Origin of the sequence: Nitrospira defluvii (assembly GCF_905220995.1) — a bacterium.
Lineage (GTDB): Bacteria > Nitrospirota > Nitrospiria > Nitrospirales > Nitrospiraceae > Nitrospira_A > Nitrospira_A defluvii_C.
The window spans coordinates 743,373-853,610 of record NZ_CAJNBJ010000001.1 but is presented as its reverse complement, the minus strand read 5'-3'; the positions used below and the strand labels follow the sequence as shown (position 1 = coordinate 853,610).

The 110,238-nt window shown below is 59.0% G+C and carries 119 protein-coding genes, 1 tRNA gene and 2 pseudogenes (2 of these 122 running past the window's edge); 81 read left to right on the top strand and 41 right to left on the bottom strand.

Going from position 1 to position 110,238, the window contains the following annotated elements; genetic code table 11:
* The 14 genes and pseudogenes from KJA79_RS04020 to KJA79_RS03955 form a co-directional block, all read left to right on the top strand.
* A protein-coding gene (locus KJA79_RS04020) for a YebC/PmpR family DNA-binding transcriptional regulator (protein ID WP_213040708.1) crosses the window boundary here: on the top strand, nt 1-740 show its 3' portion. It extends 16 nt beyond the left edge of the window; the window shows 740 of its 756 coding nt (coding positions 17-756); the start codon falls outside the window, past its left edge; it ends in the stop codon at nt 738-740.
* Between the two features lie 81 nt (nt 741-821).
* The gene (ruvA, locus tag KJA79_RS04015; RefSeq protein ID WP_213040707.1) at nt 822-1,430 is read left to right on the top strand and encodes a Holliday junction branch migration protein RuvA; all 609 of its coding nucleotides are present in this window, start codon (nt 822-824) and stop codon (nt 1,428-1,430) included.
* A 531-nt stretch (nt 1,431-1,961) separates the two neighbouring features.
* Complete coding sequence (gene ruvB / locus KJA79_RS04010) at nt 1,962-2,999, top strand: Holliday junction branch migration DNA helicase RuvB (protein WP_213040706.1); 1,038 nt, start codon at nt 1,962-1,964, stop codon at nt 2,997-2,999.
* A gap of 138 nt (nt 3,000-3,137) precedes the next feature.
* On the top strand, nt 3,138-4,214 hold the full coding sequence (pheA, locus tag KJA79_RS04005; protein WP_213040705.1) for a prephenate dehydratase: 1,077 nt from the start codon (nt 3,138-3,140) through the stop codon (nt 4,212-4,214).
* A 16-nt stretch (nt 4,215-4,230) separates the two neighbouring features.
* Nucleotides 4,231-5,316: a histidinol-phosphate transaminase gene (gene hisC / locus KJA79_RS04000; RefSeq protein WP_213040704.1), complete on the top strand. Its 1,086-nt coding sequence runs from the start codon at nt 4,231-4,233 to the stop codon at nt 5,314-5,316.
* 18 nt (nt 5,317-5,334) lie between these two features.
* Entirely contained in the window at nt 5,335-6,348 is a 1,014-nt protein-coding gene (gene aroF, locus KJA79_RS03995; protein WP_213040703.1) for a 3-deoxy-7-phosphoheptulonate synthase, read from the top strand.
* Nucleotides 6,349-6,404: 56 nt separating this feature from the next.
* The gene (locus KJA79_RS03990; protein WP_213040702.1) at nt 6,405-7,301 is read left to right on the top strand and encodes a prephenate dehydrogenase; all 897 of its coding nucleotides are present in this window, start codon (nt 6,405-6,407) and stop codon (nt 7,299-7,301) included.
* Nucleotides 7,302-7,307: 6 nt separating this feature from the next.
* Nucleotides 7,308-8,636, top strand: coding sequence for a 3-phosphoshikimate 1-carboxyvinyltransferase (gene aroA / locus KJA79_RS03985; protein WP_213040701.1), 1,329 nt, complete (start codon nt 7,308-7,310; stop codon nt 8,634-8,636).
* A 12-nt stretch (nt 8,637-8,648) separates the two neighbouring features.
* Complete coding sequence (cmk, locus tag KJA79_RS03980) at nt 8,649-9,347, top strand: (d)CMP kinase (RefSeq protein WP_213040700.1); 699 nt, start codon at nt 8,649-8,651, stop codon at nt 9,345-9,347.
* Nucleotides 9,344-10,039, top strand: a complete 696-nt coding sequence (locus tag KJA79_RS03975; RefSeq protein WP_213040699.1) for a lysophospholipid acyltransferase family protein — start codon at nt 9,344-9,346, stop codon at nt 10,037-10,039. The genes cmk and KJA79_RS03975 overlap by 4 nt, the downstream gene beginning before the upstream one ends.
* 58 nt (nt 10,040-10,097) lie before the next feature.
* Entirely contained in the window at nt 10,098-11,819 is a 1,722-nt protein-coding gene (locus KJA79_RS03970; RefSeq protein ID WP_213040698.1) for a 30S ribosomal protein S1, read from the top strand.
* Between the two features lie 57 nt (nt 11,820-11,876).
* The gene (sppA, locus tag KJA79_RS03965; protein WP_246507410.1) at nt 11,877-12,734 is read left to right on the top strand and encodes a signal peptide peptidase SppA; all 858 of its coding nucleotides are present in this window, start codon (nt 11,877-11,879) and stop codon (nt 12,732-12,734) included.
* A gap of 65 nt (nt 12,735-12,799) precedes the next feature.
* Nucleotides 12,800-13,087: pseudogene (locus KJA79_RS03960) on the top strand (HU family DNA-binding protein); the annotation flags it as partial.
* Between the two features lie 13 nt (nt 13,088-13,100).
* Complete coding sequence (locus KJA79_RS03955; RefSeq protein ID WP_213040695.1) at nt 13,101-14,096, top strand: PCP reductase family protein; 996 nt, start codon at nt 13,101-13,103, stop codon at nt 14,094-14,096.
* 436 nt (nt 14,097-14,532) lie between these two features.
* Here KJA79_RS03955 and KJA79_RS03950 read toward each other — a convergent pair whose 3' ends face one another.
* Nucleotides 14,533-14,859 (bottom strand): hypothetical protein, encoded by a 327-nt coding sequence (locus KJA79_RS03950; protein WP_213040694.1) that lies wholly within the window; start codon nt 14,857-14,859, stop codon nt 14,533-14,535.
* Between the two features lie 239 nt (nt 14,860-15,098).
* On the opposite strand from KJA79_RS03950, the gene KJA79_RS03945 reads away from it, so the two are divergent.
* The 4 genes from KJA79_RS03945 to KJA79_RS03930 all read left to right on the top strand — a co-directional run bounded on the left by KJA79_RS03945 (nt 15,099) and on the right by KJA79_RS03930 (nt 17,874).
* Nucleotides 15,099-16,289, top strand: coding sequence for an FG-GAP repeat domain-containing protein (locus KJA79_RS03945; RefSeq protein WP_213040693.1), 1,191 nt, complete (start codon nt 15,099-15,101; stop codon nt 16,287-16,289).
* 140 nt (nt 16,290-16,429) lie between these two features.
* Nucleotides 16,430-16,630 (top strand): hypothetical protein, encoded by a 201-nt coding sequence (locus tag KJA79_RS03940; RefSeq protein ID WP_213040692.1) that lies wholly within the window; start codon nt 16,430-16,432, stop codon nt 16,628-16,630.
* Nucleotides 16,631-16,709: 79 nt separating this feature from the next.
* Nucleotides 16,710-16,898, top strand: coding sequence for a hypothetical protein (locus KJA79_RS03935; protein ID WP_213040691.1), 189 nt, complete (start codon nt 16,710-16,712; stop codon nt 16,896-16,898).
* A 46-nt stretch (nt 16,899-16,944) separates the two neighbouring features.
* Nucleotides 16,945-17,874 (top strand): D-alanyl-D-alanine carboxypeptidase family protein, encoded by a 930-nt coding sequence (locus KJA79_RS03930; protein WP_213040690.1) that lies wholly within the window; start codon nt 16,945-16,947, stop codon nt 17,872-17,874.
* A 163-nt stretch (nt 17,875-18,037) separates the two neighbouring features.
* On the opposite strand, the gene KJA79_RS03925 is transcribed toward KJA79_RS03930, so the two are convergent.
* Both KJA79_RS03925 and KJA79_RS03920 read right to left on the bottom strand, forming a co-directional pair.
* Nucleotides 18,038-18,568 (bottom strand): hypothetical protein, encoded by a 531-nt coding sequence (locus KJA79_RS03925; protein WP_213040689.1) that lies wholly within the window; start codon nt 18,566-18,568, stop codon nt 18,038-18,040.
* A 90-nt stretch (nt 18,569-18,658) separates the two neighbouring features.
* Nucleotides 18,659-19,684, bottom strand: a complete 1,026-nt coding sequence (locus tag KJA79_RS03920; RefSeq protein ID WP_213040688.1) for a LysR substrate-binding domain-containing protein — start codon at nt 19,682-19,684, stop codon at nt 18,659-18,661.
* Nucleotides 19,685-19,858: 174 nt separating this feature from the next.
* Here KJA79_RS03920 and KJA79_RS03915 point away from each other — a divergent pair, with 174 nt between their 5' ends.
* Complete coding sequence (locus KJA79_RS03915; protein ID WP_246507409.1) at nt 19,859-20,341, top strand: group I truncated hemoglobin; 483 nt, start codon at nt 19,859-19,861, stop codon at nt 20,339-20,341.
* Between the two features lie 57 nt (nt 20,342-20,398).
* Here KJA79_RS03915 and KJA79_RS03910 read toward each other — a convergent pair whose 3' ends face one another.
* From KJA79_RS03910 to KJA79_RS03885, 6 genes are all read right to left on the bottom strand, one after another.
* The gene (locus tag KJA79_RS03910) at nt 20,399-20,692 is read right to left on the bottom strand and encodes a hypothetical protein (protein ID WP_213040687.1); all 294 of its coding nucleotides are present in this window, start codon (nt 20,690-20,692) and stop codon (nt 20,399-20,401) included.
* Between the two features lie 38 nt (nt 20,693-20,730).
* Nucleotides 20,731-21,117 carry a hypothetical protein gene (locus KJA79_RS03905; RefSeq protein ID WP_213040686.1) on the bottom strand — a complete coding sequence of 129 codons (387 nt, stop codon included), beginning with the start codon at nt 21,115-21,117 and terminating at the stop codon, nt 20,731-20,733.
* 30 nt (nt 21,118-21,147) lie between these two features.
* A complete protein-coding gene (locus KJA79_RS03900) occupies nt 21,148-22,404 on the bottom strand; it encodes a Glu/Leu/Phe/Val family dehydrogenase (RefSeq protein ID WP_246507408.1) in 1,257 nt (418 codons plus the stop codon).
* Entirely contained in the window at nt 22,397-23,230 is an 834-nt protein-coding gene (gene lipB / locus KJA79_RS03895) for a lipoyl(octanoyl) transferase LipB (RefSeq protein WP_213040685.1), read from the bottom strand. The genes KJA79_RS03900 and lipB overlap by 8 nt, the downstream gene beginning before the upstream one ends.
* Nucleotides 23,231-23,232: 2 nt before the next feature.
* Entirely contained in the window at nt 23,233-24,306 is a 1,074-nt protein-coding gene (locus KJA79_RS03890; RefSeq protein WP_213040684.1) for a S1C family serine protease, read from the bottom strand.
* 132 nt (nt 24,307-24,438) lie between these two features.
* The gene (locus tag KJA79_RS03885; protein ID WP_213040683.1) at nt 24,439-25,692 is read right to left on the bottom strand and encodes a sigma-70 family RNA polymerase sigma factor; all 1,254 of its coding nucleotides are present in this window, start codon (nt 25,690-25,692) and stop codon (nt 24,439-24,441) included.
* A gap of 280 nt (nt 25,693-25,972) precedes the next feature.
* On the opposite strand from KJA79_RS03885, the gene KJA79_RS03880 reads away from it, so the two are divergent.
* The 5 genes from KJA79_RS03880 (at nt 25,973) to KJA79_RS03860 (ending at nt 29,276) form a co-directional block, all read left to right on the top strand.
* Nucleotides 25,973-26,851 (top strand): tRNA (adenine-N1)-methyltransferase, encoded by an 879-nt coding sequence (locus tag KJA79_RS03880; protein ID WP_213040682.1) that lies wholly within the window; start codon nt 25,973-25,975, stop codon nt 26,849-26,851.
* Nucleotides 26,848-27,609, top strand: coding sequence for an SDR family NAD(P)-dependent oxidoreductase (locus KJA79_RS03875; RefSeq protein ID WP_213040681.1), 762 nt, complete (start codon nt 26,848-26,850; stop codon nt 27,607-27,609). Before KJA79_RS03880 ends, KJA79_RS03875 begins: the two co-directional genes overlap by 4 nt.
* A 62-nt stretch (nt 27,610-27,671) precedes the next feature.
* Complete coding sequence (locus KJA79_RS03870) at nt 27,672-28,526, top strand: shikimate dehydrogenase (protein ID WP_213040680.1); 855 nt, start codon at nt 27,672-27,674, stop codon at nt 28,524-28,526.
* Between the two features lie 66 nt (nt 28,527-28,592).
* Nucleotides 28,593-29,111 (top strand): shikimate kinase, encoded by a 519-nt coding sequence (locus tag KJA79_RS03865; RefSeq protein WP_213040679.1) that lies wholly within the window; start codon nt 28,593-28,595, stop codon nt 29,109-29,111.
* 88 nt (nt 29,112-29,199) lie between these two features.
* Nucleotides 29,200-29,276: transfer RNA gene (locus KJA79_RS03860), tRNA-Arg, on the top strand.
* A 169-nt stretch (nt 29,277-29,445) separates the two neighbouring features.
* On the opposite strand, the pseudogene KJA79_RS23285 reads toward KJA79_RS03860, so the two are convergent.
* Nucleotides 29,446-29,829, bottom strand: a pseudogene (locus KJA79_RS23285) (tyrosine-type recombinase/integrase); the annotation flags it as partial.
* 126 nt (nt 29,830-29,955) lie between these two features.
* On the opposite strand from KJA79_RS23285, the gene KJA79_RS22750 reads away from it, so the two are divergent.
* Entirely contained in the window at nt 29,956-30,093 is a 138-nt protein-coding gene (locus KJA79_RS22750; protein ID WP_246507403.1) for a hypothetical protein, read from the top strand.
* A 283-nt stretch (nt 30,094-30,376) separates the two neighbouring features.
* Here the strand turns inward: KJA79_RS22750 and KJA79_RS03850 are convergent, their stop codons facing one another.
* Nucleotides 30,377-31,042: a hypothetical protein gene (locus KJA79_RS03850; protein WP_213040678.1), complete on the bottom strand. Its 666-nt coding sequence runs from the start codon at nt 31,040-31,042 to the stop codon at nt 30,377-30,379.
* A gap of 202 nt (nt 31,043-31,244) precedes the next feature.
* Here KJA79_RS03850 and KJA79_RS03845 point away from each other — a divergent pair, with 202 nt between their 5' ends.
* From KJA79_RS03845 to KJA79_RS03825, 6 genes are all read left to right on the top strand, one after another.
* Nucleotides 31,245-31,454: a helix-turn-helix transcriptional regulator gene (locus tag KJA79_RS03845; protein ID WP_213040677.1), complete on the top strand. Its 210-nt coding sequence runs from the start codon at nt 31,245-31,247 to the stop codon at nt 31,452-31,454.
* Nucleotides 31,455-31,570: 116 nt separating this feature from the next.
* Entirely contained in the window at nt 31,571-32,164 is a 594-nt protein-coding gene (locus KJA79_RS03840) for a hypothetical protein (RefSeq protein ID WP_213040676.1), read from the top strand.
* An 893-nt stretch (nt 32,165-33,057) separates the two neighbouring features.
* On the top strand, nt 33,058-33,729 hold the full coding sequence (locus tag KJA79_RS03835) for a hypothetical protein (protein WP_213040675.1): 672 nt from the start codon (nt 33,058-33,060) through the stop codon (nt 33,727-33,729).
* Nucleotides 33,726-34,382: a DUF5678 domain-containing protein gene (locus tag KJA79_RS23280; RefSeq protein ID WP_425518093.1), complete on the top strand. Its 657-nt coding sequence runs from the start codon at nt 33,726-33,728 to the stop codon at nt 34,380-34,382. The genes KJA79_RS03835 and KJA79_RS23280 overlap by 4 nt, the downstream gene beginning before the upstream one ends.
* 11 nt (nt 34,383-34,393) lie before the next feature.
* Nucleotides 34,394-34,837: a hypothetical protein gene (locus KJA79_RS03830; RefSeq protein WP_213040674.1), complete on the top strand. Its 444-nt coding sequence runs from the start codon at nt 34,394-34,396 to the stop codon at nt 34,835-34,837.
* Nucleotides 34,838-34,962: 125 nt separating this feature from the next.
* Entirely contained in the window at nt 34,963-36,333 is a 1,371-nt protein-coding gene (locus tag KJA79_RS03825) for a phospholipase D family protein (protein ID WP_213040673.1), read from the top strand.
* Between the two features lie 529 nt (nt 36,334-36,862).
* Here KJA79_RS03825 and KJA79_RS03820 read toward each other — a convergent pair.
* The 7 genes from KJA79_RS03820 to KJA79_RS03790 all read right to left on the bottom strand — a co-directional run bounded on the left by KJA79_RS03820 (nt 36,863) and on the right by KJA79_RS03790 (nt 40,604).
* Nucleotides 36,863-37,126 (bottom strand): HesB/IscA family protein, encoded by a 264-nt coding sequence (locus KJA79_RS03820; protein WP_246507401.1) that lies wholly within the window; start codon nt 37,124-37,126, stop codon nt 36,863-36,865.
* Nucleotides 37,127-37,180: 54 nt separating this feature from the next.
* Nucleotides 37,181-37,687: a Rieske (2Fe-2S) protein gene (locus tag KJA79_RS03815; protein ID WP_281412651.1), complete on the bottom strand. Its 507-nt coding sequence runs from the start codon at nt 37,685-37,687 to the stop codon at nt 37,181-37,183.
* A complete protein-coding gene (locus KJA79_RS03810; protein WP_213040672.1) occupies nt 37,570-37,917 on the bottom strand; it encodes a 4Fe-4S dicluster domain-containing protein in 348 nt (115 codons plus the stop codon). The genes KJA79_RS03815 and KJA79_RS03810 overlap by 118 nt, the downstream gene beginning before the upstream one ends.
* 18 nt (nt 37,918-37,935) lie before the next feature.
* The gene (locus tag KJA79_RS03805; RefSeq protein WP_213040671.1) at nt 37,936-38,280 is read right to left on the bottom strand and encodes a hypothetical protein; all 345 of its coding nucleotides are present in this window, start codon (nt 38,278-38,280) and stop codon (nt 37,936-37,938) included.
* Nucleotides 38,277-38,729 (bottom strand): Fe-S cluster assembly scaffold IscU, encoded by a 453-nt coding sequence (iscU, locus tag KJA79_RS03800; RefSeq protein WP_213040670.1) that lies wholly within the window; start codon nt 38,727-38,729, stop codon nt 38,277-38,279. The genes KJA79_RS03805 and iscU overlap by 4 nt, the downstream gene beginning before the upstream one ends.
* Nucleotides 38,730-38,775: 46 nt before the next feature.
* Complete coding sequence (locus KJA79_RS03795) at nt 38,776-38,940, bottom strand: hypothetical protein (protein ID WP_213040669.1); 165 nt, start codon at nt 38,938-38,940, stop codon at nt 38,776-38,778.
* A 287-nt stretch (nt 38,941-39,227) separates the two neighbouring features.
* The gene (locus tag KJA79_RS03790) at nt 39,228-40,604 is read right to left on the bottom strand and encodes a sigma-54 interaction domain-containing protein (RefSeq protein ID WP_213040668.1); all 1,377 of its coding nucleotides are present in this window, start codon (nt 40,602-40,604) and stop codon (nt 39,228-39,230) included.
* Between the two features lie 815 nt (nt 40,605-41,419).
* On the opposite strand from KJA79_RS03790, the gene KJA79_RS03785 reads away from it, so the two are divergent.
* The 3 genes from KJA79_RS03785 (at nt 41,420) to KJA79_RS03775 (ending at nt 44,149) form a co-directional block, all read left to right on the top strand.
* The gene (locus tag KJA79_RS03785; protein WP_213040667.1) at nt 41,420-42,157 is read left to right on the top strand and encodes an OmpA family protein; all 738 of its coding nucleotides are present in this window, start codon (nt 41,420-41,422) and stop codon (nt 42,155-42,157) included.
* A 308-nt stretch (nt 42,158-42,465) separates the two neighbouring features.
* The gene (locus KJA79_RS03780; RefSeq protein ID WP_213040666.1) at nt 42,466-42,630 is read left to right on the top strand and encodes a hypothetical protein; all 165 of its coding nucleotides are present in this window, start codon (nt 42,466-42,468) and stop codon (nt 42,628-42,630) included.
* A gap of 127 nt (nt 42,631-42,757) precedes the next feature.
* Nucleotides 42,758-44,149: a DUF3422 family protein gene (locus tag KJA79_RS03775; protein WP_213040665.1), complete on the top strand. Its 1,392-nt coding sequence runs from the start codon at nt 42,758-42,760 to the stop codon at nt 44,147-44,149.
* Between the two features lie 96 nt (nt 44,150-44,245).
* Here the strand turns inward: KJA79_RS03775 and KJA79_RS03770 are convergent, their stop codons facing one another.
* Nucleotides 44,246-44,608, bottom strand: a complete 363-nt coding sequence (locus KJA79_RS03770) for a PilZ domain-containing protein (RefSeq protein WP_213040664.1) — start codon at nt 44,606-44,608, stop codon at nt 44,246-44,248.
* Between the two features lie 831 nt (nt 44,609-45,439).
* On the opposite strand from KJA79_RS03770, the gene KJA79_RS03765 reads away from it, so the two are divergent.
* A complete protein-coding gene (locus KJA79_RS03765; RefSeq protein WP_281412650.1) occupies nt 45,440-45,760 on the top strand; it encodes a PilZ domain-containing protein in 321 nt (106 codons plus the stop codon).
* Between the two features lie 225 nt (nt 45,761-45,985).
* Here the strand turns inward: KJA79_RS03765 and KJA79_RS03760 are convergent, their stop codons facing one another.
* Complete coding sequence (locus KJA79_RS03760) at nt 45,986-46,906, bottom strand: TonB family protein (RefSeq protein ID WP_213040662.1); 921 nt, start codon at nt 46,904-46,906, stop codon at nt 45,986-45,988.
* Nucleotides 46,907-47,073: 167 nt separating this feature from the next.
* Here KJA79_RS03760 and zwf point away from each other — a divergent pair, with 167 nt between their 5' ends.
* Nucleotides 47,074-48,603, top strand: coding sequence for a glucose-6-phosphate dehydrogenase (zwf, locus tag KJA79_RS03755; protein WP_213040661.1), 1,530 nt, complete (start codon nt 47,074-47,076; stop codon nt 48,601-48,603).
* Nucleotides 48,604-48,635: 32 nt separating this feature from the next.
* Entirely contained in the window at nt 48,636-49,178 is a 543-nt protein-coding gene (gene msrA / locus KJA79_RS03750) for a peptide-methionine (S)-S-oxide reductase MsrA (protein ID WP_246507397.1), read from the top strand.
* 18 nt (nt 49,179-49,196) lie between these two features.
* Here msrA and KJA79_RS03745 read toward each other — a convergent pair whose 3' ends face one another.
* Both KJA79_RS03745 and ttcA read right to left on the bottom strand, forming a co-directional pair.
* Nucleotides 49,197-49,631, bottom strand: coding sequence for a hypothetical protein (locus KJA79_RS03745; RefSeq protein ID WP_213040659.1), 435 nt, complete (start codon nt 49,629-49,631; stop codon nt 49,197-49,199).
* A gap of 729 nt (nt 49,632-50,360) precedes the next feature.
* Complete coding sequence (gene ttcA / locus KJA79_RS03740) at nt 50,361-51,230, bottom strand: tRNA 2-thiocytidine(32) synthetase TtcA (protein ID WP_213040658.1); 870 nt, start codon at nt 51,228-51,230, stop codon at nt 50,361-50,363.
* A gap of 172 nt (nt 51,231-51,402) precedes the next feature.
* On the opposite strand from ttcA, the gene KJA79_RS03735 reads away from it, so the two are divergent.
* Entirely contained in the window at nt 51,403-52,464 is a 1,062-nt protein-coding gene (locus KJA79_RS03735) for a putative zinc-binding metallopeptidase (RefSeq protein WP_213040657.1), read from the top strand.
* The gene (locus KJA79_RS03730; RefSeq protein ID WP_213040656.1) at nt 52,461-53,483 is read left to right on the top strand and encodes a D-alanine--D-alanine ligase family protein; all 1,023 of its coding nucleotides are present in this window, start codon (nt 52,461-52,463) and stop codon (nt 53,481-53,483) included. Before KJA79_RS03735 ends, KJA79_RS03730 begins: the two co-directional genes overlap by 4 nt.
* 297 nt (nt 53,484-53,780) lie before the next feature.
* Here KJA79_RS03730 and KJA79_RS03725 read toward each other — a convergent pair whose 3' ends face one another.
* Entirely contained in the window at nt 53,781-54,332 is a 552-nt protein-coding gene (locus KJA79_RS03725; RefSeq protein ID WP_213040655.1) for an outer membrane beta-barrel protein, read from the bottom strand.
* A 144-nt stretch (nt 54,333-54,476) separates the two neighbouring features.
* On the opposite strand from KJA79_RS03725, the gene KJA79_RS03720 reads away from it, so the two are divergent.
* Complete coding sequence (locus KJA79_RS03720; RefSeq protein ID WP_213040654.1) at nt 54,477-54,971, top strand: hypothetical protein; 495 nt, start codon at nt 54,477-54,479, stop codon at nt 54,969-54,971.
* Between the two features lie 115 nt (nt 54,972-55,086).
* Here KJA79_RS03720 and KJA79_RS03715 read toward each other — a convergent pair whose 3' ends face one another.
* Nucleotides 55,087-55,692, bottom strand: a complete 606-nt coding sequence (locus KJA79_RS03715; RefSeq protein ID WP_213040653.1) for a 2,3-bisphosphoglycerate-dependent phosphoglycerate mutase — start codon at nt 55,690-55,692, stop codon at nt 55,087-55,089.
* A 181-nt stretch (nt 55,693-55,873) separates the two neighbouring features.
* Here KJA79_RS03715 and KJA79_RS03710 point away from each other — a divergent pair, with 181 nt between their 5' ends.
* Nucleotides 55,874-56,719: a hypothetical protein gene (locus KJA79_RS03710; protein ID WP_213040652.1), complete on the top strand. Its 846-nt coding sequence runs from the start codon at nt 55,874-55,876 to the stop codon at nt 56,717-56,719.
* A gap of 29 nt (nt 56,720-56,748) precedes the next feature.
* On the opposite strand, the gene KJA79_RS03705 is transcribed toward KJA79_RS03710, so the two are convergent.
* Complete coding sequence (locus KJA79_RS03705; RefSeq protein ID WP_213040651.1) at nt 56,749-57,393, bottom strand: DUF2628 domain-containing protein; 645 nt, start codon at nt 57,391-57,393, stop codon at nt 56,749-56,751.
* Between the two features lie 171 nt (nt 57,394-57,564).
* Here KJA79_RS03705 and KJA79_RS03700 point away from each other — a divergent pair, with 171 nt between their 5' ends.
* The 8 genes from KJA79_RS03700 (at nt 57,565) to dapB (ending at nt 65,855) form a co-directional block, all read left to right on the top strand.
* Nucleotides 57,565-58,770 carry an acetylornithine transaminase gene (locus tag KJA79_RS03700; protein WP_213040650.1) on the top strand — a complete coding sequence of 402 codons (1,206 nt, stop codon included), beginning with the start codon at nt 57,565-57,567 and terminating at the stop codon, nt 58,768-58,770.
* 16 nt (nt 58,771-58,786) lie between these two features.
* Nucleotides 58,787-59,770 (top strand): ornithine carbamoyltransferase, encoded by a 984-nt coding sequence (gene argF, locus KJA79_RS03695; protein ID WP_213040649.1) that lies wholly within the window; start codon nt 58,787-58,789, stop codon nt 59,768-59,770.
* A 12-nt stretch (nt 59,771-59,782) separates the two neighbouring features.
* On the top strand, nt 59,783-61,000 hold the full coding sequence (locus KJA79_RS03690; protein ID WP_213040648.1) for an argininosuccinate synthase: 1,218 nt from the start codon (nt 59,783-59,785) through the stop codon (nt 60,998-61,000).
* Nucleotides 61,000-62,454, top strand: a complete 1,455-nt coding sequence (argH, locus tag KJA79_RS03685) for an argininosuccinate lyase (RefSeq protein WP_213040647.1) — start codon at nt 61,000-61,002, stop codon at nt 62,452-62,454. Before KJA79_RS03690 ends, argH begins: the two co-directional genes overlap by 1 nt.
* A complete protein-coding gene (locus KJA79_RS03680) occupies nt 62,451-62,753 on the top strand; it encodes a hypothetical protein (RefSeq protein ID WP_213040646.1) in 303 nt (100 codons plus the stop codon). The genes argH and KJA79_RS03680 overlap by 4 nt, the downstream gene beginning before the upstream one ends.
* Before the next feature lie 99 nt (nt 62,754-62,852).
* Nucleotides 62,853-64,115, top strand: coding sequence for a diaminopimelate decarboxylase (gene lysA / locus KJA79_RS03675; protein WP_213040645.1), 1,263 nt, complete (start codon nt 62,853-62,855; stop codon nt 64,113-64,115).
* Nucleotides 64,116-64,149: 34 nt separating this feature from the next.
* The gene (dapA, locus tag KJA79_RS03670) at nt 64,150-65,022 is read left to right on the top strand and encodes a 4-hydroxy-tetrahydrodipicolinate synthase (RefSeq protein ID WP_213040644.1); all 873 of its coding nucleotides are present in this window, start codon (nt 64,150-64,152) and stop codon (nt 65,020-65,022) included.
* Nucleotides 65,023-65,051: 29 nt separating this feature from the next.
* Nucleotides 65,052-65,855 carry a 4-hydroxy-tetrahydrodipicolinate reductase gene (dapB, locus tag KJA79_RS03665; protein WP_213040643.1) on the top strand — a complete coding sequence of 268 codons (804 nt, stop codon included), beginning with the start codon at nt 65,052-65,054 and terminating at the stop codon, nt 65,853-65,855.
* Between the two features lie 884 nt (nt 65,856-66,739).
* Here the strand turns inward: dapB and KJA79_RS03660 are convergent.
* Nucleotides 66,740-67,042, bottom strand: a complete 303-nt coding sequence (locus KJA79_RS03660) for a hypothetical protein (protein ID WP_213040642.1) — start codon at nt 67,040-67,042, stop codon at nt 66,740-66,742.
* Between the two features lie 189 nt (nt 67,043-67,231).
* Between KJA79_RS03660 and fsa the strand changes: the two genes are divergently transcribed.
* The gene (gene fsa, locus KJA79_RS03655; RefSeq protein ID WP_213040641.1) at nt 67,232-67,879 is read left to right on the top strand and encodes a fructose-6-phosphate aldolase; all 648 of its coding nucleotides are present in this window, start codon (nt 67,232-67,234) and stop codon (nt 67,877-67,879) included.
* A 14-nt stretch (nt 67,880-67,893) separates the two neighbouring features.
* Here fsa and KJA79_RS03650 read toward each other — a convergent pair whose 3' ends face one another.
* Nucleotides 67,894-68,592: a uracil-DNA glycosylase gene (locus tag KJA79_RS03650; protein WP_213040640.1), complete on the bottom strand. Its 699-nt coding sequence runs from the start codon at nt 68,590-68,592 to the stop codon at nt 67,894-67,896.
* A gap of 94 nt (nt 68,593-68,686) precedes the next feature.
* Here KJA79_RS03650 and KJA79_RS03645 point away from each other — a divergent pair, with 94 nt between their 5' ends.
* The 6 genes from KJA79_RS03645 (at nt 68,687) to KJA79_RS03620 (ending at nt 76,211) form a co-directional block, all read left to right on the top strand.
* Nucleotides 68,687-69,766 (top strand): lytic transglycosylase domain-containing protein, encoded by a 1,080-nt coding sequence (locus tag KJA79_RS03645; protein ID WP_213040639.1) that lies wholly within the window; start codon nt 68,687-68,689, stop codon nt 69,764-69,766.
* A gap of 8 nt (nt 69,767-69,774) precedes the next feature.
* Entirely contained in the window at nt 69,775-71,112 is a 1,338-nt protein-coding gene (locus KJA79_RS03640; RefSeq protein ID WP_246507395.1) for a glycerate kinase type-2 family protein, read from the top strand.
* A 15-nt stretch (nt 71,113-71,127) separates the two neighbouring features.
* Nucleotides 71,128-73,758 (top strand): PEP/pyruvate-binding domain-containing protein, encoded by a 2,631-nt coding sequence (locus tag KJA79_RS03635; RefSeq protein WP_213040638.1) that lies wholly within the window; start codon nt 71,128-71,130, stop codon nt 73,756-73,758.
* 95 nt (nt 73,759-73,853) lie between these two features.
* A complete protein-coding gene (locus KJA79_RS03630) occupies nt 73,854-75,263 on the top strand; it encodes a DNA recombination protein RmuC (protein WP_213040637.1) in 1,410 nt (469 codons plus the stop codon).
* A gap of 2 nt (nt 75,264-75,265) precedes the next feature.
* Nucleotides 75,266-75,694: a pyrophosphohydrolase domain-containing protein gene (locus KJA79_RS03625; protein ID WP_213040636.1), complete on the top strand. Its 429-nt coding sequence runs from the start codon at nt 75,266-75,268 to the stop codon at nt 75,692-75,694.
* 1 nt (nt 75,695) lies between these two features.
* Nucleotides 75,696-76,211, top strand: a complete 516-nt coding sequence (locus KJA79_RS03620; protein WP_213040635.1) for a PilZ domain-containing protein — start codon at nt 75,696-75,698, stop codon at nt 76,209-76,211.
* 69 nt (nt 76,212-76,280) lie between these two features.
* On the opposite strand, the gene panC is transcribed toward KJA79_RS03620, so the two are convergent.
* The 3 genes from panC to KJA79_RS03605 are packed head-to-tail and all read right to left on the bottom strand — an operon-like array spanning nt 76,281 to nt 78,903.
* Nucleotides 76,281-77,138 carry a pantoate--beta-alanine ligase gene (gene panC / locus KJA79_RS03615; RefSeq protein ID WP_213040634.1) on the bottom strand — a complete coding sequence of 286 codons (858 nt, stop codon included), beginning with the start codon at nt 77,136-77,138 and terminating at the stop codon, nt 76,281-76,283.
* Nucleotides 77,135-77,698 (bottom strand): 2-amino-4-hydroxy-6-hydroxymethyldihydropteridine diphosphokinase, encoded by a 564-nt coding sequence (folK, locus tag KJA79_RS03610; protein WP_213040633.1) that lies wholly within the window; start codon nt 77,696-77,698, stop codon nt 77,135-77,137. The genes panC and folK overlap by 4 nt, the downstream gene beginning before the upstream one ends.
* Before the next feature lie 29 nt (nt 77,699-77,727).
* Entirely contained in the window at nt 77,728-78,903 is a 1,176-nt protein-coding gene (locus tag KJA79_RS03605; RefSeq protein WP_246507393.1) for an LL-diaminopimelate aminotransferase, read from the bottom strand.
* 273 nt (nt 78,904-79,176) lie between these two features.
* Here KJA79_RS03605 and KJA79_RS03600 point away from each other — a divergent pair, with 273 nt between their 5' ends.
* The 7 genes from KJA79_RS03600 to KJA79_RS03570 all read left to right on the top strand — a co-directional run bounded on the left by KJA79_RS03600 (nt 79,177) and on the right by KJA79_RS03570 (nt 85,187).
* On the top strand, nt 79,177-80,343 hold the full coding sequence (locus tag KJA79_RS03600) for an acyltransferase family protein (RefSeq protein ID WP_213040632.1): 1,167 nt from the start codon (nt 79,177-79,179) through the stop codon (nt 80,341-80,343).
* A 251-nt stretch (nt 80,344-80,594) separates the two neighbouring features.
* Nucleotides 80,595-81,125, top strand: a complete 531-nt coding sequence (locus tag KJA79_RS03595; protein WP_213040631.1) for a hypothetical protein — start codon at nt 80,595-80,597, stop codon at nt 81,123-81,125.
* 371 nt (nt 81,126-81,496) lie between these two features.
* Nucleotides 81,497-82,354 carry an ABC transporter permease gene (locus tag KJA79_RS03590; RefSeq protein ID WP_213040630.1) on the top strand — a complete coding sequence of 286 codons (858 nt, stop codon included), beginning with the start codon at nt 81,497-81,499 and terminating at the stop codon, nt 82,352-82,354.
* On the top strand, nt 82,355-83,653 hold the full coding sequence (locus tag KJA79_RS03585; protein WP_213040629.1) for an ABC transporter ATP-binding protein: 1,299 nt from the start codon (nt 82,355-82,357) through the stop codon (nt 83,651-83,653).
* Nucleotides 83,654-83,802: 149 nt separating this feature from the next.
* Nucleotides 83,803-84,006 (top strand): hypothetical protein, encoded by a 204-nt coding sequence (locus KJA79_RS03580; protein ID WP_213040628.1) that lies wholly within the window; start codon nt 83,803-83,805, stop codon nt 84,004-84,006.
* A gap of 387 nt (nt 84,007-84,393) precedes the next feature.
* Nucleotides 84,394-84,858, top strand: a complete 465-nt coding sequence (locus tag KJA79_RS03575) for a hypothetical protein (protein ID WP_213040627.1) — start codon at nt 84,394-84,396, stop codon at nt 84,856-84,858.
* Nucleotides 84,807-85,187, top strand: a complete 381-nt coding sequence (locus KJA79_RS03570) for a hypothetical protein (protein ID WP_213040626.1) — start codon at nt 84,807-84,809, stop codon at nt 85,185-85,187. Before KJA79_RS03575 ends, KJA79_RS03570 begins: the two co-directional genes overlap by 52 nt.
* A 48-nt stretch (nt 85,188-85,235) precedes the next feature.
* On the opposite strand, the gene KJA79_RS03565 is transcribed toward KJA79_RS03570, so the two are convergent.
* Nucleotides 85,236-85,922 carry a class I SAM-dependent methyltransferase gene (locus KJA79_RS03565; RefSeq protein ID WP_213040625.1) on the bottom strand — a complete coding sequence of 229 codons (687 nt, stop codon included), beginning with the start codon at nt 85,920-85,922 and terminating at the stop codon, nt 85,236-85,238.
* Between the two features lie 254 nt (nt 85,923-86,176).
* Between KJA79_RS03565 and KJA79_RS03560 the strand changes: the two genes are divergently transcribed.
* On the top strand, nt 86,177-86,797 hold the full coding sequence (locus KJA79_RS03560) for a hypothetical protein (protein WP_213040624.1): 621 nt from the start codon (nt 86,177-86,179) through the stop codon (nt 86,795-86,797).
* A gap of 58 nt (nt 86,798-86,855) precedes the next feature.
* Here KJA79_RS03560 and KJA79_RS03555 read toward each other — a convergent pair whose 3' ends face one another.
* Nucleotides 86,856-87,212: a hypothetical protein gene (locus KJA79_RS03555; protein WP_213040623.1), complete on the bottom strand. Its 357-nt coding sequence runs from the start codon at nt 87,210-87,212 to the stop codon at nt 86,856-86,858.
* A 107-nt stretch (nt 87,213-87,319) separates the two neighbouring features.
* On the opposite strand from KJA79_RS03555, the gene KJA79_RS03550 reads away from it, so the two are divergent.
* Entirely contained in the window at nt 87,320-87,796 is a 477-nt protein-coding gene (locus KJA79_RS03550) for a hypothetical protein (protein ID WP_213040622.1), read from the top strand.
* 158 nt (nt 87,797-87,954) lie between these two features.
* On the opposite strand, the gene KJA79_RS03545 is transcribed toward KJA79_RS03550, so the two are convergent.
* The 3 genes from KJA79_RS03545 to KJA79_RS03535 form a co-directional block, all read right to left on the bottom strand.
* Entirely contained in the window at nt 87,955-88,563 is a 609-nt protein-coding gene (locus KJA79_RS03545) for a histidine phosphatase family protein (RefSeq protein WP_213040621.1), read from the bottom strand.
* A gap of 21 nt (nt 88,564-88,584) precedes the next feature.
* Complete coding sequence (locus KJA79_RS03540) at nt 88,585-89,613, bottom strand: WD40/YVTN/BNR-like repeat-containing protein (RefSeq protein WP_213040620.1); 1,029 nt, start codon at nt 89,611-89,613, stop codon at nt 88,585-88,587.
* Nucleotides 89,614-89,710: 97 nt separating this feature from the next.
* A complete protein-coding gene (locus tag KJA79_RS03535) occupies nt 89,711-90,850 on the bottom strand; it encodes a lipocalin-like domain-containing protein (protein WP_246507390.1) in 1,140 nt (379 codons plus the stop codon).
* A 172-nt stretch (nt 90,851-91,022) separates the two neighbouring features.
* Between KJA79_RS03535 and KJA79_RS03530 the strand changes: the two genes are divergently transcribed.
* From KJA79_RS03530 to KJA79_RS03515, 4 genes are read left to right on the top strand one after another with little or no spacing between them, the layout of a single operon-like run.
* Entirely contained in the window at nt 91,023-91,712 is a 690-nt protein-coding gene (locus KJA79_RS03530; RefSeq protein ID WP_213040619.1) for an LON peptidase substrate-binding domain-containing protein, read from the top strand.
* A complete protein-coding gene (locus KJA79_RS03525; protein ID WP_213040618.1) occupies nt 91,712-92,683 on the top strand; it encodes an ATP-binding cassette domain-containing protein in 972 nt (323 codons plus the stop codon). Before KJA79_RS03530 ends, KJA79_RS03525 begins: the two co-directional genes overlap by 1 nt.
* A 29-nt stretch (nt 92,684-92,712) precedes the next feature.
* Entirely contained in the window at nt 92,713-93,492 is a 780-nt protein-coding gene (locus KJA79_RS03520) for an ABC transporter permease (protein ID WP_213040617.1), read from the top strand.
* 23 nt (nt 93,493-93,515) lie between these two features.
* The gene (locus KJA79_RS03515; RefSeq protein ID WP_213040616.1) at nt 93,516-94,376 is read left to right on the top strand and encodes a SirB1 family protein; all 861 of its coding nucleotides are present in this window, start codon (nt 93,516-93,518) and stop codon (nt 94,374-94,376) included.
* A 45-nt stretch (nt 94,377-94,421) separates the two neighbouring features.
* Here KJA79_RS03515 and KJA79_RS03510 read toward each other — a convergent pair whose 3' ends face one another.
* Both KJA79_RS03510 and KJA79_RS03505 read right to left on the bottom strand, forming a co-directional pair.
* The gene (locus KJA79_RS03510; protein ID WP_213040615.1) at nt 94,422-95,180 is read right to left on the bottom strand and encodes an MBL fold metallo-hydrolase; all 759 of its coding nucleotides are present in this window, start codon (nt 95,178-95,180) and stop codon (nt 94,422-94,424) included.
* Nucleotides 95,177-95,635 carry a MarR family winged helix-turn-helix transcriptional regulator gene (locus KJA79_RS03505; protein ID WP_213040614.1) on the bottom strand — a complete coding sequence of 153 codons (459 nt, stop codon included), beginning with the start codon at nt 95,633-95,635 and terminating at the stop codon, nt 95,177-95,179. The genes KJA79_RS03510 and KJA79_RS03505 overlap by 4 nt, the downstream gene beginning before the upstream one ends.
* A gap of 100 nt (nt 95,636-95,735) precedes the next feature.
* Here KJA79_RS03505 and KJA79_RS03500 point away from each other — a divergent pair, with 100 nt between their 5' ends.
* On the top strand, nt 95,736-96,368 hold the full coding sequence (locus KJA79_RS03500; RefSeq protein ID WP_213040613.1) for a HEAT repeat domain-containing protein: 633 nt from the start codon (nt 95,736-95,738) through the stop codon (nt 96,366-96,368).
* Nucleotides 96,369-96,405: 37 nt separating this feature from the next.
* Here the strand turns inward: KJA79_RS03500 and KJA79_RS03495 are convergent, their stop codons facing one another.
* Nucleotides 96,406-97,239: a metallophosphoesterase gene (locus KJA79_RS03495; protein WP_213040612.1), complete on the bottom strand. Its 834-nt coding sequence runs from the start codon at nt 97,237-97,239 to the stop codon at nt 96,406-96,408.
* The gene (locus KJA79_RS03490) at nt 97,236-97,829 is read right to left on the bottom strand and encodes a hypothetical protein (protein WP_213040611.1); all 594 of its coding nucleotides are present in this window, start codon (nt 97,827-97,829) and stop codon (nt 97,236-97,238) included. Before KJA79_RS03490 ends, KJA79_RS03495 begins: the two co-directional genes overlap by 4 nt.
* A 188-nt stretch (nt 97,830-98,017) precedes the next feature.
* Here KJA79_RS03490 and truD point away from each other — a divergent pair, with 188 nt between their 5' ends.
* The 3 genes from truD to KJA79_RS03475 all read left to right on the top strand — a co-directional run bounded on the left by truD (nt 98,018) and on the right by KJA79_RS03475 (nt 101,215).
* Complete coding sequence (gene truD / locus KJA79_RS03485) at nt 98,018-99,070, top strand: tRNA pseudouridine(13) synthase TruD (RefSeq protein WP_213040610.1); 1,053 nt, start codon at nt 98,018-98,020, stop codon at nt 99,068-99,070.
* Nucleotides 99,071-99,173: 103 nt separating this feature from the next.
* Complete coding sequence (locus KJA79_RS03480; RefSeq protein ID WP_213040609.1) at nt 99,174-100,418, top strand: ornithine cyclodeaminase, nickel-pincer nucleotide-dependent; 1,245 nt, start codon at nt 99,174-99,176, stop codon at nt 100,416-100,418.
* The gene (locus KJA79_RS03475) at nt 100,415-101,215 is read left to right on the top strand and encodes a dimethylarginine dimethylaminohydrolase family protein (RefSeq protein WP_213040608.1); all 801 of its coding nucleotides are present in this window, start codon (nt 100,415-100,417) and stop codon (nt 101,213-101,215) included. Before KJA79_RS03480 ends, KJA79_RS03475 begins: the two co-directional genes overlap by 4 nt.
* A 9-nt stretch (nt 101,216-101,224) precedes the next feature.
* Here the strand turns inward: KJA79_RS03475 and KJA79_RS03470 are convergent, their stop codons facing one another.
* Nucleotides 101,225-101,587 (bottom strand): zinc ribbon domain-containing protein, encoded by a 363-nt coding sequence (locus KJA79_RS03470; protein ID WP_213040607.1) that lies wholly within the window; start codon nt 101,585-101,587, stop codon nt 101,225-101,227.
* A gap of 143 nt (nt 101,588-101,730) precedes the next feature.
* Here KJA79_RS03470 and KJA79_RS03465 point away from each other — a divergent pair, with 143 nt between their 5' ends.
* Both KJA79_RS03465 and larB read left to right on the top strand, forming a co-directional pair.
* On the top strand, nt 101,731-102,756 hold the full coding sequence (locus KJA79_RS03465; RefSeq protein ID WP_213040606.1) for an NAD(P)H-dependent glycerol-3-phosphate dehydrogenase: 1,026 nt from the start codon (nt 101,731-101,733) through the stop codon (nt 102,754-102,756).
* Nucleotides 102,753-103,520: a nickel pincer cofactor biosynthesis protein LarB gene (larB, locus tag KJA79_RS03460; RefSeq protein WP_213040605.1), complete on the top strand. Its 768-nt coding sequence runs from the start codon at nt 102,753-102,755 to the stop codon at nt 103,518-103,520. The genes KJA79_RS03465 and larB overlap by 4 nt, the downstream gene beginning before the upstream one ends.
* On the opposite strand, the gene KJA79_RS03455 is transcribed toward larB, so the two are convergent.
* Complete coding sequence (locus KJA79_RS03455) at nt 103,517-104,089, bottom strand: hypothetical protein (RefSeq protein ID WP_213040604.1); 573 nt, start codon at nt 104,087-104,089, stop codon at nt 103,517-103,519. The genes larB and KJA79_RS03455 overlap by 4 nt on opposite strands.
* 161 nt (nt 104,090-104,250) lie before the next feature.
* Here KJA79_RS03455 and larC point away from each other — a divergent pair, with 161 nt between their 5' ends.
* The 6 genes from larC to KJA79_RS03425 all read left to right on the top strand — a co-directional run.
* Complete coding sequence (gene larC, locus KJA79_RS03450; RefSeq protein WP_213040603.1) at nt 104,251-105,450, top strand: nickel pincer cofactor biosynthesis protein LarC; 1,200 nt, start codon at nt 104,251-104,253, stop codon at nt 105,448-105,450.
* A gap of 67 nt (nt 105,451-105,517) precedes the next feature.
* Entirely contained in the window at nt 105,518-106,534 is a 1,017-nt protein-coding gene (locus tag KJA79_RS03445) for a sodium:calcium antiporter (protein ID WP_213040602.1), read from the top strand.
* Complete coding sequence (gene pdxA / locus KJA79_RS03440; protein WP_213040601.1) at nt 106,524-107,567, top strand: 4-hydroxythreonine-4-phosphate dehydrogenase PdxA; 1,044 nt, start codon at nt 106,524-106,526, stop codon at nt 107,565-107,567. Before KJA79_RS03445 ends, pdxA begins: the two co-directional genes overlap by 11 nt.
* 19 nt (nt 107,568-107,586) lie before the next feature.
* Nucleotides 107,587-107,907 carry a hypothetical protein gene (locus KJA79_RS03435; RefSeq protein WP_213040600.1) on the top strand — a complete coding sequence of 107 codons (321 nt, stop codon included), beginning with the start codon at nt 107,587-107,589 and terminating at the stop codon, nt 107,905-107,907.
* Nucleotides 107,908-107,923: 16 nt separating this feature from the next.
* Nucleotides 107,924-108,730 (top strand): 16S rRNA (adenine(1518)-N(6)/adenine(1519)-N(6))-dimethyltransferase RsmA, encoded by an 807-nt coding sequence (gene rsmA / locus KJA79_RS03430; RefSeq protein WP_213040599.1) that lies wholly within the window; start codon nt 107,924-107,926, stop codon nt 108,728-108,730.
* Nucleotides 108,731-108,829: 99 nt separating this feature from the next.
* On the top strand, nt 108,830-110,238 hold the 5' portion of the coding sequence (locus tag KJA79_RS03425) for a DNA translocase FtsK (RefSeq protein ID WP_213040598.1). 1,033 nt of this gene lie beyond the right edge of the window; 1,409 of the gene's 2,442 nt are visible here — the first part of the coding sequence; its start codon is at nt 108,830-108,832; its stop codon lies beyond the right edge, outside the window.

The following is a 110,238-nucleotide window of genomic DNA, read 5'->3' as shown; positions in this document are numbered from 1 at the left end:
ATTGGGCAACAATCAAGCGGCATAAGTCGGCAGTGGATGCCAAGCGGGGCAAAATTTTCACCCGTATTATCCGTGAATTGACCATCGCGGCGCGGTCGGGCGGTGATCCCGATGGCAATCCGCGGTTGCGGCTGGCCATTGCCAAGGCCAAAGAAGCCAACATGCCCGGCGATACCATGAAGAAGGCCATTCAGCGCGGCACCGGGGAACTTCCCGGCGTCACGTATGAGGAGTTCACCCTGGAAGGATACGGTCCCGGGGGGACAGCAGTGCTGATGGAAATTACTTCGGACAACCGAAATCGCACGGTTGCGGAGATTCGAAGTTTGTTGACCAAGAACGGCGGCAATATGGCGGAGGCGGGTGCCGTCTCTTGGCAGTTCCACAAAAAAGGTGTCTTGGTCGTCGAAAAAGGCAAAGTCGAAGAAGATGCGCTTCTCACCATCGCGTTGGAAGCGGGTGCAGAAGATGTGAAGGTCGGGGACAAGGCCTTTGAAGTGTTGACCAGCCCGCAAGATTTCGAAGCCGTGAAAAAGGCTCTTGCCGACGCGAAGATTGAGTATACGCTTGCCGAACTGAACTTCATTCCTCAGAATACGATTGCCTTGGAGGAGAAAGCGGCGGAGCAGATGTTGAAGCTGATGGAAATTCTGGACGAGCACGATGACGTCCAAAAGGTGCATGCCAACTTCGACATTTCCGATGAAGTGATGGAGAAGGTGGCCGCTGCCACCGCGTAATTCGCGGGTTCCGACGTCCAGCATGGATGCGACTGCAGTCCGTTCACCAGGCACTTCGCACCGCACCAGACAGCGACCCACATGATCGCCTTACTGACAGGCCACTTGGCCTTCAAGGCGCCTTCGCATCTGACGCTCGATGTTCACGGCGTCGGCTACGAAGTCCTGATTCCCCTCAGTACCTACTATTCTCTGCCTAATCAGCATGAGTCCGTCACGCTCAGCATCCACACCCATGTGCGAGAGGATGCGATTCAGCTCTATGGGTTTCTCACGGGAGCTGAGAAAGAGGCCTTTCTGCTTCTGACCGGCATTTCCGGCATCGGACCGAAGTTGGGGTTGAGCGTCCTGTCGACGCTGTCCGTCAAGGACCTGTTCTCGGCCATTCAAGCCGGTGATACCGAAAAGCTTGGAACGGTGCCGGGGATCGGCAAAAAATCAGCCGCCAGGATTGCATTGGAGCTCAAGGACAAGGTGGCGAAGCTCCATCCGGTGTGTACATCGGACGACAGCGGAAACGGACAACCGGTAAGTCCTCTGTATGATGATGCCCTGTCGGCTCTCGTGAATCTCGGGTATCGGCAGCCGGATGTGAAAGAGGCGCTGAAGCGGGTCGAAAAGTCCGGCGCGATGGCGCAGGGCCTAGAGCAGGTGATTCGAGAGGCACTGAAAGACCTTGCCAAGGGGTGACGCATGATGACAGGCGGCGTACAATCAACATCGCGGCAATGGGGCATCAGGGTGGCGTTTGCTTTGGTGCTGCTGTCTGCCGGCCTATCAGAATCAGCCGCTGTGGCTGACGGTCAGAATGAGGCCAAGAGCATTCGCAAGATGTGCGGGACATGTCCAGAAGGGTATGCCACTACTGCGCGCACCACGGCTCCCGAAGTTTGCAAAGACGGTGATCCCATGTTGGTCCAGTGCGTACCGCTGGGAGCGAACATGCTTGCGGTGTGTGGATCTTGTCCGGAAGGGTATGCGGAGGTTGGACGGTCGAATGTGCCATCCAGGTGCGGATCCATCGACGGGGGACTCGTATCGCAGTGTCAGTCGCAGCAGATGGGATCGAGCTTGCCCGACCCGACTCAAGGCGGCGTTCGCTGTCCGCCGGATTGCGGGAGCACAGCTGCGCCCGGCCAGGGTGCCTCTCCGCCGCCACCCAAATTCAGACCGTCACCGGAGCCCCGGTAGCCGAACCATCCGCTGGAGCCACATTGTCCAATGACCGAGCGCACGGTGAGCAGCCAACTGACCGACGATGAACGTGGCCTCGAAACGGCACTGCGCCCGCAGAGTCTGCAAGAGTACGTCGGCCAGCCACGGATGAAAGAGTCTCTGGAGATTTGTATCGAAGCCGCCAAACGACGGGGAGAGGCGTTGGATCATGCCATTTTTTACGGCCCGCCCGGCTTGGGCAAGACGACGATCGCGCATATCATCGCCCGTGAGATGGGGTCGGCCATTCGCTCGACCTCCGGCTTGGTGCTGAGTCATGCCGGCGACCTTGCGGCGATCTTGACCAATTTGCAGGAACGGGACGTACTGTTTATCGATGAAATTCACCGCTTGCCGGCTTCGGTGGAGGAAGCTCTCTATCCGGCAATGGAAGACTATCAATTGGATTTGGTCATCGGTCAGGGTGCTTCAACCAGGACCGTGAAGCTGGAGCTGCCTCGGTTTACCCTGGTCGGCGCCACCACGAGGGCTGGGGCATTGACCTCACCGCTCAGGGATCGCTTCGGATTGGTTCACCGCCTGGAGTTTTATACCCCCCGGGAGTTGACCGCCATTGTCACCCGCTCAGCCGGATTGCTCCATATCCCCATCGACGAGGCCGGTGCGGCGGAGATTGCCCGTCGGGCTCGCGGCACGCCACGCATCGTGAACAGACTGATCAAGCGCATTCGAGATTATGCGGAGATCAAAGCGCAGGGGCGGATCACCAGGTCAGTGGCGCAGGAGGCCCTGGTGTGGTTGGCGGTCGATACGGCTGGGCTGGATGAGATGGATCGACGTATCGTGCTCACGGTCATCGAGAAATTCAATGGCGGGCCGGTCGGGGTCGACTCCCTGGCGGCTGCTGTGCAGGAGGACAAGGGCACACTCGAGGACGTCTACGAGCCCTATCTGATCCAGGCAGGTTTCCTGGAACGGACCGGCCGCGGTCGACAAGCGACTAGGCTCGCATTCGATCACTTCAAAAAACAGAAAGATCTGCTCTCCTTCTCCGGTGGAACGGAGTCCGTCACAACCCCTTGAATCCGCACACCTATCCTTGCAATGCCCTTACAGGCTCCTGTAGGATACTCACTTGCCTAGACGCATGTCTCGGCGTGGACTCGTATCGCGGCCCTGCCTTCTCGAAGGCGCGCACCGCGAGGAGGGAATCCCCCCGTCATGTCTGATGATCTGCAAAGCCATCGTCAGGAAATCGACCGGATCGATGATCAGATTTTGCGCCTGCTGAACGAGCGCTCAAAGTCGGTGATCGAAATCGGCCGATTAAAGAAGCTGAAAGATGCGGAGGCGCATCTGCATACGCCGGCTCGAGAAGCGGCGATTTTTGAACGGCTGAGCAAGCAAAATACCGGTCCATTTCCTACCGACGCCATTCGGGCCGTCTATCGGGAAATCATGTCGGCCTCGTTGTCTCTGGAAGGGCCGCAGAAGGTCGCCTATCTCGGACCACGGGCCACGTTCACGCACATGGCCTGCATGCAGAAGTTCGGTTCCTCCGCGCACTATATCCCCGTGAACAGTATCAAGGACGTCTTCAGTGAGGTGGAGCGTGGTCGCGCCCATTTCGGTGTGGTGCCGATTGAGAACACGACGGAAGGCGTGGTGAATCATACGCTCGATATGTTTGTCGACTCCAACCTCCTGATTTACGGAGAAGTCCTTCAGGAAGTCGCGCACCACCTCATGTCCAAGAGCGGCGTGGCGGGAGACATCAAGCGGATCTATTCGCACCCGCATGCCATTGCACAATGCCGGAATTGGCTGGAAACGAATTTGCCCCACGTGTCGGTGTCCGAGGTGGCGAGTACCGCGCGCGCCGCAGAAATGTCCGTCGACGATCCGTCGGCTGCGGCCATCGCATCGGAGTTGGCGGCGCAGTTATACGGGCTGAAAGTGGTGACCGCGAGAATCGAAGACAACATCAATAACTTTACCCGGTTCTTGGTCCTCTCGCAGAAGGCTCCGGAACGGACCGGGCGTGACAAGACGTCGCTGATGTTGTCGGTCAAGGATAAGGTCGGTGCTCTCTACGATCTGTTGCGGCCGTTTGCCTCCCATGGTCTGAACATGACCAAGATCGAATCGCGTCCATCCCGCCGGAAGGCGTGGGAGTACATTTTCTTTGTCGACATCGAAGGGCACATCGACGAAGAACGTGTAAAAAAAGCGGCGGAAGAGGTCAAGAGCCGCTGTCTGTTTATGAAGATTCTCGGGTCATATCCCGCCTATTCCTAGAGGTCCGAGTCACGCCATGCCATTGAAGGTGCATCCCGATATTGCCTCCCTCGTGCCATACGTTCCCGGAAAACCCATTGAAGAACTGCAGCGAGAGTTGGGCCTGCCGCGTGCCGTCAAGTTAGCCTCCAATGAGAACCCGATCGGCCCATCGCCGAAAGCGCTCGCCGTATTAGCGGAGACCGCTCCCACATTGCATCGGTACCCGGACGGTGGGGCGTTCCGATTGCGAGGGGCGCTGGCCGAGCGATGGAAGGTGTCGCCGGATCACGTCATTCTGGGAAACGGTTCGGATGAACTCCTCGGCCTCCTGGCGCGCACCTTTTTGTCGCCGGGTGACGAGGCGGTCATGGCCGAACATACCTTTGTGATTTATAAAATGGAGGTAAAGGCGGCACACGGCGTGGCGGTGGAGGTTCCCCAGAAGGCCTGGCACCACGATTTGCCGGCGATGGCGGCGGCCATCACCGACAAGACCCGGTTGCTCTTTGTCTGCAACCCCAACAATCCGACCGGCACCATGGCGACCAAGGCAGAGGTGGCGGCGTTGATGGCTCGTGTGCCCGATCACGTTGTCGTGGTCTTCGACGAAGCCTATTACGAATATGTCCGGCATCCGGAGTTTCCCGATTCCATCGGGTATGTGAAGGCCGGACGGAATGCCATCGTGCTGCGGACCTTTTCGAAGATCTATGGCCTAGCCGGTCTGCGGATCGGTTATGGCATCACGACGCCGGAAATCACCAACTACCTCAATCGAATCCGTCCGCCGTTCAACGCCAACAGTATGGCGCAACGCGCGGCCCTGGCGGCACTGGATGACGAGGCCCATGTGGCCGCGAGTCGATCGCTCAATCATGCGGAAATGGACAAGGTGCGGGCCGGTCTGCAGCGTCTCGGCTTTGAGGCGTTGCCGAGCGAAACGAATTTCCTCTATTTCGATGTCGGGAGGGATGGGCGTGCAGTGTTCGATGCGCTGCTACGCAAAGGCATCATCGTTCGTCACATCGACGGCCGAATGTTGCGGGTGACCATCGGTCTCCCGGAAGAAAATCAACTGTTCCTGAGGGCGCTGCAAGACGTGCTGGGCGCGTCGCGATAAGGAAAGCGAGATGAGATCATGATTATTGTCTTGAGGCCTGATGCTTCGGAGCGGGAAGTCGATCACATCATCGATCGACTTCGTGAGCTGGGGCTGAAGTCGCACATTTCTACGGGCCAGGAGCGTACCATTATCGGGGTGATCGGGGACGACCGGATTTTGCATAATCAGCCGTTGACGGCGTTGCCGGGCGTCGAAAGTGTGTTGCCGATCCTGGCGCCCTGGAAGCTGGTCAGCCGGGAGTTCAAGAAAGAGAACACCATCATCGACGTCAACGGGGTGAAGATCGGCGACAAGAAAATCACGATCATGGCCGGCCCCTGTGCGGTTGAACGGTTGGAGCTGACGGTCGGGATTGCGCATGAGGTCAAATCCGCCGGGGCCACGGTCTTACGAGGCGGCGCATATAAGCCTCGAACGTCACCCTATTCATTCCAAGGCCTGGGCCGAGAAGGACTGGACTATTTGGTGGAGGCCAAGAAGCAGACGGGGCTTCCGGTCGTGAGTGAGATTCTGGATACCCGAGACATCGAGCTGTTCCTCGAAAAGGCCGACATCATTCAGATCGGTGCCCGGAACATGCAGAACTTCGAGCTGCTCAAGGAGGTCGGTGCGTACGACAAGCCGGTCTTGCTGAAGCGAGGCCTCTCCGCCACGATCAAGGAATTTCTTTTGTCTGCGGAGTACATCATGTCCCGCGGCAATCGCAACGTGATGTTGTGCGAGCGTGGTATCCGCACCTTCGAAACGCAGTATCGGAACACGCTGGACCTCGCGGCCATTCCCACGCTCAAAGATCTGTCGCATCTGCCGGTGATCGTCGATCCCAGCCATGCGACCGGCAAGTGGGATTTGGTGGCGCCGATGTCGAAAGCCGCCATTGCGGCTGGGGCCGATGGGTTGTTGATCGAAGTGCATTCCAATCCCGAATGTGCTCTCTGTGACGGGGAGGAATCGATTCGGCCGTCGAAATTCAAAGAGTTGATGGGCGACTTGCGGAAGATTGCGGCCGCAGTCGATCGCACACTGTAACCCTGCGTTCACCGCTCCGATGCCTATTGGGGCGTGAAGAGGCCGTCAGTCATTCAATGAAGACACCACATTTTCAACAGGTGGCGATTATCGGCGTCGGGCTCATCGGTGGCTCGCTAGGCATGATTCTTCGTCGGCACCACGTTGCGGATTCAGTAGTCGGGATCGGACGCCGGGTGGAGAACCTGAAAACGGCAGTGGAGGTTGGGGCTATCGACCGGTACGTGTCTGATCCGCGCGAAGGGGTCGAAGGGGCTGACTTTGTCCTGCTGGCGACGCCGGTCGATACCTACGAGCGCCATTTGCAGGAATGGGCCGGATGTCTCAAGCCCGGTACCATCGTGAGCGACGTGGGCAGCGTCAAGGGCGCATTGGTGACGCGATCGGAAGCTTTACTGCCGTCTGCCGTGAAGTTCGTGGGGGCGCATCCCATCGCCGGCAAGGAGAAGACCGGAGTGGCCGCAGGCTCGGAGACGCTCTTCTCAGGTGCGCGCTGCATTCTAACGCCCACTACGAAAACCGATCCCGAGGCGTTGCAGATCGTTCGCGCGATCTGGGAGCTGGCCGGCTCGATTGTCTTGGAGATGGACCCGTTCCTTCACGATAAAATCCTCGGTGCGGTGAGCCACCTCCCGCATGTGGCGGCATTTGCGCTGATGACGGCCTTGGCGGATGTGCGCGATCACGGCGTGCCGGAACTGGATCTGGCCGGTCATTCAGGCGGGGGATTGCGGGACACGACGAGAATCGCCGCGAGTTCGCCGGAAATGTGGCGGGACATTTTCTTGTGGAACCGGGACAATGTCGTGTCTTTAATCGAGACCTACGAACGGCATCTGGGCGAGCTGAAGCGCTTGATCGCTGCCGGTGACGCAGCGGGGATCGAAAAGCAATTGGACAAGGCGAAGCATGAGCGGGAACAACTCACACTCAAGACGCCGCGGAAAGCCTAGGTCGCGATGGCATCGTTGACGATTACTCCATGTCGGCCGCTGAAGGGCACCATTACGGTGCCGGGTGATAAGTCCGTCACTCACCGGGCGATCATTCTTACGGCCCTCGCCGAAGGTGCGAGTACCATTCGTGACTATTGTCGGGGCGAAGATTGCCTGAACACCATGCGCGCGTTTCAGTCCTTGGGGGTGCGCATCGACGAGTCGCCGCAAACCCTGCACGTTTCCGGCAAGGGCATGTGGGGGCTGACAGAGCCGTTCGGGCCGATTGATTGCGGCAATTCTGGGACGGGCATTCGCTTGATGGCCGGGCTGCTGGCTGGGCAGGACTTTTTTACGATCCTGACGGGCGATGAATCGATCCGGCGCCGTCCGATGGGACGCGTGGTGAAACCATTGCGAACAATGGGTGCGACCATTGCCGGGCGTAAAGGCGGAGAACTGGCTCCCTTGGCCATTACCGGCACTCGTTTGCGCGGCGTGTCGTATGTCTCGCCGGTGGCGAGCGCGCAGATCAAGTCGTCGCTCCTGTTCGCCGCCTTGTACGCCGACGGCCTCACGACGATCTCGGAACCGCGACTCTCGCGGGATCACACCGAGCGGATGTTTGCCTATTTCGGGATCCCTTTCGAACGAGAGGGGTGCACGGTCAAGATTGAAGGGCGACCGTCCGTACGGTGGGGCGGGAAGCCGGTGGTGGTGCCGGGAGATCTTTCGGCAGCGGCCTTTTTTCTGGTCGGGGCTTCGATTGTGCCTGAGTCTGACGTGACAATTCGTGGAGTGGGGATGAACCCGACCCGAACCGGATTGGTGGAGGTCCTGCATCGAATGGGTGCGCAGATCGAGGTGGTCAGTCCGCGCGAAGAGGCTGGAGAGCCAGTCGCTGATCTGCGAGTGCGCTCCATGCCGCTTCGGGGCGTGCGGATCGGCCCCGACCAGATCCCTCAGACTATTGATGAATTTCCGATCCTGTGCGTGGCTGCCGCGGTAGCGGAGGGGGAGACGGTGATCACCGGCGCCGAAGAATTGCGGGTGAAAGAGAGTGATCGGATTGCGACAATGGCCAAGGAATTGCGGGCGATGGGCGCGCGAATTGAAGAGCGGCCGGACGGCATGGTGATTCAAGGGTTGGGGCGCAATGGGAGCAACGGGGCGCTGACCGGAGCAACATGCGAAAGTCATGGCGACCACCGAGTGGCGATGTCTGTCGCCATCGGCGCGTTGACCGCCGCCCAGCCGACTCAAATTGTGGATACCGCCTGCATCGAGACTTCGTTCCCGGGTTTTGAGGGGAAGCTCTTGGAACTGTTGACTGCTTCTGGAAACCGTCTATAGTGCGAGGAATCTGTGTCTGAGGGCACCGATGTGAATCGGGGAAAACGTGGCCTGATTATCGCGATTGACGGTCCGGCTGGAGTGGGGAAGAGTACAGTTGCGCGACTCCTGGCGCGACAACTGGGCTATCTCTACCTGGATACCGGGGCGTTATATCGGGCGATTGCCTGGAAAGTGCAGGACATGGGCGTGAGTCCCGAGGATCAACGCGCCATCGCGGGGTTGCTCCCAAAGACCATCTTGCATATGGCCTGCGGCCCGGAGCAGTCGCATGTATTACTGGATGGCCGTGACATCACCGGGGAGTTGCGAACGCCTGCGGTGACCGCGCTAGCGTCCGTGGTCTCGGCCATTCCGGCCGTCCGCGAATGGCTTCTGCCTGTGCAGCGGAAGATCGGTGCGGAAGGCTGTGTCGTTGCTGAAGGCCGAGATATCGGAACGAAGGTTTTCCCCCAGGCCGACGTGAAATTTTTTCTAGAAGCGGACGCCGAGGTTCGCGCCACCAGGCGGCACCGTGAGCTGGTGGCCGCCGGGCATTCGGTGCAGTTTGACCAGACGAAGCGTGATCTGACCGGACGTGATGATCGTGATCGCTCACGCACGGTGGCGCCGTTGATCCCCGCACCTGATGCGGAATGCATCGATACGTCGAGCATGTCGGTGGACGCTGTCGTTGCGCATATGATGGCTGTGGTTGCGGCGCGATTGTGAGCTCCGCACTGTACGCCCTGTTGTGGGTCCTGTCTCGTGCCATCGGCTGGGTATGTTTCCGGTATCGTACCGTCGGCACGGTGCCGCGTCAGGGCGGGCTCCTGATCGCGTCAAACCATGCCAGCTATTTGGATATCCCGCTGCTTGGCTGCGGTGTTCCGAGGCGGGTGTGGTATATGGGGCGACACGACCTGTTTCCGATTCCACTGCTCAATGGTCTGTTGCAGGCCTTGGGATGGATTCCGTTGCGGATCGGGCGTCTGGATCGAGAAGCGTTCAGTAAGGCCGTCTCGTTGGTGCAAGAGGGCAAGGCGGTCGCCATTTTCCCCGAAGGGGGGCGGACGATGACCGGTGCCTTGAAACCGGGGAAGCCCGGGATCGGGGTGATCGTGTCGCAGACGGGATGCCGCGTTGTGCCGGCGCACATCGGTGGGACGTTTGAGGTGCTGCCTCCCGGCGCCAAGTGGCCGAGGTTCCGCCGGGTCACGGTGGCCTACGGCGATCCGTTGGATTTTTCCCAAGATGCCACTCGGTTGGAAGGGAAGGCATTTTATCAACATGTTAGTCGGACGGTGATGGCAAAGATTGCGGAGCTCGGACAGGTTCCGAATCCGGGGGACGGTCAGGCTCAAGCCGGAGCGTCCCATAGGTCCGCCGCCACACCCACAGCCCAGTCTTGCAACGCTGAGTAAGACGCGGGCCTTTTTCACAATCAGCACCCGGCGCGAGCCGGAGGACGAGGATGTTTTCATGAGTACTGTCACACCCCAGAGCGAACCCAAACTTGATCGCGATGCCTTGGCGGCGATGTATGAGGAGACCTTCCGCAATTTTGAGGAAGGCACCATCACCGAAGGCATGGTGGTCGCCATCGGCAAAGACAAGGTGGTGGTCGATATCGGCTACAAGTCTGAGGGCATGATCCCGGCTGACCAGTTCTCCCATGAGGAACTGGCGCAATTGAAGGTGGGCGATCGTCTCCAGGTGTATCTCGAAGAATGTGAAGATGCCGACGGCAATCTGGTGCTCTCCAAAGAAAAAGCCGACAAGATGAAAATCTGGGAGGAATTGGAGAAGCTCCACAAAGAGGAAAAAAGCATCGAGGGTAAAATCATTTCCCGTATCAAGGGCGGCATGATGGTCGATATCGGCGTCAAAGCGTTCTTGCCCGGCTCGCAGATCGATCTGCATCCGGTTCGCGATCTCGACAGTTTGGTCGGAAAGACCTTTCCCCTCAAGATCATCAAGATCAACCATCGTCGCGGCAACGTGGTCGTGTCCCGGCGCGTGTTGCTGGAAGAGACGCGCGACCGTCGCCGTCAGACGACCTTGTCCACCCTGAAGGAAGGGCAGTTGATTCAAGGCACGGTCAAGAACATCACCGATTACGGAGCGTTCATCGACCTCGGCGGTATCGATGGTCTGTTGCACATCACCGATATGTCCTGGGGCCGCGTGGGGCATCCCTCCGAGTTGTTCCAGGTCAGCGATAAGGTGGAAGTCACGGTCCTCAAGTACGATCGGGAGACCGGCCGTATTTCGCTGGGCTTGAAGCAGAAGTCGGCGGATCCGTGGACCGGTGTGGCGGGCAAGTATCCGGTGGGCACGCGCGTGCGTGGCCGAGTGGTCAGCTTGACCGATTACGGCGCCTTTGTGGAACTGGAGCCCGGAGTGGAGGGCTTGGTGCACGTGTCGGAGATGTCCTGGACGCACGAAGTGCGCCATCCGTCCCGCGTCGTGTCGGTGGGCGATCAGGTCGAGGCCGCCGTGTTGAACATTGATCCGGGAAGCCGGAAGATTTCCCTGGGCATGAAGCAGACGGCTCCTAACCCCTGGGATATGATCGAGGCCAAGTATCCGGCCGGTACGCGCATCGAAGGAAAGGTGAAGAGCCTGACTGATTTCGGCGCGTTCGTCGGGTTGGAAGAAGGCATCGATGGCTTGATCCACATCTCTGATATGTCCTGGACCAAGCACATCAAGCATCCGTCCGAGCTGTTCAAGAAGGGGCAGAAGGTGGATGCCGTCGTGATTCGTATCGACAAGGAAAAGGAGCGACTCTCGCTGGGGTACAAGCAATTGTCCCGTGACCCGTGGGAGGAGCAGATTCCGAACCGCTACCGGGTGGGCGATAGCATCACCGGCAAGGTCAGCAAGATTGCCGACTTTGGACTCTTCATCGAGTTGGACGGCGACGTGGAAGGCTTGATCCACATCAGTGAAGTCGGTCTGGATGCCAACGTCCGTATGGAAGAGAAGTTCAAGTTGCAGGACGAAGTCACGGCAAAGATCATCAAGGTCGATCGTGAGGAGCGGAAGATTGCGCTTAGTCTGCGCGATCATCAGCTCGACTCGGATCGGCGTCAGGTGGAGGAATTCCACGCATCTCAGGGCGGCATCGACCAGAGCCTGGGACGCGCGGCCAAGCAGAGCCGGAAGCGCAAAGATAATCAGAGCGATTCCGAAGCCTAAACACCCGGAGATCGAATGGGGCCACAAGCAGACACCGCGATTTCACCAAAGCGGAGCATGCTGCGCCGGATACTCTGGGCGATCGTCATCGGGGGAGGGGCGTTGATACTCATCAATGCGCTCCTCCCCGACCTTGATTTTTCGGGGCAGGATCGTGTGGCGCTCATTCGTGTTGAGGGCGTCATCCTTGATGCCCAAGCGACGATCAGCGAGCTGAAACACTACAGCGAAAACCCGCTGGTCAAAGCGATCGTGTTGCGGATCGACAGCCCGGGGGGCGGGGTCGTGCCTTCGCAGGAGATACACGATGCCGTGAAGCGAGTGAAGAATAAGAGCAACAAGGCCGTGATCGCCTCCATGGGGACGGTCGCCGCCTCCGGGGGGTACTACATCGCTGCGGCCACGGACCGGATCATCGCCAATCCCGGGACCCTGACCGGGAGTATCGGCGTGATCATGGAAATGGCGAACTTCGAAGGCCTGATGAAAAAAGTCGGGGTCGAAGGGGTGGTCATCAAGAGCGGGCGATTCAAGGATGTCGGCTCGCCGTTGCGGAAAATGAGCGATGAGGAACGCAAACTCCTGCAATCCGTGATGGACGACGTGCATCACCAGTTCATCCAAGCTGTGGCCGACGGCCGATCGCTGGAGGTGTCCGAGGTGGAGCCGTTGGCCGACGGGCGGATTTATACCGGGCGTCAGGCTAAAGAGGCGCGTCTGGTCGATGAGTTGGGTGATCTCGATGATGCCATCCATATCGCGGCGGATATCGCCGGCATGGAAGGCGAGCCGAAAGTCGTGGAGCCGCGCAAGCGGTTCTCATTTCGGGACATTATCGAATCACGGTGGGCGTCGGTCTTTCCGAAGTTGGAGTTGGATACCGGCGTCAAACTGAAATACCTGATGGCGTTCTGAGCGGCCGGAGCACCAGGGTGACGGTGATGCAGCAATTCAGCCGCACGTAAGCCCACCCCACGAGGAGAGGGACGATGACCAAAGCGCAGATTATCGAGCGGGTATCGGAGCAGGTCACGACGCTCACAAAACGGCAAGCGGAGATCGTGGTCAATACTATCTTTGATTGTATTCGGGACTCGCTGCGAAGCGGCAACAAGACGGAAATCCGGGGATTCGGAAGTTTTCGTCTCCGCGCCAGGCGGATGAAAGAAGGTCGCAACCCCAAGACCGGCGCGACGGTTGCGGTTCCGGCCAAGCGTGTGCCATTCTTCAAGGCAGGCAAGGAACTGAAGGAATTACTCAATAAGTAATAGGAGTGATACCGTGGCAGAGTCGTCAAATCTAACAGCCCCTGAGGTCCGGTGGAGCGACGGCGCACTCAAACGTATGGAGCGCGCGCCCATGTTTTTGCGTGGGATGGTCCGTCGCTTGGCCGAGAAAAAGGCGCGGGAATTGGGTTATGCCGAAATAACCGAAGAAATTCTCGAACAGTTCAAGGGCCAAATGATGGGGACCATGGGCGGCGAAGGCGGCATGGCCGAGGCTGCCGACCAAATGGCCAAGGGCCAGCTGCCATGGACGGCTGCGGCAAAGGAACGTCTGGCGGCGGTGCCGGAGTTCATGCGGGGGATGATCAAGCAGATCGCCGACGAGATTGCCCGAAAGGGTGGTCATATGGAGGTGAATGTCGATCTGTTTGAAAAGGTTGAAGCCCTCGGGGAGATCCGCGAGCAAGAGGCGGCCCCGATGGAATGGACCGAGGGCGCCCTGGCGTTGCTCCAGCAAAAAATCAAAGAGTCTCCCCCGATCGCGATGGACTTTGTGAGCGACATGATCAAGCACGACACCGAGGAACTTGCGCGAGAGAAAGGGTTGACCAGGATTGATGAGCACACTGCGGTGCAATTGTGGGAGGCGCCTCAGGAGCGCATAGCATGGAGCGATGAGGCGTGGAAGCGACTGCAAACGTCGCCGGACTTCGTTCGCAGCGGCATTCGGAAGGCGGCGGAACGCAGAGCCCGCAAGCTGGGTCTCAAAGAGGTCGACTCGGAACACCTCACCACGTTCCGCAACCAGGCCATGATGAAGGCCGTGAAGAGAATCCGGTCGTTCGGCTATAACGAGTTGACGTTCGACGCCTTCGATACCGCGCTGCAGAAAACCAAACGGCTGCAGGGAAACGATCAGGCGGAAAAACGACTGCAGGAAATCCGATCGCATTTCAGTGATCCCGAGGTGAAGAAGCCGGAAGGCGGTACCTTAGGGGCAGAACTCATGGGGCGGTTCAGGAAGTTTCTTAAGGGTGAAGGGTCACTCTAGCCGGTTGTCGGCGGGAGCTGCCCGCGCCAGTCTCCATGGAAGTCCTATCATCGTGACCCGCCCTGCGCCGAGGCTGCAGGGCGGGTTTTTTGTTGCCCGTTCTACCACACCGGCCGGTGCACTCCCGTTCTACCTCGCACACGCATGCCCCATCCCTGCCGTAGGCGACGTCGAGGGTGATGTCATTGGTCGAAACAGTCTGGGCAGAATCGGGGCCATCGGAGTACGACAGAATCGAGTTCAGGCAGAGTTCAGTTAGGAAGGAGGCCCTGTGACCGGGGTCGGTAGGAGCTGATCGTCACAAGTAACAGACAGCCGGGACTCTGTAAGATAGGATCGTCTTGGCGCCGGCACTCATCTCGACGAAACCCACCCGCAAGACACAGCGACTGCGGGTGGATCTCAAGCTTGAAAGGGCTACACCGGGGAAGATCGCTTAGTGAGATGCAACACCGGCGGCCTGAGGCCAAAACTTATGGCGAATTTGCGGCAGCGGTTCGTTGTCGAAATTCGGAATGTCATACAGGCAGCGGTCGATGGTCGATACTTCATCTTCCGTTAATTCCAACGCAATCTGCTTCTTCCAGAATTGGTCGAGGGCCAGGTAATCATTGGATGTCGGCTTCTCGGCTAACAGCGCCTGCATCTTCTTGAAGCCTTCTGTATCGACTCCGGGTACACGGCCGTTGTTACGGTCAATGCACCACTTCAACACTTCGGCTACACCATACATGGTCAATGGGATCGTCACTTTATTGCTCATGGGCACCTCCTCCACACTTGGGCCGCATTGTAGCCTAAGGCTTTCCGAGTTTTCAAAGGGGCGAAAGGCCTAGGCGAGAGAGTCCATTGGGGGCTGGGCCCGGCGATATTCCCTGCAATCAACTCTGACTTCGTTGCGAAGCGGGAGGGGGCTCTGTATACTCCGCTCAACGCGTGGGACGTGGAGGCGGCGAAGCATGGACTTGGCCGGAATGTCATGCCTTTTTCAAAGAGATGGAGATGACTGTCGACCTTCAGCACAGGAAGAGGCTGTCGGGTTGCCGTCTCGCCCTCGCGCTGCTGGCCTGCGGTGGTCTGCTGTCCGCCTGTTCCAAGGGCGATTCCTATGTTCCCCCGGACCCCTTCTACTATTTTGCCAGTTATCCCGTGGGGAAAAATCCGACGACGGTCACGACTGCGGATTTCAACCGAGATCAAATCACCGATCTCATCACCACCAATATCTCCAGTAACTCCATTTCGCTGCTTTTTGGCAACGGCGATGGCACCTTTCGTGACCAAGTGCAGGTGAAAGTCTGCCAGGAACCCCGGTCGCTGGCGCTGAACGATTTCAATCACGACGAACAACTTGATGTGGTACTAGCCTGTTCCGGTGGAGACCAGGTTTCCATCCTGCTAGGGCGCGGAAACGGGAAGTTTGACGAGGGGCCGCAGTATCCTGTCCATCGCGCGCCTGTCTCGGTGTCTAGTGACGATGTCAATGGCGACGGACATCCGGATTTGGCGGTGGCCCTACGGAACGATAAAGTGAAAATTTTTCTTGGCAATGGTCGCGGGGAATTTCGACCCGGCATGCAGTATGAGTATGGAGATACGCCCACGTCCTTGGCGCTGAAGGATCTCAATCAGGATGGCAAGCCGGATCTGGTGGTGACCAACGGGGGGCCAATGTTGAGTGCCGTCTCGGTGTGGATCGGAAACGGGGACGGAACGTTCCGGGACCCCAAAGACTACAAGACCGGAAGGCGCCCTTTGGGAGTCAGTTTTGCCGACTTTAACAATGATCACCTGTCCGACCTTCTTGTGATCAACGGGGAAGGGGACAGTTTCACCACCTTTCTCGGCAACGGCAACGGAACCTTTCAACAGGGAAAAGATTCCGGTGCAGATGCCAGCCCAAATTACGGCGTCGCGCATGATTTCGACGGCGACCATATCGACGATGTGGCCATCGTCAACTTGCAGTCCACCGACCTGTCTATATTATTCGGGCGCGGCGACGGCACCTTTCACTATCCACCGCGAAATTATCGAACGAAGAATGGGCCGTTCGCCGTCGCAAGTTATCGCGTCTCTGCGGACAATGCGGAAGAGCCGGGCTTAGTGACGGCGGACAATGGAGCCGGCAGCGTCTCGGTCTTTCTCCATCACGGACGGACGCGCCCAGGCTCTGTCGGAACGAGGGACTAACGACCGATTCAGGTTTGCACCGATTCAGCCGATGAGAAGACTGGCGGTTTGCTTGACACCTCAATAGGGCTCGGATAGAGTTCGAAAAGGTCGTCGGACAAAGGTCCGCGCTCTTTTCAGCCAGCACACGGCGGGGGGTCGTGCGATCGTTTCTGTGGTGGTTCAGCATGGGCTGCCTGACGACACTGGCAGTCTTGATGGTTCAGGGCGGAATGCGCGATCTGGTCTCGGGCACCAATCCCTCGGGGAGCTCAGGCGCGATTCTCTCCATGAGCACTACGATCTTCGGGGGTGGGTTGTTGGCCGGCTGCCTTGCCCTTATTCTCAATCGTCTCCGCTAAACAGCACGTTGACGTTCGTATCGGCTTGAAATGGGACGACACGTCCAGAGAAGCCAGTGGAAAGGGGCGCGACCGGGCGATGCACTGCCTAAAATGCAAAGGCTTTATGATGGTCGAGCGGCACTACACGCTCATGAATCGCCGCCTCTACGCCCGTTGTCTGAATTGTGGATTCTGGATTGATCTGGCCGACTTGCTCCGGTTCTTTCATAAGGTGATTGCGAGCAGCGTGCGCGGCACGAAGGTTCGAGAAACATATACCCTGTGACAGTCAGGCAGGGCCTCATCGTCACAAGAAAGCATAGACACTCCGCATGAAGCGTACATGGCAGACCTGGTCGATGCGTGCGTTCGCAGTTCTTCTTCTCGCGTCCGCTTCATGGAGTGGCCAGGCCTTTGCCTTGGACAGTGACGTGGATGATGAGGTCATTACCGTCCCCTATGATCCCAGGCCGGTACCCACGGCCAAGCAAGCTCACCACAGTCTGCGGTGGCGCCATGTGCCGGCGCACAGCATTCTGCTCAAAGAATTGAAAACTGGTACGACGCTGTATCAGTTCGAAAGTGAAAAGCGTCTGTCACCGGCCAGCCTCACCAAAATCATGTCTGCGCTGGTGATTCTGGAGTACGGTCATTTGGATGACGAGGTGACCGTCAGTCCCAAGGCCGCCCGCGCGCACAAGACGCATTTGCGTCTACGAACCGGCCAGATCTTTCGCCTGGAGGATCTGTTGAAGGCCATGTTGATCATGTCGGCGAACGATGCGTGTCTCGCCGCCAGTGAGCATGTGGGCGGCGACGAGGCGCGATTCGTGGAACTCATGAATGCCAAGGCTGTTGCGTTGGGGTTGCAGAATACCCATTTTAGCAATGCTTGTGGATTCGATGCGCCTGAACATTATTCGACGGCGGAAGATCTCGCGAAGCTCAGCGAAATCGCCATGCACCATCCCGTCTTCAAAGAATTGGTCAGCGAAGAACGGGAAATCATCATGCCGATCAATGAGCATCGTGCGTATGTTCTGCGGACCACCAATCGGTTGCTGGGCCGGATTCCCGGGGTGCAGGGGGTGAAGACGGGTTTCACGTCCAAGGCAGGCCGATGCCTCATCGCGAAGGTATCGCAAGACGGGCGAGATCTACTCCTTGTGATTCTGAATTCCAAACGCCGCTGGAATACGGCGACAAGCCTCATCAATTACGGCTTGCGACTCAGTGATAGTCGCGCCGCCCTGGCTCGGTAGTCTGCTCTTTCATCGACGGTGGTGTTGGCATTGCGCCGGACCCGTTGTCTGCGGGATCGACGACGTGCCGTTCTCTGCAGCGGGGTATAGGTTGGAAGTCTCCAACGCGAGGAATTGAAGGAGGATTCGGGGAGAACTCGGAACCGAACGCGATCCTTGAGACCTACCGAGGCAGCGAAAATTCGACGTTGACGTCCTTGCCCAGATAATTGACCTGGAAACCCTGCTTGTCGTAAGCCAGCATGGCGCCCATCACGTTTTCATCACCATAATCTTCCTTGCCCAGAATCTTGCGCACGTCATCCGGACTTTCGCTGTTGAGGACATTGCGGAAGATGCCACGCGTCTTAAAGGCAAAACGGTTGTTGATGAAAATCAGGTCGACCTTTCCGTCCTGCACCCGAACACCCGCCATCGGGCCGGTTGGCTTGCGTTGATCCAGCAGGAAAATGAAGGTGGCTTCCTGCTCCGCCTTGATGCCGGGGATTTTTTCATTCACGAGCCCGTCGAGTGCTTTCGACTCGTCATCCCCCAACTTGATGCCGAACAGGGAGACATCCTGACTGGCAATCCCCTTGGGGTCTGTCAGGTCATTCTTGCTGAGTTCGTAGGGCTCGGCATTCACCGCAGCAGCAAGGCAAAGGGACCCCAGCGTGGCCATCAGGGCTGTGAACATCCGCTTGCGCTGCATCATGAATGCCTCCATACAGGGATTTCGAGGAGTCGACTCGTCCAAGTCATAGGTGCTGAATAGAAGAGGAAATGTCCTAGGCAACAGGCCATTCTATCCAACACGCCGTCTGACTTTCAAGGTCGCGTCAGAGGAGGCGACCGGCGGCTTTCTTACGATCGGTGTTCGCCGGATCGTTCGCTGGGAGGTTCGTCTGGGGCGTGGAGCCATGGGCGGGACCGTGAGTGCGGTCTGCAGATCCTGCATGGTGCTCTGACACAGTGACGCAAATTCTTCGGCAGCCACACCGCGATACCGTTTCGTGAGATAGGCGAGTCCGACCGTATGGCACGGTGTGGGATCGTAGAGATCGATGACCTGAAGCCGTGTTGCGGGCAGCCGAGACCGGACGTAGAGTTCGGGAAGAATCGTCGCGCCGGTGCCTTCCGCCACGGCTTGCAAAATACCTTCCGGGGAACTCATCTCCAGGACGACCTGCGGGTGGACCCCGGCCTTGGCGCATTCCGCTTCGACCATTTTTCGCAGGCAATAATCTGCAGGCATCAACACCAACGGCAGTCGGGCAAGATCCTGCATGCGGGTGCGAGGTGTCCCGATGCTCATGCTCGTGGGAGCGATCAGCGCGAGCCGCTCCTCAAAGAGCGGGACGGTGGTCATGTGGGGATGAGTGAGCGGCAGCAGGCAAATGCCGATATCGAGGCGATTGGCGAGGAGCCCGCTGACGATGTCGGATGACGGTTGAGCGTGTACCTGCAAATGGATATCGGGGAAACGCTGCTTGAAGCGCGACACGAGCGGGGCAATCAGATAGGAATTGACGGTCGACAATGCCCCGACCACCAGACGGCCTCGTTTGGCTCCTAGTAACTCATGGACGACCTGCGCGGCTTGATCCAATTCCCGTAAGGCCCGTTCCGCGTGCACACGAAACAATTCGCCCGCCTGGGTTAACACGACCTTCCGTCCCAGTCGATCAAACAACCGGGTGCCCAACTCCCGTTCGAGGCCGCCGATTTGTACCGAGAGCGACGGCTGCGAGACGTGAAGGTGTTCCGCGGCCCGGCTGAAGTTCTGGTGTGCGGCGACAGCCATGAAATAATGCAGTTGCCGGAGCTCCATGCGAGGCCTCCTCGCGCTATAGATGCAAACTATAGATAGTATGAAAACAATATATTAGACGAATGCATCATAGGGACCTTATGGTCGGGAGGTCAACAGAGGTGCCGCCGATGGAATTCACGGTCCATGGTGGAACGGGAGGGTGGTACCAGGCAGGTCATAGGAGGGGCGCACATGATGGCAGGCAAGTTGTACGGCATGGGGGTGGTGGTGTTGGGGGTCGCGGGAGTGCTCGTCGGTTGCGCGGACACCGGCAGCGTCAAGGGGGCAGCGCAACCGACGGCCGGTGCGACTGCAGCGAAGTCGCTGTATGACCGGCTCGGGGGCAAGCCGGCGATTACCGCTGTCGTCGATCAGTTTGTCGCCAATGTCGCGGCGGACAAGCGGATCAACAACCGGTTTGCCAGTACCGATATTCCAAAGCTAAAGGGACATCTCGTTGATCAGGTGTGCCAGGCGACGGGAGGGCCATGTACGTACCAGGGACGAGACATGAAGCGCACTCATCTCGGCATGCAAATCAGCTCAGCCGATTTCGAAGCCCTGGTGCAGGATCTTGTGGCCGCGCTTGATGCGTTTCACGTGCCGGTCGGTGAGAAAAGCGAGCTGTTGGCAATGCTGGGTTCGATGAAAAAGGATATCGTCGAATTGCCGTAACGGATCAATGCGGGGACTGGCTTGAGGGTCGGTCCCCGCAGGACGGCGTTGACCAACTCAGCGACTCTGATTCACATCCGCGAGCGCGGCGGCGAGTCGGCGGAGGCGTTGAAAGTAGTCCAGGCTGTCACCGGACAGGTCTTCTAGCAGCCCATCGAGGTCGGCAACACAATCTTGCAGAATGGCGATGCGCTGGTGGTCCATTTCCGGTTGTCCATCCAGGTAGAACACCGCGCAGCCCCCGATCACCGTGTCCAAGGTCATCAGCTGCCCTTCATTCGGGCTGGAAAAGTGAGGCCAGCCTTCGCGGCTGTGCTCTTCCCAGAGTGAGGCGATGGATTGATGACTCATAACAGCGCGATACGTTGATGTCGGGTCCTGACGAACGGTTATCCGTGCAGCAACCCTAACGCATGCAGGAGCAAGACGGCAAGCATGCAGAGCCAGAGGCCGACAAATCGATAATCGACGGCTTCGCGTGCGAAACACCAGGATAAAACTGGCGTGCGCCAGACGGCCGGGCCCCATGTCAGGAAGCCACCCTTGATGACCATGGCACTTCCGGTCAGCCACCAGAGCGGTTGGTAGGGCAGCGGAGCCGACCAGATCAGCAGCATGAGGCCGAGGACGATGCCGATGGCTTCCCAGCGGATCATCTGCGGATTCTCCGTCAACGAGTCTTGTAGCCGGCGCATCACGAGAAGGGGTGCGATCAAGAGCGCGAGACCGTCGGCCATCCAGATACCGGCAATTGCCGCGAGTATGTATCGTGTCATCGTCGGTAGCGCGTCAGGCCTTATGACACTCTACGGGTACAGTCCGCGCTGGAGATGGGCCTGGGCAACCTTGTCGATTCCCGACATGAGCGCGGCCATTCGCATCGTCGTCCGCTTTTGGAGCGAGAACTGCAGGGTTCTGTGGAAGGCGCTTGTGATAATGTCCTGAAGTCGATCCTGAATATCCTTGGCTTTCCAGAAGAATCGCTGCACATCCTGCACCCACTCAAAATACGAGACGATCACGCCGCCCGAATTCGCCAAAATATCGGGAATGATGAAGATACCGTTGTCGGTGAGGATGCGATCGGCCTCCAGCGTCGTGGGCCCGTTCGCGCCCTCCGCCAGAATCCGGCAGCGCAACGTGGCCGCATTTGCGCCGGTGATTTGCTCGGAGAGCGCGGCGGGAACCAGAACGGTACAATCAAGTTGAAGGAGTTCCTCGTTGGTGATCGGTTCACCGAGCTTGCTCTCGTGCAGAGGCTCCTGCTTCTCGCGATACCGGCGAAGGAGTTCCGGAATGTCCAAGCCGTTGGGGTTGTAGAGGCCTCCGCTCACGTCGCTCACGGCCACGACCCGTGCCCCCGCTTCCTGCATGATCAGCGCCGTGTGGGAGCCCACGTTGCCGAACCCCTGAATCGCGACGGTGGCCTGGCTGATATCCAGCTTCAGGTGACGTAAGGCTTCGAGCGTGACATACACGACGCCGCGACCTGTGGCGTCTTCCCGGCCAAGGCTGCCGCCGATGGAGAGCGGTTTGCCTGTGACCACTCCTTGCACCGCATATCCGACCTGCTGGCTGTAGGTGTCCATGATCCAGGCCATGACCTGTTGGTCCGTCCCCACATCCGGCGCGGGCACGTCTTTGTCCGGGCCGATCAACGGGAAGATTTCCGCGGCGTATCGCCGCGTCAGGCGTTGAAGTTCTCCGCGGCTCAATTGCTTCGGGTCAACCTTGACGCCGCCTTTGGCTCCGCCGTAGGGGAGGTCGGCGAGGGCGCATTTCCATGTCATCCACATGGAGAGGGCGGCGACTTCACCCAGACTCACGCCGGGATGGTAGCGGATGCCTCCTTTCGACGGACCTCTGGCCGTATCGTGTTGGACGCGATAACCGGTAAAGACTTCGACGCGGCCATCGTCCATCCGTACCGGCACACTCACGATCAGCGAACGTTGAGGCAGTTTGAGTCGCTCGCGCAGGTTGGTATCCAGATGCATCGCTTCGGCCGCTTCATTAAATTGGGCGACGGCCAGACGAAATGTGTGGGTGTCCAGTTCAGTCATCAGGGCGCTCCTTCGGAAGGGGTGACGCATCAATGGGTGTGGGGCTGAGATCGTCGGTGGAGCCCGCAAGATCGGCGGACTCCTGGCCCATGCTTGCGACCCAGGTCAGGTGAAACCGTTCGGCAAAGTGGGCGGCAATACGTTGTTGTACGACAGGAAACTCGGGCGCGGAGCCCAGCAGCGCGGCCATCGACGTGACGCGGCAACCGGCGATCCCGCAAGTAACAATGGAGGAGAAGGGCGCGAGATCCATGCTGACATTCAGCGCGAAGCCGTGCATGGTGACACCGCGGGAGATCCGCACGCCGATGGACGCAATCTTGAGCGGCTGCTCGTCGCCCACCCACACGCCGGGTAAGCCGTCGCGTCGCCGGCTGGTGATGCCCCACTCATCCAAGGTGGCGATCAGCACATCTTCCAGTCGGCGGACATAGGCCTTCGGTCCTGCGCAGTGATCTGTGAGGCGGAGGATGGGGTACCCGACCGCTTGCCCAGGTCCGTGATAGGTGATCGATCCACCGCGTTCTGTGCGCACGACCGGAATGCCGGTCAGCTGCAGGAGTTGGGCATCTCCCGGCCAATGATGATCCTGCGTCGTGCGGCCCACCGTATAGACGGGCGGATGCTCGACGAGTAGGAGGAGATCGTGACAGCGGTCCGCAGCTCGCGCAGCATGGTAGGTCTGCTGCAGGTGCCAGGCGCGTTCATACGGGAGGGGGTCACAGCAGAGTAGGGTCGCGGGCCGTGCCGGCTCATTCGAGTCGCCTGTCTCCGGTGGTGAGTCTTGGCCGACAGCCTGCAAGGGGGGAGGGTGGTGACGCATCATGGTTAGGGCCGTGACAGACTCGGTCGTGACACCGTTATGGTTGCCGTTCCGGCTTTGCCTTGCGTGGCGACTTGAAAGGCCATGTGCTCATTCGCGTGAGTCACGGCATGCCAGAAATCACCCATATTGTAGAGCGGGCGGTTATCGATCGCCGTCACCACGTCGCCCGACTGCAAGCCGGCTTGTCCGGCCGGTTTGGACGGATCGACTTGCAAGGCGAGGATACCTCGATCACTTTCCAGGTCAAAACTGGCAGCAATGCTGGGCGTAATGGTGATCGGGATCAGGCCGAGATCCGGCCGCGAGACAGATCCGCGCGCGATCATCGAGTCGATATGTGGTGTCACGGCCTCGATGGCGATGGCGTAACTAATGGCTTGGGCTGAGGGGGCGATGGCCACGTTGATCCCGACGACCTGGCCGAATCGGTCGACCAGCGGGCCGCCGCTATTCCCGGGGTTGATCGCCGCGTCGGTTTGGAGGAGATCGTAAAGGGTTTCCCCTTCCGGGGTGAGGACGGAACGTTCGAGCGCGCTGATGACCCCTACCGTGACGGTGGAACCACCCTTCAGGGCTAACGGGTTGCCGATGGCAATCACGGTTTCTCCGATTTCGAAGCTGCTCCGGCTGCTGAACTCCGCCGGCACCAGATCTGGGGCGGTGATTCGAACGAGCGCCAGGTCCAGCAGAAAATCGCGGGCCACAACACGGCCGGGTGTGAGTCGGCCTGTCGAGAGTCCCACGACCACGCTGGTCACACCTTGCACCAAATGATTGTTCGTCAGGATGTATCCGCCGGCGTCCAGAATGATACCGGAACCGGACCCGGAGGGTGCGCCATGTTGTGAGCCGCCTTGGGGGATGCCCCTGGTCAACACCGTCACGACCGAAGGGCGGACCTTGGTCACGACGGCGGGAACAGAAAGTTCCGTGAGTGGGGTGTTGCTGCCTTGCCGCTCTGCGCCGTAGGCGGCTGGGTTCAAGATGAAGAGGAGAAGTGCGAGAAGAGGCCAGGTCTGCCATCGAGTCCAGGTTGGCCCGAAGGCCGCGTCGCGGCTATAGGCGTCTGTCACCATAAGGGGCTAGCGATCCTCCGTGCAGACATTCTCTCACAATGAACGGCATGGCGAAAGATCGCAGAAAACAGCACGGGCGAGGCTCCTTGCCTCGCCCGTCCCTCACACCTCGCGGCTCTGTTCCGGTCAGGACTACTTGAGCGCCGCGAACATTTCTTTCACCATCGGGCTCTTGAGTTTCTTGAGCGCCTTGGCCTCGATTTGCCGGATCCGTTCACGGGTGACTGACAGCTCCTGCCCGACTTGTTCCAGTGTCCGCGCCTGATCTTGGCCGATGCCGAACCGCAGCCGGATCACGGTCTGTTCTCTCGGAGTCAGCGTTCCCAGGATCCGGTCCATTTCACGAGTCATTTCCGTGCGGTTCACGTGGGCGTCCGGTGGAACCGCCTGCTGATCCGGCAGGAGCTCGCCGAATTCCGTGCCGCCATCGCCCACCTGGTGCTCAAGTGCGACCGGCTCCTGGAAGGCCTGGATAGTTTCCTGTAGCCGATCGGGGCGCATCCGCATGGACAGCGCGACTTCCTCGAGTCGAGGCTGGCGCCCCAACTGCTGCACCAGCCGGCGTGAGGCCCGCAAAATCCGGTTTGACGCTTCCGTCTGGTGCACAGGAATTCTGATCGTCCGTGCCTGGTCGGCCAGCGCGCGAGTAATGCCCTGTCGGATCCACCACGTGGCATAGGTGCTGAACTTGAACCCTTTCCGGTGTTGGTACCGTTCGGCAGCCTTCATCAGCCCGATATTGCCCTCCTGGACGAGATCGAGCAAGGTCAGGCCGCGGCCGGTGTAGTGTTTGGCGACATTGACGACCAAACGAAGATTGCAGCGCACCAACTCATCCTTCGCGGTCTCCAACGTGACGCGGGAAGCGCGCAGTTGCGCGAGGCAGGTTTCCAACTCCTTTCTCACGGCCGCCGGCACCTTTCCGCCGGCAGTACTGTCGAGCTGCAAATGGGTCAGCGCTTCGTCAGCCTGGTTGAGCGCAGTGGCGGACAAGCCGCTCAAACGACGCACTGTCTGGAGCGTCTGCAGGTGTTCGGTGACATGATCGGTTCGTTTCAGGCGACCACACAGTTTGACGGCTTGCTGGAGCGCCTGGCGAATCTGCCTGGTGCCGAGGTCGAGTTGTTTGGCCAAGGCAATCTCTTCATCCCGCTCCAGGAGTCCACGCTCGCCGAAAGAACGGAAGTACAGGGACTCCAGCAGAAACGGGGAGGATGCTGAACGCGAAGGTCGCTCAGGCTCCTGGACCTCGGCATCGACCTCTGGCTGCTCATCCTGGGCAATGCTATCCATCAGGGTGCTGGCTTCGGGGTCATCAGCGTCCGGGTCGACCGCCACTGTCACCGACGGCTCTGTATCGTCTTGAATCACCGATGCGTGTTTCATTCTCGTCACCCCTCTTCCCCGAGGTGGGGAGGTTGGTTATGGGACCAGTGAAGGAACCGACTCGTGTCTTACTATGTTAGAGACCAGAGGGGAAAAAAAGGATTCGACCGCGCGCTTCTCCTCATCCCCGTTGCTAGTAATACGGACGCAGACACTGGTTAGATTCACTTTCATAGGGAGATAGGGACAATCGCTGAAGTGTCAAGTGGGCCGGCAGCCTGGCATTCGGTCGTGGCGGTTTGGTTGAAAACCCGTCGGCAGTCCCATAGAATGCCCTCCCATGTTACAACTGCAAAACGGAGAGCGTGTCCATCTGGTGGACAAGAAGGGGCGGCAGTATGCCCTGACGTTAAAAGCCGGAGAGATCTATCACTTCAGTGGCGAAACCATTCCCCATGATGAGTTGATCGGGAAGCCTGACGGCTCGATCGTGACCCTCTCGAAGGGGAAGCGATTTCTGGCCTTGCGGCCGACCTTCGGCGAGTATGTCCTGAAAATGCCCCGCGGGGCGCAGGTGCTCTACCCGAAAGATCTGTCATTGATTCCGATGTGGGCGGACGTCTATCCCGGCGCCCGGGTCTTCGAGGCCGGCACCGGGTCGGGAGCACTCACGATGGCCTTGTTGCGCGCGGTCGGTCCGACGGGACTGGTCGTGACCTATGAGGCGAGGGAAGACTTTGCGCGGACCGCGTTGACGAATATCGAACGGTACATGGGGCCGGTGTCCACCTTGATGCCGATGCGAAAGAATGCCTATGAGGGCATCGACCTCCTGGAAGACGGGCGGCCGTTCGATCGCCTCGTGTTGGATTTGCCCGAGCCCTGGCAGGTGGTGCCTCATGCAGCCAAGGTGTTGCGCTCCGGCGGTATCTATTTGAGTTTTGTGCCCACGGTGCCGCAGGTGATGCAGACCGTCGACGCGCTGGAACGCACGTCGGTGTTCGGCATGATCGAAACATTCGAGACCCTGCTGCGAACGTGGTCGATTCAGGGGCGGAGCGTGCGGCCCGATCACCGGATGGTCGCCCATTCGGGTTTTTTGACCGTCGCGCGGAAGGTGGAAGAGGGCTGGTGGTCCCGTCCGCAGAGAACGGTGGAGACGGAAGCCGCTGCAGAAGCGGGTGAGGACGAGCGCGAGGGGGAGGACGCAACGGCATGAATCGGTTACAGGGAAAAGTGGCCATCATCACCGGAGGCAATGCGGGTATCGGAGAGGCCATTGCCAAATTGTTTGCGGATGAAGGCGCGCAGGTGGTCGTGACCGGCCGCAGGAAAGAGGAACTCGACCGGGTCGTCAAGGGGATCGGCGTCAATGGCGGGCGAGCGCTGGCTGTGGCCGGCTCCGTCACCGATGAAGCCCATGTCAAAGAGGTGGTCGCACAGGCCACGCGCACATTCGGCAAACTGCATATTCTGGTGAACAATGCCGGGATCGGCGATTTTGGGAAGCGGCTCCACGAAATGGACGATGCCACATGGGCGAACGTGTTGGACATTAACCTGACTGGCGTGTTCCGCATGACGCGAGCCGCACTTCCCGAGCTGATCAAGAGCGGCGGCGGGTCGATCATCAACATTTCCACCGTCGCCAGCTTGGTCGGGATTCGCGGATTGTCGGCCTACGCAGCGTCGAAAGGCGGGTTGGATGCATTGACCCGATCCTTGGCCGTCGATTATGCCCAGGATCACATTCGCTGTAATGCGGTGAACCCCGGTTTGGTCGACACACCGATGGCGGCGCCGTTGATGGCTGATCCGGCCAGCCTGGAGCCCATCATGGCGCAGTATGCCATCCGGCGGCCCGGTAAGCCCGAGGAAGTCGCCAAGATGGTGCTGTACCTGGCCTCCGACGAGTCGACCTGGGTCACCGGCGGAACGTTCCCGATCGACGGGGGCATGACCATTCACAAGGGTTAGGGTGGTGCGCGCATTGAACGCGACGACTGCCCGCGATTGCGCATGACGTAGGACCTGCTGGCATGGACATTACCACTCACACCCAATGGTGCGGCATTCTCGGAAATCCGGTTGAGCATTCCCTCTCACCGGCGATTCACAATGCGGCCTTTCAGAAACTGGGGCTCGATCTCGTGTATCTGGCCTTTCGCGTAGAAGCGCTCGGCGATGCGATCAAAGGCATTCGGGCGCTGGGAAACGCCCGCGGGTTCAGTGTGACGATCCCACACAAGGTGGCGGCGATTCCCTTCCTGGACGAGGTGGAACCGACGGCCAAACACATCGGCGCCATCAATACCATCGTGGTCGAGGACGGGCGGCTCAAGGGCTATAACACTGACGCCTCGGGCGCTCTGCGCGCGTTGAAGGAAGGCGGCGCGCTGCTGGATGGGCATCGGGTGCTGATACTCGGTTCTGGTGGTGCGGCGCGTGCGATTGCCTTCGCGATCGCCACCGGAAGCAATATTGCCGGTCTCACCATCCTGGGGATCGAGGAGGGGGAACGGCAGCGGCTGGTGCGGGATCTGCGGGACAAAACCGGGGTCCCGATTGAGGACGGTCCGCTGACGCTGGACATGCTCCGCAACTGGGTCCCGCATGTCCGCACGTTGATTCACTGTACGCCGGTCGGCATGTCGCCCCAGGTCGGAGACTCCTGCGTTCCGGCCAATCTGTTCAGGCCGGAACTGACGGTGATGGATATCGTCTACAATCCGCGCGAGACGAAACTTCTGCAGGAGGCCAAGGCGGCAGGGTGCCGAACCATTCCAGGCTTAGAGATGTTCCTCAACCAAGCCGTGATGCAGTTTGAGCTGTGGACGAAACAGTCGGCGCCGGTCGACATCATGCGGCATGTGCTGGAGTCTCGTTTTGTTTAACAGGGCGGCACGACTCTCCCCCGTCTGTACTGCTGCCGGCCCATTGTCTCAGGTAGGCAGCCTCGTATGAATCTCGTCCTGATCGGCTATCGTGGGACCGGCAAGAGCACGGTCGGAAAGATTCTCGCCCGCAAACTCGGGCGCACCGTCGTCTCCACCGATGCCGAGATCGTCAAGCGGGCGAATCTCTCCGTCCCTGAAATCGTCAAACAATTCGGATGGGACCATTTCCGCGATGTGGAGTCGGCGGTGTGTCGAGATGTGGCCGCGCAGGATCAGCTGATCATCGATACCGGTGGTGGTGCTATTTTGCGGCCGGAGAACGTGGAGGCGCTGCGAAAGACCGGCACGTTGATCTGGCTGACCGCGACCGTCGAAACCATTACGCGCCGGATCGGCGGTGATACGCAGCGCCCGTCGCTGACCGGCACGAAATCGTTCACGGACGAAATCCGCGAGGTGTTGAGCGAGCGCACCCCGAAGTATCAGGCTGCCGCCACCCATGTGGTGCAGACAGACGGAGTCTCCTCGGCACAAGTGGCCGATCGCATTCTTCAGCTGACATCCGGTCAGGCTGGTCGGTGAAGTTCCCGCCGCATGTCGGCCTGATGGTAGGTGAGGGAGTCCTGCCTTTCTTGACATCCCTGCAGTAACGTGGTTCTTATACCGGCGCGCGCCCGTAGCTCAATTGGATAGAGCATCGGACTTCGGATCCGAGGGTTGGGGGTTCAAGTCCCTCCGGGCGCACCATATAATCAACAGGTTGTATCTCTTCCTCCGGTCCTTCTTCTTCCTCGGTCACGGTTTTGGTCACGGTTCCACTCAGACTGCCTCGATTCACGGCTTCTCGAAGATGTCCTGGCGCTAGGTGTGCGTACCGCATAGTCGTCTCAATATCTCGATGCCCGAGGATCTCCTTCACCGATACGAGATCGACCCCCGCCATGATACGGCGGCTGGCTGCGGTATGTCGGAGTGAATGCCAGCACGCGCCAGTGATCCCCGCTCGCCTCAGGCTAGGCTCAAAGGAACGCCGAAGGAAAGCCCGGCTGTCCATCGGGTGAGTCACATCCTTTAACCCTGGGAACACCCAGGCTGACCGAAGAAAGGAGTCAAATGACCTCAGAATGGTCTTGGCTCGTTCGCTCAAGGGTACATGGCGGGTTTTGCCTCCCTTCGGCATGGGCAGGGTCAGGACCTCGTTCTCCAGATCGACCTGATTCCAGCGGAGCGAGAACTGCTCGCCACGTCTCAACCCGGTCTCGACGGCGAAGGCGACCAATTTCCAGTCATCCGGGGGCATTACGCCCTTCAGTCGGTCAAGTTCCTCGCTCGTCAGGAACCGCGTTCTGTTGGCTTCAGGAAAGAACTTAAGGCTGGAGACCGGGTTCTTGGTCAGTTTGTCATCTTTGACGGCTAGCATCAGCACATGGCGAAGGAAGGCAAAATGTCTGTTGATCGTGGCATCCGCCCAGAGTCGTTGCGGTTCCTTCGTATTCACCTTCATCTTGGCGCGCATTCTGGCTTGAATCCGCCGGAGATCATCGACCGTAATCTGGGTGACTAGGCGACTCCCGATAAGCAGGGACCAGCGCCGTCCATAGAGTACTTCGCCAGCTTTGTTTCGGTTCACAGTTCCTTCGAGGTAGCGTTTGATCCAAGCCCGGAGGGTGATGTCTTTGCGCGGGGCGAATTTTTCAGGGAAATAGGTCCCTTCCCGAATGTCGGCCTTTAGCCGTCCATACAATGCCTTGGCCTGTGATTTGGTATCACAGCGGTGCCAGCGCTCCCGCCCGTTGTCATACAGACGTACCCACCAGCCTTTGCGGCCCTTCCTCTGGGTAATCCCTCTATCCTTTCCCGCTTTTCTTGCCACGGCGGCTCTCCTTTCGCTCTCCGGTCTTCTGAGCCTCGCGCCACTTTCTCGCCGCGACGCGGTTTTGACAGCGGGGCTGACAGTACAGCTGGTCGCGTCTGATCGCGAAAAAGATCGTGGCGCATTCCGGACAACGCCGGATGTAGTCCCCCGTGTGGGCCAGGAGGTGGATAAACCGGTATTCAAACTCCTTCGCCTTGCGTTTCGCACTCACGATGACCGTCCCGGCCTCGTCAGAGCCCTCACCCGGCGACACCACGACCAGCGTCATCTGCGGAAACGTGAACTCGGTGTAGCCTTCGTGCCAATAGAGCTCCAAGTGCTCCAGGACGGCAGCCTGAATGTCCAGGGCTTCTTTGCGACTGGGTATCGTCTGATAGTTCTTCGCGTGAGGCACGCCCTCCACGCTCCAGCCACTTTCCGGGGCCACCATCCCGCCATAGCGCTCCCCCGTCTCATCGACAAAGGCCGCGACCTCAAACGCTACCAGCGTCCATTCCGTGGGCGTCAAAGCCTCCAGATCGGTCTGTAAAAACCGGAGCACCCACCCCACGGCGCCATCCGGCATCGTCTGGATCCGCTCCATCGCCTTCTCATACTCAACTTGGAAGTCCTGTTCCGCGTGCCCCTGTGCGCTCATGCCTTCGGCTCCTTTTTCACGCCGACCCCTCCTGAGTTTCTTGATCCCAACACCACCGAAAAATGTGTCGTGCGAAAGGGCCGATTTCACCGGAATGTGTTTGGCAAGTGTACCTCCGGGTTGCTAATGGGTGTCAAGAAGAATCACGGCTCAACAATATCAGCCGTGATCAGTTTTGAACCATTCTTTAAGGAGGTGCCCGATGGTCCCGAGTACAAAATTGATCACCATTCGAGAAGCCGCGAACCGGTTAGGGCTCAAGGAAAGCACCATCAGGAAGTACATCCTAAAGCGGCAGATTGCCTATGTGAAGCCGTCGGTGCGAGCGGTGCGGATTCCCATTGAGGAATTGGAACGGATTCTGGCTGCCGGCCTCAGGCCGGTAATTCCCCAGCCGGAAGGTGCCCGATGAGCCGCTGGAAGGAGTTCCGGCGGGAACCCGTTGCCGGGGAATGGACTCGAAAGCAAAAGCGGGGCTATCACCGAGTCCGGTCGCTGCTGTGGTTCTGAGAATGTCATCAGTTCCAAGTGCTCTGGGTCACCCTGTCCACGGCGGAAGGTGGGGATGCGGAGAAGCTCACCTACCACCACAAGCAACTGCGCCAGAGGATTGAACGGCAGCTGGGATTTCAGGGGTTGGAGTATTACCAGGTCCGGACAGAAGAAGGGCATGGCGTGCTCCATATCTTCTGGGCCTGGCGGGTGCCGGATGGGGAACGCGCTCGACGGTTCTGGATCTCACAGGAATGGCTCTCGACCCAATGGCAATCCCTCCACGGGGCTCCAGTCGTCTGGGTCAAGGCCTATCAGCCCAGTCACCGTTCAAGAAACCGGCTGAGCCGCTACGTCATCAGCCAGTACGTCCAGGATCAATGCGGCTACGTGAATATGTGCTGGTCCTGGAAACGTTCCCTCGGCTTTCCTATCAGTCGGTTGTGGGAAGAGATGCGGCATCAATGGTCTACCAGGAACGCTTATCGACGGATCAGGGGTGAGATCGAAATCCCGCGTATCGTCTTTATCAAGACTTGGGAGGATCTCCTTTCAGGGCATCCTATTTGGTTCAGCGGCACCATTCTGCAACTGGTGTTGGGGAAGGGACTCGTCTATCAGGAGGTGTAAGGATGATCTGGCATCGATGCAGCCTTAAGCAACCAAGCTTGTTCGGATCAGCCTGTTGCGGACGGGAAGCGACCACATACGACCGGGCGCGAAAAGCCTGGCTCTGTCCTGAACATACCAAGGAACGGCTGTGTGAATTCTGCCAATACGAACGGGCGTGGGTGCGGTTTTGTTATAGGGAGTATGACGCCACATGCGAAATCTGGCTCTGTGTAGCGTGTGCGGGGCTCACTGCGCGACGCTGAACCAATCTAATCAATTTCTCCCTGTCACCCGTCCACTATCCGTCACGGGTGAGAGGGAACAATGCTCCATCCTTACAGAAGGCGGCGATGCGTCAGCTTGGCCGCCGTTCTGCTTGATCGTTGATTGCAGACACAGGGAAGACAACAGGGATACTGAAACCATGGAGAGATTGGTCACCCGAACATTCCGCCCAACGAGGCCGCCCGGCCGTTCCGGACCACTGGACCGGACGGCCGGGGGGATCGGGGGCGCAGCCCCCGCTTCACTTGATCTATATGGTCAAAGTAGGACTGAATTTTCTCTGTCTCACGAATGGGATTCCGATTGGACGTTAGGCCGTAGGCGAAAGTCCATGCTTCCTGGATCCTGGCTTTGTCCAGTTCGTATCGGTGCAGGCGTTATCCATATAGCTGCCTTCATTGTCTAAGCCGTTATGTCTTCGTGGCTTAGTATAAGTGCTCATGCTTTTGCAGTGTGGCATTGCGGTCAGATCGGTGGTTTTAATCGTCACTAGATCCTCATGAGAGGATCGCAAGCTGCCTGATTCTGTTTCCCAAGGCACATGATCTAAGGTATGATGTTTTCGGACCGCTAGACAGTTAACATCCGATTAGTAGAGGCGATAGCCTCTAGAGGTGCTGCTAAGTATGCAAATCGATCTTGATGTGGTTAAAGCGGAGTTAGGGATCGAGGCAACCTATGCCCAACCTGAGTTTTCTCTTTTTGAAGGCCCCAAGTTAATAGAAACTCTTTATAAACGTCTCGAAAAGTACGGATTGAAAATATCGGAGCTCCAAGCAGAGAATAGCGCAATAATTGGAGAGCGTCATATCAGATTCTACTTATTTAGCTACCTCATGAATGTAAAAATTCGCTACGATAAAGTAGAGGTGACATGCACAGAGTTGCCTAGAAACCGCGTCGATGATTACTCCGAGGCGATAGTAGATATTCTTGGGGCTGTGACCGATTGTTGCTCCGGTGTTTCGTTTAAGGTGTTCTCTGTTGCAACGGCATTGCATGCAAAGTTGGAAGGTAAGCCCAGTAGGGATTTCATTGGCGGTCTCACGGTAAAAGGGCCCGAAGGACTAGGTCCCCTGACTGGAGCTGGAGCAGTTTTTTATTTTGGACCTGAAAATGAACGCTTATTATCGTCAATTACGGTAGATGTCTCAGCCGCAGTGACGGATGCTATTTATCTCAGAATTTATGGCATCTGGGATGGCAAGCGGGTTCGAGTGGATTCATTGAGAAGAATGGCAAAGGATTTTGTCGCACAGGCGCTCGCTTCCTTGAACGTCCGATTCAAACAGATATGATTCTAAGTCCTCCTGAAATTCGGAAGCAGCGCCCCTTACAGGGACCGTTGTATTCCGCTGTGACATTCCCGAGCTCCCTTGCCGCAGGTGAACATCAAGGGGTCGCAGGGACATCTCCGTGGGACAGCCATGCTTTGCTGGCCCATCATTCTGAAAACTTTATGGCCTCAAGCAGCAGCCTATCTCAAGCGATCTCAGTCCCCTTAAGGTTCAGAATTGCGAATGGACTGGTTCATAATCCATCTGGTGGGTTTGAACATGAAAAAAGGCCGAGACGGTATGTAGCTTCCTCGGGCTTAGGCGATGAGCTTGCTTTCTATACCCAGGCAATTCGACAGGCGCTGGAGGCTGAGCAACTCTCCTACGCTAGAAGTCTACTTGCTGCAATTCCTCTGAATCTAGCTTCCACCGAGCAGGTGGAAGGGCTGCGAAAAGTCCTTGCACCGCCTACTGTGACGCGGACACAAGTACATGACGTTGATCGTACCCAAGAATTCATGTGGCTTAAAACCGAATCACATAAATATCGGGGTCAGTGGGTAGCTATAGAGGGGGATCGTCTTGTAGCGAATTCCCATAACCTGCGAGAGCTACGTGAGATTCTCAGTAATTTGAAGCCTACTCCATCAGTCCTCATTCATCGCGTAGTTTAGACCTTATCTAAATGTCCCTACAGCAATTAGACGGCTCCAGTTTTAGTACTGGGATGGCAAGTTTTTTTGATCAATCGGAAAGCCTCCAGGGGCCGACTTCAAAAATCTGGGTAAGGATCGAACCCGATTCCTTAGGTCAGGCTGTACTAGCCCAGGTGGACACAGGGGCAGCATGGTCAATCTTAGACGCTGACATAGCTGAAGCATTAGATCTGTTTGATGATCAAGGAGAAATTGTACCAATTAGTACACGGGCTGGTAGTTTTAAGTTTAGGCTTAAAAATATCCCGGTGCAGATTTTGGCGCAGCAGGGAGATTCATTACTAGTCAATGCGATAGTGGCAGTGGAGCGGGGGTGGAGATACGGCAATTTCCTCGGATACACCGGTTTTCTTGAACGAGTAAAATTTGCAGTTGATCCAGCTAGCAATCTGTTTTACTTCGGCCCTGGGTGACAGGAAATCAAAATGTGTGTATTGAGCCATACTTGCGCCATTACCTCCGGCACACTCTCGTAAACATGCCGCTTGGGAAGCCGAATCCACCCACCGATCTGAAGATAGCCGTTTATTGAGATGTCATGAAGTTTATCGCCGGTAAAGTTAATAATGCTTGGTTAACTGACTGTCTCCATGACTGTGTCCACGACTGTAACTGGATAAAGGTGGCCGTAGCATTCGCGCATGGGAACCCAAAACTAATTGAATTTAGTTTAAGTAAAAACATACCCATGCAATTCTGGGGAACTTACGATCCACTTAAGGCACCGATCTCGATAGCTCTGCTTGAACGGTTTCTGTTGCGGCGATCCCCCAATTTTGTATGTAAATTAGTTCCAGAGCTTTTCCATCCGAAAGTAATTTGGTGGGGCGGCTATGGTGCATATATTGGGTCCGCAAATCTCACTGATAGCGGCTGGTATAGAAATATTGAGTGTGGCTTATTTCTCACGGAGACGGAGTTGATTCAGGACGGTATTGATCTTCAGCTGGAACAGTTTTTCGAAAGAGTCGATAGGTACGCACATGCCCTAACAGATGAAATTCTTGCTGAACTCCGTGAGGCGGAGGTCGCAGCGCAAGGTTTGAGGCAGTACCAAAATGAGCTCCAGCATGAATTTGATAAAAACCGTCGTATTCCTCGCCTCGAGAGCTTGATTTCCGTCGACTCGGTAAACAGCAACACGAAGATCCGAGAATCTTTCCTAAAAGAGTGGAATGATACCTTGCAGATTCTCCGTGATATTGGTCAACGGATATCTAATCCCGACGTTCGTCCTTCTTGGATAGGAAGCGATGTCCCGAGAGGCGTACAGGCAGACCAATTTTTACACGCACACTATTACTCCAACGTTAAGGAAGGAAATGCCTCGAAACATCAGAAGCTCTATGAAATGCATAAAGATAATCCTGAGCGGGCGCTACTTGCAGCGTTCTCATGGTGGCATAAATTAGATTCTCCTCCCCATGAAGAGAACCGAACCATTGATGAATGGGCTCCTTTTTTACGAAGACTCCTTTCTAAGGAGCAATTGTTACATCTGACTGATACGGAATTTCGCGAGGTATGCGCGAGGATTCACGCTATGCGCGATCACTCCTTGCGTGTGGACAACCAAACTTACGGACTCCCTAAGAATGCGCCTCCAAAAGATCAGGAACAATGTATTAATCTTCTGGCACAATTCCTTTTAACGCAAATGTCCGGTAATGGGAAGACTGTCAAAGAGGTGATATTTTTTGTCTTGTATGGTGGCACCGTTACAGATGTACCACTCAGGATTTGGGAAGCCACTCATAGTGACACGTGGAGAATAGCGCATCTTGGCATCAGCAGTTTGGGCGAGATAGTAGGTTGGGCCATGCCAGACCACTTCCCGCCCCGCAATGGTCGCTCAAGTAAATGCCTTACAGCATTGGGTTATAAGGTGACTATACATTCAGGAGCGTAACTGCACCCCTTTGTCATTTCATTACGCGGTCTGCGTTATCTTGGGAATCGCAACGGCCAATGTTTGTAGGAGAGGCCAAATCCAGTTGGCCTTCAGGAAAAGAACTGCGTTGTCATCTCAAACTCTTGGCCCCGGTTTTGGCCCCGGTTTTGGTCCCGGTTTTGGTCACGGTTCGGTCACGGTTCTGGCCCCGATTCCAGGTATGCCTCAGTCGTCATTGGTCTTCATGCGTTGATACATAACCATTTGTTTTACAAAGAGAACATATCCATCTGTCCTCCTTGATCGCCGTCTGTCTCAACGGTGCTTTGTCCGCCTTCGGATCCGAGGGTTGGGGGTTCAAGTCCCTCCGGGCGCACCATCTGATCGAAGGATCGTTGAAGTTATTCGATCCGCCACGACTCCCGTGCAGACATCCTCGTCTCAACATCGAGTTCCACTCATCAATTGATCTCTCAGCGCGCGAAGCGTAATGGTCGGAATCATCATCGTACTCCTTTCCGTTCAGGCGCGCCTGTCCATGTGCTCTTCAGGCGCTGAATGAGCTGCCGCAACCGCACATCGTCTTAGCTCGCGGGTTCTTGATGGAAAAGCCGGAGCCTTGCACGCTGTCCAAGTATTCGACCTCGGCTCCCTGAAGCAGAGGAGCGCTCTGGGAATCCATGATGATCTTGAGGTCGCCCTGTTCGATGACCGTGTCGTCCTCGGCGATGGTGGATTCGAGCGCCATGCCGTATTGGTAGCCCTGGCAGCCTCCCCTGCGCACATAGATCCGCAGGCCGGCGGGCTGCATGCTCTTGCTGCACGAACTCGCGAATTTTCTGTTCCGCGTAAGGGGTGATGGTGATTATGAATGGCTCCTTTGCTTATGAGAGAGATGTTTCCGAAATGACCGTCCCTGCAATCGGACCTTGACATCTTCGCCGTCGACCTGCATTTCGTAGATCTCGACGGAGGCGGAAGGTGTCGTCAGCGAGAGACCCGTTCGGACGTTATATTCCCAACTGTGCCAAGGACAGGTCACGACTTCTCCCTCCAGCTCTCCTTCTCCGAGCGGACCGCCGCGATGGGCGCAGGTATTGTCTATTGCGAAGAACGAGCCATCGACATTGAAAAGCGCGATGGAGTGCTGTCCGACCGCGACGATGCGGCCGCTGTCCGTCGGAACATCGCCCACGCGCGCGACCCGGACAAACTCAGCCGTCGATCCCCTCTCGACGGATCCAATCGGCCGGACTATCCGCGCACGCCGCTCCAGACCTTGTCTGGATGGATCTCTTTGTCCGGATTCAGTTGCTTGGCCCGTTCCAATAGCACATCTTTCGATTCCGGATAGGCCGGGTCGGAGATGCAACAATTGTCGACTGGACAGACCGCGGCGCACTGCGGCTCGTCGAAATGGCCGACGCACTCCGTGCAGCGCTCATGGGTGATGACGTAGATGCTGTCACCGACGCCTTGGCCGTCCCCCACATGGTGGCCCTTGGCTTCGGCGTCACTGCGCGTTTCAAAGATCGCTTCGTTGGGACACTCCGGCAAGCAGGCTCCGCAGGAAATGCATTCATCGGTGATCAATAACGCCATAGAGATGTTCTCCTCCTGTTACACGTCCACATCTTCCAACTCGGCTGCGATGCGATTACCAAGGTCAAGGTCCGCCAGCTCGTTCGCGCCCAGCGCCAGGGCCGCTCCGTCCGGATCGTTCCAGGGGTCTCTGGAACGGCCCGCCCCTTTTCTCGTGCGTACCGAGACGGTCCGATGGAGTAGAGGCCGTGCCCGGTCTACCATCGGCGCGGGTGGCGCCTCCCGATGCTTCAGGATCACTGGATCCAGGACTTCTCCGCAGATCAGGCAGCGCCAGGCGACGAACGTGCACCGGCCGGCCTCATCCTGCAGATCAAAATAGTCATCCCGCATCATCAAGCCGCTGCATCGGGGACAATTCATCCCGCTTCCTCCACAGATCTGTCAGGACTTGATCCGCTGTCGCGGCTCAGTCCCGACACCGGGTTCCGCGCAACGTCGCTTTTGCGCCGAAAGTCGGACAACGCCGCCTTGATCGCATCTTCGGCGAGGACGGAGCAGTGGATCTTGACCGGCGGCAGATTGAGCTCGTGGACGATGTCCGTATTCTTGATCGCAGCTGCTTGCTCGATGGTTTTGCCCTTCAGCCATTCGGTGGCCAGGCTGGAACTCGCGATCGCCGACCCGCAGCCGAACGTCTTGAACTTCGCATCGACGATCGTGTCGTGCTGCACCTTGATCTGGAGCTTCATCACATCGCCGCATTCAGGAGCGCCCACGATCCCGGTGCCGACGTCCGGCGCCTCTTTCGGCATGCTGCCCATGTTCCGCGGGCGGGTGAAGTGATCGACAACTTTCTCGCTGTAGGCCATGTTCGTTTCTCCTCGTGCAAGTCTGAACAGAGACGAGCACTGTCCGCTAATGCCACAAGCTGCGCCCTTCGGCCCGTGCGAAGGCCTCCATCAGTTCAAGCCCCAGGCGCACGAGGGCTTGCTCATCGGTGAGCGCAACCAGTTGGTCCAGCGTGAGGCGCTCATCGCTCCGGTCTCCCTGGTTCGAGCAAGCCACGGTCGGTTCCGACACAATCGTCCTTCCTCTTGCGCACAAACGGCGTAGCAGGTCTGTCGTTCGGAAACTCAAGGGATAGGCACGGTTTCAGGACGCTTTAATGACGGTCTTGTCCCGCCGCTGACATAGTGCAGGTGATGTGCCAGAATTTCGTGTGGAGACCAAAGCAGAAGAGGTTGAATTGCCAGGAGTTTTGGGGGAGAGGTCGTGGAAAAGAAAACGGAAAGAATGTCATAATGACACCGAACTTTAATGTGATTGAATTTCAATATCTTTTGAGCGTCATTTTGATCGCGCCCGATTCATTTTGATTGTCCCGCACGGCTCATCTTATAAAGTTTGATGCGGCGAAGAAGCGTCGATCGACTGATGCCCAGCTGGCGGCAAGCCGACCGATAGTCCCAATCGGTCTGTTCAAGCGTCCGGGAGATGGCTTCCCGCTCCAAATCAGCAAGAGCGACTCCTGCCTCCCCTGCAGAGGTGCAGCCCCTCTTCTCCGCGGTCAGGTACTCAGGCAAGTGATCAAGGCGGAGGCTATGATCCGGGCAGCGAATGAACGCATGCTCCATGATATTTTCCAGCTCCCGCACGTTTCCGGGATAGTGGTGAGCCTCCAGCACCTGGAGCGTCGGTCCATCGACATCCCGCACGCTTTTTCCCATTACTCGGTTCAGCCGAGCCATGCAATGTTCGATGAGGGGTAGGATATCTTCTCTCCGATCTCGAAGAGGCGGCACCCGAATCGGGAATACTTGAAGTCGGTAATAGAGGTCGTCCCGAAACCGCCTTTCCTGCGTTTGGGCCGTCAGATCCTTGTTGGTGGCGGCGACGACCCGCACATCGACCTTGACGGTTTTGTTCCCTCCGACCCGCTCGAATGCTTCCTCCTGAAGCACTCTGAGCAGCTTGGCTTGCGCCATGGGGCTGATCTCCGCAATTTCATCAAGGAACAAGGTGCCCTTGTGCGCGATCTCGAATCTCCCCGGACGGTCGGCGATCGCCCCGGTGAAGGCTCCCTTGACGTGACCGAACAATTCGCTTTCGAGCAGCCCCTCGGCCAGGGCGGCGCAGTTGACGGCGACGAATGGCTGGTCCCGCCTCGGGCTCAGCCGGTGAATCTCTCTGGCAACCAATTCTTTTCCCGTTCCGCTCTCGCCCTGAATGAGGACCGTGGCTTTCGAGTTGGCCACCTGTGGCAGCACGTCGAGAATTCGCTGCAGCGCTTTACTGCGCCCGATCAGTGGGCCGCGGGCCGCCGGATGGGCCTGCCGTTCCAGCTTGGCTTTCAGCTCGTTGATCTGGCTTAAGTCGCGGTAGGTTTCGACGATGCCGATCAAGTTGCCGGTTTCGTCCCACAGCAGGTCCGTGTTGAGACTCACCGGGATCTTCCGGCCTTCCTTGTTCTGAATGACGGTTTCATAATTCCGGACTTTCTCGCGGTTGCGGATCGCCCGCTCCAGAATGCAATCCTGCGTGGAGCAGATGCTGCCCTGCACGAGGAAGTGGCAGCTCAGCGGTTGTCCGAGCAACTTATCCTGCTCGTAGCCGAGCAGCTCCCGCATTGCCCGGTTCATGTAACGGATGCGCATGTCTAGATCGATCGTGACCACGCCGTCCCCGATGCATTCGAGGACGATCGCTTCCTCGCACCGTCGGTCGGTGATGAACTTCAAGTCCATTGGGCCGCCTCCGTCACCATTATATAAGCAGTACCGGACCGGCAGGCAAGTTCACCGTGCTCTGGAGGCGCCGGTGGGGAGGGGCGGGCCTCAATGAGGAGGGAACGGCCGATCGGCACGGGAAACCTATCGGGTTCAGACCGCCCCGTAACCTGTTCTGGAGAGGGACTACGAAATCCGCCCCGCCGGAAGCGGCTCGCCTTCCACAGCTCGGTTCGATGCGCTTGGCCGCCTCGCCCGCCAGAAGAGCAGCCCAATGAGCGGCATCATGACCAGCGCCAGCGCGCCGCCGACTCTCCACATCTGGGTATCGATGGGGCCCGCGATCGATTCGGACTAGGACGCGCCAAGCTGGTACCTCGTGTCCCCGGTAGGTTCTCGTGCCGGCGTAGCCGGTCACCACCGGCACCTGCCGCCGGATCTGCACTTCTTCCACATATCCCACCTGTTCCGCCCTGGGGGGCCACGGCGGACGGCAAGCGGGCACTCTTAAGATTCAACCGCCCGTCGGGCAGCGTCATCGACTTGTCGAGCATGTGCCTTTATCGGTGAGGACGAGCCATTGCACCTTGCCGGGAAGTAGCTGTTGCTGCTTCAACGTGCGGATCAGGTGATGGAAGGTTGCCTCTCAGAATGATTGAAAACATGGCTGTTCCTTCAGGCGCCCTACGCCATCCTTGCCCGGAACCGGCCGGATAACTGCTCGACATGACAGTGCTTTCTGGCATGTCCACGCGAAAACCTGAGGAAATCGAGGCCGGTGCTATATTTGTTACGTACGGCACAGGTTACACCCCCTGCAAGGAGCAAGGTTCATGAAGTACCGTGGCGCGTCGCAGCTGATGTTGGGCGGAATGGCAGTAGTTCTGTTAACGGCACCGGGCTGCAGCAATATGAAGTGGTTTCAGTCCGGCTCGGATGAAGCCACCAGTTCGGGTTCCTCCTTGTCGGCCTCGTCTGGCGCGTCCGGCGGCGATTCGGGTGGCTACGGGAGCGGGGAAGCGGGGCGTGACGGAGAGTATCCCTCGCTTGGCCGGCAGGACGGCATGGCGGAGGCGGAAGGCGGAAAATTGCGCGGCTTTTCCCCGTTGGTGAACGGCCAGATTGCCGGCGAGGAACGCCTCAGCCGGAGCCCGATCGGTAGTATGTTGACGTCGAATGAACGGGACGAGAAGTGGGCGGCAGAAATTCGACGTGAGGAAGCGGCTGCCATGGAAGCCGGCCTCAAGGACGTGTTTTACGGGTATGACCGCTATAACGTGTCGGACAACGACGGCGTGGCGTCGTTGACGGTCAACGCGGCGTGGCTCAAGGAGAATCCCAAGGCGCTCCTCAAGATTTCCGGACATTGTGATGAACGCGGAACGCATGATTACAATCTTGTGCTCGGAGAAAAACGTGCGAAGGCCGCCAAGAGCTTCATGGTCGATATGGGGGTGAGCCCTAAGCAGGTGGCGATCGTCTCCTATGGAAAGGATCGTCCCTTCTGTGCCGACCATGATGAGGCCTGCCATCAGCAGAATCGGCGCGGACACATGTTGCTGCGCAAATAGTCGAGAGGTCCCGGCGTCTGCCCGTGAGGCGCCGGGGCCAGGTTCCGGCCGCTCCGTTCCAGCCTTTCTCCCCCTTCCATTTCCCCCATTCGTCCTCACCGTTGACGCCGAGTCTGTCGGTTGAGCAGCTCGGTGTGTCTCTGTTCTGACGCCGCTGGCGGACATGATCGATAGCGTGGAGCTGCCCCTTTAGGCAGACTCAGGTCTCCCCTTCTGCGCTGGCATGGTGACAATACGCGGGAGCTTATGGTATTGAGCCTCAGCGGGGACAGGCGTTCTGCCCCCTCATTCGCCGAAGGAGTATGATTGTGAACCAGCGCTTTGGAATTACCGTGAAGTTCTTGATTTCAGCCGACTCACCCGAAGAGGCTGAAGAGATTATCGAATCTGCCTGCGAAAAGATGGCCTCATCCATCCATGAAGGGGATGTCAGCTACGAAGGCATTGAAGATATCGAAGAGGAAGATGAGTAATGACGGGGTCCGTCTTCGCCGCCAGTCCAATAGCCGCCTCCGGGGATCGACTTCGTTCCGGGGGTGTGCCGATTTGGCGGCGAGGTGAACCTATGCGGTCTCCGTTTCAGCTGGAGAAGCGGACCTTATGACGGACTCGGTCGAGCCTGCCGGAACCGATTCCCGCCGCCCGGGATTTTTGAACCGGATTCATCAGTCCAATAAACAGTACTTGCCGCAGTGGCTTGGTGTGCCGGCGCACATTCATCATGTTGCGTACCGAATGGCCAATCCTCCGGTGGAACGGCCCAACAGTCGACGGGAGTTTCAACATCTCCTCCAGGCATTGGACATCACCGAAGGCGCGATCGAGGAGCGGTTTGGCTACGGGTTCAAGAGTGCCGCCAATGGCGACCGCTTGGTGGTCGTGTGGGAGGCCCACACGGAGTACTACAGCTATCAGGTCTGGCATGTCGTGAAAGACAGCAGCGCTCCGCTGGATTTCGGCCCGATCACCTTTCCCGGCTATGTGATGCCTCTCTGCCCACTCGGCATCAGGGTGAATGCCCTCGACTTGTTGTTCCTGCCGCAGGAGCTGCCGCTTGAGCGGGAATTGCCTGCGAGGCTTCCCGGCGCCATGGTGTATGGCAGTCGCATTCTGGGGGACGACATCGTTGCGGTGACCAGTTTCACGCCTGATGAGTTCGACCGGGAACGGTACCTGATTTGTTCGACGTCTGAGCAGGCGCTGCGCCAGCAGGTGGCAAAGATTGTGGATACGATCGTCGCCATCGAAAATTATTACCACCTCGTCATGTTGCCGATGAAGGCCTTCTCCCGGGCCGTCGATCAAATTCATGACTATGAACAGCGGCACCTCTACCAACGGGCCGTCTTGATCGAGCAGCTCGGTGGGACCACTCCGCCGACCATGCAGAAATGGCTGACGGTCCTCACGCAAGACCTGTTGCAGGTGAGTCGGCTGGCGGAGTCGATGCGATACCGGCTCTCGGCTTCGGTCCCATACGACCGTATCGTGCAAAGCAATCTGGCGGCCTTGCAGGAGCGGCCCTATCCCCCGCTTCGTCAAATCTCCGAGTATGTGAGTTGGAAAATTACCGGCGTGACCGATGGCTATCAACAGTTGCTCCGTCGCATCGATGCCATGGAGAAGGATTTTGAGGCCACGGTCGCGGTGCTGCGCACCCACATCGAGCTGCGGTTGCAGGAGCAGAATATCGAGTTGCAGGATCAGAACATGAAGTTGCTGGCCAGCGTGGATTCCACGACGCGCGCGCAGGCGATTCTGCAGCGCACGGTCGAGAGTCTCTCGGTGATCGTCATCACCTACTATCTGACGGGCTTGGGCGGCTATGTGCTGAAGGCCTGTTACGAGATGGGGTGGATCAAGAATGCCAATGTGGCCACGGCGATCTTCGTGCCGATCGCGTTTGCGATTTCCTTTACCCTCATGACGGTGGGGAGGAAAATCATCGTCAAGCGGATGGCGAATCCCGCCTCGGACCCCGGGGGGCACTGACGGCCTTCCTCGGGTAGCTCGTGCCACCGAAGGGGGGAGTCCTTCCCCATCGCAAGCCGGGCGTCGACGAGGAGGATGCCGTGCGCAAGGAACGGCTCAGGCGGCGGTCAATTCCTGCCGGTCGGTGGTGACCCCGGCAGTCGATTCTTCCAGTACCCGACCAATCAAGCGCTGGAGACGGCTCTGCTCATCCTGACGCACTCGAATGAACTCCACGCCTGCTTTCTGTTCGGTTGCCCAACGAACCTTCGCGAGCCCCACGGTCAGTGGTCGGGCCTGATCCGGAGCCATCACGTGTAATTCCAGGTAATCGCCGGGCTGAACGGGAAGGGTTGTTTCGATGGCGCACCCGGGGGCCGACAGATTGATGAGAGTGCCCTGACCGACCATTGAATCGCCGGAGAGCCGGACTGGGTAGGCGACCGTGACCCGCGTGGATGAACGAAGATCCATGTCCATAGTAAGGCCTCCTTGCCTTCACCCTCGGTTCCTGAGGGCTACACACCTTGTCGGTAAGGGTTTTTCTGAACTTTAGTGGGGGACGGCTTACGGCCCACTCTGCACGCTCCTTCAAGGGGGAATCCTTAGGGTGTGGGCGGAGGGGCTAGTGGCCCTCGTGGGCCGTTAGCAGGCCAGTGTCGGCCTGTCAGCCAGAGGACCAAGGGGATACTGACGGGAAAAGGAAGCAGGATGAGCAGGACGAGGGCAAGGGGTCTTCCCTTGGAACCTCGCAAAATTGGGAGATGTCTCATGACGAACATGGGGAGCTCCAAATCCGTGCCGCTACGACTGTTGCTCGAGGGGTCTCCTCCTGCCCCTGCGCTCGTTCCCGAGAGAGGCTGTCAGACCCGACGCAAGAGGTCCGTGACCCAGTAGGCGATCAAGGCCGAGAACGCTCCGATGGTGATGAGCATGTCAAAATTGAGTTCCATGGGTCGTCTCCTGTGACGTGATGAATAGCCTGACTCTACGCACCTGATGCAGCAACCCCTGTGCCAGTCTGGTTGTGGCCAGGGCGTGGAGTTGAGCCCGCTCATGCACTGGGATTATCGAGCGGGCCGGCTGCTGTGTGTGACAGGTGTGGGTGGGAACGGGAGAAAGAGATACGGCAGCGTATCTTCCCCGATACGCTGGCTGAGCTGCCTGCATGGAGTCGAGGCATCGGCCGGCTGCTCTGGCCTGCCTGGTCTAGGGTGTGGAATGCCGGTTGATTTCGGGAGCTGAACAGCGTATCCATCTCGGGATCTTGCTCGGGTTGAACGCCTGTCACCATGTGCTGAAAGGACCATATTGGAGCGCCGCGATAGTCCCCGTTATGAAATTCGAGTGCCTCTCACGTTTTCCGGCCAGTCCGTTGCCGGAAGCGGATTGATGACCAGCCTGTCCAGGGAAGGCTGTCATGTGGTGAGTGAGGAGTCTCTGTCTGCGCGAGCTTGCTTGTCCCTCCATGTCGAGTTTCCCGCGCCCTATGAGCCCTTGACGGTCGAGGTGGCTGAGGTGCGTTGGACGGATGCCACGGGGTTCGGGCTGGTCTTTGTCCATGTGCACGATGAAGAGCATGCCAGGCTGCAGAAATTTATCGACTGGTTGAAGAGGACCCAGAACAACTAGTCCGGATTATTCATGACGGTTCGTTGCGAACTCGCCAAGCCACATCGTGAGACCGGCGCGCAGAGCCGTGAGGGTCCGAGGCATACTCGTGCGGTACGTCGAGGAGCCGAGGGGCGAGCCCGACGGCTGCAGGCTTGTCGGAACAGCGGATTGACGAGTGCAGCAGAAGGGTTCATGAATAATGCGGGCTAGGCACTCGTGAGCCCGGGAGGCGTTCTCCCTGCGTCAATGGCCACCCGGCGGAACTTCGACATGCACGTCGATGAAGGGGTCCGTCGTACCTGGCGGGAATGGGGGGAACGGGTGGGCGTTTACCACGGCCAGCAGGGCCGCCCGGTCGAGCGTCAGGTCCCCGGAACTCCGTTCGACTTCGATAAGCTGCGCCTCGCCGTTAGCATAGAGACGAAAGCCGATGCTCGGTGCCCGCTGGAATGGATTGGTCGGTCGGCCGCCCGCTTCATCGTGCAGTCGTTGACGAATCAGCCCCTGTAACCTTTTCCAGTAGCCCTCCTGCCTTGCCAGAGTTCGAGCCCCGGCTAAGTCTTCTTCTTCGACTTGCCCTTCCAGCAGGGCGAGATCCGTCTGTGCGCGCTGTGATTGGCGCGGGCCGTCGGTCAGATGGCGTGACAGATCCGCCGGCCTTCGGCGGTGATCCGCATATCCCGGTATGGCGATCGTGATGACGACGGTGCGGTCGAGCAGTGCTTCAACCTGTTCTCCCCGCGGGCGACCGATGAGGACGTGGATGGTGGTCGCTTTCGGCGGCGTCCCCATGGTGCTGGGCAGTCGACCGAGATCAACGGTGGCGGAATACCCATGCCGGTCATGATCCATGTCCAATGGCACGATGTAGGGGGCCGTGTCGGGGATCTCAAATTGAGCCAGCAGCGGGACACCTGGCCAGGCCGGTGCATTCGGGACGTGAACGAATATCGTAAGACGCCGGTTGATCGGCAGAGCCCCGAACAGACTGTCGGCCGGCAACTCGATCTGAAGGTCCTGCGGGGCGAGCTGAACGGTCGTGCCGTTCGCTGGTGGTGCGGTGCCCGCGAGCGCCAGCATTCCGGCGAGCACCAGGCCAAAGGACCGTTGGCGATACCACGAACAAGGCGGCGTCACGAAGCGATCTGGCGCGGGGAGTTGCATGGTGGTACTCGCTGGGGTGGGCGATGTTGTGTGTGTCTCTCCCATCAGTACCATGTGCCCGAGAGGGTGCCTACTTAAACTCAGAAAACTGTCGAGTCGACGAAGCGGAGGTTGCGTAGACTTCATGGATCAGGCAGGATATCGCGTTGTCTGAGAGGACCTCGTCTATGAACTCAGGGCCGACCATGGACCTTCCCCGGCTCCGTACTCCCTGTGTGATGGTGATTTTCGGGATCGATGGCGATCTCGCGAAGCGGAAGCTGCTGCCGGCCGTCTACAACCTCATGGCCGGGCAGTTCCTTCCGGAAGAATTCGCCATCGTGGGATTAGATCGGCCGGAAAGCACGACCGAAGCATTCCGAGAAAAATTGGACCGGGTCATGGGCGAGTATTTGCCCGCGTCCGCCGACCGAACTGTCTGGCAGGCCCTGTCGCAATGTGTGCATTACCTGGCCGGAGATTTTCAAGAGGGGAGCACCTATCGCCGGCTGAATGAGCTCCTAGCAGACGTGGACGCTGCCGCCGGGACCAAGGGGAACTACATTTTTTATCTGGCCACCATTCCAGGGCTGTTCGGCAAGATTGTGACGCATCTCGGCGAGTATGGGCTTACGGTGGAGCGGGAAGGAACCTGGCGCCGGGTCATCATCGAAAAGCCGTTCGGCCATGATTTGGACTCGGCCCGGGCCCTCAATCATGAACTGCAGCGAGTCTTGCACGAACGGCAGATTTATCGCATCGACCACTATCTTGGTAAAGAAACGGTGCAGAATATCCTGGTGTTCCGGTTTGCCAACGGGATTTTTGAACCGGTCTGGAATCGTCAGTACATCGATCATGTGCAAATCACGGTGGCGGAGAGCCTCGGGGTCGAGCATCGTGGGCGGTACTATGAGCAAGCCGGAGCATTACGCGATATGGTGCCGAATCATTTGTTGCAGTTGCTCTGTTTCCTGGCGATGGAGCCGCCGAACTCCTTTGCCGCGGACGCCGTGCGCGACGAGAAGGCCAAGGTGCTGCGGGGTGTGATGCCGCTGAATTCGCTCGATGTGCTGCGGTATGTGGCGTTCGGCCAGTATGGACCGGGCACGATCGAGGGGAAATCGGTTGCAGGGTATCGCGCTGAGCCGCATGTCGAGTCGGAATCGATGACGGAGACCTTTGTGGCGATGAAATTATTCATCGACAACTGGCGCTGGGCCGGGGTGCCGTTTTACCTGCGGACGGGGAAACGCATGAGGCGGCGGTTGACGGAAATCGTGGTGCAGTTCAAACGGGCGCCGTTCATGTTGTTTCGCAAGACGCAGGTGGATCGATTGGCTCCGAATGTGCTCGTCATCCGCATTCAGCCGGACGAAGGTATTTCTCTGCGGTTCGATGCCAAAGTCCCGGGACCGACGGTGCGGATCGGGACGGTCGATATGGACTTTCAATATGCGGATTATTTTGGAAACGCGCCGCATACGGGATATGAAACGCTGCTCCACGATGCCATGGCCGGGGATGCGACGTTGTTCCAGCGGGCCGACAACATTGAGTTGGGTTGGGCGGTGGTGCAAATGATTTTGGATGTCTGGAAGTCGTTGCCCGGTGCGGCAGCGTTTCCGAATTATCCCGGCGGGAGTTGGGGGCCGCCCGAGGCCGAGGCCTTGCTGCGGCGGGAAGGCCGGGAGTGGTGGAACGGAGGACAAGCGTAATCGGTGTGGTGGCGGATGAGGAGAGGTGCGTGATGGCGCAAGCGATGGAAAGTGCGACGCTGGCCGGCGGCTGCTTCTGGTGTCTAGAGGCGGTCTATGACCAGATGAAAGGTGTGCAATCGGTTGAATCCGGCTATATCGGCGGACAGGTGGACTCGCCGACCTATGAGCAGGTGTGTGGCGGTCGAACGGGCCATGCGGAGGCGGTGCGGATCACCTTTGATTCCGGGGTCGTCAGTTACCGCAATCTGCTGGATGTGTTTTTTGTCATTCACGATCCGACGACCTTGAATCGGCAGGGGAATGACATCGGGACGCAGTATCGTTCCGCAATTTTCTATCATTCGCCGGAGCAACAACGCTGCGCGCAGGAAACGATTGCCGCGGTGACGGAGGCTAGGCTCTACCTAAATCCGGTCGTCACCGAAGTGGTCCCGGCGACGCGGTGGTTTGAGGCCGAACGTTACCATCAAGAGTATTTTGCACGGAATCCTTCTGAGGGCTACTGCGCCTATGTGGTGGGGCCGAAGGTTGCCAAGTTCCGTCAGAAGTTTTCGTCGTTGCTCCGGGGGTGATCGGGGACCGGAACTCTGCTAGACCCGTTTGAGCAGCCGGAACAGGCCGTCGCGAAGGTCCTGCAGCAGACTTGGTTGTTGGGTGACCTGGTAGCGTTTGATGAGCAGTTCCGCTTGAGGGGGACAGAACGGCCACTCGATGGCGTTCTTTCCCTGAACCTGGGCCAGGAAGTCTTCAGCCGATCCCTCGGCCGGAGTCTGGAGGACGATCATGGGGTCTTTGGGATCCAGGAGACAGGTCGAGTCGTAGCCGGCCTGACGATGCTGGTCCGGTCGGTTGAGGGAAACCTTGTGCGCCCCGGTGGAGAAGACGGTGTCCCCTTCGCGAATGGGGCCTTCCGGTGCGAGGGAAAAGAGCACCATCGGGGTGAGAATAATCACCGCGGCGGCTGTCGCGATCGACCAGAGCGGCGGCTCGGCTCCCTGTCGGGGGAGCGTGTTCGGCCGATTCACGATGCTGACAGGCCTCCATCCGATGGGACTTGCGTCCCCGTCACAACTGCTTCACACTCACGTTCCCGCGCAATTCGGTCATCTTACCCGATGCGACGGAGAAAGGCGCGCACCGACACCCGATATGGTCTATTGTCCCATGTGTTCAGGCAGTGCCAAGCGCGTGGCCCGGCACGGATGGAAGGATTTTTTTCTGCATTTGATGGGCTATTACCCATTCCGATGCACGCTCTGTCACCACCGCTTTCGCTTGCGTCGGCGAACCTAAGAGCCGGATCTCGCCGGCCGGCAAGTTATCACCCGCACATTTTTGTACCAATTTCGGCCATGGCGTTGGTCGTTTGGATGACTGTCCAGTCGTCCAAACTAGACTTGCATCGCCTTGGGGTGTTTCAGTAGGATCCTTCCCTGAGGCAGCACCATAGTCCTTAGCGGGTGAGTGAGTCACATGTCTTTTTGTGGAAAATGTTCCGGCTATACCAAACGGTCCCGCCGTCAGGGGCTGTTGGATTTCTTCTTCTTCCTGATCGGCTATTATCCCTATCGCTGTCTGCGATGTGGTCGCCGAACCCATCTCCGTCAACGGGTCTGACTCCTCGCCCACTTCAAGTCCTCTGCATCCAATGGGTCTGTGTGTGAAGCCGCGTGGGGGAGGAATGTCTCTGCTCCTGCCATGCGATGATGGCGCTACGCCCTGACCAGCCCCCTTCAGAGGCGGGGCGCATCTGGTTACTCGTCGTCGGTCTCGCTGTCGGCTGCATCCTCAGGACGCTCCTCGGTCTTCAGGGCCGCAAAATCGAAGAGTGCGCGATCAAGGAGCAACGACGGGGCGATGTTGCCCAGCGCGGCGAACATGCTGTCGTTCGATCCGGGAAACCGCTGATTCCAGTCCTGCAGCAATGCCTTGACCTGTTTGCGTTTTAAGTCTTCCTGGGAGCCGCACAGATCACAGGGGATAATCGGAAATTGCCGCAAGGCGGCATAATGTGCCAGGTCGGCCTCTTTGACATAGGCCAACGGCCGGATGACCAGATGGCGGCCGCTCTTGGCCCGAAGCTTGGGCGGCATGGCTTTCATCTTGCCCGTAAACAACAGATTCAACAGCAGTGTTTCGAGAATGTCGTCGCGGTGATGGCCCAAGGCAATCTTGGTCGCGCGCAGTTCGGTGGCCAGCCGGTAGAGGTGTCCGCGCCGGAGGCGGGAGCAGAGCGAACAGGTGGTGTGTCCCTCTGGAATCAACCGTTTTACGACGGAATAGGTATCGCGGGTCTCAATGTGAAACGGGACTCCGCGCTTGGTCAGATAATCAGGCAGCACGTGGGCGGGGAATCCCGGCTGCTTCTGGTCGAGATTGACGGCGATGATCTCAAAGTGAATCGGAGCTCGGCTGCGAAGCGAGAGCAGGACCTCCAAGAGTCCGTAACTGTCTTTCCCTCCGGACAAACAGACCATGACCCTATCGTTGGCCTCGATCATCCGATAGTCGGCAATGGCCTGCCCGGCGAGGCGACACAATCTGGTCTCCAGGCGTTCGAGTTCGTCGGTCTGTTTGGCCGGCCGTGCAGCGTTCCGCGTCAGCGGAGTGATGAGAGGTTGCATGGTCGGGCATTGTAGCGCATGCGCGTCCGGGAATGGGATAGGGTCGGTGACCGAGGGTTTTCCCTACAACTCTGAGCAGGCATGCGGTCGATCCGCCAGCGTAATTTCAACGAGCTGCTATAGTTGAACGAGAACAAATTGGCGCCGGACGAGGCTTTTTGGTGGCGGAATCATGGGGCGAACGCAGAGACAGCGTCGGCAGCGGGCAGATCTTGCGGGGGCAGCGCCGGTATGGGCGGAGTGGAGCGACGAGCAACTCCTCGATCTTCGCATGTGCGATTTGGCATTGCGGCTCGATGGCACCTTTTATCAGGAGCCGATCGCGCAACTGTATCGCGAGTTGGCCGCTCGCCGCCTGGTGTTTCGTCCGCACTTCTGGATTTCAGACGAGTGGTTTACGCCGGATGGGGTGCCTGGAATTGCCGTCCCCTTCTATCTCGCTCATCCTCGCTTGGCCAAATTGGAAGCCAGTCAGATGCTGGAGGTGGAGGGAGGCACCCACGACTGGTGCATGCGCATCCTCCGTCATGAGGCGGGTCACGCGATTGAAAATGCCTTCCTGCTCCGTCGGCGTCGGCGTCGGCAGAAACTGTTCGGCCGCTCTTCTCAACCCTATCCCGAGTACTATACGCCGCGACCCTACAGCCGGAGTTTTGTGCGCCATCTGGATGTCTGGTACGCCCAAAGTCATCCGGATGAGGACTTCGCCGAAACGTTCGCCGTATGGCTGGACCCGCAATCGGGTTGGCGGGAACGGTATCGCGGATGGCCGGTGATGAAGAAGCTGGAGTTCATGGAACGGCTCATGGGTGAACTGGCGGAGATGTCCCCGACGGTGACCGGGCGGCAATTGCTGGATCCGCTGCCTCGTATCTATAAGACCTTGCGCGATCACTATGACGAAAAGCGGAAGCATTATGGAATCGGACGCGCCTCGTCCTATGACAGCGATTTGAAGAAATTGTTCTCGGACCAGCCCGCCCACGCCAAGAATCTCAGCGCCGCCGAATTCCTGCATCGCGCTCGCAAGGACATACGCCGGCGGGTGGCGGAATGGACCGGAGAGTATCAGTACACCATCGATCAGGTCCTAGAGAGCATGATCGAGCGCTGCCACGCCTCAAAACTGCATCTGACGCAACCGCGTGAGCAGGCCAAGCTCGATTTTGCGATCCTCCTGACGGTGCAGACCATGAACCATCTGCACAGCGGGAGGCACAAGGTAGCACTATGAAGCGATTACGGGTGCTCGTACTCATGCACAAGGATCTGGTGCCTCCGGAATCACTCAATGGGCAGAACTCTGAACAGGCGGCGTGGCGGACCGAATATGATGTCGTGTCCACACTCAAGAAGCTTGGCCACGAGGTGCAGGCGCTCGGCGTGAAGAGCGACCTGGAAGTCATCCGCACGGCAGTGGAAGGATGGAAGCCGCACATCGCCTTCAATCTGCTGGAGGAGTTTGATGGCGTGGCGGTCTACGATCAGAATGTCGTGTCCTATCTGGAATTGATGCGGATTCCCTATACGGGCTGTAATCCGCGAGGGCTCATGTTGGCCAGGGACAAGGCGTTGGCCAAGCAGGTCATGTCCTACCATCGCATCCCCTACCCGGAATTCATGGTCGTCCCCTTGCACCGGATGGTGCGGCGGCCCAAGTACCTGCCCTTTCCGCTGATTGTGAAATCGATTACGGAAGAAGCGTCATTGGGGATTTCGCAGGCGTCGATCGTGGACGATGACGACAAGCTACGCGAACGCGTTGCCTTCATTCATGACCATGTCGGCACCGGAGCGCTCGTGGAGCGGTATATCGAGGGGCGCGAGCTCTACGTCGGCGTGATGGGCAATGCCCACCTGCAAGTGTTTCCCGTCTGGGAATTGGTGATGGATAAGATGCCGGAGGAAGCGCGCCGCATCGCCACGCAACGCGTGAAATGGAGTCGCACCTACCAGGACAAGTATGGCATCCGTTCCTGCGAGGCGCGGAATCTGCCGGAGGGTGTCGCCGAGCAGATTCAGCATCTGGCCAAGCGTGTCTACCGTGCGCTGGGGTTGAGCGGCTATGCACGCATCGACATGCGCATGGACAAAGACGGCAACGTGTACGTGATCGAAGCTAACCCCAATCCGCAGATCGCCAGCGGGGAAGACTTCGCCGACTCAGCCGAGAAAGCCGATCTGGCCTATAAAGACCTGCTGCAGGAATTGTTGCAGGTGGGGTTGCGGTGGCGCCCTGCCCAAGCCGCATAGCGGATGTTGAAACAGGCTTGCGGCTGCGTTCTCGCGTCGCTCAGGCCCTCACTTGCTGCGGCCTTGCCGCCAGACCCGTTTGAACATCCGCCCGTGCAGCCGCTGAAACGACTCCCCAGCATCGTTCTCGCTCGCTCCGAGGCTCAACGTACCGCAAGGGTACGCCTCGCCTCCTCGCTTTGCTGCGGCCTTGCTGGGAACCCGTTTGAGCGGCTGTCACTATCTTGAAACGGGGCTTGCGGCTGCGTTCTCGCTCATCCGAATTCACCACTCAGCACTCACCACTGTGGAGTTGGCCTATGGTCCCCAACGAATTCCGAACAGCAGCGCGACGCTGCTATTGTCGTCGGGGACTGGTGGGGACAGGTTGATGCGATGGAGATTGACCATGAGGGTGGTCGAGAAGGCGATGTTGGGGCCGACCTGATATTCCAGCGACATGCCCAGGGGAATGAAATGGCTCGTGTCGTTGCGATCGACTTTGGTGGGTCCGTTGCCCCTGTTGAGGTCCGCGTGGAGAATGCCTAGTCCCGCGAACGGCACCAGATTGAATCCGCTATTCAGGCGAAGATGATACTTCGCGACTCCCGCGATGCCGATCTGTGTCAGGTCTCCGACCGGCGTGAAGAGCGCCATCCCGCCGAACGAAAAATTCTGGTCCATGTAGTAATCGAGTCCGAAGCCCAGCGCGAAGGTGGTGTCGTTGGTGGTGCCACTCCACAGGCCGAGGTCGGTCGCGAATCCCCAATGCGCGCCTTGCGATTCCGCCGATCTGGCGGGGGGGGACGACAAGCAACCGAGGAACGCAAAGACGGCGCACAGAAACTGGATTCGTCTGGTGTGTGTCATGGAGTTCCGTCTCACGGTGAACGCGCTCCTTGTAGCATAGGCTATTCCTGCGGACAAGCGCACGCCGCAATGCGTCGGAGCATCACCGAGGGTTGTCAACGCGCGCGGAGCTTCAGTATGCTTGGGGCTCTTTCGGAGGGTGGTATGAAAAAAGAATCGATGACGCCGGCCGAAGTTGCAGATGCCTTATACAAGCTGATTCCGCGCCGAATGACGGTCGAGGCTTTGAGTGAGTATGGAATTGAGGGCACGGAGGAGCAGGAGGAGGCGATGACTCGGGAGATCCTCTCCTTTACGCTCTACTGGGTCTTGGCCGCCATCAACGCGCACATTCCGCGCAAGTACCGCGACCTAGTGTTTCACCGCGTGATGGATCTGATTCGCGCCGATTGGGAGAGCGAGTACAAACTCGGGGCGGTGAAATGGGAGGAGTACCTCGATGAGGTGGAGGAGCGCCGCGCCCGGTATGCGCCGGTGGGGGATTACGAGGGTGGCGCCATTGCGGCGTCCGAAGAAATCTCAGACCTGCTCGAAAGCGAGGGGCTCATTCAACCGGAGGATCGGCCGAAGTTGCTTGTGCTGCTTCCCGACCTGGTGCCGCTGGACAAGTATCAGGAGCTCTTGAGCCAGTGTGTGTAGGCGAGTGAGGGGCATTCTGCCGTGGAAGAGCTTACATGCACAGTGTTCAATGCTCAATGCCTTGCGCTCAGTTGAACATTGAACAGTGAACATTCCGCAGGGGTACTGCGGTCGGTTAGAGATACCGGTGTGACAAGACCTGTCCACTGTTGTCGAGCTCGTACAAGAGCGGAGCGCCGGTCGGTATATTGAGTTCCAGGACCTGCTCCCGCGTCAGCTGTTCGAGCTGCATCACCAGCGCGCGCAGGCTGTTCCCGTGGGCGGCGATGAGAATGGTTTCCCCCTTGAGCACGTAGGGCTTGATGCGACTCTCGTAGTAGGGCAGCACGCGCTCGGCGGTATCTTTCAGGCTTTCTCCCCCGGGCGGCCGCACGTCATAACTCCGCCGCCAGATCTTCACCTGCTCATCGCCGAACTTCTTGGCCGTTTCGGCCTTATTCAACCCTTGCAACTCGCCGTACATCCGCTCGTTCAGGGCCTTGTCCTTTTCGATCGGAATGGTCGTCTGACCGATGGTTTCAAGGACGAGCCGCAGGGTTTCATTGGCGCGAGCCAGCACGGAGGAGAACGCACGGTCGAACTTGAAGTCCGCCAGTTTCTTTCCGGCTGCTTTCGCCTCTTCGACTCCCTTCGGAGAGAGGGGGACATCGACCCACCCGGTGAAGCGGTTTTCCAGATTCCACTGTGATTCGCCGTGTCGGATCAGAACTAATCTACTCATCGTGTCTCGTCTCCTTATCCGAAAGGGGTGGGGACTTGAGCCCACAGGTTACGCGATTGCCCCTTGATCCTGTCAAGGTCCCCGGCTCGCCGGAACACTGACTCGTTGCTCCAGGTCGGTTGCATTCAGTGGTGGCAGTCAGTACCATGCCGCCGATTTCCCTCACGCGTGGAGCAGCTCGATGTCGATGGTTCCCCCCACAGACTGGTCTCCGCTGCAAGAGTGGTGGCAGGCGATGGGGCGTCGTCTGCAGGTCGAAGACCGGGTCGAGGCATTTTTCCGGCGGGCGCTCGGGGTGAGCCAGGCGTTGGCTGGTGTCGTGCACGTCGGTGGGGAGGTCGAGTACATTCTCTTCGTGCTGGTGCGGTACTGGATTCCCGTCGTCTTGCCGCCGCCGGGCCGTGAACGGGCCTCTAAAGGCGATCCGGACTATTGGCTTGAATCGGAGCAGATTCTGAAGGCCGCGGCCAGCCGGTTACGGGAGCTCAAGCCGCTGATCGAGTTGCTGACAGCGGCCAATCCTTTGGGCGCTGGGTCGACTGATCAGCCTGCGTCGAGAACGCCGCTCGTGGAGGTCGAGCTGGCGAATATGCTGCAAGGAATCGCGGAGTCCGCAGGCAGTTATGGCGGGCCCGATTATACCTCGGTGATCAAGACCTTCGATCCTGTCCCGTTGCGGCAGACTCAGCCGTTCAAACACAACAAAAAGAACAGCGCCGAACTGTGGGTCGTATTCCTCCTGCGCGAGCATTTCCGCGGTCTCGGACTCGGCAAGGACCGGTACTGGCCGTTGGTGGCGGGGTTGTGTTCAGCGGCCGGCATTGCCAATCCCAGCGGGCAACCCTACGGACCGGATGAACTGAAGTCCTGGTGGCAAAAAAATTGGCCGCGCACCTATACGCAGCTGGAGCAAACGCAGGCGGCGCCTGATCTTAGCGGGGCGGCGTACCAACAGGATTTCGACTGGTTCGTGTCGTGGATCGAGTGGCAGCGCCGACAGCAAGTCGAGCAAGAGAGTAGAGAGTAACAGGGGAACGCACAGATTCGGTCAGCGAGTTACACCTGAGTCATGCTGGCCGGATGTGGTTTGGCGGGTGACCCCTTCGATCTGTCCGGCGGACCATCTTTGAGCATGGCCACGACGAGTCCGATTTTCAGCACCAGCAGCCCCACACCGACCCAGACGACATAGGGTTGTACGCCGCCCAATTCCCCCAGCATCTGTTGTCTGGCCTCTCCGCCTCCGGCCCGTTCGGCCTTAATCTTGGCGAGTTGCTCCTTGGCATGCCAGAAGTAGATGTAGTTGGCGCTGGCCCCGGCGATCACGCGCCAGACGATGTCGGCGGAAAGATCCTGAGTGATGTAGAACGCCATGGCGGGCCCGATGGCATAAATCAGTGCGTAGACATACATTTTCCGGTACAGGAACCAGAGAAACGGCTCGAACACAAAGGCCGGCCAGTGCCAGGTCAGGGCGAATTGCGGGCCGGAGGGCCCCGAAAATTTTTTGAATGTCTCCAGATACCGGTCGGCGTTGGGGCCGATGAAGGCTTTCCAGAGTTCCGTATCAGTCAGCGTTGTCGTGGTCTGGTCCGGCTCCAGGGTGGCCGCCTGGGGATCGGCGCTGAAGGCTCCCCCGCATTGATGACAATAGCGGGCATCGTCCCGGTTTTCTTGCCGGCATTGTGCGCAGGATTTCATACCGCCACCTTATCCCATCCGCCGTCTCTTCCCGTCAAGGGACGATCTCCACTGGATCTGCATTGGCAAACCGACGACCCGCCGCGCCAGGAGCCACGATAGGCGGTGGTTCGGTTGCTTTCACCTGATGCCTATGATAGCTTCGCCGACTCACGATGGGAGAGGTGTGCCATGCCGACGGGTGAGTTGCGTCTCAATGCTGAACAGTACCTGATGAACACCTATACGCGCCAGCCGATTTCGATCGTGCGCGGGCGCGGGACGAAGGTGTATGACCTGGAGGGCCGGGAGTACATCGATTTCGTCGCCGGTATCGCAGTCAATGTGCTCGGGCATGGGCATCCGGATCTGGTGTTGGCCATCCAAAAACAGGCACAGCACCTGCTTCATACCTCAAACCTCTATTATACCGAACCACAGGTGCGCTTGGCGCAGACGCTGGTGGAACATTCGTTCGCGCAGAAGGTCTTCTTTTGCAACAGCGGCGCGGAAGCGAATGAAGCGGCTATCAAGCTGGCCCGCAAGTACTCGTACGACAAATACGGCGCAGATCGGTACGAGATCATCACGATGACGAGTTCCTTTCACGGGCGGACACTCGCCACGCTGACGGCGACCGGTCAGGAGAAGGTGCACAAGGGCTTCACGCCGCTCATGCCGGGATTTTCCTATGTGACCTTCAATGATCTGTCGGCGGTTGAGCGAGCGATCACTCCCAAGACTGCCGCAATCATGCTGGAACCGATTCAGGCTGAAGGCGGGGTCCATGTGGCGGATCGCGGGTACATGCAAAGCTTGAGGGAATTGTGCCGTGAACGGGATGTGCTGCTGATTTTCGATGAGGTGCAAACCGGCATCGGACGCACCGGCACCCTCTTCTGTTATGAACAGTTCGGGATGCAGCCGGATATCATGACTTTGGCAAAGGGGCTCGGTGGCGGCGTGCCGGTCGGAGCCTGTCTGGCGACGGATACCGTGGCTCACGCGTTTGGGCCGGGAACGCATGCGTCGACGTTTGGCGGCAACCCCTTGGCCTGTGCCGCGGCGCTGGCGGTGTTGCGCGTGCTGCTGGACGGGAAGATTCTCGAGCAGGGGCGTCGGATGGGCGAGTGTCTGGCGAAGGGGCTGGCTACCTTGAAAGAGCGGCATCGCTGCGTCAAGGAGGTGCGGGGCCTCGGGCTGCTCCAAGGCATGGAGTTGGATATTGATGGGAAGGCCGTCGTGGCCGAATGTCTCACGCGCGGGCTGCTGATCAACTGCGTCGGTGATCGGGTCTTGCGCTTCGTGCCCTCGCTGATCATCACGGAGCGCGAGATTGATCGCCTGCTGGCCGCGCTGTCACAGATTTTTAGTCAACGAACCATCTCAACCCATTAAGCGAGTAGGGGCGCGTATGTCGCGGCGTCCTCGTCGGTCGACCACCCGGGCTGGTCTCGGGAAAGATTTTCTGGATTTGCTCTCGATCCACACGGAGGAGCTGAAGGGCTTACTGCGTCTTGCCGCCCAGCTGAAGGCGAAGCAACGGCGGGGCGTGCCCCATCCCCTTTTGCCGGGGCGTATGCTGGGCTTGCTCTTTCAAAAGCCGTCGACCAGGACCCGTGTTTCGTTCGAGGCCGGGATGAATCAACTCGGCGGCCAGGCCATGGTGCTGCCGATGGGCGATATTCAGTTGTCCCGCGGGGAGACTATTGCGGATACAGCGCATGTCTTGTCTCGCTATCTGGACGCCATTGTGCTGCGGACCTTCGATCACGCCATTGCCGAAGAGTGGGCGCGAGAGGCCAGCATCCCGATCATCAATGGTCTGACCGATCTGAATCACCCCTGCCAGGCCTTGTCCGACCTGTTGACCATTCAGGAGAAGAAACGCCGATTGAAGGGGATCAAGATCGCGTATGTCGGCGACGGGAACAATGTGACGAACTCTCTCATTGAGGCTGCGGCCAAAACCGGCATGACGATCGCCGTGGGGTGCCCGCCTGGATATCAGCCGAACCGGGGCATTGTCGATCGAGCCCGAGAGGAAGCTCGTCAGACGGGGGCGGTCATTGAAATCGGGGCCGATCCGTTGGTGGCCGTGAAAGGTGCCGACGTGGTGTATACGGACGTCTGGATCAGCATGGGACAAGAGCGAGAGCAAGCCAAGCGGCTGAAGATCTTGGCTCCCTATCAGCTCAATGCGCGACTGCTGAAGTATGCGAAGCCGGACGCATTGGTGATGCATTGCCTGCCCGCTCACCGTGGCGAAGAAATCAGCGCCGAGGTGTTGGACGGACCTCAGTCTGTCGTGTTCGACCAGGCCGAAAACCGGTTGCACATGCAGAAGGCGATTCTGGTCAGACTCCTCGGGAAGACATCGCAGACACGCAGGACGTAACAAAGGAGTGGTATGAGCCGGTCATCGTATAAGAAAGTCGTCTTGGCCTATTCGGGCGGTCTGGACACCTCGGTCATTTTGAAGTGGTTGGAAGAGGTGTATGGGTGCGAGGTCGTCGCGTTTTGCGCGGATCTCGGTCAGGGAGAAGATCTCAAGGCCATCAAGAAAAAGGCGCAGTCCTTGGGGGTGAAGAAGGTCTATGTCGAAGACCTCCGCGAGGTGTTTGTCAAAGACCACGTCTTCCCCATGTTGCGCGGGAATGCGTTGTATGAAGGCAGTTATCTGCTGGGGACCTCAATCGCACGTCCGCTCATCGCCAAGCGGCAAATCGAGATTGCTGCACAGGAGGGGGCTGAGGCGGTGTGTCATGGCGCGACCGGGAAGGGCAACGATCAAGTGCGGTTCGAGCTCACCTATATGGCGCTGCATCCGCAGATCAAGATCATCGCGCCGTGGCGGGAATGGACCATGCGTTCGCGCCGGGAATTGATCGAGTATGCGGAGAGGCACGGCATTCCGGTGACCGCCACGAAGGCGAAACCGTACAGCATGGATATGAACTTATTTCACACGAGTTACGAAGGCGGCATTCTGGAAGATCCATGGCAGGCTCCGCCGGAAGAAATTTTTGTGATGTCGGTCTCTCCTGAGCGGGCCCCCGGCAAAGCGCGGGAAGTGGAAATCGAGTATGTCGCCGGCGATCCGGTTGCGGTGGACGGCAAAAAAATGCGTCCAGCCGCGTTGCTGGCCCATCTCAATGCCTTGGGCGGAGAGCACGGTGTCGGTCGAGTCGATCTGGTCGAAAACCGCTATGTCGGCATGAAGTCTCGTGGCGTGTATGAAACCCCGGGCGGTACGATTCTGCATGCGGCGCATCGAGGCTTGGAGTCCCTGACCATGGATCGGGAAGTGCTGCACTTGCGGGACAGCCTGATCCCGCGGTATGCGGAGCTGATCTACTACGGATATTGGTACGCACCCGAACGCGAGATGCTGCAGGTCGCGCTCGATGAAGCCCAAAAGGATGTCACCGGCACTGTTCGGGTGAAGCTGTATAAGGGGAATTGCACGGTGGTCGGACGGAAGTCTCCACGTTCCCTGTACCGCCTGGATATGGCGACCTTCGAAGAAGATGATGTCTATCGACAGAAAGATGCGGAAGGGTTTATTCGCCTGAATGCATTGCGGTTGGCCATTCGCGCGCAACGCAAGAAGAGGTCGGCTCGGTAATGGCCAAATCTACGTCTGCGGGCGCTCGCGCGTCTAAGTCCGCTTCCGCCGCACCACGCTCCGGACGGGCCCTGCCTAAAGGGAAAGCCTGGGGCGGCCGGTTTGCTGAGCAGACCGACCGTCTGGTGGAGCAGTTCACCACGTCGTTGGCCTATGATCGGCGTCTCTATCCCTACGATATTCAGGGGAGCATCGCACACTGTAAAACGCTCGAACGGGCCGGGGTGTTGACAACCAGGGAATCGGCGCAGCTAGTGCGCGGGTTGGAGCGGGTGAAGCTCGAACTGGATCACGGACGTTTTCCCTTCTTGCCCCAAGACGAAGACATTCACATGGCGATCGAACGTCGACTGACGGAGCTGATCGGCCCGCTCGGCGGAAAACTGCACACGGGGCGAAGCCGTAACGACCAGGTGGCGTTGGACTTGCGGCTCTTTTTACGCGATGTCGTATCACGTGTGATGGGGCAAGTTCAGGAGTTCCGACGTGTGCTGGTGGGGCAAGCGCGTGCGCATCTCGATGTTGTGATGCCGGGGTATACGCATGTGCAGCGAGCGCAGCCGGTCTTGATGGCGCATCACTTCCTGGCCTATGTCGAAATGCTTGAACGCGATTGGGGGCGACTCCGGGATTGTCGGACCCGGCTGAATGTCATGCCGCTGGGGTCCGGCGCGCTTGCCGGCTCGAACTATCCCGTTGACCGTCGATACACGGCCTCGCTCCTGGACTTTCCGTCGGTGACGCAAAACAGTCTCGATGCGGTTTCGGATCGCGATGCGGTGGTGGAGGTACTTGGCGCATTGTCCCTGATCATGATGCACCTCTCGCGACTGAGTGAAGAGCTGATTCTTTGGGCGTCGCAGGAGTTTCGGTACGTGGACTTGCCGGACACATTTTGTACCGGCAGCAGCATGATGCCGCAAAAGAAGAATCCCGATGTGCCGGAGCTGGTACGTGGCAAGACTGGGCGTGTCTATGGCCATTTGATGGGGATGCTGACGCTGCTCAAGGGGCTGCCCCTCAGCTACAACCGTGACCTGCAGGAAGATAAAGAGGCCCTGTTCGACGCCGTGGACACGACGGAACAGTCGTTGGTACTTTGCACTGAACTGATGCGACGGCTTGTCGTCAACACGACGGTGTTGGCTGAGGCCGCTGAAGGCGGGGGCATGTTGGCGACGGAGCTGGCGGATTATCTGGTGACACAAGGGGTGCCGTTCCGGGAGGCCCATTCCATTACCGGACAGATTGTGCGATTCTCATTGGAGCAACACCGACCGCTGCAACAACTGACCTTGAAGGAGTTGCAGGGATTTTCGCCTCGCTTTGGGCAGGATGTGCTGCTGTGTCTGACCGTGCGAGGGGCCATCAATCGGAAGGATCAGATCGGCGGCACGGCGCGGCGTCGGGTAGAAGCGAGAATCAAGGAGCTTGAAAAGGCACTGAAGGGATGAAGTCGTTCGGCGGGAGGCGCGTTCTTCTGCGCGGCCGCCCTGCTGCCGCGGTGTTCGGTGTACTCGGATTGGCCGGGTGTGGGGTCTTGGGTGCACCGATTCCTCCGGAGGATGTCGGAGTCGCGCCGATCATCGAACGTCAGTTGAGGCGGGAAGGGCTGTTGGCCGCCGGCGCCAATGTGTATGGTTCAGCGTCACGGCCGAGTGCGCCCACCGGGGTGACGATTGAGGAGGCACCGATCCCTCCGGAGCCAGACCCATTACCGACCCCTCCGTTGCGGATGATGGGCACGAGATAGGCGTCGGTTGTGACAAACTCCACGCGGTCCGGTCGCGGGGATTCGTCCCCTTCGGGATGAGGAGAGTTGAGTTGGACTTGTTGATCGAGGATGACGACCATGCATGATTTCCACTATCGGGAAGGCGAATTGTACTGTGAGGATGTGCCGCTTTCGCGCATTGCGAAGGAAGTGGGCACACCCTGTTACATCTATAGCCATCACACGCTGGTGAGGCATTTCCGTGTGTACGATGGCGCCTTCAAGAACATCCCGCACATTGTGGCCTTTGCGATGAAGGCGAATTCGAACCTGGCTGTGTTGCGGCTCATGGCGAAAGAAGGAAGCGGCGTGGACATCGTTTCCGGCGGAGAACTGTATCGTGCCTTGAAGGCGGGAGTGCCGCCCACGAAGATCGTCTTTGCCGGGGTAGGGAAAAAGCCTGAAGAAATCGCTGAGGCCTTGAAGGCCGATATCTTGATGTTCAACGTCGAATCGTCGGCGGAATTGCAGGCGATCAACGAGGTGGCGGCATCCATGGGTGTCAAGGCCCGGGTTGCCCTGCGAATCAATCCCGACATCGATCCGAAGACGCATCCTTATATTTCCACCGGTCTGAAGAAGAGCAAATTCGGGATCGCGGCCGATCGTGCGATCGAGGAGTTCAAGGCTGCCGCTGCATTCAGCCATATTAAGGTGGTGGGGCTGCACGCGCACATCGGATCACAACTGACGCAAGTGACCCCCTTCGTCGAGTCACTGAAGAAGGTGCTGGCGTTGGTGCAGGCGCTGGCGGAGCAAGGGATTCCTCTTCGGTACATCAACATTGGCGGTGGGTTAGGCATTACCTATTCCGATGAAACCCCTCCCGAACCGAAAGATCTGGCTGAGGCGATTTTGCCTCTCGTGCGTGATTTGAAGTGCGTGCTGATCATGGAGCCCGGTCGTGTGATTGTGGGTAACGCCGGCGTGTTGCTCACCAAGGTGTTGTATGCGAAGGATGGCGAAGCCAAACGGTTTCTGATTGTCGACGCCGCGATGAATGACCTGATTCGCCCGAGCCTGTACGATGCGTACCACGATATCCGGCCGGTGTATGAAGCCGCGGCGCATGGCGAGAAGAAGACCGTGGATGTGGTCGGCCCTGTGTGCGAGTCAGGAGATTTCTTGGCCAAGGACCGTGTCATGCCGGCCCTAAATGCCGGAGATCTCATGGCGGTCATGAGCGCGGGAGCCTATGGATTTGTCATGTCCTCGAACTACAATTCGCGGCCGCGTGTGCCGGAGGTGCTGGTGCATGAGGGGCAAATCCACGTCATTCGCTCGCGCGAGAGTTATGAGGATTTGGTGCGAGGCGAGGAGATTCCGGAGTTTCTCGCGTAGGGTGGTCTTTACTGTCTTTGAGATGGAGCGCTGAATGTTTACAGGGTCTTTGGTTGCCATTGTCACGCCGTTCAAGAACGGCAAGCTGGACGAGCGGTCCCTCGGCGATCTCATCGAATGGCAGATCAGCAGTGGTACCCACGGGATCGTGCCATGCGGGACCACCGGTGAATCGGCCACGCTGACCCACGCTGAACATGATCGGGTGGTGGCGTTCACCGTTGAGGTCGTGAGACGGCGGGTTCCGGTCGTCGCGGGGACGGGATCCAACAGTACCGATGAGGCGATTGCCCTGACAAAGCATGCCAAGGCTGCGGGTGTGGACGGCGCGTTGCTGATTACGCCCTATTACAACAAGCCCACCCAGGAAGGACTGTATCTCCACTACAAGGCGATTGCCGAAACCGTCGATCTTCCGCTGGTGGTGTACAACATTCCGGGACGAACCGGGGTGAATATGTTGCCGAGCACCATCGCGCGTTTGACGGTCTGTCCGACGGTGGTAGCGGTGAAGGAAGGGAGCGGTGCCGTTCAGCAGGCTTCGGAAATCATCCAACGGTGCGGGGAGCGATTAACGGTGTTGGCCGGGGATGATGCGTTGACCTTGCCCATGATGGCAGTCGGCGGCAAAGGCGTCATTACGGTGACGGCGAATCTGCTTCCCGCGAAGATGGCCCAGTTGGTCAATGCCTTTCGTGCCGGTCGAGTCGATGAGGCGCGCACGCTGCACTATCAGCTGTATCCTCTCTTCACAGCGTTGTTTTATGAGACCAATCCTATCCCTGTGAAGGAAGCGCTTCATATGATGGGCAAGATCGATCGGGAAATGCGGCTCCCGCTCTGTCCCATGGGAAATGAGAACCGCGAAAAACTGTTGCACGTGATGAAGGCCGCCGGCTTGGTCTAACGGCCAAGCTGGTTGTGAAGGATATTGTCATGATCAAGGTTGTTGTTACAGGGGCCGCCGGACGTATGGGCTCTCGTTTGGTGTCCCTGGTCAAAGACTCGGCATTTCTCACATTGGCTGGAGCGGTGGAGAGCAAGGGGCATCATGCTCTTGGCGAAGATTCCGGTGAAGTCGCCGGCTGTGGGCATACGGGGGTGCCGATCGTAGAAGATCTGTCCAGTTTAATGGAGCGAGGCGAGGTAGTGGTTGATTTTACTACTCCCGCTGCCACGTTGGGACACTTGAGGATTGTCGCTCAACATCGACGGAGCATTGTGGTCGGCACCACTGGTTTCTCTGCAACTGAATTGGACGAGCTTCGAAGCGTGAGTAAACAGATCCCCTGCGTCTTTTCTCCCAACATGAGTGTTGGAGTCAATGTAATCTACAAGGTGATCGCTGAAATGGCTAAGACGCTCGGCGAAGACTATGACATCGAGGTGATCGAAGCGCACCATCGTCTGAAGAAAGATGCTCCCAGCGGTACCGCTCTCAAGATGGCCGAGGTGCTTGCTCGGGCGGTCAATCGAGATCTGGGCCAGGTTGGAGTCTATGCGCGCAAGGGGCTGATCGGAGAGCGCAAAAAAGGCGAGATCGGGATCCAGACGATTCGCGCAGGAGACATCGTCGGCGATCATACAGTGATGTTCGGGACCATGGGCGAACGGATTGAGGTCACCCACCGCGCGAGTAGCCGGGACACATTTGCGCGCGGAGCACTTCGCGCCGCCCGTTGGGTCGTCAAGCAGCCTGCCGGCCTCTACGACATGCACGATGTGTTGAGTCTCAAGTAAGGCGACCTTGGAGTCTAGGCGTGAGCCGGCAGAAAAACCCTAGGCTGCGCAATCGCAAACGCGTGAATGTCCAACGATTCGGTTGCGGGTTTGCCCCATGGGCAGGCCTATCCTGTAGCTCAAGATCGAACCAGGATAGTAGCGATGAGGCTTTGCGTGCGACGTGTAAAACTGAGGTCCTGAACGGACGACAGCCTAAGGAAGGTGTGCTCATGACACCTTCTCCCATCGCAAGTCAGCGTGCTGGCGTTGGATTTTTTAGTGCGACAGACTAATGTCGTGACGTGATCGGTCTCGGTTCTGAATCCGCTGCTTTTCGACGGCCACAGTTCAGGCACGCCAGTACTGTGATAGCCAAACCAGCATTCAAGTCAACCGCCCGCTCAGGCAACATTGTTCCGCGGCATTTGTCACATTTATGCATGAGTGGCTTATAGCATTGCTCTGTAGGATAAACCATCCATCTGAAGTACTGGATCACTGAGGGAAAAGGCCCCGCATAGACGCAAAAGCCTCTGGGCCGTTTGGTCCTAAGGTTACCCCTTAAGGGATTGCTCAGACCCAGTAAGTTGTCGAGGTAGGGCGGGTTGCGTCAGATATGTAGCGGCCTATGAAGGGAATGCCACAATGTATAGGCTGTTTTTCATCGCGGCACTCTTGGCACTTCTCTACTATCTATTGAGGAGAGCACTCAGGCAGTTGGGCCAGAACGACCTGACGGCGAAGTCGAGGGAAGGGAAAGAATCTGGCAAACAGATGATTCAGGATCCTGTCTGCCGAGTGTTTGTCCCGCGAGAACATGCCGTGAGCGAGATAATTGGCGGACAAACATATTTCTTTTGCAGTCGCGATTGTGCGATCGCGTTTCAGAAGCAACTCTCGGCTTAGCAGCCTGAATAACTCGAATCAGACACCATATTCTCTTTGTCAAAGAATAAAATCATCTGGCACTCATTAGCCTTGAAATTAAACAGCGGTGGGCCTGACTTTCCCCCGGCGATTCGATTGTAAATCCACTTTTCTCCCCCAAAAAATCGAGAGGTTTTTGCATCAGGGGGACCGAGTTCCTTTTCAATCCAGGCTTGATCCTTCCCCTGGTACCGGGTCAAGGAGGCGTCGAGATAGGGATTGTGACTGCAGGCCGTCAAAAGAAGGCAGATCATCAAGATTCCCAGAGATGCGCGCATGTGCATGGTCCTCCTAGGTTCACGATGCTGGAGTCGGGCTATCACGGTGTCGGGAAAAGGGTAGCAGTCCCTATTCTCTACTGCAAAACGAGTCTATCATAGGAATGTTGACCCGTTGCCTTGTTTTCACGTTGCTTCTACAATGCCCGCTCGAAAATGATATAGATCGCTCGACGAAAGGATCCTCCTATGAAGCTTTATCTCGATACGGCGAACGTGAAAGAAATCCAGGAAGGTGCCAAACTTGGTCTGATCGATGGCGTGACTACCAATCCCTCGCTCGTGGCCAAGGAAGGGCGCAGTTTTAAGGAAATGCTCCTTGAGATCTGCAAGATGGTCGATGGTCCGATCAGTGCCGAAGTGGTCGCGATCGAATCCGAGGCCATGGTGAAAGAAGGCCGGGATCTCGCGAAGGTTCACAAGAATATTGTGGTAAAGGTCCCGCTCATCCCTGAGGGGCTCCGCGCAACCAAACAGTTGGCCGCTGAAGGGATTCGTGTGAATGTGACCTTGTGCTTTTCGCCGACTCAAGCGTTGTTGGCAGCCAAGGCTGGGGCCTGGTGCGTGTCTCCGTTCATCGGACGGTTGGACGATGTGAGTTCAGATGGTATGGCGCTGATCCGACAGATCGTCAGCATCTATAAAAATTATGATTTTAAGACACAGGTCCTTGTAGCGAGCGTCCGCCATCCCCAGCATGTGGTCGAGGCGGCGTTGGCGGGAGGGCATATTTGCACGATGCCCTATGCGGTGTTTCAGCAACTCGTCAAACACCCATTGACTGATCTCGGCTTGAAGAAGTTTCTCGCCGATTGGGAGGCGATGAACAAGAAGTAACAGTTCCTGGACTGTCAATTCGCGATCACTGTACCTGAAAGCCGCCGTCCGGCCTCAGAAAAGATGCGGTGAAACATCGGTCGAGTGAGTTTGCCCGTGAAGGTGTTTTGCTGGCTTGGATGATAGGAACCGATCAGCGTTACACCCCAAGGCATGGTGTAGATGACCCCGTGACCAAATTTGGGTAGCGGGGCAGGTAAGTGGTGCCCCAATTCACGAGTGGCCTTGAGGTAATGGTCGAACGCGATCTTGCCTAACACAACGACCACGCGCACGGATTTCAATAGCTGCAATTCTCTCAGAACAAACGGTCGGCAGGCGGTAAATTCGTCGGGGGTTGGCTTGTTGGCCGGCGGCGCGCATCGGACGGTTGCGCCGATATAGCAGTCTGTGAGTGTGAGGCCATCCTGCGCATGCGTGGATGAGGCCTGGTTGGCGAACCCGAAGTGATGCAACGCCTCATAGAGCCAATCTCCGCTTCGATCCCCCGTGAAGACACGTCCTGTTCGGTTCCCTCCATGTGCGGCCGGTGCAAGCCCCAGAATGTACAGTCGGGCGTTCGGATCTCCAAATCCAGGGATGGGCTTTCCCCAGTAGGTCCAATCGCGGAACTGACGTCGCTTAGTCTCGGCGACGGCTTGGCGAAAGGCGACTAATCGGGTGCACTGGGTGCACGCAACAATGTCGGTATTCAGCAGTCGGAGCGTAGACATCGAAAGGGAGTGTAGCAAAACCAGGTGTTCCTTGTCCCTCGACAAGCTTGTTGATAGCATGGGCGATCAAGTGTGACGAAAGGATCAGTTCGGTATGCGGAACAATGATTGGGGGCTTCGGACCGGTATCGTCGGCGTGACCCTGTTGCTTGGGCTGGCCCCCTTATTTGCGGAAATGTCCGTGGATTCCAAAAGTGCCGCGCCGCCTCCGTCGAAAACTCATGACGAGCAGCCTGCGCCGGCGAATGATTCCTCATCAGCTCCCCAGACCAATGAAACGGAAATCGCTCCGGAGCTCGAGGACCGGCTTGTCATTCTTCCGGAAATCAAACGGGAGGGAGAGCGCTTCTTTTTGAGTTCCTTCAAGTTGCCCGATAAGTTGACCTTCGCCGGGCAATCGATTCCGTTGGACAATTGGCAGGTGCGGGAACGGATCGAATATGAGTTCTACCAATTTCTCGAGGATCAGGGTGAGAGCATCATTCTTGCGAAACGCACTGGGCGATGTTTTGCGCCGGCGGAGAAACAGTTGGCGGAAGCAGGACTGCCCGATGATTTGAAATACATGCTGCTGGTCGAAAGTAAGTGCATTGCGGCAGCCTATTCCCGCGCGAAGGCGTCGGGCCCCTGGCAGTTCATTAATTCGACGGGGCGGCGCTACAAATTGCACAACGAGCGGTGGCTCGATGAACGGCGTAATCTTGAGATGTCCACCGAAGCCGCCATTAAGTACCTCCGTTATCTGCGGGATTTGTATCAGGGCGATTGGTTTCTCGCGATGGCCTCATACAATGCCGGAGAAGACCGAGTGCGCAAGTTGATTAAGGAGCAGAACGTCAAGGACTACTGGCGCATGCATGGTCCGCGGGAGACCATGCGTTATGTCGCGCGCATCATTGCGGCCAAAGAAATCTATTCTCAGCCGGAAAAGTATCTGGGGCTCACGAAGAAGGATCTGTATCCCCCACTCGAAACGGAAACGGTGACGGTGACGATCAAGGAAGCGCAGCGGCGACTCACCTTGATCGCCGAGGAATATGGAACATACTTTCTGGAATTGAAAATGTTGAACCCGGAGTTCACCAAGGATTACTTGCCAAAGGGAACGTATCAGGTTAAGGTGCCACGGCAAACCTGTCCCAATCGTTGTTTCAAGCAAGACAAACTTCCCTAGTTCACATCATGCGTATCGGCGTCCGGCAGCCACGAGCCAAAGCCCTCCTCGCAAGGCTCTTTCAGGCGGGATTGCAGGCGGTCGATCCCTACGAGGCCGTACGCCGGCAGGTTCGAATTCGCCGCGACCAACTGATCATCGGTTCGCATCACTACTCCCTCGCACCGATACAACGAATCGTCGTCGTCGGTGCCGGAAAGGCGTCAGGTCGAATGGCCCAAGCGCTTGAGCATCAGCTGGGCGCACGGATCGACACCGGTCTGGTGGTCGTCAAGTATGGACATGGCGCGCCGACCCACACCATTCGCATCGTGGAGGCCGGGCATCCGATTCCTGACACCGCCGGTCTGGAAGGCGGGCGCATGATCATGGAAATGGTGCAGACGTTAACGTCTGCCGATCTCCTGATCGTTCTTCTGTCCGGCGGGGCATCAAGCCTCATCCCCGCACCGGTGGCCGGCATCACACTAAAAGACAAACAACAGACAACGAAATTGCTGCTCCGATCCGGAGCCACGATTCAAGAAATCAATGCAGTCCGCAAACACCTGTCTTCCATCAAGGGCGGCCAGCTTGCGGCAGCGACCAGTGCGCGGGTGGCGAGTGTGATCTTGTCGGACGTCATTGGAAACGATTTAGGGACTATCGGGTCGGGGCCAACGGCTCCCGATGCGACGAGGTTTCAGGATGCCTGGGACATTGTCGAGCGGTACGGGGTCTCCCGCAAGATTCCTCTGTCGGTACGTCGCCACTTGGAATCGGGCCTGAAGCAGGGCGTCCCTGAGACGCCAAAGCCACGGGCAAAGCTGTTTCGTCGAGTGGAGAATATTCTGATCGGCGACAACCGGGCGGCGGTCGACGCCGTGGCGGAGACGGCGCAACGGCAAGGGCTGCACACGCTGGTCCTTGCCACGACCCTCACAGGCGAAGCGCGGGAGCTTGCCAAATTCTTCGGTGCGATGGCCCGTGAAATCGCCGCAGAGGGGCGTCCGATTCGCCGTCCATGCTGCGTGATTGCCGGGGGCGAGCCCACCGTGACGATCCGCGGCGAAGGCAAGGGGGGGAGGGCACAAGAGTTTGCGCTGGCCGCAGCGGCTGAGGTCGCAGGACTGCCGGAGGTGTGGGTCGCCGGGTTCGCGACGGATGGGACCGACGGGCCGACCTCGGTGGCCGGCGCCGTTGTAGACGGGCGGACCGTCGTTCGAGCACAACGCAAGAAGCTGAATCTCGCGAAAGCGCTTCAGGCAAACGATGCCCATCCGTTCTTTGAAGCCCTCCACGGTCATATCGTGACCGGGCCGACCGGAACCAATGTGAACGACCTTTACCTCCTCCTCGCACTCTAGCTACTATTCCGATCCATGACAGATCCATTACTGCTTCCGTTGGAGCGCAGCGCCGACTCGCGTCTCGTCGGGGGGAAGGCCGCCGGCCTGAGAGCACTGCATGCCGCCGGATTTGCAGTGCCCCGGGGACTGTGTGTGACCACGGCCCTCTATCAACAGTGTCTGAAAGCTGCCGGAATTGATGGGCCCGCCGAGTGGCAGGCTCTGTTGCGTGCTCCTGATGAGCAGCGAGCGATGGCGCGTGGCCGCATTCATCATCACCTGATGACGGTCACATGGCCGCCGGGATTCAGGCAGGATCTGGAGTCACGGCTAGTCGAGCTGAATCCTGACGCTGAGACGCGATGGGCCGTGCGGTCATCCGCGACCAACGAGGACGCCGACCATGCGAGTGCGGCGGGCCTCTATTCCACCTTCTTGGGACTGCCGACCGCTGGCCTGCTGCACGCGATTCGAGACTGTTGGGCGTCGTTGTGGGAAGATCGGGTTCTGCAGTACCTGTTGCGTGTCGAGGGGGAGTCACCCTGCCCCGCGATGGCGGTGGTGATTCAACCCATGGTTCATGCGGTGGCCGCAGGCGTGGCCTATTCGATTCATCCTGTCACGGGACGAACCTCCCAGGTGTTTATCAACGCCGTGCCCGGCCTTGCGTCTGCCCTCGTCGGCGGTGAGGTCGAGCCTGACCAGTACATGGTCGAGATGGATGAGGAACTGTGCCGGCCGATGCGGATACGGCGGCGTCAGCTAGCCCGCAAGCAGCGGAAATTGGTGACCACTTCGCATGGAGTGCACGGTGAGACGATCCCCGAGTCGGCACAACAGCAGGGCTCGTTATCGGACGGACAATTATATGAACTGGCGCAACTTTCCAAGCAGGTGGAACAGGCCTTCGGTCACCCGATCGATCTCGAATGGGCCTATGATGCCGAACGATTGTGGGTGCTCCAGGCGCGTCCCATTACCGGAGTGCGGCCCCTGCCGACCCTGACCAATGATGAATGCGAGTGGACGCGCGCAAATTTAAAGGAAACGATGCCGGAATTGCCGAGCCCGCTCGGCCTCTCATTTCTTGAACAATTCATGGATGCCTACATCATCGGGCCCTACCGACGACTCGGTTGTACGGTGCCTGATGGGCTCAGCTCGGTTCGGGTGCTGCACGGTCGTCCGTACCTCAATGTCACGTTGTTTTACACCTTGGTCTCGCAGCTTCACGGCAACCCGGCATTCTTGACCGAACAGATGGGCGGTGAGCCCCTGACTTTCACTCCACGGGTGCGGTCGCTTGGAGCGGTCGCGTTGCTCCGTGCGGGCCTGGCGATCATGCGGGAATGGCGAAGGGTCGTGCGAGAGGGACCGCCCACCTTCGAAGCGATGAAAGCCATGGCGGAGACATATCGGTCCGAGTCTGTTCAGCATTTCTCAGTGAGCGAATTGAGCGAGAAGCTCGATGCCCTGGGCCGCTGGCTTGATGCGCACGAATTGACCTATGGAATTGCCGGTGGGGTCGCGCAGAGCCTTCAGGCCATGGGCACGTTTCTCCCGGGATGGCTTGGTTCGGACTGGCGGGAGCTGCTCAATGCGTCGCTGCAAGGTCAGGGGACGGTGATCAGCGCCCAACAGATCGTGCGTCTGGCCGAACTGGCAGAGCTTGCCTTCCGTGAGGAGCCGGTGCGGCGGTGGTTTCTGGATGACGGGTGGACAGCGGCGAAATTTCCAGAACCACTTGCAGGAACCACCTTTCTGCGGCGATTTGAGCAATATCTGGCCGACTACGGGCACCGCGCGGTGGGAGAATCGGACATCATGTCTCCGCGAATGTCAGAACAACCCGAAGCCGTCTTGGGTGTCATACGCACGCAGGTGCGGACAGGGGAGGTGAGGCGACCGAGGGACATTCTTTCTCGGCAGGTTGCACAGCAGCACGAGGCGCTCGCGGAGATCAGGCGACGATTCGGCTGGCGTTGGCACCGGGGGGGTATCTTTCGTTGGTGGCATCGGCGGCTCACGCGGTTTTGCGTGCTGCGAGAAGCGAATCGCCATCATCTGATGTATTACTCTCTGGCCGTACGACGGTTGCTGTTTCGACTGGGGGAACAGATGGTGGAGCGGAGAGTGTTCGCGATGCCTGATGACATCTTTTATCTCACGATGGATGAGCAAAGGGCATTGACCAACGGAGACCGTCAACATTGGCAGGGGCTTGTCCGCCAACGGCGGGATGAACGGGCACGAAACGAACAGCGGCACGTACCGGACACGATTCGAGATTGGGAGGCTATCGTTCAAGAGGAACCTCCGTCTACCAGCTCGGGACGCGAGGGTTCGCTGAGGGGCATTCCAATCAGTGCGGGAGAGATCACCGGCCACGTTCGTGTCGTCCGTTCCACGGCGGACTGGGGGCGGGTGAGTCCTGGTGATATCCTGGTTGTTCCGGTGATCGATCCAGGCATGGCGCCATTGTTTGGAATGGCGGGTGGTCTGATTGCAGAAATGGGAGGGACGCTCTCACACGGGGCGATTATTGCCCGAGAATACGGTCTTCCGGTGTTGGTTAATGTGCCCTATGCCACCACCCAGCTGCGCGAAAATGAACAGGTCACCATCGTCAGCTCGACGGGTACGATCCGCCGAGTGGTCCCTTGACGTTTCGTCGGCTTTTTCGTACTCTCCACGCAATTTCCCTACAACAGGTTCACAGAGAAAATTCCAGCGTTGCGGTGTGCTCGTAGGGAAGCTCCATGATTGATCTCACCTCCACAACGTTCGCTGCTGGAGCTGTTGCCGGTCTTGGTATAGGGGCGTTGACCGCCGGCTGGTGGGTGACGGTTCGCGCGCACTCACGCGCTCAGGCGCAATTGCTCGAAAGCCGCGAACGGGCGCAGCGGGCCGATACGGTGGCCGCGACACTCCACGAGCGCATAGAGCAGCAACAGTCCGAACTGGGGCAACTGCGTCAAGCATTGACGGAGTCTCAGGCGGGTCGAACGCGGGCGGAAACACGCATGGAAGCGCTCTCCCGAAGCGTGGAGGATCAGCAATCTTTGCTGGCGAACGCGCGTCAGGAGTTGCACGAATCCTTTGAGGCCTTATCCGGACAGGCCTTGAAACAGAATAACGAGGCATTCCTCAACCTTGCCAGGACCTCATTCGAAACGCTGCAGGCGGAGGCCAGAGGCGAGTTATCCCAACGTCATCAAGCCATCGGCGATTTGGTGAAGCCGTTGGAGGAATCGCTCCAACGATACCGTGAACAGCTGCAGCAGGCAGAGCTGGTGCGCCAGCGGGAATATGGCGGGCTGGATCAGCAATTGAAATTCATGGCCGAATCCCACCAACGGCTCCAGCACGAAACCAGCAATCTCGTCAAAGCCCTACGTGCGCCGGCCGTACGGGGGCGATGGGGGGAAATGACGCTTCGCCGCGTGGCGGAGCTGGCCGGCATGGTGATGCATTGCGATTTTGCGGAGCAAGATTCGGTCGGATCGGCGGAGGGGCTGCTTCGTCCGGACATGGTGGTATATCTGCCTGGCGACCGGCAGATCGTGGTGGATGCGAAGACCGTGCTGGCAGCCTATCTGGATGCCTATGAGGCGCAAGATGACCGGCAGCGGCAGGCTCACTTGCGCCGTCATGCCGACCAGGTGCGCACCAGAATGGACGCACTCAGTGTGAAGGCCTACTGGGCGCAATTTAAACAGGCGCCTGAATTTGTCGTGTTGTTTCTTCCAGGTGAGCAGTTTCTCGGCGCCGCGTTGGAGCAGAACCCCACCTTGATCGAAGATGGGTTTGCCAGGGGAGTGGTGTTGGCGACACCGGCGACGCTGATGGCGTTGTTACGCGCCGTTGCCTATGGGTGGAAGCAAGAGCAGCTGACTGAACATGCGGAGCAGGCGGGGCGGCTAGGGAAGGACCTCTATGAACGGGTGGCCGTGCTGACGGACCACCTCAACGACATTGGCCAGGCGCTTCGGAACAGTGTCGGGGCCTACAATAAGGCGGTCGGATCGCTGGAATCCAGGGTGTTGCCCGCGGCTAGAAAATTCAAAGATCTCGGGATATCATCTGAGAAGGACATTGCCTTGCTGGAAGCTGCCGAGGTTGAGCCGAGGAGCGTGCTGCCGTTTGTGGCAGAGGACGTGAGGACGTGAGGATGATAGACCCCCAAGCGATGGTGGCCGAGTTCCACCGCAAGTTCGATATTCCGGTCGGAGACCGGCCCTTCATCCCGGATGAGGCGATCAGGCAGTTGCGCGTGCGACTTATTCAAGAGGAATTTGACGAGCTGCAGGAGGCCATGGCGGCCAAGAATCTTCCGGCTGTGGCAAAGGAATTGGCCGACCTGCTGTATGTGGTGTATGGCACAGCCGTATCCTATGGTGTGGACATGGAACCGGTATTTCGCGAGGTCCATCGGTCCAACCTGAGCAAAGTCGGCGGCTACAAACGGGCGGACGGCAAGTGGGTGAAACCCCCGACCTATTCGCCTGCGGACGTGGGGCCGTTGCTGGCCAGTCAGTCATCCGGGAGCGCCACTTCGACCTCGCGTGCGACAGTGGGCGTACAGGAGCCCGAAGTCTAGTATGAAGGAACTGCACTGTCCGGCCTGCGGCACACCCTGCGTCAGAGTGATTTCCGGGACGAGTCTCATCGAGAAGACGCTGAACCGTTTCTCCATCTTTGGGGTGCGGTGCCAGCTCTGCACGACCCGTTTTCAGGCGCGCAGGCCGGGAAACCGAATGACCTCCCAAGCGTTTGACCGGCGTGAGTACCGGCGCCTTCCGGCGAACTTTGCGGCCACGCTGATATTGGATCAGCTCGCGGCCGGTGGTTTCGTCACCGATATTTCGATGGGGGGCTGTGCCCTGCAGGCGACGACGACGCTGGCGCGAGGGACCTTTGTGAAGTTCGTGTTGTACGGCCCGTCGGGCCAAGCGGATATCAAAGTGGATTCCGCGATGATTTGCTCGGTTCAACCGCAGTCGGTCGGCGTGAAATTCTTGGAATTTGACCCGGAGGACAAGCAACGCATGGGTCAATTGATTCTGGAACTGCTCGCCGACCAGCAAGCCCCCCCTCGTATCAGCTCGCGCAGCTGACAACTCCTCCGCCCATGCTCCGGAATGGTCTTCGTCTCTGTTCTACTGACGGTGCGATGTCGTTCGGCGTCAGGATCTATGGCGGGCCGTGACGAGGAGATTGTCGAGGAGCCGCACCGTACCGATACGAATCACCCCGAGAAGGACGGCGTGGCGCTCAATGGTCGCTAAGGGCTCAAGGGTCGTAGGGTGGCAGACCGCGAGGTAGTCCACCCTTGCCAAAGGTTCCCGTGCGACGGTGCGGATCATCAGCCGTTGGATTGCTGCCCCTCGCCGTTCTCCGGTTCGAATGGCCGAGGCCCCGGCTTGCAGGGCGCGGTAAAGCACCGGTGCAGCTTGCCGCTCCTGCTGGGTGAGATACACATTGCGCGAGCTAAGCGCCAGCCCATCAGCTTCTCGCACGGTGGGATGAACGACGATGCGACCGGGAAGATTCAGATCCGCGACGAGTTGCCGAACCACCATCGCCTGCTGATAGTCCTTCTGGCCGAACCATGCGATGTCCGGCTGCACCAACGACAGTAACTTCGTGACGACGGTGGCGACGCCTTGAAAGTGGTGCGGGCGCGCCTCACCCTCCCAGCGCCGCGCGAGCGCAGGAACGGTCACCGTGGTGTGAGCCCCTTCGGGATACATGGCCTTGACAGTGGGCGCGAAGACCACATCGACCCCTTCCCTGCGGCAGAGTGCCTGGTCGTGCCGCAGTTGGCGTGGATATTTTGAAAGGTCTTCCGTCGGAGCGAACTGTGTGGGATTGACAAAAATGCTCACGGCGACGGCATCACAGGCCAATCGCGCCGCGCGAATCAAGCTCCGATGACCATCGTGCAAGGCACCCATGGTCGGGACGAATCCGATAGTGACCCCTTCCCGATGCAGGGAGCGGCTCCAGGCAGCGATGGCCTTGGTGCTGCGGATGGTGTTCATCTCTGCGGTCTGCCTGTTGGCGGCGCACTGCAGGTCGGCCGCGAGCCGTACCGGGAGCTCGGCTGGGGAGAGAGCCGTCGCACAACGGATGGATCTCTAAGTTGTGACAAGAGCTCACGAACGCTCTGGCCCAGCAGGGGATGTCCCCGCTCGGGATCGAGCTCTACCAGCGGTGCGAGGACGAATCGACGCAGATGGAGTCGAGGGTGTGGAATGGTCAAGGTTGAGTCGGTTGCAATCAGGTTGTCGTACAGGAGCAGATCGAGATCAAGGGTCCGCGGTCCCTTACGATCGTCCGGATCGCGCCCAAGCGCCCGTTCGATCTCACGGCAAACCTCCAGTAGGCTCTTCGGCGTAATATTGGTTTCGATCTGTGCCACACCGTTCAGGAACCACTCCGGTCCCGGGGCTGCGCCGTCGTCGATCGGTTCGGTCTCATAGAGCGACGAAACAGCGTCGAGCCGTGAATGCGGCAAAAGCCCGAGCAGGGTGACGGCCCGGTCGCAGAAGTCCAGCCGGTTGCCCAGATTGGAGCCGAAGCCGATGAACGCGGTGGCCATGGAGATTCGTTCGCCTTGATGCCGGCGTGCTAAAACCCGGCTTTCTTGATGCGTTCCACCGCTTCCGCCAATCGTTCTTTCGTCGTGCACACGGTCATGCGAATGTAGCCCTCGCCGGGTGCGCCGAACCCGTTGCCCGGCGTGGTGACAATCCCGGCCTTCTCAAGCAAATGGGCGGTGAAGGACGCAGAGGTGTACCCCTTCGGCACCGTCACCCAGATGTAGAATGCGGCGGGAGGTGGGTCCACTTCAAGCCCGAGCTTCTTCAGGCCGGGCACCAGCGTGTCGCGGCGTTCCTGATAGATCTTACGCAATCCGTCGGTGACCGAGTCATCCAGCCCCAGGGCCGTGATGCCGGCCGCCTGGATCGCCTCAAAGACGCCGGAGTCCAACTGGCTCTTGACCCGCCCGAGTCCCGCCAGGACGTCCTTATTGCCGACCGCGAATCCGAGGCGCCAGCCGGTCATGTTGTAGGTTTTGGAGAGGGAGTGGAATTCGACACCGACGTCTTTTGCCCCATCCACCTCGAGGAAGCTGGCCGGCCGCTTCCCGTCATAGAAAATTTCCGAATAGGCCGCGTCATGGCAGACGATGATCTGGTGTTCTTGGGCAAACTCCACGACACGCTTGAAGTAGTCTTTGCTCATGATGACCGAGGTGGGGTTATTCGGCGAGTTCAGCCACATCAACTTGGCCTTCTTCGCCACGTCTTTGGGAATGGCGTTAAGGTCGGGGAGGAACCCGTTTGCTTTGGTGAGCGGCATGATGTGGGAGACGCCACCGCAAAAACTGGTGCCGACAGGGTAGACCGGATACCCCGGACTTGGGACGAGGACCACGTCGCCTGGATCGACGAAGGCGAGATGGACATGTCCGATGCCTTCTTTGGAACCGATCAGGGTGAGGACCTCGTTGGCCGGGTCGAGGGTGACGTTGAACCGCCGGCGATACCAGTCGGCGACGGCCTTACGAAACGAGAGCATGCCCTCATAGGAGGGGTATTGGTGGTGTTTCGGGTTTTTTGCGGCTTGAGCCAGGCTTTCGATGATCGGATCCGGCGTCGGCAGGTCAGGGTCACCGATGCCAAGGTTGATGATATCGACCCCGCGCGCAAGTGCCTCTTGTTTCATTTTGTCGATGGCGGCGAACAAATAGGGAGGCAAGGTTTTGATACGGGTGGCGACTTCAATCGGAAAACCGGCCATGCGAGCGCACTCCTTTGTTGGCCTGAGCCTGGAGGCTCAGCTGTGTACGATGGATGAACGGCTGGAGGCCGTCTCGTTGCGATGGGCAACGGGCTAGGGTACCGCAGGATTACTCCAGCAATCAACGGAGTGACTGTCGGAAACTGCCCGCACCCACCATGTCCCTGCAGTGTGTGAGGCGGGCATCGCAGGTGAACGGGCTCTCCTGACCGGGCGGCGTACTTCTGCGAAAGGTTCGACAAATTCGGCGGGCTATGGTCTCATCATGTAGCCATGGATGCGACCAGCTTGTGGCCCGCGGTCGGAGTGGTGCTGCTCGCACTCGGAACCGCGATGCTTCTCCCATCGGTCAGTCCCCGCCAGGCCTCCCTGGCCCCTCGGTATTCGTCCCTCGACGGACTTCGAGGGTACCTGTCGCTGGCTGTGTTTCTGAGTCATTCCTCCATCTGGTATTTCTATCTGCGCTCCGGCGTCTGGGATGTTCCTCCTTCCACTGTGTACACGCAGTTGGGGCAAAGCAGCGTGACCCTGTTCTTTATGCTCACCGGGTTTCTGTTTTGGTCCAAACTCCTCAACGGACGCCTGGAGCCGATCGACTGGACACGATTGTATCTTTCCCGAGTGCTTCGACTGGGCCCCCTCTATCTGTTGGCCGCGGCCTGCGTGATCTTCGTGGCGTTCTGCCGCGCCGGGTTTGAGCTGAAGGAACCGCCGTCGGTGGTCGTCGGGCAGGTGGCGACATGGTTGATGTTTACGATTCCCGGCATATCACCCGTGAATGGATTTGCCGAAACGGTGCCTCTGGCTGGGGCGGTGTGGACGCTGTCGTATGAATGGTTGTTCTATGCCTGTCTTCCCATCGGCGCATTCTGTCTGCGGGCGTCGACCCCATTGATCTGGTTGATGGTCAGTGCAGCGGCAGTGACGGCTCTCAGCATGGGCATGCCGGAGGTGCGGATGCCGATGTTGTCCGCCTTTGGGGGAGGGATCACTGCGGCAAGCCTGGCGCGCATCGCGGTTGTCCGGGCCATGCTTGCCCGTGGTGTGTGGGGGGTGATCGCGATGGCCTGCCTGGCGACGACCCTGTTCCTCTTGCCGACGGCCTACATGCTGTCGGCCGTGCTGCTCTTGGCAATGGCCTTTCTGATCATTGCCTGCGGGAACTCCCTCTATGGCATCCTCGAATGGCCGGCGTCTGTCACACTGGGGGAAATGGCCTACAGTCTGTACTTGCTGCACGGCCTGGTCCTGTTCGTCGCCTATCGGCTGGTGTTTGCCGAAGGCGCCGATAGGTTCTCTCCGGTCGAACATTGGGCCATCGTACTCGGCCTGGTGCCTCTCCTGGTGCTCCTGTGTTTCACGACGTTTCGCCTGATAGAAAAGCCGGCGATGGATGCGGTGCCACGCTGGCATGCGTGGCTGACGGCCCGCTTCTCCTAAGCCTCGTTACTGCACAATCTCCATACGGCTCACGCTGCCTTGACAGCCATTCTGTGCGGGCGGCCACACCCCATACTGGTGGAGGCAACCGATGTCTTCTTTCAATGGGAGCGGGGTTCCTGCGAGGCGCTGGTTATGCCGGAATGGATTGGGGTTGATTTGAACTTCACGAGCAGTCAATATTGTACTGAGTCCTCTCGCTCTCACGAGGGCTTAGCAAGTCGACACAACCCGTAACGCGAGACGTTGGCATGATGAAACAGGCATTGGGCTTCGTAACGCTACTCCTGCTTGCGCTAGCGAGCGCCTGTGTTTCCGTGCACGTGGACCCTCTGACGAGCACGGCCTTCGAGCCGAGGGGAGGACGCGATGCCGTGGCGACATTGCAGCGTGAGCCCAACCACGGCCATATTCAAATCGCTCGCATCGTGGCGACCAGCGAGTATGCCAGCGAAGACACACTACGCGATCGGATTCTGAAACAGGCTAAGGAGCTGGGCGCTGATGCCGTTGTGCTTGGGGAGGCAGATGTTCGGCGGCTCTCCGATCGAGGACCTGTCTTTCAATCCACCATGGGGACTGCCGTGCCCGGTGGAGTCTCCGGCAGTAACTATCGCAGCGGGTACGGCTACTGGAATCCATTCCGAATGGACGCATGGAGTTTTGCGCAGGGCGCCGGCGGCGGGCAGGGGTGGATGCTGCATATGTCTGGTTTGGCGATACGGTACGTCTCACAAGAAGAGTTGAAAGCTCTCCAAGCGTCTCCTCCTTCCGTGCCCTAGCGGCCCATGCTCCGATTCGAGTCGGGGCATGTCATATTCTCTAGAATTCCGTGTGGGCTGCCGATTGGGCAGCATCACTGTTCATCCCATCTGAGTCATGTCCGTATGCTCGTGTGGATGTGGCGCATGTCGGTCAGTGCGGCACGCGGTGACCGCCGGGGATGCCACGGCAGGTTCTACGAAAAAGCGCTTGTGCGAAAGATGATGATCCTTGACCACATGTCAGAAGTTTGACATAACCGTATCTATTCTGTTCGAGTTAGGAATAAATGTGCGAATCCTATTATTCTCTATGGTGTCGTGCCTGTGGAGGCCGTTCTGTTTTCCACTGCGCAAGGTCGTCTGATGCCGGCCGGAATGAATAAACTGGTATGTCTGTCGTGAGAATCGATCAGGGGCATTCGGCGACGTTGCCGCATGTGCGTATCCAGCCGGCCAAGGGCCTCTTGGACTTGGATTTCGCAGGCCTGTGGAATTATCGGGAACTCATCCACATCCTCGTCTGGCGTGATGTGACCGTACGCTACAAGCAAACGGTCTTGGGGGTGGCCTGGGCCATGTTTCAGCCCGTGGCGACCATGCTGATTTTTACGGCCGTTTTCAGCGTGATGGGGAAGATTCCCTCGGACGGGTTTCCCTATCCTGTGTTTCTCTACGCCGGCCTATTGCCCTGGTTCTATATTTCTCAGGCCCTGAGCCGGGGGGGCACCAGTTTGGTGGGGGAGGCGCCGCTCATCAGCAAAGTCTATTTTCCGCGCCTGATTCTGCCGCTTTCGGCAACCATTGCACCGCTCGTCGATCTAGCGCTCGCCTTCGTGGCGTTCCTCGGACTGATGGCCTGGTTTGAAGTGGTACCGACCTGGCGCGTCCTGTTGCTGCCGCTGTTTGCCGGTCTGGGTGCGACCATTGCGCTGGCGGCCGGACTGTGGGTCTCAGCGCTCTATGTCCGATATCGCGATGTCGGGCATATCCTTCCGATGTTCATTCAACTGTGGATGTTTGTGTCTCCGATTCTCTATCCCGTCAGCAAAGTCCCCGAAGCCTGGCGGGCGGTCTACGCCTTGAATCCGGTCGTCAGCGTCGTCGAGGGATTTCGATGGGCGTTGATTCCCGGTTTTCAGGTGGATTTCTCCATGTTCCTGCCGAGCCTGATTATCGTCGCGGTCACCCTGGTTGGCGGGCTGATCTATTTTCGTTCGATGGAACGCACTTTTGCGGATGTGATCTGAATGGGAAGTGTTGCAATTCGAGCGGAGGGTCTGTCGAAGCACTACCGGCTGGGTGCCGGTGTGCAGCACAACACCCTCCGCGATCAAGTGATGCATCGCCTGAAGTCCCTGGCTCGCTGGGGAGCAGGTCAATCCGAGACTGATCCCTCCTTCTGGGCTGTGAACGACATTTCCTTCGAGGTCCAACACGGGGAAGTGCTCGGCATCATCGGGCACAACGGCGCCGGGAAAAGTACGCTACTCAAGATTCTTTCTCGAATCACGCAGCCCACGAGAGGGACGGCCGATATTTACGGGCGGGTGAGCTCGTTACTCGAAGTCGGTACGGGGTTTCATTCCGAACTGACGGGGCGAGAGAACATTTTTTTGAATGCGGCAATGTTGGGGATGCGGCGGCAGGAGGTCCGGAGAAAGTTCGATGAGATCGTCGCCTTCTCAGGTGTGGAGCAATTCATCGATACCCCGGTCAAGCGATATTCGAGCGGCATGTATGTGCGGTTGGCGTTTGCCGTGGCTGCGCATCTCGAACCGGAGATCTTGATTGTGGACGAAGTCTTGGCCGTGGGCGACGCCAGTTTTCAGCAGAAGTGCCTGGGGAAGATGGAAGAAGTCAGCCGAAGCGGCCGCACCGTCCTCATTGTCAGCCACAACATGACGATCATCGAGGGACTGTGTGAGCGTGCGATTCTCTTGGAGAAGGGGCGAATTGCGAGAATGGGCAAGACGCATACGGTGGTGGAGGGCTATGCGGATGCCATTCGCACTCAGGCCAGTACCGCCATAGAAGATCGAGAGGATCGGGTCGGTCTCGGAGAAATTCTGCTCACCAGAATTGAATTGCTGGATAAGGAGCGGCATGCGATTGCTGCAGCGATCACGGGACGGGACGTCATCATCCGCATGCATTATCGCTGCGTAGAGCAGAAAGAATTTCGAAACTGTCGCGTGAGTATCTCCGTCAACGGTCGCAAGGGGCAGGATCTGTTTGTGTTGTCGACCGATATCGTGGACCCGACGCCTCTGACGTTGAGCGGAAACGGATACGTGGACTTTATTGTGCCGGAGTTGCCATTGAGCGGCGGGGCGTATTTTTTTCAGTCCTACCTCGAATCCAACGGGCAAGCCCAAGATTGGATCAAGAATGTCGCACCGTTTCCCGTGCTGGATGCCGACTACTATGGAACAGGCAATCTGTGTCCTCCAGGCTGGGAGGCCAACGGCGTATTGATCGACTATCGCTGGGAATCCAGCGATGGCCGCCGCACCTGCGCACTCCCTCTTCGGGCCACAAAGCGGTAACTCTTGCCGAAGTCTCCGTTCTTGCCCACGAGCCTCCACCCATCTCGTTGTTGCGTCCTGTCGGTAAATCACTAATTACTCTGCAACCGCTCAAGAGTGCGCTACGATCTGCCCTATCACTCCCGAAGGCGATCGACTGAGGCGTACGCATGGGTTCCGTGGTCGAAGACGGACAGCAGGCACAGCTTGAGCTGGCCGGGTTGAAGCGCACGCTGAAGTGGACGAATATCCAACGTGAGCAGTTGTTGGATCGTCTGGATCTTCTCCGCCTCGACAACCAGCGCCTGCAAGAGCGGGTTGAGGAGCTGGAGCGGCAGTTGGCAGAGGCCAGGCAGCAACAGGCTCTCTTCTAGCAGGATGCGGAACAAGTCAGCCAGCGGCGTTCTCGCATGGCACAACGCCTGAACCTAGGGCCTCCCCAACTTATGCCGCTGGGACACGGCCCGCTCACATCTCGCGGGCGCGCACAGACGTGGCGTCACTTATTCGTGACGCCGTGCACCTCGCTGCGGCCTTGCTGGACGGCCCTCTTGCGCATCCTGCAGTGTGTGTTGACGCGAGACGGCACGTGGAGCCCAGCGTACGCCACGATGCAGGAATCGAGTTTTCCCGCAACCTGCTAGAGCCAATCCGGTATCTCGGCGAGATCCCCGTTTCTTCTCTCTCACATCCAACTCCGGCGTGATACAGTCATGTGATGGCGGCATGGTACGCCCTGCCAATCCACGGCTCCGTCCTCTATGACCCATTCGATCACCACTGTCGATGATCTCCGCTGGTTGCTCACGCACACTCACGGGTTCCGTGGTGGGCAGATCACGGATGTCCATGTGGCGAAGCGGCGGATGTTCGATGAGGAGTCCGGTCGAGATGTGATGGTCGAAAGTACTGTGACGGTGCTCATCCGGTATTCCTCGAACGGAATCCTGAGGGTGGCCAAGTTGTCCATGCAGGCTGTGTCTGACCTATCCCTGTTTGAGCAGGACGGGGGAGACTGGGTGATCGTGGGCGGAATTCAGGTTGAACTCAGTGAAGAGAAATTGCGGTTCTGGTTTGATCCCCACGGGAACCTCTATGTGGTGTGTGAGGAGGCCTTGTTTGAAGAGGTCTCGCTGTCGCATCCAGGGGCGGAGCGGGAGACGGCGGGCGAGCAATGGGTGTTTCAAGCCGCTTGCGGCGAAGCCCCAGCATCAACTGGCTGCTGAATCAGCTCGATCAGGTCGGGATCCCTTGTATCTGGAAAGCGGCGGCACGGCGGGAGCGCCATCACCCCGGGATTTGCTGGGAAGGGGAGTTGATAACGGCAGCCGTCCAGGGGGGGGCGGGAGAAGTTGCGGCGCTGGACGTGCAAACGTATGGACCGATCGATGGCGCAGGATTTGGGGTCAGGGTACAGTCACGCAGAACCGTAGGTCGAGCAGGTCACCGATTGTTGAGCATGGTTGCCCATGTGGTGACGAGTGCCTATGCGGGAACTTGTCTCGCCGGGCGATCGTTGCTGCCGCCGGAAGAGGGAAGAAACCGGCAATCGTAGCGGTAGGAATGTTGGCTCGTTGAGAGATGCCTGAGGCGAACCGGGCCGTTAGCTGACGTGGCCGTGCTTCCCGTTTCCGTTCCCATTCATGCCAGCCGCACCGTTTCCATTCACACTACCCTTCCGGTTGACGCATTCTACCAGGTGCCAGAACTTCATCGGATTGACTTTCTCTTTTCTGGTCACGTGGAGGTTGGTGCCTTCCAACACGGTGTTCAAGGATAGGTCAGTACGGAAGCCGATGTGCTTGCAGAGTGGAGAGATGACCTTTTCGACAGCGGCGATCACCTTATTTCCATTGCTGAAGTGGTTCAGCATGATAATGCGCCCACCGGGTTTACACACCCGAATCATTTCGTTCACCACTTTTCGGTAGTCCGGGACGGCGGTCACGACATAGGCCGCCATGACGGTGTCGAAGGTATTGTCGGGGAATTCCATTTTTCCGGCATCCATCAGCATGAGCCGCACATGGTCCAGATGGTAATGTGATTGCCGCTGTCTGGCTTTGGCGAGCATGCCGGAGGAGAGGTCGATGCCGGTGATGTTGCAGTTCTTCGGGTAGTATTCGAGGGCGATTCCCGTTCCAACGCCGACTTCCAGAATATTTTCTTCCGGCCGGATTCTCAGGTTGCGCACACAGGCTTCGCGCGATTCGTGGAAAATTTTCCCGAAAATCTGATCATAGACGCCGGAATAACTGGTGTACACTCGCTCGACTTTGGCGATATCCATCGTCCCTCCGCAAACTCACACCCCTCGGGCCGCACACTCCGCAGTGCAGGAGTGACGGAGGCAAGCAGTGTGGCGTGGAAAAATCTATGAAGGCGGGACTGCGACCCGGATGACTCGTCCTCACCCGCCGGACAAGAACGGGCTTAATGTAGCCAAAGCGCTCCTGGTGAGTCAACAGGTTCCGGAGGTTTTTCAACGCCTGTGCCGGTTGTCCGGGCTTGATTCTCCGGGAAGCCCTGTGGGAAGTTTCGCGTATGTTGTTAGCCGGGGCGTTTGCCATTGTGTTGTTCATCGGCCTGCTCATCGGTGACTGGATGTACTATACCCGTCTCACTTCCGACGCAGGTCGGTATGGTTATGGAATCGGGCAGGTCCAGGACCGATTTCCTGCGCTCACACTCCCGAAGCTGCTGCGCGCGTTCGACGCGAACGGGTTTTTAAGTTTGCCGCACGGCGTGGCGCGGGTCTTCCCCGAGGTGAATCGCATGGTCATCAGGCCGACCCATCGCCTCTTCTCCATGCGCTTCCGCACGGCTTGGCCATTGAAAGGCTCCATCGAGTTGATCTCCGACGGTGAAGGGCTTCGTCTGGTCTGCACCAAGCGCGTGCCCTGGTCTTCGTCGATCCTCACGTTTCTGTGGTTCGGTCTCGTGGGATTCGGGACCGTGGGTTTCCTGATCACCTATCTCTTGCAGGGCGGCCTCGATTCGTTAGGGAGTGTGTTGCTGGGAGTCGGGGTGACGGGAGTCGGGATCATCGTGGTGGCCTTCGGCCTGTTGACGGTCACGGTGGCCTATCGCATCGAAAATACGCGGTTGATGCTCGTGTATACGGAGCTGAAAGCTATTGCCCTGGAACATGAACGGGCAGTGTAGCTGATGGTGCAGTGCAGGGGGGAAGGCGAGGAAGTAGGCCCCTCTCTCGCACCTGAGGTTACGAGGTTCGACGGTACAGACTCAGGAGATGGTCGAATTCCTCAGGCAGGTCCAATGGGGTTCCTGATTGTGCCAGGCCGGCGATGATGCCGCGGTGTTTCAGATTCAAGCCTGAGTCGACGAAGGCCGCCCGAAAATGCGTCCATCGTTGTGACCTGTCCGAGGCCAATCGGTGCAACTCCTCGGGCGGTAGAGTTTTGAGTGTCTTGGTCAGGGCTCCCAGGGCCTTTTCGACACTGTCATAAGGGGCAGCAAGCTTGAGGCGGCTGTAAAAGAGAGCGAGGTGTCCCCGGAATTCCTGCCGGAGTGCTTCGATCGCCTCTGGTCCTGATTGGCGTCCTGTGTCCTCGCCCATGCGGTCCTCCTCGCCTCTGCTCAAGTTCTGAGGGAGCTTACGGGAGAGGCACGCGGTTGCGCAACGCGTTTTCCAGACGAATCACATTTTTTATCATGGAGGGTATCATGCGTTATCGATCATTGCTGGTGCTTGTCGGAGTCCTCGCGGCCGGGTTGAGCGGCTGTTCCCACCACCATGGGAGCTATGAACATGGAAAGGGAGACTACTACTGGAGCAAGGCCTCTCAGGATGTGAGTGGTCTGATTGAAAAACACGTGAAGAATCCAGAGACCGCCAAGCAGGTCAACGTGGTGATGGGGGAAATGATCACCGAGATCAAGTCGGCGCGGGAACAACACCGTCAATCGCATCGTGCGCTGTACGAATTGAATGCCAACTATTCCGCTTCCCCGGAGGAGTTCACGAAGATCCTCGATGAGCTCAACACGAACCGGATGCGCTCGGCCGCCAAGATTCTTGGGCTTCGGTTCAAGATGAAGTCGTTGTTGACGGCCGAGGAATGGACGGCCATGTCCGATGAGTTGAAGCGCTATGGCAGTCGTTACTACGGAAAGGGCGCAGAGGGCGCGTCCGCTCATTAGCCCGCATGACTGACGAGGGTTGTGTCGAAACCGACGAGATGCCAAGCGAGCCTATCCACTGACGTGCGGCTCAGCTGCACGTCAGCTTGTCGCAGCGCTGTGTCGGTGGTTGCAGGAAAAGCGTTCGTGAAGAGTGCGGCTTGGGCGGCGTGCGCGGCTCAGGCCAGCCTGCCCACACCGGGGCGATGGTTAAGGAACAGCAGATGAGCGATGTCGTCGGCCAGTTTCAGCCCGCTCACCCCCGCATGGTCGATACGCGCATGACGGAGGGCCGTCAGGTTGAGCCGGAGGTAATGGGCGAGCAGCGCCCGAATGACGTCGCCGTGGGACACCAGGAGATAGGTCGCCTCGTGCGCCGTCTGTAGCACCTGTTCGACGGCGGTTACCGCCCGTTTCTGCACTTCCCGCAGTGTTTCACCGCCGATTGGGCGGGCCTGATCCGGCTGTGTGTACCAGTTCCGCTTGGCCGTTTCTTCAGCAAAGTCCTGCCAATATCGATTGATCCAGTCGCCGACCCCGATCTCACGCAATCCGGCCAGATGTTGGGGCCGGGTTGCCTGTGCCTGGCTCAGGATGTCGGCCGTTTGCACGGCACGGAGCACGGGGCTGGTGAAAATTCCGGCGATCGGAGTCTGCGCCAGCATGTCGGCGCAGGCACGGGCCTGTTGCTCGCCGGTATAGTTGAGGGGAATCGGCTGATCGCCCATCACCCGACCGGATCGATTCCAGTCGGTTTCTCCATGGCGAATGAGCAGCAGCGTCGGCATGCCGGATTCTCGTGGACCCCTTTAGACTTTGGGGGGCGTGTGGTCTGGACCGGTCAGCGGGATCGGTGCCCAGTTCTGTCCGCCGTCGGTGGAGCGGTAGAGTCCGCTTCCATTGGTGCCGAGGTACAGCAACTGGGGATCACTCGCGCTGATGCTGATGGTACGAATGTTCAGAGTCGTCAACCCTTGATTCTGGGCCTGCCAGGTTTTCCCGCCGTCGATGGTCTTCCGTATCCCGTCCGGACCGCCGATGTACAGAATCTTGGGGTCCGTCGGATGCAGAGCCAGCGTGCTGATGAATTGATTCGACAACTCCTGCCCGATCTGCTCCCAGTACTCCCCTCGATTGGTGGATCGGAAGAGGCCCTTGGTCGTGGCCGCATAAACGATCTCGGAATTATGCGGCTCGACTGCCAGCACATTGACTCCGAGCGCCATGGCCGCATTCAACACGTCATCAGGAATGAGGCCCTGGTTTTTTTTCTGCCAGGAGGAGCCGCCGTCTTCGCTGCGATAGGTCCCGCCGGTCGTTCCCGCGTACAAGACGCGAGGGTGTTGGTGGTCCATCGTGATGCACGTGACGATGTGTACCTCCTTCATGCCCGCCATGCGTTCCTCCCATTCCCGTCCGCCGTTCTTGGAGATGAAGGCGCCGACAGTGGTGGCGAGGTAGATCAGTTCGGTGTTGTCGGGATGGAAGATGATTTCATTGATGAAAGACACATGCTCCTTGAGCCCGACATTGTGCGGGAGCCAGTGCTGGCCCCCGTCGGGACTCTTGTAAATGGCGTCGCCCATGGTACCGGCATACACCGTGGCGGGAAGTTTCGGGTCGATTGCGAGCGTCGTGACGCGGCGAGCCGTGAATGCGGGAAATTGCTCCCAGGTCGCTCCGCCGTCGCGCGTCTTATGCACGGCATCGTTCGTGGCCACGTAGACGATGTTCGGGTTGGACGGGTGGAGCGCAATCGACACCACGGCCGATTCACGTGAACCGCAGGCCAACAGGAAGAGACCAACGAGGCAGACGGATCGCCGGAGCAGGGTCATGAATCGAGTTGGTATGAAGGACATCACAGTGGCCGCAGACCTAACCATAGCGTCGCGACTGAGTCAAGGTGAGACATGGTTGTCTGGTGGCGGAAGGTCACAATTTCGGCGCCATCCGTTCTGCATAGCCGGTCATTTCCACGTATCCGCTGCCGGTCACAGGCGCCCCACGTGCCGACCCTGAGGCAGACACCGCCCCTTCCCAGTAGGTCACCCCTGTGCTGCGGGCCGTATCCAATTCCTGATCGGCGAGGAGTGATGCCACGTCCAGGTCTAGGCCGAGTGATGGGGCCCTGAGCCGCCAGCGTTGGGGGTACCGTCCGCCGGATCGAGTGCTGGTCCAATGCGAACGGGGCTCAATGGTCAGGTCCTCGAGCCTCAGTGGTTGGGTTTTGCCGTCGGCCAGGACGAGCGTGCCTCCGGACACCGGGTCGGATGAGCCGTCGGCATGCCGCAGGGAATACCACATCAACTCTGTTGAGTCGCTGAGCTGCAGGCTGAACCAGTCCCATCCCACCACGTCGTCCGCCAAGTCGGCCGAGCCGAATTCATGATCCATCCAGCTGAGACCGGTCACGGCAAAGGTCTCGGTTCCCAGGCGCATGTGGCCCTCGGCGGCCAGCCGAGTCAGTGAGTAGTAGTGCGAAGCCTGTCCGGATGCGGGGCCTTTGCGGCTGATGCCGTTCTGGCCATGCACGACCGCCGGCTTCCTAGGTATCAGCGCCAGATCGAGGGCAAACGTCTCGGTCGCGGCCTGCAGGAGGTGACGCGGGGTTGGGGCGTCATCGAGCGACAGCGACCAGCGGTCGATCCACACATGCAACCGGCCCGTCTCTGCCCCGGCCTTGCCGAGTCCTGCGCGGCTGAGTTTGTCCGCGTAAAGGAATCGGCCGTTCTCTAGATCGGTCAGAGCGATGTGCGCCAGATAGAGTTGCTGGATGGACCATTGAGAGGGCAGAGTTCGGACCTCTTCAGGAGGAATGCCACGGCGAAAGAACGTCAGTTGAAAACCAAACCGGCGGCCGGTCGAACTGGTCAGGTGGCCGGTGTAGTACCACCATTCGGTGCGAAAGCGCTCGTGCGCGCCATGGTCCTGGGGAAATTGATAGCGGTACCCAGGTGCGGCGAGGTCGAAGGCACTTGGGGGAGGTTCCATGGCGATCGAGGCTGGAGTGATGGCCGTCCAGCCCGCCGGCAGCAGCAACATCGTGAGGCATGCGAGGAGGAATGCTGTCATGCTCGCCTTACCAGCCGGTACTGGTGCGGGTGAAGAGGGGACCGGCGTGTCGGATTTTTTGATAGACAGATGAAGAATCGCCAGTATTCATGATGGTTTGCTCATGGTCGTCATCGCGATGGCGACCGGCGGCAGCGTTGACAACGTAGAAAAGCATCGGCTATCGTGAGTCATGTTTCTTGAGCCTGAACGTGAACAATCCAACCGGGAGTTGGCGGGAAAAGCCCAGCCTTTTCCGGTCCCCGAACGTATTCCCCTGTTCCCGCTCCCCAACGTGGTGTTCTTCCCCAAAACCTATCTGCCCCTGCATGTCTTCGAGCCGCGGTACCGCCAAATGGTAGCGGATGCAGCCGCGGGAGGGCAATGCATCGGCATGGCGTTGTTGAAGGAAGGGTGGGAAGAGCAGTACGAGGGCAATCCGCCGATATTTTCCATTGGCTGTGTCGGGCGTTTGGCAAGTGTGCAGGCCTTGTCCGACGGCCGCTCGAACATTCTGCTGCAGGGGCTGGAACGTTACGAGATCCAAGAAGAGTTTTTTGACAAAAGTTATCGTGAAGCCCGCATTGTGCTGAAGCCGCGTGACGGGGCGGTCTTGCTCGAGCCGGCACTGCGCCGGTATCTCATGGATGTGCTCGGCGAATACCTCAAGGCAGACGAAGAGGCCTCGCCGCTGCATAGTCTGGTTCGTCCCGACGTCAGCGACGAGGTCTTTGTGAACTCCCTCTCCACGTACCTGGACTGCACCCCGCTGGAAAAGCAGTTTCTGTTGGAAGCCGAGCATGTGGCGCAGCAGGCGCGCCGTCTCAGTGATCTGATTCAATTCAAACTGGCGGAGCGGCGGGGCGCGGGAGGGTGGGGATAATGTCGCGTCCGGTCGCCATCGACGTCTCGCATCTCGGGAAGTCGTATGACAAGGTCAGGGCCGTCGACGATCTGTCGTTTCAGGTCTATAGCGGAGAGATTTTCGGCCTGCTTGGCCCCAATGGCGCCGGCAAGAGTACCACCCTTCGGATCCTCATCACCCTGCTCAACCCGACATCCGGATCGGCCACAATTTTGGGGCTGGATTCCGTCAAGGATGCCGACCGAGTTCGACAGACGATCGGGTATGTGCCTCAGGAGCGGGCCATCGATCGATTCCTGACCGGGCGGGAGCATCTGGAATTGCTGGCCGACCTCTACCATTTGTCTGCCGAACAGGCCGCCACACGCATCCCCCAGCTGTTGAAACTCGTCGAACTGGAACAGCAGGCCGACCGACCCGCCAAGACCTATTCAGGCGGCATGAAACGAAAGCTCGATATCGCCTGCGGGTTGTTGCCCGATCCCAAGATCCTCTTCCTGGATGAACCGACTTTGGGGCTGGATGTCCAGAGCCGGTTGCGCATTTGGGACCATGTGCGGCAGATGCGTGAACGGGGCATCACCGTCGTCATGACGACCAACTATCTGGACGAGGCCGATCAGTTATGCGACCGGATTGCGATCATCGATGGAGGGCGGATCAAGGCCCTGGGCGCTCCCACCGAATTGAAGGTCGGTTTGGGTGGTGATCTGGTGTCACTGACGGTGCGGGAGCACGATCGGGTGGAGCAATTGGCCGCGGCCGTGAAAAATCTTCCCGCCATCCGGGCGGTCACGGCGAAGGCAAACGGGTTGGATATTCGGGTCGACTCTCCCGAGAAGGCCCTGCCCGCGATTCTGGAGGCCGCCAACCGCCTCACGTGCCAGCTGGAATTCATCGATTATCACCGGCCACGGCTGGATGATGTGTTTATCGCGCACACGGGCCGGTCCATCAAGGACGACCAGCCGAAAGCGGAAGACGCCTAAGGGGCGGCAGGGAGCGGCCAGACAGGGCTATGAAAGAATATTCGCAGGAAATCCGGGCGCTGACGATGCGGTGGGTACGGCGGCTGAGCCGTGAAAAATTCAGCATGCTGTTCACCTTGGTCCAACCCATGTTGTTCTGGTTGATCTTCTTTGGCAATTTGTTCCAACGGGCCGCCGACATGCAGGTGACCCAGTCGTCGAGCTATATCAGCTTTCTTACCGCCGGCGTCGTCGTCATGACGGTACTCAATAACGGCCTGGCCGGCGGGGTCGATCTGCTCTTCGATAAAGAAAACGGGTTTCTCGAACGGCTGATGTCCACGCCCATCCACCGGACGTCAGTGATTCTCAGTCGCTTTATTTTCGTGACCACTATCACGTCATTGCAGGTCCTCGTCATTCTCGGGGTCGCTTGGTTGTTCGGCGTCCAACCGGTGACCGGCTTGGCGGGGGTGGCCACCATCTTGCTGATCGGGATGATGTTCGGGGTCGGCTTGACGGCCATCTCCATGGCGATGGCGTTTTCCGTGAAAAGCCACGGCGATTTCTTTTCTGTGCTCGGGTTTCTTTCCTTGCCCATGATTTTCTTGAGCTCGGCGCTGGTGCCGCTGGCGGCCATGCCGGGATGGATGGGTTTCTTGGCACAATTTAATCCGATGACCTGGGCCATCGATGCGGTGCGGCCCTTGATTCTCCAGGGCTGGGCTGAAGCCTTGCCCCATGTCGGCATGGTCATCGGTGTGATGGTGCTGTTCGATGCCCTATGTCTGTACGGCGGCGCGCGGGCTTTCCGACGGGCGATCGGGTAGGCGTTCGGCACCGGGGTTGCTCCATGTTCGTGAACGAAAGCCAAATCCGCGCATTGATCCGGCTCCTCGGTGACGAGGATGAACGCATCGTGAAGACGATCAGCGGCAAGCTGATCGACTATGGCGATTCTGCCGTGCCGCTCCTGCAGGAGGCTGAAATCGAACAGCCGGAGATGGCCGATCGGATCGTGACCGTTCTGGAAGAGATTCGCGGGACGAAGTTGGAGGAAGACTTTCGGGATCTGATCGCGTTTCCCGACGAGCAGGTGGATCTTGAGCGAGGCGCATTTCTGCTCGCGCGGTATGCCTATCCCTCACTGGACGTGCAGGCCTATCAGCGTCAGCTGGATCGGATGGCGCAGGATGTTCGTGAGCAGATTGGCTCGCGGGTGTCAGGTGAGGAGACGGTGAAGGCGCTCAATCGCTACCTGTTCACCGAAGCCGGATTCAAAGGAAACACCAAAAACTACTACGAGGTCGAAAACAGTTACCTGAATTGTGTGCTCGACCGCCGTACGGGCATTCCTATCAGTCTTTCAACCGTCTACTTGCTGATCGGACGACGGTTGCAACTGCCGGTCCATGGCATCGGGATGCCGGGCCACTTCCTCGTCAAGTTCGATTCAGACCGCTACAAAATCTTTATCGACTGCTTCAACGGGGGGGCGCTCCTGACCGAGAAGAATTGCGCCCGATTCTTGACCGAAGCCGGCTACGGATTTGAAGACCGGTTCCTACAGAAGAGCCCCACCAGGGCGATCCTTGCCCGCATGATTAAAAATCTGCTGGCGATTTACAGTAAGCTGGACGAGCCCCTGAAGAAGTATCGCCTCCCCCGATTCATTGAGATTCTCGGTTGCGAACAGCGTGAAGAAGGCCTGTAGCAACGCTCCCTGCCCACAAGCCCTCCGTGCCCGTCTCAACAGGGACTAACTCGTGAGACGCAGCAGGTCCTTGGCCATCCGAACCTTTCCGGAGAAGTAACTCCCGGCCTGCGCGCGCACATCGTACTGTTCTGCAATCGGATAAAAGTGAGACAAGACCAGCCGGCCGATGCCCGCTTCCTGCGCCACGCGGCCGCATTCACCCGCGTGGAGGTGGCCGGCGCCTGGTTGGTTCTCGGGAAATGAACAGTCCAGGATGGCCACATTGGCCTCGCGGCACAGCTTCACCAGACTCTCGCAGTACAGCGAGTCGCCCGAATAGGTCACGACGTGGTGCTGGTACTCGATCCTGTACCCGACGCAATGGAGTCGCGGGGCGTGTCTCACCGTGGCGGGTTGGATGCGCGTGTCACCGATACGAAAACGTCGATCGGCGACTTCCCGGATTGTCACTCGAAACGGCGCGCGATTGAAGCTGGGAAACGTGGTCATCATGGCTCGCATCAGCGTGGCCGTCCCCCGGGGACCAATGAGGGTCAGCGGCGGTCTCTTCCCACCTTGATACTTGCAATAGATGACGGCATCGAAAAAGAAGGGAATGAAATCGGCGAAATGGTCGGCGTGGAAATGAGAGAAGAGAATGTGGGTGATCTGGTGTCGATCGACGCCGCTTTTGATCAAATTGGTCAAGGTCCGGGGCCCGAAGTCCAACAGGAAGGTCTGATCCGTTTGGACGAGGTATCCGGCTGCCGCGCGCGTGGGGTGCACGTTGGTGCCGGACCCCAAGACCGTGACGCGAATCATGTGCCGGGCGCCTCCTGCAAGCTTCGCTGGAGACGGAGGAGCAGTGTGCGTAATTGATCGGCTTCGGCGGTCGTCAGCGCCCGCTGGAAGAACGGGCGAAGGAACGCGATGTGTGAGGCAAACGTGTTCTGAAACAGCCGGTCGCCTTTGGCGGTGAGGCAGATGCGAGTGCTGCGTCGATCGCCGGCCACTGGGGTGCGCCGGATCAATCCCTTAGCCTCCAAGCGGTCCAAGACGCCGGTCAGCGTGCCTTTGGTGACCAGTGTGGCCGTGGAGAGTTCCGCGCAGGTCAGGCCCTTGGTGTCCCCGAGCGTGGCAATCACGTCGAATTGGGACGGGGTCAGCCGGAGCTGGCGTATGTGGCGGCTATCCAGACGCCAAAACGCGAGATAGGTCTCAACCAGCGGACGGAGCACTTTGAGATGGGGATCGTCTTTCAAATCGGGAAGGTCCATCGGGGGCGAAGCCTAGTCATCCGGATGGGTTGCTGTCAAGGGTCGCCGAGGTGAGCTGCGTTGACGCCGCCAGGACCCGCCCCCTATCATGTCGCCTGCCATGGCTCGTCACGCACAATCCGGTCATGCGAATGTGACCACTATTTTCATTCTGCTGGGCGTTGTGGTGTCCGGGGTCTGGATATGGAAACGTCTGTCGCCGGACGTCCAGGATGTCGTTATCGATCAAGCCATTCCACTGGCGGCGGTGGTGGTGGTCGTGCTGGTCGCGATCTGGGTGTTGGTCGGCAAGCTTCGCGGGCGACGCAAACAGAAACAGGCCCGCGCCAGACTGATCACGTTGTTCGAGAGTCAGACCGCCGCCGAGAAACGTCTCAAGTTGGCCTTTGCCTTGATCGAAGTCAATGAGTATCGCCGAGAAGGACTTGAGGAGATCGCGCCGCGACTGCAAGACGTGTTTCTCACCACGCTCGCGCGCGCCTTGGGGGACAAGCAGCATCAGGTTCGCGGCATGGCGGCCAGTCACTTGGGCGTCATCGGCGATGAGAGCGTAGTCCCGCATCTGTTGGCGGCATTGGAGGACGACCATGCCTACGTGCGGTCCAGCGCGGCCTTAGGCCTCGGACGGTTGCGTGCCTCCGCCGCCAAGGAGAAATTGGCCTACGTCAGCAAGGAAGATTGGGACCAAACGGTGCGGAGTCGGGCTCGTGAGGCCTTGGAGCGTATTCGCTGACCGGTCGTGATTGGTCCGCGCGTGGAAACACTGCGATTCAGGCGGCCCACTCCAGCAAGACGATTTCAGGCGAGCAGTTCAATCGCATCGGGATCACCGACCAGCCAAGGCCTCGATTCACGTACAGGCGATGGCTCTGCTTCTCGTACATGCCGTTGGTCCGTCCATGGCAGCCAGGCGGCAGCCAGAATGTCGGGACATAGGGAATCCGCCATTGGCCGGCGTGACTGTGTCCGCAGAGCGTGAGGTCGGCGTGGTGCGCCGGGGTGAGTTGGTCGAGAATATTGGGCGCGTGCGCGAGGATCAGGGTGAACCGTCCCGGCCGCGAGGACGGAATGCACCGGAGATCGGCACGATGGAGCGACGGGTCATCGAGGCCGACGATCGCCAACTCACCGCCATCCATCGGAATAAACGTCACTTGGTTGAGCAGCAATGTCACCTTGCGGCGATCGAAGTGGTCGGCAAATTCATCCACGCCGATCCCGCTGTAGTGGTCATGGTTGCCGAGGGTGACGAAGACCGGCGCGGCCCTGCGGAGGTCGGTCAAAAACTGAAGCAGATGCGGCAATCCGTCGCGTACGTTCACGAGATCGCCGGTGATGAAGATCCAGTCGGGCTTCAGTTCGGCCACGGTGCGGACCAAGGCGCGATGTCGAGGGCGATATCGATCCAGGTGCAGGTCGCTCAGATGGACGGCGCGCCGTCCGGCCAGCGGAGAATGGGTCAGGTGGAGGCGGGTCAGTTCCGGCTTGGCGAGGCCGATCTCCAGACCGGGCGCGAGATTGAAGAGATGATGAAAGGGGCGGCTCAGCCAGTGGCCGATCCAGACGCGTGCCAACTCTTGCCCCCGCATCACGGACGCGATCATTCCATCACTCGGTTCAGGTGCGCCTTGTCAGCGGTGGTGACACGATACCCTTGGTCGTAGAGTTTGCCCATGCCGGTCATGAGCGCTTCCATTCCACGGGTTTCGTGCAATGAATCGAACTGTGAGGTGAGTGAACGCAGATGGGCATCCGTTCCCAGCGAGGGCTCGGCGGCCAGATTCAGTGCCACGAGGATATCATGCAATTCGCGCGCACTGTAGAGGGAATTATCGTCGCCGTCGCCCACCAGAGCGAACTCGTAGAACGTGAGACTAAGGGAGAGAAAGGCTTGCGTGCGTTGGAAATCGGCACGGACGGCATCGATACCGCCAGGATATTTCGTGCGGCACTCATCGGCATCGTCGCCTGAAGACTCGGCGACGGCACGAGGCACGCGCCCGTTCCATGCGATGTTCTGGACGGCAGGCGGGGCCGGTTTTCGACGCTGCTGGTTATAGAACCAGGTCATACATTGGCTGGCCACCGCAAACGCTTCTTTGTCGGTATCGGCCTGGCGTTTGATGTGTTGCGTCAATTGGGCGAAGACATCTACGCCGTTCAGCCTGGTTGCTGCGAGGGTCGATGGCGTCATGCCGGCTGCGACGGCGCAGCAGAGGATTGAGACGGCAACGCAGCGTTGGAGAAATCTGCTTCGCGGGACGCTGACGCAGATGCGAAGAGTGCCTGCCGAGGACAACATGCCATGAGTATAACACGGGTGGTTTCGTCTCCCACTCAAATGACGTCAATCGTGCTCGGCCTGAATTGATAAGGAGTTCCATGCCGATTTCTTCCTGGCTCGATCATACCCTGCCCTATCTCACCAAGTCGGTTCCCGCGTTGGGTGGCCGCATTCGCAGTACGCCGGAGGATTTTTGCGTGGAGGAACGGCCGCTCTATCTTCCCTGCGGGCAAGGGGAGCACCTGTATATCCGTATCAAGAAACGAGGCCTGTCTACCCCCGACCTGTTGTCTCGACTCTCCTCACACCTCCACGTCAAGGCTCAATCCATCGGTGTCGCCGGATTGAAAGACGCGCAGGCCGTGACGACGCAGATGCTGTCGTTGCAAGGGGTGACCGCTGAGACAGTGGCGGCGGTGCCGACCGATGATCGGCTGCTTACCCTGGAGGTCTTGGGCCGACATCGCAACCGGTTACGCAAAGGGCATCATGCGGGCAATCATTTCAGGCTGGTGGTGCGGGATGTGCGAGAAGGCAGTGAGGCTCTGTTGCAGCAGCTCTTCGATGAGCTGCTGCGGCGCGGGGTGCCCAACTACTTCGGTCCTCAACGACAAGGGCGCTTGGGCACGAACTTTCAGTTGGGTGCCGAGCTGTTGCAGGATCCGGCGCGTCGCAACAAGATGCCACGATCCAAGCGAATCTGGTTCATGAACAGCTATCAGTCGTATGTATTTAATCAAATTGCCGCCAAGCGGATCGAGAGTATCGACCGGGTGTGGTTGGGCGATTGGGCGATGAAAACCGACAACGGCGCCTGCTTTCCCGTGGAACAGCCGGAAGTCGAGCAGCCACGTGCCGATCGCTTCGAGATCAGCCCCACGGGGCCTCTGTTCGGGTCCCGCGCCCCCTGGGCGACGGGAGTGCCGGGTGAGATTGAACGGGCTGTGATCGCGGACCTGGGAACCACGCCCGAGCTCCTGTCGAAAGCCGGGGCGGAGTGCGGGTTCCGCGGCGAACGGCGGGCCTTGCGCGTGCGCCTCAACGATCTGGTGTGGTCGTTGGACGGCTCCGTGCTCACCCTCTCGTTCTGGCTCCCTCCGGGGTCCTACGCTACCAGCGTCCTGCGGGAGGTGGTGAAGCAAGAAGTCTAGGTTTGATGGGTCATTCCTTCCTGCAGATGGTAGAATCTACAGTGTACGCACCTGAATCCCCTGCGCATTCATTTCTGGGCGTTATGACTCGAAGAGGTCGACCGTGACCCCATCTCAAGAAACCGTATTCCTGCAGGGCCACATCATCGATTCTCTGATTTTGGCCAAGGTCTTGGATACGATCGTGATGATGGGCGGGACGTTTGATCTGCAGGACGTGAAGATCGGCGCGACCAGAGAGGCGTCGTCGCAGGCTCGGATTCTGATCCGCGCCCCTTCCAGCCGCGTCCTTGCGGACATTCTGCGGGCCATTCAACCACACGGCGCCGCGTTGGAGCGTGAAGCCGATTGCCGGTTCGAATCCGCTCCTGCCGCGGGCATCCTCCCGGACGAGTTTTATGCCACGACCCATCTGCCGACTCAGATCCGTCTGGATGGCGAATGGGTGGACGTTGAGGGCATAGAAATGGACCTCGCGATTTATGTCGATCCGGCCAAGGCGCATGCCAGGACTCTCCCGATGGGAGCCGTGCAGGCCGGTGATTTGATCGTCACCGGTAGGGAAGGGATCAGGGTCACCCCGCTGGCCCGTCCGGCCGAGCGCGATGTGTTCGGCTTCATGGAGTCCGTGGTGTCGTCGGAACGTCCGCATCAGCCTGTCATTGCGGATATCGCGCAACGCATGCAGACGCTGCGCGAGCGATACCGGCAGGGGGATCCGGCGGCGAAGGTGCTCTGTGCCGGAGGGCCGGCCATCGTCCATGCCGGTGGGCGTGAAGCACTGACCTGGTTGGTGGAGGCCGGATATATTCATGTCTTGTTCTGTGGAAATGCGTTGGCCGCGCACGATATGGAAGCCGCGCTCTACGGAACGTCCCTGGGGTATGGGTTGACGGCGGGTCGATCGGTGCCGCATGGACACGAGCATCACCTTCGAACGATCAATCGGATTCGTGCTATCGGCAGTATCGAGCAGGCGGTGCGGTCCGGTGTGGTGACAGGGGGCATCATGGCCGCCTGTGTGCGGCGCAATGTGAAAATGGTGTTGGCCGGCACGATTCGCGATGACGGACCGCTGCCCGGCGTAGTGACAGACTCCATGCAGGCCCAGCAGGCGATGCGTGAGGAAGTTCAGGGAGTCGGGCTCGCGCTCCTGGTAGCCTCCACGCTGCATGCTATCGCGACCGGCAATCTGCTGCCGGCCACGGTGCCGACCGTCTGTGTCGATGTGAATCCGTCTGTCCCGACGAAATTGGCCGACCGGGGCAGTTTCCAGGCCGTCGGCCTCGTGATGGACGCCGCGTCTTTTCTCAAGGAGTTGGCTCGGACCTTGGGGTGGCGCCCATGAGCCGGCTTCTGGTGTGCCCTCCCGAATATTTTCAGATCGACTACGAGATCAATCCCTGGATGCGGCGGACGAACGCCGTGGTTGCTTCGCGCGCGTTCAGCCAATGGCAGGGGTTGATGCGGGTGCTGGAGCAGGACGTCGGCGCAGGGATTGAACGCATGCCGCCGGTCGAAGGTCTACCGGATTTGGTGTTCACGGCGAATGCGGGCGTGGTGGTCGGACGCCGCGCATTGGTCAGCCGGTTCCGGTATCCGGAGCGGCAGCGCGAGGAAGTGTATTTTGAACAATGGTTCCGTGGACAGGGCTACGAAGTTCTGACGCTGGAGAAGACCCACTACTTCGAAGGGGCGGGCGACCTGTTGGGATTTCCCGATACCTGGTTCGGCGGGTATCGCCAGCGAACAGACATCCGATCGTTCCCCACCTTAAGCGAACTCTTTCAGCGTGAAATCATCCCGCTGGAACTCATCGACGGCCGCTTCTATCACCTCGATACCTGCTTCTGTCCGCTCAGCGGCGGAGAGTTGCTCTATTTTCCGGCCGCCTTCGATTCCTATGGCCTGGCCGCCATCTCGGAGCGGATTCCAGCGGAGCGCCGGATTGCCGTGCCCGAGGAGGAAGCGATTCGATTTGCCTGCAATGCCGTGTGTGTCGGCAAGCACGTCGTCATCCCTGCCGGCTGTCCCCGTACGATGCAGAGCCTTCAGGACCGTGGCTATCGCACGTATGCCGTGGAGTTGGACGAATTCATGAAGTCGGGTGGAGCCGCCAAGTGTCTGACCCTCGCGCTCGACTGAATCAGCCGCTCAGGGTCTCGTGCGAAACAGAAACGACAGGTACAAGCCTGCGATGGCCGTCGTGGTGAGCTCGATCGTGAGCAGCATCCGGCTCACGATGGCATCCGGTTGCGGTGGGGACAGAATAAAGTGAAAGCCGAGGAAGGCTGCCGGCTGCGACGGAGGGGTTTCCCATGGTGGCATCAGTATCGAGACGAGCAGCACCACGATCATGCCATAGAGGATATTGAGGTTAAGTTGTTCTTTGGCGGTGGGGTTGGACGTCGGCGGTGTCGCCGCCCGTTCCGTCTCGGATGACACCCCTGCTCCGCAGTGCGTGCAGTAGCGATTGATTTCAGGCAGGGCGCGTCCGCAGGCTGGGCAAGGTTTCATGATGATCGTTCCCGTTGGCCTGTGCAGCGTACCCTGTGTGTGAGTGGAATTCCAGTAGAGACGCGCGCCTTCCGTTTGATCGGTCGCGGCCGTGCGGCCCGTTCGTTGACACCCTTCCGGACCCCTTCCTATAATCCGCCTTCATGACACGATCAGCGATTCAGCGAGTGGCCGTGGTCGGCGCCGGGGCATGGGGAACCGCATTGGCCCGGCATCTGGCAGAAAAACAGATTACCGTGAGTCTCTGGGCTCACGAGCCGGAGGTGGTGCACAGCATTGCCCAACGGCGCGAGAATGCACTCTATCTCCCTGGCGTGCGGCTTCCCGTGACCTTAACCGCAACCAACGTCTTGTCAGAGGCGCTGATCGGCACCGACTGCGTGCTCTTTGCCGTCCCCTCGCATGTGGCCAGGCCCGTCCTGGGCCGGGTCGGACCGTTGTTGCCGGAGGCCGTTCCCTTCGTCAGCGCCACCAAGGGCATTGAGGAGACCACGCTCGATCTGATGACGCAAGTGATGCAGGAGGCGTTGCCGGCGCATATGCGAAACTCGCTGATGGTCCTGTCGGGACCGAGTTTCGCGAGTGAAGTGAGTCAGGGAAAACCGACCGCGCTCTGTTTGGCCGGTCAGGACAGCGACCGGGTGAAATCCATGCAGGCGCTGTTCATGACACCGAGTTTCCGAGTCTATGCCGACAATGATGTCATCGGGGTACAATTGGGCGGGGCGTTGAAAAACGTCATGGCCTTGGCCGCCGGTGTCGTGGATGGGCTTGAACTCGGGCATAACGCTCGCGCCGCCTTGATTACCCGCGGACTGGCCGAAATGATCAGGCTTGGGGTGGCCATGGGGGCTGATCCACGGACATTTTACGGGCTCTCCGGTGTTGGGGATCTGATTCTGACCTGCACGGGGGCGTTGAGCCGCAATCACTCGGTGGGGGTACGCTTGGGACAGGGTGAGCGCTTGGACGAAATTCTTGCGAGTATGCAGGCGGTTGCCGAGGGGGTACGTACCGCCAAGGCTGCCTTGGGCTTGGCTCAGCGGTGCGGGGTGGATATGCCGATTGTGCAGGAGGTCAACGCCGTGCTCTTCGCCGGCAAGTCCTGTCGTCAGGCGGTCGGGGATCTCATGGAGCGCGAGGCCAAGGGGGAGAAGGCACCGTTATGAATCAAGACCAGTTGCGAGCGTTGCTCACGAACGTGCAGCAAGGCACCCTGGCGGTGCCGGAGGCGCTCAAGCAGATGCGCACGCTGCCGTATGAAAACCTGGGGTTTGCGTCGCTGGACCATCATCGGACCCTTCGCCAGGGCTTCCCGGAGGTGATCTTTTGCGAGGGGAAGACGGTGGCGCAGGTCCTCGCCATTGCCAAGACCCTGTTGCGGAAAAACAATGCCTTGCTCGCGACGCGGGTTGAGCCGCTTGTCGCGAGGGCCCTCGTACGACTCAGCAAGCGGGCCACCTATCACGAAGCGGCACGAGTGGTGGCGATTCCACCGCCTAAGCTGTTGCGTCGGGGCTCTGTGCTTATTGTCACTGCGGGGACGGCCGATATTCCCGTCGCCGAAGAGGCGCGCGTGACGTCCGATATCATGGGGAGCAACACCGACACGTTGTACGATGTGGGGGTGGCGGGCTTGCATCGGTTACTCGGCCAGCAAGAACGGTTACACGATGCGCGGGTGCTGGTGGTGGTGGCCGGAATGGATGGTGTGTTGCCGAGCGTGGTCGGCGGATTAGTCCGGCAGCCTGTGATTGCGGTGCCCACGAGTCGTGGGTATGGCGCACATTTCGGCGGCTTGGCGGCGTTGTTGACGATGTTGAACTCTTGCGCGGCCGGGGTCGGGGTGATGAATATCGACAACGGTTTTGGCGCCGGGTGTCTGGCTCACCGCATCAACATGGTGGGGGAGACGGATGGTGATCAGCCTTAATTCTTGACCAGAATCTTGCCGCGCTTGGGCCATGAGAGCATTTGCGTGCGCTGGCCCTTCTCTCCGTTACTCAACAGCTTGACCCGCACTTCATACTCATAGGATCCGACCGGCACTTGCTGTTTGTTGTGATCCAGGCCGTCCCAGGCGAGATCGACTTGTACATGTCGTTGCGGCGTCTCTCCGTTGGCGCTCGGAATCGTTTGCACGTGCTCGTTGACCGGCTGCCGGATCGAGAGAAAGCGTAACGAGGTCATGGAAGACGACGTGACGAGTGCAGAGACCTCCAGCATGAGTTGCTCATCGACCTCTTTCGGCAACTGCACCGTCGCCATGAAATGGAAGGAGCCATCCTGCGGCTTGTACGGCAGCGGCGCTGTGTGAAGAGAGAGAATTTTGAGGTCCGGTTCGGGGCGGGGCACGCTGCTTTTGCTTTTGGTTTTGGCGCTCGCGTCGGGGGGCTGAGCTCCCGGCAAGACGACACTGCCGATGAGCAGCAAGAGGGCGGCTGTGACGACATGCGACACGCGCCGGGCGATGGAGGTGGGGGCGAGTCTTGGATCGGTCATGGGCTTCGGTGTCGTAGACGATGGTCGGCGGAGCCTGTCTCTTGATTGGGGATAACACAGCATCGGTGGGCTGTCAATGAACGAGCGGAATGATTGCTGTCTGGGTGCGGGTCCGGTAAGATGCCGCTCGCTTGCGCGGCATCAGGAATCATAGGAGTGCGGTGGCGACACATCTTCATTTCGACTGTTTCTCCGGCATCAGCGGCGATATGACGTTAGGCGCGCTGGTCGATGCGGGATTACCCTTCACCGATCTCGTGCGCGGGCTGGCGTCCTTGCGCATCGAGGGGTATCGGCTGTCACGTAAGCGCGTGGAGCGCGGGGCGATCACGGCGACCAAGGTCGATGTGCGCATCGAAAGGGGATTTCAGGCCCCGTTGACGCTGGCTCAGATTGCCAGGATTCTCCGGCGAAGCGGCCTGCCGCCTGTCGTGAAAGAACGCAGTCAGGCGGTATTCGATGTGCTGGCCACTGCCGAAGGCAAGGCACACGGTGTCGAGCCTTCGCAGGTACATTTTCACGAAGTGGGCGTGATCGATTCGTTTGTCGATGTCGTCGGCGGAGTGCTGGGGCTGCATCTCCTGGATGTGCAGCGTGTCACGGCGTCTGCGATCAATGTGGGATCCGGAACGTTGATGTCGGCTCATGGCGCATTGCCGGTGCCCGGTCCCGCCGTGGCGGCGCTTGCGGTGGGACTCCCGATTTATGCGAAGGGCCCGGAACGTGAGTTGGCGACGCCGACGGGGATCGCGTTGGTACGGACACTCGCGACCGACTTCGGGTGTCTTCCCTCCATGCAGGTCCGGCGCGTGGGCTACGGAGCGGGAACCGCCGATCCGGCGCAATGGGCCAATGTGCTGCGGGTCTTCATCGGCGATGAACCGGCGTCGAGCGCGGCGGTGGAAACGATCGTGGAACTCCAGACCAATATCGACGACCTCAATCCGCAAGTGTATGAGACGGTCTTCGAACGGCTGTTCGCCGCCGGAGCTGTGGACGCGACGTTGGCGCCGGTCACGATGAAAAAGGGTCGGCCGGGAACCGTTCTGTCCGTACTCGCACCGCGAGAACGAGTCGAGGCGGTGTTGGCGGTGTTGTTCTCCGATACCACCGCGCTTGGTGTTCGCACGCATGAAGTGCAACGGCGCGTGTTGCCGCGGCGCTTTACGTCGGTGCAGGTTCGGGGGCGCGAGGTGCGGATCAAAGTGGCAGATCATGAGCCGGGACGGAGCAAGGCGGCTCCTGAGTATGAAGACTGCAAACGCATTGCCGAACAGAGCGGGAATCCGGTAAAGGACATTCTGGAAGAAGCCATGGTGGCGTTCCGGCGCACGCAGGGCAGAAAGAAGCGGACGACGTGACGGACATGAGTCGATGTAGCCCCCTCGAGACGTCCTCCCCGGAGACGAGATCCTCGCGAGGGCGCCTGTGACGATCCTGTTTTATGTAGGCATGTTTGTGGCCTCGGTCGTCATCACGCTGGCCGGGTGCCATCTGTTCACGAACGGCATTGAATGGCTCGGCAAGCGACTGAACATTTCCGAAGGCGCGGTCGGCAGTGTCTTTGCGGCGGTGGGGACCACGCTCCCGGAGACCTCGATCCCGATCATCGCGATTTTTTTCGGAGCGAGTCGAGAGCAGATGGAAGTCGGCCTCGGCGCGATTCTCGGGGCGCCGTTCATGTTGAGCACCTTGGTGCTCCCTATTCTGGCAGTTCTGTTGCTGCTCTATGCGAAGGTAGGGAAGCGGACGGCGACGTTCAAGCTGAATTACCGCGAGGTGCGCGTCGACATCACCTTCTTTCTGATCAGTTACGTGCTGGCGTTGACCTGCGCCGTGGTTCCCTCGCGACTGTTTCATGCTGCGGTCGCCCTGTTGCTGCTGGGGACGTACGTCTATTACATGAAACTGAAATTCTCCGAGGAAGACGAAGAGTCCGAAGAGGGGGGGGGAGAGCTTGAACCGTTGCTGTTCGCCCGCCGGTCGCCCAAGCCGTCCTATGTGCTGATCGGGGCGCAAGGCATTGTCGGCCTGCTCGGATTGGTCGGTGGCGCGCACCTGTTCGTCACCGCGGCGAATTCCATTTCCGCCGAGATGCAGGTGTCGCCGCTGATCCTCGCACTGTTGATTGCCCCATTGGCCACGGAGTTGCCCGAGATGTCCAATAGTTTTCTATGGCTCTATCGGAAAAAGGATCGGCTGGCAGTCGGCAATGTGACCGGCGCGATGGTGTTTCAGGGCACCATCCCTGTATCCGTCGGATTGTTCGGTACGGCCTGGACGTTGGGACCCACGGCGCTGGCGACGATGGTCCTTGCGGTCATCGCTATGGGGCTGACGCTCCTGCAGACAGTCTGGTCCGGGCATTGGCGCCCCTGGTTGCTGAGTGGCAGCGCGCTGCTGTACCTTGGCTACACCCTCTTTCTGTATACCCATGGCTCGTAAACTCACGACAGGATCTTCGCGCCCGGTGTTGGGTCTCACGATGGGGGATCCGGCCGGGATCGGTCCGGAAGTCATCGCCAAGGCGTTGGCCGATAAAGCGCTGGCCAGGCTCTGCCGCCCGGTCGTGATCGGGTCACGCCCGGTGATGGAACGAACGATCAAATGGTTGGACCTTCCCTTGCACGTCGTGACGTTTGATCCAAGCGGCAAGGCCGCGCTCAAGCCTGGTCAGGTGGCCGTGGCCGATCCATTGGACACACCCCTGCCCAAGTTCCGAATGGGCGTGGCGGCGGCAGTGACCGGCGCGGCCTCTATCGCGTTCATCAAGGAAGCCGTCGCGTTGGCGCAGGCAGGGAGCGTGGGCGGGATCGTCACGGCGCCCATCAACAAAGAAGCGATGAACATGGCCGGCTTTCATTACCCGGGGCACACGGAACTGTTGGCGGATCTGACCAAGACTAAAGAGTTCGGGATGATGATCGTGGGCGGGCCATTGAAAATTATGTTCACCACGACCCATGTGGCGATCAATGCGCTCTCCCCGCTGCTAACGACGGAACGGATCGGCAAGGCTATCCGCCTCGCCCATCTCGGATTGACGAAGTACTTTGGGATCGCACGCCCGAGAATCGGCGTGGCCGCGTTGAATCCTCATGCGGGTGAACATGGGCTGTTCGGCAACGAAGAATCGACCAGCATCGCGCCGGCCGTCAAACTGGCAAGGGCAGCCGGCATCAAGGCCAGCGATCCCTTGCCCGCCGACACGCTATTTGGCAAAGCAGCGCGCGGCGACTACGATGGCGTGGTCGCGATGTACCATGATCAGGGGTTGATCCCCCTGAAACTTGTCGCATTCGGCACCTGCGTCAATTTGACGGTGGGCCTCCCGATCATCCGCACGTCGGTGGACCATGGCACGGCCTACGACATTGCCGGCAAAGGGGTGGCCGAGCACGGCAGCTTGCTGGAAGCCGTGAAGGTCGCAGCCCGCTTGGCTCAATCCTGGTCCCCGGTGACCCACTCATCCCGATAGGGAAAAGGAGTACGCGATCATGTCAGAGACAAGACTCTCCGCAGCGACCATGATCGATCAGCAGGTGAAGGAATTGGACGCGATTGCAAAGCGGACCGTCCAGGACTTCAATACCACCTTGGGCACAGAGCGAATGGGGCAGTGGAAAATTCGGACCGTCGCTCTGCTTCAGCAACATGCCGGACAGAACGCGGCTGATGAGCTGGCGCGAAAAACTCCCGGCATGTCCTTCACCAACGATTTGATCGAAGAGTTTACCGACGAGGTAGACAGTTATCGCTCCTACCTCGTGGCACTCGCCACTCGCATTCGGGCCGCGGCCCCGCCGACCGCCGGCTAGCTGACAGGGCGAGGTTATGGCTCCCTCACTTCCTCCAGCCCTGAAACGGCTCGGGCAGAACTTCCTCATCGATCCGAACATTGTCCGCAAGATCGTGTCCCTGGCGGCGCTTCGCCCGGAGGATACGGTGTTGGAAATTGGACCGGGACGGGGCGCGTTAACGGCGGGGTTGTGCGCGGAGGCCGGGCGGGTGATCGCCGTCGAAATCGACCCGCAATTGCAGCCTCATCTGCAGGAGACGCTAGGCCACTGTCGCAACCTCGACCTTCGGATCGGGGACGCCCTCGCCTTTCCCTTCGGGACCTTGCCGCCGCACACGGTGGTGGTGGCGAACCTTCCGTATTATGTCTCGACCCCGATTCTCTTTGCGCTGCTCGACGCCCGCGCCCGTCTCGATCGTCTGGTGCTCATGCTGCAAACGGAGGTAGCCTTGCGATTGGCTGCCAAACCGGACAGTGAGGACTATGGAGTGCTCTCTGTGCTCGCGCAAGAAGCGGCGGAGGTGGAACTGGCCTTCCGCGTGTCGCCGAATTGTTTTCGCCCCCGGCCGACCGTCGGCTCCGCAGTGGTGCGTCTCACTATCAAGGCCCGGGATGAAGTCGATCCGGTCCGGTATGAGCGATTCCGGCGTCTGGTACGGGCCGCGTTTGCTCACCGGCGAAAGACGTTGGTCAATTCGTTGCGTGACGAGGGATATCCATCGGAGCGGATTTCCTCGGCGCTTCAGGCGGTCGGAGTCCCCTTGCAGGCTCGCGCGGAGACGCTGACGCTCGATCACTACCGCGCCCTCGCTGCTGCGTTCGACGATGGCGAGTCGGCGTGATCGAGATGGTGTCTACGCGGCATGGGCAGCAGCCGACCGGTCTGCGCAACATTGCCCGTTTGTTTGAAAAGGCATTTTCCCTGTGCTACGATCCGCCGCATGGGTGTATCCACCACGGCAAAGCGCGGTGACGCCCGCTCAGCCCCTTCCCGTCCCTCTCATGTGAAGCGCGAAGTGATCGGGGTTCTCCTGATCGCCGCCGGTCTCTTGATCCTGCTCAGTCTGGTGTCGTTTGTTCCCGGCGACGCCAAGTCGATGGCGGCATCCGGAGCAGCCGGCACTCAGCCTAAGAACATGATCGGGTCGGTCGGTGCGCTGTCGGCGGCGGCCTGTTTCTTTTTGGTCGGCGGTGCCGCCTATCTCTTTCCGATTCTCCTTGGCCTGCTCGGTGCCCGCTGTTTCACGCCGATTCCGCTCACCGTGCGACTCAGACATGCCGGAAGCGGTCTGGTCGCCATGGTGTTCTTGAGCGGGTTGCTGCATTTAGAAGTCACGGCCGTTCCGACGATTTCAAGTGGATGGGTCAATCGCGGCCTGGCCGGCGGGATCGTCGGGCAGGTGCTGGCCGACGGCATCCGCGGCTATTTTGCTACCACCGGTGCGCATATTGTGATCCTCACCGGGTTGATGGTAGCCCTGCTGTTTACCGTGCCCCTGTCGCTGACGTTGTTGCTGCAGCGACTCCCGGATTGGTGGACAGCGGCTCGCGAACGAATGGCTGGGTTGATCCCGGATTGGCCGGTGAAGCAAGAATCGCCGACGAGTCAACCGAAGCGGGCCCGTGTGAAGGTCGCCCGTCCGCCACGCGAGATGGGGGAACCGGAACTGGACCGCGAGGTGCAAGTGGTCGCTGAGGCCGTTGAGCAGATTGCGGCTCCCGTGATCCCGCCGAAGATTCAGCCTCCGATGAAGGTGGAAAAGCGTGCGACGACCTCAGATGAGTCCGCCCCGGCTGTGGCGACAAGCCCATCCGTATCCGACGGCTACGTGCTGCCGGACCCGCAAGAATTGCTCAGTGATCCCTCAGGTCCCATCGCTCGTCTTAGCGACGACGAACTGAAGTTGCAGTCTGAAATCCTGACCAAGGCTTTGAAAAGTTTCGCGATCGAGGGCCGCGTCACAGAAGTGCGCCCCGGGCCGGTCGTGACCATGTATGAATTTGAGCCGGCGCCCGGCACCAAGGTTGCGCGCATCGTGAACCTGGCCGATGACCTGGCGCTCGCGCTCAAAGCCATCAGCCTGCGCATCGTGGCCCCCTTGCCGGGAAAATCCGTCGTGGGGATTGAAGTGCCGAACCCGCATCGGGAGATGGTCTCCATGAAGGAGGTCGTCACCAGCGACGCCTTTTCACGCTCACGCTCGAAATTGAGTCTGGCGCTCGGGAAGGACATTTTCGGCGGTGCGGTCTGTGCCGATTTGAAAACCATGCCGCATCTGCTCGTGGCCGGTGCCACCGGGGCCGGCAAGAGCGTGGGCCTCAACACCATGCTGCTCAGCATTCTGTTCAG

Bases quoted from the DNA above. Each gene is read 5' to 3' on its own strand.
- KJA79_RS03725 (WP_213040655.1), bottom strand. From the start codon at position 54,332: ATGACACACACCAGACGAATCCAGTTTCTGTGCGCCGTCTTTGCGTTC.
- KJA79_RS03770 (WP_213040664.1), bottom strand. From the start codon at position 44,608: ATGGACATGGATCTTCGTTCATCCACGCGGGTCACGGTCGCCTACCCA.
- KJA79_RS03465 (WP_213040606.1), top strand. From the start codon at position 101,731: ATGACACGATCAGCGATTCAGCGAGTGGCCGTGGTCGGCGCCGGGGCA.
- KJA79_RS03845 (WP_213040677.1), top strand. From the start codon at position 31,245: ATGGTCCCGAGTACAAAATTGATCACCATTCGAGAAGCCGCGAACCGG.
- KJA79_RS22750 (WP_246507403.1), top strand. From the start codon at position 29,956: ATGGCGAAGGAAGGCAAAATGTCTGTTGATCGTGGCATCCGCCCAGAG.
- msrA (WP_246507397.1), top strand. From the start codon at position 48,636: ATGGCGCAAGCGATGGAAAGTGCGACGCTGGCCGGCGGCTGCTTCTGG.
- dapA (WP_213040644.1), top strand. From the start codon at position 64,150: ATGTTTACAGGGTCTTTGGTTGCCATTGTCACGCCGTTCAAGAACGGC.
- KJA79_RS03565 (WP_213040625.1), bottom strand. From the start codon at position 85,922: ATGGATATCGCCAAAGTCGAGCGAGTGTACACCAGTTATTCCGGCGTC.
- aroA (WP_213040701.1), top strand. From the start codon at position 7,308: ATGGCATCGTTGACGATTACTCCATGTCGGCCGCTGAAGGGCACCATT.
- KJA79_RS03515 (WP_213040616.1), top strand. From the start codon at position 93,516: ATGTTCGTGAACGAAAGCCAAATCCGCGCATTGATCCGGCTCCTCGGT.
- KJA79_RS03930 (WP_213040690.1), top strand. From the start codon at position 16,945: ATGAAGCGTACATGGCAGACCTGGTCGATGCGTGCGTTCGCAGTTCTT.
- KJA79_RS03870 (WP_213040680.1), top strand. From the start codon at position 27,672: ATGGACATTACCACTCACACCCAATGGTGCGGCATTCTCGGAAATCCG.
- truD (WP_213040610.1), top strand. From the start codon at position 98,018: ATGCCGATTTCTTCCTGGCTCGATCATACCCTGCCCTATCTCACCAAG.
- KJA79_RS03540 (WP_213040620.1), bottom strand. From the start codon at position 89,613: ATGACCCTGCTCCGGCGATCCGTCTGCCTCGTTGGTCTCTTCCTGTTG.
- KJA79_RS03545 (WP_213040621.1), bottom strand. From the start codon at position 88,563: ATGCCGACGCTGCTGCTCATTCGCCATGGAGAAACCGACTGGAATCGA.
- KJA79_RS03470 (WP_213040607.1), bottom strand. From the start codon at position 101,587: ATGAAACCTTGCCCAGCCTGCGGACGCGCCCTGCCTGAAATCAATCGC.
- KJA79_RS03970 (WP_213040698.1), top strand. From the start codon at position 10,098: ATGAGTACTGTCACACCCCAGAGCGAACCCAAACTTGATCGCGATGCC.
- KJA79_RS03690 (WP_213040648.1), top strand. From the start codon at position 59,783: ATGAGCCGGTCATCGTATAAGAAAGTCGTCTTGGCCTATTCGGGCGGT.
- KJA79_RS03950 (WP_213040694.1), bottom strand. From the start codon at position 14,859: ATGAGCAATAAAGTGACGATCCCATTGACCATGTATGGTGTAGCCGAA.
- KJA79_RS03935 (WP_213040691.1), top strand. From the start codon at position 16,710: ATGCACTGCCTAAAATGCAAAGGCTTTATGATGGTCGAGCGGCACTAC.
- KJA79_RS03905 (WP_213040686.1), bottom strand. From the start codon at position 21,117: ATGACACGATACATACTCGCGGCAATTGCCGGTATCTGGATGGCCGAC.
- KJA79_RS03920 (WP_213040688.1), bottom strand. From the start codon at position 19,684: ATGGAGCTCCGGCAACTGCATTATTTCATGGCTGTCGCCGCACACCAG.
- KJA79_RS03595 (WP_213040631.1), top strand. From the start codon at position 80,595: ATGATGAAACAGGCATTGGGCTTCGTAACGCTACTCCTGCTTGCGCTA.
- KJA79_RS03805 (WP_213040671.1), bottom strand. From the start codon at position 38,280: ATGAATTGTCCCCGATGCAGCGGCTTGATGATGCGGGATGACTATTTT.
- KJA79_RS03785 (WP_213040667.1), top strand. From the start codon at position 41,420: ATGAAGTACCGTGGCGCGTCGCAGCTGATGTTGGGCGGAATGGCAGTA.
- zwf (WP_213040661.1), top strand. From the start codon at position 47,074: ATGAACTCAGGGCCGACCATGGACCTTCCCCGGCTCCGTACTCCCTGT.
- KJA79_RS03720 (WP_213040654.1), top strand. From the start codon at position 54,477: ATGAAAAAAGAATCGATGACGCCGGCCGAAGTTGCAGATGCCTTATAC.
- KJA79_RS03945 (WP_213040693.1), top strand. From the start codon at position 15,099: ATGACTGTCGACCTTCAGCACAGGAAGAGGCTGTCGGGTTGCCGTCTC.
- KJA79_RS03580 (WP_213040628.1), top strand. From the start codon at position 83,803: ATGGGTTCCGTGGTCGAAGACGGACAGCAGGCACAGCTTGAGCTGGCC.
- ttcA (WP_213040658.1), bottom strand. From the start codon at position 51,230: ATGCAACCTCTCATCACTCCGCTGACGCGGAACGCTGCACGGCCGGCC.
- KJA79_RS03605 (WP_246507393.1), bottom strand. From the start codon at position 78,903: ATGGCCGGTTTTCCGATTGAAGTCGCCACCCGTATCAAAACCTTGCCT.
- KJA79_RS03715 (WP_213040653.1), bottom strand. From the start codon at position 55,692: ATGAGTAGATTAGTTCTGATCCGACACGGCGAATCACAGTGGAATCTG.
- KJA79_RS03925 (WP_213040689.1), bottom strand. From the start codon at position 18,568: ATGATGCAGCGCAAGCGGATGTTCACAGCCCTGATGGCCACGCTGGGG.
- KJA79_RS03455 (WP_213040604.1), bottom strand. From the start codon at position 104,089: ATGACCGATCCAAGACTCGCCCCCACCTCCATCGCCCGGCGCGTGTCG.
- KJA79_RS03555 (WP_213040623.1), bottom strand. From the start codon at position 87,212: ATGGGCGAGGACACAGGACGCCAATCAGGACCAGAGGCGATCGAAGCA.
- KJA79_RS03915 (WP_246507409.1), top strand. From the start codon at position 19,859: ATGATGGCAGGCAAGTTGTACGGCATGGGGGTGGTGGTGTTGGGGGTC.
- lysA (WP_213040645.1), top strand. From the start codon at position 62,853: ATGCATGATTTCCACTATCGGGAAGGCGAATTGTACTGTGAGGATGTG.
- KJA79_RS03885 (WP_213040683.1), bottom strand. From the start codon at position 25,692: ATGAAACACGCATCGGTGATTCAAGACGATACAGAGCCGTCGGTGACA.
- KJA79_RS03585 (WP_213040629.1), top strand. From the start codon at position 82,355: ATGGGAAGTGTTGCAATTCGAGCGGAGGGTCTGTCGAAGCACTACCGG.
- KJA79_RS03880 (WP_213040682.1), top strand. From the start codon at position 25,973: ATGTTACAACTGCAAAACGGAGAGCGTGTCCATCTGGTGGACAAGAAG.
- ruvB (WP_213040706.1), top strand. From the start codon at position 1,962: ATGACCGAGCGCACGGTGAGCAGCCAACTGACCGACGATGAACGTGGC.
- pdxA (WP_213040601.1), top strand. From the start codon at position 106,524: ATGGCTCGTAAACTCACGACAGGATCTTCGCGCCCGGTGTTGGGTCTC.
- KJA79_RS03835 (WP_213040675.1), top strand. From the start codon at position 33,058: ATGCAAATCGATCTTGATGTGGTTAAAGCGGAGTTAGGGATCGAGGCA.
- KJA79_RS03500 (WP_213040613.1), top strand. From the start codon at position 95,736: ATGGCTCGTCACGCACAATCCGGTCATGCGAATGTGACCACTATTTTC.
- dapB (WP_213040643.1), top strand. From the start codon at position 65,052: ATGATCAAGGTTGTTGTTACAGGGGCCGCCGGACGTATGGGCTCTCGT.
- KJA79_RS03890 (WP_213040684.1), bottom strand. From the start codon at position 24,306: ATGGTGACAGACGCCTATAGCCGCGACGCGGCCTTCGGGCCAACCTGG.
- folK (WP_213040633.1), bottom strand. From the start codon at position 77,698: ATGGCCACCGCGTTCATCGGCTTCGGCTCCAATCTGGGCAACCGGCTG.
- KJA79_RS03660 (WP_213040642.1), bottom strand. From the start codon at position 67,042: ATGCGCGCATCTCTGGGAATCTTGATGATCTGCCTTCTTTTGACGGCC.
- KJA79_RS03635 (WP_213040638.1), top strand. From the start codon at position 71,128: ATGACAGATCCATTACTGCTTCCGTTGGAGCGCAGCGCCGACTCGCGT.
- KJA79_RS03830 (WP_213040674.1), top strand. From the start codon at position 34,394: ATGTCCCTACAGCAATTAGACGGCTCCAGTTTTAGTACTGGGATGGCA.
- KJA79_RS03645 (WP_213040639.1), top strand. From the start codon at position 68,687: ATGCGGAACAATGATTGGGGGCTTCGGACCGGTATCGTCGGCGTGACC.
- KJA79_RS03625 (WP_213040636.1), top strand. From the start codon at position 75,266: ATGATAGACCCCCAAGCGATGGTGGCCGAGTTCCACCGCAAGTTCGAT.
- KJA79_RS03550 (WP_213040622.1), top strand. From the start codon at position 87,320: ATGCGTTATCGATCATTGCTGGTGCTTGTCGGAGTCCTCGCGGCCGGG.
- argH (WP_213040647.1), top strand. From the start codon at position 61,000: ATGGCCAAATCTACGTCTGCGGGCGCTCGCGCGTCTAAGTCCGCTTCC.
- KJA79_RS03760 (WP_213040662.1), bottom strand. From the start codon at position 46,906: ATGCAACTCCCCGCGCCAGATCGCTTCGTGACGCCGCCTTGTTCGTGG.
- panC (WP_213040634.1), bottom strand. From the start codon at position 77,138: ATGAACACCATCCGCAGCACCAAGGCCATCGCTGCCTGGAGCCGCTCC.
- KJA79_RS03490 (WP_213040611.1), bottom strand. From the start codon at position 97,829: ATGACGCCATCGACCCTCGCAGCAACCAGGCTGAACGGCGTAGATGTC.
- argF (WP_213040649.1), top strand. From the start codon at position 58,787: ATGTCGCGGCGTCCTCGTCGGTCGACCACCCGGGCTGGTCTCGGGAAA.
- iscU (WP_213040670.1), bottom strand. From the start codon at position 38,729: ATGGCCTACAGCGAGAAAGTTGTCGATCACTTCACCCGCCCGCGGAAC.
- KJA79_RS03875 (WP_213040681.1), top strand. From the start codon at position 26,848: ATGAATCGGTTACAGGGAAAAGTGGCCATCATCACCGGAGGCAATGCG.
- KJA79_RS03475 (WP_213040608.1), top strand. From the start codon at position 100,415: ATGAGCCGGCTTCTGGTGTGCCCTCCCGAATATTTTCAGATCGACTAC.
- KJA79_RS03600 (WP_213040632.1), top strand. From the start codon at position 79,177: ATGGATGCGACCAGCTTGTGGCCCGCGGTCGGAGTGGTGCTGCTCGCA.
- larB (WP_213040605.1), top strand. From the start codon at position 102,753: ATGAATCAAGACCAGTTGCGAGCGTTGCTCACGAACGTGCAGCAAGGC.
- KJA79_RS03630 (WP_213040637.1), top strand. From the start codon at position 73,854: ATGATTGATCTCACCTCCACAACGTTCGCTGCTGGAGCTGTTGCCGGT.
- KJA79_RS03510 (WP_213040615.1), bottom strand. From the start codon at position 95,180: ATGATTCGCGTCACGGTCTTGGGGTCCGGCACCAACGTGCACCCCACG.
- KJA79_RS03575 (WP_213040627.1), top strand. From the start codon at position 84,394: ATGACCCATTCGATCACCACTGTCGATGATCTCCGCTGGTTGCTCACG.
- KJA79_RS03710 (WP_213040652.1), top strand. From the start codon at position 55,874: ATGTCGATGGTTCCCCCCACAGACTGGTCTCCGCTGCAAGAGTGGTGG.
- aroF (WP_213040703.1), top strand. From the start codon at position 5,335: ATGATTATTGTCTTGAGGCCTGATGCTTCGGAGCGGGAAGTCGATCAC.
- KJA79_RS03865 (WP_213040679.1), top strand. From the start codon at position 28,593: ATGAATCTCGTCCTGATCGGCTATCGTGGGACCGGCAAGAGCACGGTC.
- KJA79_RS03560 (WP_213040624.1), top strand. From the start codon at position 86,177: ATGTTGTTAGCCGGGGCGTTTGCCATTGTGTTGTTCATCGGCCTGCTC.
- lipB (WP_213040685.1), bottom strand. From the start codon at position 23,230: ATGATGCGTCACCACCCTCCCCCCTTGCAGGCTGTCGGCCAAGACTCA.
- pheA (WP_213040705.1), top strand. From the start codon at position 3,138: ATGTCTGATGATCTGCAAAGCCATCGTCAGGAAATCGACCGGATCGAT.
- KJA79_RS03820 (WP_246507401.1), bottom strand. From the start codon at position 37,126: ATGCAGCCCGCCGGCCTGCGGATCTATGTGCGCAGGGGAGGCTGCCAG.
- KJA79_RS03810 (WP_213040672.1), bottom strand. From the start codon at position 37,917: ATGGCGTTATTGATCACCGATGAATGCATTTCCTGCGGAGCCTGCTTG.
- KJA79_RS03680 (WP_213040646.1), top strand. From the start codon at position 62,451: ATGAAGTCGTTCGGCGGGAGGCGCGTTCTTCTGCGCGGCCGCCCTGCT.
- KJA79_RS03850 (WP_213040678.1), bottom strand. From the start codon at position 31,042: ATGAGCGCACAGGGGCACGCGGAACAGGACTTCCAAGTTGAGTATGAG.
- KJA79_RS03520 (WP_213040617.1), top strand. From the start codon at position 92,713: ATGAAAGAATATTCGCAGGAAATCCGGGCGCTGACGATGCGGTGGGTA.
- KJA79_RS03910 (WP_213040687.1), bottom strand. From the start codon at position 20,692: ATGAGTCATCAATCCATCGCCTCACTCTGGGAAGAGCACAGCCGCGAA.
- KJA79_RS23280 (WP_425518093.1), top strand. From the start codon at position 33,726: ATGATTCTAAGTCCTCCTGAAATTCGGAAGCAGCGCCCCTTACAGGGA.
- KJA79_RS03700 (WP_213040650.1), top strand. From the start codon at position 57,565: ATGCCGACGGGTGAGTTGCGTCTCAATGCTGAACAGTACCTGATGAAC.
- KJA79_RS03590 (WP_213040630.1), top strand. From the start codon at position 81,497: ATGTCTGTCGTGAGAATCGATCAGGGGCATTCGGCGACGTTGCCGCAT.
- KJA79_RS03570 (WP_213040626.1), top strand. From the start codon at position 84,807: ATGGGTGTTTCAAGCCGCTTGCGGCGAAGCCCCAGCATCAACTGGCTG.
- KJA79_RS03730 (WP_213040656.1), top strand. From the start codon at position 52,461: ATGAAGCGATTACGGGTGCTCGTACTCATGCACAAGGATCTGGTGCCT.
- ruvA (WP_213040707.1), top strand. From the start codon at position 822: ATGATCGCCTTACTGACAGGCCACTTGGCCTTCAAGGCGCCTTCGCAT.
- KJA79_RS03705 (WP_213040651.1), bottom strand. From the start codon at position 57,393: ATGAAATCCTGCGCACAATGCCGGCAAGAAAACCGGGACGATGCCCGC.
- KJA79_RS03505 (WP_213040614.1), bottom strand. From the start codon at position 95,635: ATGGACCTTCCCGATTTGAAAGACGATCCCCATCTCAAAGTGCTCCGT.
- KJA79_RS03650 (WP_213040640.1), bottom strand. From the start codon at position 68,592: ATGTCTACGCTCCGACTGCTGAATACCGACATTGTTGCGTGCACCCAG.
- KJA79_RS03640 (WP_246507395.1), top strand. From the start codon at position 69,775: ATGCGTATCGGCGTCCGGCAGCCACGAGCCAAAGCCCTCCTCGCAAGG.
- KJA79_RS03900 (WP_246507408.1), bottom strand. From the start codon at position 22,404: ATGACTGAACTGGACACCCACACATTTCGTCTGGCCGTCGCCCAATTT.
- KJA79_RS03735 (WP_213040657.1), top strand. From the start codon at position 51,403: ATGGGGCGAACGCAGAGACAGCGTCGGCAGCGGGCAGATCTTGCGGGG.
- KJA79_RS03990 (WP_213040702.1), top strand. From the start codon at position 6,405: ATGAAGACACCACATTTTCAACAGGTGGCGATTATCGGCGTCGGGCTC.
- KJA79_RS03495 (WP_213040612.1), bottom strand. From the start codon at position 97,239: ATGATCGCGTCCGTGATGCGGGGGCAAGAGTTGGCACGCGTCTGGATC.
- KJA79_RS03825 (WP_213040673.1), top strand. From the start codon at position 34,963: ATGAAGTTTATCGCCGGTAAAGTTAATAATGCTTGGTTAACTGACTGT.
- KJA79_RS03790 (WP_213040668.1), bottom strand. From the start codon at position 40,604: ATGGACTTGAAGTTCATCACCGACCGACGGTGCGAGGAAGCGATCGTC.
- KJA79_RS03435 (WP_213040600.1), top strand. From the start codon at position 107,587: ATGTCAGAGACAAGACTCTCCGCAGCGACCATGATCGATCAGCAGGTG.
- sppA (WP_246507410.1), top strand. From the start codon at position 11,877: ATGCTGCGCCGGATACTCTGGGCGATCGTCATCGGGGGAGGGGCGTTG.
- KJA79_RS03530 (WP_213040619.1), top strand. From the start codon at position 91,023: ATGTTTCTTGAGCCTGAACGTGAACAATCCAACCGGGAGTTGGCGGGA.
- fsa (WP_213040641.1), top strand. From the start codon at position 67,232: ATGAAGCTTTATCTCGATACGGCGAACGTGAAAGAAATCCAGGAAGGT.
- hisC (WP_213040704.1), top strand. From the start codon at position 4,231: ATGCCATTGAAGGTGCATCCCGATATTGCCTCCCTCGTGCCATACGTT.
- rsmA (WP_213040599.1), top strand. From the start codon at position 107,924: ATGGCTCCCTCACTTCCTCCAGCCCTGAAACGGCTCGGGCAGAACTTC.
- KJA79_RS03525 (WP_213040618.1), top strand. From the start codon at position 91,712: ATGTCGCGTCCGGTCGCCATCGACGTCTCGCATCTCGGGAAGTCGTAT.
- KJA79_RS03620 (WP_213040635.1), top strand. From the start codon at position 75,696: ATGAAGGAACTGCACTGTCCGGCCTGCGGCACACCCTGCGTCAGAGTG.
- KJA79_RS03775 (WP_213040665.1), top strand. From the start codon at position 42,758: ATGACGGACTCGGTCGAGCCTGCCGGAACCGATTCCCGCCGCCCGGGA.
- KJA79_RS03535 (WP_246507390.1), bottom strand. From the start codon at position 90,850: ATGACAGCATTCCTCCTCGCATGCCTCACGATGTTGCTGCTGCCGGCG.